Genomic DNA, 115,343 nt, shown 5'->3' with positions numbered 1-115,343 from the left:
CGTTGCGGCTCAATAACTTACCCGGCTCGCCATGATACGGAGCATGACCGGATTCGGGGCCGCGGAAGGCCGAGTGGGCACCCTGCGCGTGAGCGTCGAGCTGCGGACGGTGAACCACCGGTTCTTCAACCCGTCGATCAAGCTGCCGTCGTCGCTCGGCCGCTGGGAGGGCGAGGTGCGCGAGCTGCTGCGCCAGCGCGTGGCCCGCGGGCACGTCACGCTGTTCGCCCGCGCCGATCGCGACCCCGAGACCCGGACGGCCGCCGTCGTGGACGAGGAGCGCTTCGCGGGCTACGTCACGCAGCTCCGCGCGCTCGCCGACCGGCACGGCCTGGACCGCACGATCGACGTCGCGACGGTGCTCCGCCTGCCGGACGTGCTTCGCACCGAGGGCGGCGCCGACGAGCCCGAAGGGACCGCGCCGGAGCTGCTGGCGATCGTCGAGCAGGCGACGACCGCGCTCGATGCGACGCGGCGCGAGGAAGGGGCGCGCGTGGCCTCGGTGCTGCTCGATCGGATCGCGACGTTGGAGGCGGCGTACGCCCGCATCGCCGAGCGCGCGCCGGCGCGCCTGGCCGAGCAGCGCGAGCGACTGCGGACGAACGTGCGCGAGCTGGCCGCGGGCATCGCCGTGGACGAGCAGCGCGTCGCGCAGGAGCTGGCGATCCTCGCCGACCGGCTCGACGTGAGCGAGGAGATCGACCGCTTCCGCATGCACGTCGCCGCGTTCCGCGCCGCGCTCACCGACGGCACCGCCGAGCCGGTGGGGAAGCGGCTCGGCTTCCTCCTGCAGGAGATGCTGCGCGAGGCGAACACCACCGGCAGCAAGGCGAACGACGCGCCCATGCTGCACGACGTCGTGCTCGTGAAGGAGGAGCTGGAGCGGGTGCGCGAGCAGGTGGAGAACGTCGAGTGAAGCCGTTCCCGCTGATCCTCTCGTCGCCGTCCGGCGGCGGCAAGACGACCATCGCGCGCCGACTGCTCGCCGAACGGGGCGACGTGGGGTATTCGGTGTCGTGCACGACGCGCGCGCCGCGCGGCCGCGAGCAGAACGGCGTCGACTATCACTTCATGCCCGTCGAGGAGTTCCTCGCGCGCATCGACCGCGGCGAGTTCGCCGAGTACGCCGAGGTGCACGGGAACCTGTACGGCACGCTGCGGAGCGAGGTGAAGCGCGTGCTCGACACGGGGCGGCATGTGATCATGGACATCGACCCGCAGGGCGCCCGCAAGTTCGCCGCGGCGTTTCCCGAGTCGGTGCTGGTGTTCGTGCTGCCGCCGAACGCGCGCGTGCTGTACGAGCGGCTGTCCGCGCGGTCGACCGACAGCGCGGAGTCGATCGCGCGGCGGCTGCGCAACGCGCGCGACGAGATCGCGGCCGTGCACGAGTACGACTACGTCATCATCAACGAGGACCTCGACACCGCGGTGCGGCAGGTGGGGTCCATCATCGACGCCGAGAGCGCGCGGCGGGATCGCATTCACGCGCTCGACGCCCAGATCGCCGAGCTGCTCTCCGAGCTGGGGCAGCGGCTCGACCACCACACATCAGTGAGCTGATCATGCAGGTCTTCACGCCGAAGGACATCGCGAAGGAGCCGACGAACAAGTACCTGGCCGTGCTGGTGGCGGCGAAGTACGCGCGCGTGCTGAACGAGTTCCCGCGCGTCCCGGGCCGGTCGGGGGAGAAGAAGCTCACGACGCGCGCCCTCGAGGAGCTCTCGAGCGACCATCTCGACTACCGCATCGTCCCGCGGCGGCGCGGCGGCGAGTAAGTTCCAGGGCAGGAGGGCAGGAGGGCGCGCGCGAAACGCGCGAGGGCAGGAGCTATCGCCTCTCAGCCCCTCCGGCCCTGGTGCCCTCCTGCCCTCTTGCCCTCGAAGTAATGCGCCCGTTCGACGGCCGCCGCGTCCTGTTAGGCATCACCGGGGGCATCGCCGCGTACAAGGCGGCGTGGCTCGCTCGGCTGCTGTCGCAGGGTGGCGCGGTCGTCGACGTCGTGATGACGCGCGCCGCGACCGAGTTCGTCGGCGCGGTCACGCTCGAGGCGCTCACCGGCCGGCCCGTGCATGTGGATCTGTTGGGCGTGGGGCGCGCTCTGGACCACATCAAGCTCGCGCGCGCGGCGGAGGCGGTCGTGGTCGCGCCGTGCACGGCGGACTTCCTCGCGCGCGCCGTGCACGGCCATGCCGACGACCTGCTCTCGGCGTGTCTGCTCGCCACGACGGCGCCGGTGCTGCTCGTACCGGCGATGAACGACCGCATGTGGGCGCATCAGCAGGTGCGCGCCAACGCCGAGCGCGCGCGCGCGCTCGGCTACACCGTGCTCGACCCGGACGAGGGCCCGCTCGCCGCGGGCGAGGGAAGTGGGCCGGGCCGCATGCCCGAGCCGGAGACGATCCTCGCGCACGTCGCGCGGCAGCTGGAGCCGCGCGCGGCGCTCGCCGGCAAGCGCGTGCTCGTGACCGCGGGGCCCACGCGCGAGGCGATCGACCCGGTGCGCTTCATCTCCAACCACAGCAGCGGACGGATGGGCGTCGCGATCGCGGACGCGGCATGGCGGCGCGGCGCCGACGTGACGCTGATCGCCGGCCCGCTCGCCGTGCCGACGCCCGCCGGCGTTCGCGTGCTGCGGGTGGAGTCGACGCAGGAGATGGCCGACGCGGTCGCCGGCGAGCTGCCTAACGCGGACGCGCTCGTGATGGCCGCCGCGCCGTCGGACTTCCGGCCGGCGCGCGTCGCCGAGGCGAAGATCAAGCGCGGCGCCGGCGCGCGTGCGATCGAGCTGGAGCCGACGGCGGACATCCTCGCGTCCACGCGTGCGCGCCGGCGGCCGGGCGCGGTGATCGTCGGCTTCGCGCTGGAGACGCACGACGCGCTGCCTAACGCGCGCGCGAAGCTGGCGAGCAAGGGCGTGGACCTGATCGTCCTGAACGACGCGACCGAGCCCGGCGCCGGGTTCGGCGTGGAGACCAACCGCGTGACGTTCGTGTCGCGCGACGCGGAGGAGGCGCTGACGCTGCTGCCGAAGCGCGACGTCGCCGACGCGATCCTCGACCGCGTCGAGGCGCTGCTGCGCGGCTCCGACGCCGACGCTTCGCTCGCCGCTGGAGACTGACGACGGCCATGTCGCGAGAGGCCCGCGAGGCGCTGCGGCGCTACCTGGAGCAACGCAAGGAGCTCGGCGAGAGCGAGCTGGTGCTCGACGGCATGAGCGTCGACGAGGTCATGTCGGTGCTCGGCGCACGCGGCGCCGCCGCGGATCGACCCGCTCCGCCGCCGGCTCCCGCACCCGCGCCGCCCCACACTCCGCCGGCTGCCGCTCCCGAGCCGCCGGCGATCGACGAGGCGGCGGCCGCCGCCGGCGACTGGCGCGCGACGCTGCGCGCGGCCGACGTCCCGCCGCGGGCCGCGGAGCAGCCGAACGAAGGGATGGCGCCGAGTCCCGCGCCGGGCGCCGCGGCCACGCCGACCGGCGTGCCGGAGGCGGCGCCGACGCCGGTCGCTCGTCCGGACGCCTCGCGCTGGCGGATCGACGGGGTCGATGCGCCGACGGGCATCGTCGTCGGCGAGTCGATGGCGGGGCTGTTCGGCGGCCCCATGGACCATCTCGCGACGCTGGACGACATCGCCCAGACCGTCGCCGGCTGCACACGCTGTCCGCTCTACCGGACGGCGAAGAACCCGGTCCCCGGCCAGGGGAACCCGAACGCCGACCTCGTGGTCGTCGGCGAGGCGCCGGGGGGGGACGAGGACGCGTCCGGGCTCGCGTTCGTGGGGGCGGCCGGACAGCTCCTTACCAAGATCCTGGCGGCCATTAGTTTGAGCCGGGAGGACGTGTTCATCTGCAACGTTCTGAAGCACCGGCCGCCGGGGAACCGCAACCCGGAGGAGAACGAGGTCGAGGCGTGCTCTCCCTACCTCGTTCGTCAGCTCGAGCTGATCCGGCCGAAGGTGATCCTCACCGTCGGCAACTTCGCAGCGCAGACGCTCCTCGGCACGAAGCTCGGGATCACGAAGCTGCGAGGCCAGGTGCATCGCTACCACGGGATCCCGCTCGTCGCGACGTATCATCCCGCCGCGCTCCTGCGGAACGAAGCCTGGAAGCGTCCCACCTGGGAAGATGTCAAACTCGCCCGTCGAATACTCGATCGCGCCCAGCAGCCTCCGGGTTGATCCGTACAAGGACCGGCGGCCCCCCTACTCGGAGGACGCCGAGCAGGCGGTCCTCGGCGCCATGCTGCTCGACCAGGACGCGATCATGCGCGCCGCCGAGCACGTGGACGACACGATGTTCTACCGGGAGGGGCACCGCCGGATCTTCCGGGCGATGGTGGCCGTCACCGAGCGCGGCGAGGTCGTCGACCCGCTGACGCTCTCCGAGGAGCTGATGCGCCGCGGCGAACTGGAGGCCAGCGGCGGCAAGGAGTACCTCGGCTACCTGTTCGACGTCGTGCCGACGTCGGGCAACGTGGAGTACCACGCGAAGATCGTCCGCGAGAAGGCGCTGCTGCGGCGGCTCATCGAGGTCTCGACGAGCATCGTCGGCGAGGCGTTCGAGGGACAGCGATTCGCGGGCGAGCTGCTCGACGAGGCCGAGTCGAAGATCTTCCAGATCGCGCAGGCGAAGGACACGCGCGGCTTCACGCGCATCAAGGAGCTGCTCTGGCCCGCGATGGAGCGCATCGAGGCGCAGAGCAAGAGCGGCACCTCGATCACCGGCGTGCCGAGCGGGTTCAAGGATCTCGACGAGATGACGTCGGGGTTCCAGCCGGCGGATCTCGTGATCGTCGCGGCGAGACCGTCGATGGGGAAGTGCGTCGCGCACGACACGGAGATCGTGCTCGCCGACGGCAGCGTGCGAACGATCGAGGAGATCTATCGCGCCGGCGAGGCGCGGCTGCTCACGTTAGGCGACGATTGGCGCCTCCGCTTCACGGAGCCGAGCGCCGGCTTCGACGACGGAGTGAAGCCCGTGTTCCGCGTCACCACCCGGCTCGGCCGCAGCGTCGAGACGACGATCACGCACCCGTTCCGCACGGTGGACGGGTGGCGGCCGCTCGCCGAGCTCGCGGTCGGGACGCGCATCGCGGTGCCGCGCGAGCTCGCGGTGTTCGGCGACCGATCGATGCGCGACGCCGAGGTCCGGCTGCTGGGCTACCTGCTCGGCGACGGCTGCCTGACCGGTACGACGCCGCGCTTCACGAACACTGACGAGCGCGTGCTCGCCGACTTTCGAGACGCGTCGCGCGAGTTCGGCGGCGTGCAGGTGACGGAGGACGTGCGACCGCCGCGCGCGCTCACGCGCTGGCTCAGGACGCTCGGGCTATGGGGCTGCGGCGCGCACGAGAAGCACATCCCGGCGGCGGTCTTCACGCTGCCGCGCGAGCAGCTCGCACTGTTCGTGAACCGCCTGTTCGCGACGGACGGCTGGGCGACCGTGCTCGCGAGCGGCCAGGCGCAGCTCGGCTACTCGACCGTGAGCGAGCGGCTCGCGCATCAGCTGCAGCACGTGCTGCTCCGCTTCGGCGTCGTGGCGGCGCTGCGGCGGCGCGCGGTGAAGTACGGCGACGAGCGGCGCAGCGCGTGGCAGCTCGACATCACCGACGCGCGCGCGATCCGCACCTTCGCTGGCGAGATCGGGATCTTCGGAAAGGAGGAGGCACTCGCGGCCGCGGTGTCCGCCATCGATGGGCGGCGATACCAGACGAACCGCGACCTCGTCCCGGTGGAAGTGTGGGACCGGATCGCCGTCTCGAAGGGCCGCGAGAGCTGGGCGTCGCTCGCGCGACGTGCGGGACTGCGCGGGACCAGCAACGTCCACGCGGGCGTTCGCGCTCCCACGCGCGAGCGGCTCGCGGCGCTCGCGCTCGCGCTCCACGACGACGAGCTGCGCGAGCTGTCGGCGGGCGACGTCTACTGGGACGAGATCGTCTCGATCGAGTCGGTCGGCGAGAAGCAGGTCTACGACCTCACGATCCCCGACACGCACAATTTCGTGGCGAACGACGTGTGCGTGCACAACACCGCGTTCACGCTCAACATCGCCCAGCACGTCGCGATCACCGAGCGGAAGACCGTCGCGTTCTTCTCCCTCGAGATGTCGAAGGACTCGCTCGTGCAGCGCATGCTCACGAGCGAGGCGCGCATCGACGCGCAGACCCTGCGCAAGGGCCGCCTGCGCGACGACGACTTCCCGCGGCTCGCGCGCGCGGCGGGCATCCTGTCGCACGCGCCGGTGTTCATCGACGACACGCCCGGCATCTCGATCATGGAGATGCGCTCGAAGGCGCGGCGCCTGAAGGCCGACCACGGCCTCGACCTCGTCGTGGTGGACTACCTGCAGCTGATGACCGTGCCTAACGGCATGGAGAACCGGCAGCAGGAGGTCAGCACGATCTCGCGCGGTCTCAAGGCGCTCGCGAAGGAGCTGAGCGTCCCCGTGGTCGCGCTGTCGCAGCTCTCGCGCGCCGTCGAGCAGCGCGCGGGCTCGGAGAAGGGACGCCCGGTGCTCTCCGACCTCCGCGAGTCCGGCGCCATCGAGCAGGACGCGGACCTCATCATGTTCCTGTTCCGCGAGGAGGTCTACGCGGAGCGCGAGAACGGCCAGCTCAAGGACCCGTCGATCGAGGGGAAGGCCGAGGTGATCATCGGCAAGCAGCGCAACGGCCCGATCGGGTCGGTGCCGCTGTACTTCCACAAGCAGTACACGCGCTTCGAGAGCGTGGCGCGCGGGGCCTGGCAGGGCGGAGGCGAGTAGGGCGGGCGCTTCATTCTCACGCGTTCTCCCAGCACCCCTCGCGTTCCTACGGTGTACCTTCGGGCCGTCCTCGGGGTATCTTGAGGCATGGCGACGAAGACCAAGACCGTGTACCGCTGCACGGAGTGCGGCGCCGAGTACGCGAAGTGGCAGGGGCGCTGCGACACGTGCGGCGAATGGAACACGCTCGTCGAGGAGATGGCCGCCCCGAAGCCGGTGGCGGCGAAGGGCGGCGGCGCCGCGCGCCGCATGGGCGGACACTCGTCGATGGCCGAAGGCGGCAACGTCGCCGTCACGCCCCGCCTGCGCGACGTCAGCGGCTCCGAGGCGAGGCGCTGGCGCACGGGCCTCGGCGAGTTCGACTTCGTGCTCGGCGGCGGCATCGTGCCGGGATCCATGGTGCTCGTCGGCGGCGAGCCGGGGATCGGCAAGTCCACGCTGCTCCTCCAGATCGCGGCGCGCGTGCAGGCGCTCGGCCAGCGCGCGCTCTACGTCTCCGGCGAGGAGTCGCCGCTGCAGGTGAAGCTGCGCGCCGATCGCATGGCCGAGAGCGCGGGCGACGTGTCGCTGCTCAGCGAGACGCTGCTGGAGACCGTCATCGCGACCGGCGCGGCGCAGCAGCCCGACGTCATGATCGTCGACTCCATCCAGACCGTGTTCACGCAGGACCTCGAGGGTGCGCCGGGCAACGTCGGGCAGGTGCGCGAGTGCGCCGCGCGCCTCATGCGCTTCGCGAAGGAGACGGGCACCGCGACGTTCGTCGTCGGGCACGTCACGAAGGGCGGGGGCATCGCGGGACCAAAGACGCTCGAGCACATCGTCGACACGGTGCTCTACTTCGAGGGCGAGAGCACGCTCGATCACCGCGTGCTGCGCGCGACGAAGAACCGCTTCGGCTCCGTCGACGAGATCGGTGTGTTTCGCATGACGGAGGGCGGCCTCGTCGCCGTCGAGAACCCGTCGGAGCTCTTCCTCGGCGACCGCACGAACACCGCCTCGGGGAGCGCGGTGACGGCGCTGCTCGAAGGAACGCGGCCGGTGCTCGTCGAGATCCAGGCGCTCGCCGCGAAGGCGGGATACGGCACGCCACAGCGCGTCGCCACCGGCTACGACGGCCGCCGGCTCGCGCTGCTGCTCGCGGTGCTCGACAAGCGCGCGGGACTCAACTTCTCGCAGCTCGACGTGTTCCTGAACGTCGTCGGTGGCATGCGGCTGCAGGAGCCGGCCGGCGACCTCGCGGTCGCCGCGGCGCTCGCGTCGAGCGTGTACGACCGCCCGCTCCCGCACGAGGCGGCGTTCATCGGCGAGGTGGGGTTAGGCGGCGAGATCCGCCCCGTGTCGCAGACCGAGCGGCGCCTCGCCGAAGCGGCGAAGATGGGGATGACGACCGCCTACGTCGCGGAGCGCGGCGTGCCGAAGCGCGGACCGCGCGACATCCGCGCCGTCGGCGTGCGCACCGTGCGCGAGCTGTTCGAGCGCGTGTTCGGCGGATGACCGATCCGTTAGGCGGCACCATCCCACCGCGGCGCGTCGTGCCGCCGCCCGCGATCACGTCGCGGCCCGGCGCCGAGCCGCGCACCCACGACGGCGCCCCGCGTGACGTCGGCGTGGTGATCGTCGCGGCGGGACGCGGCACCCGCGTGGGCGGCGAGGAGCTGAAGCAGTTTCGCTGGGTCGCCGGCCGGCCGATGCTGCTCCACAGCGTGCAGACGTTCATGGCGCGTCCCGACGTCGCGCTCGTCGTCGTCGTGCTGCCGAAGTCGCACGCCGCCGATCCGCCGCCGTGGCTGTTCCAGTGCGACATCGATCGGCTGCTCGTATCGGTGGGCGGCCGGGAGCGCAGCGAGAGCGTCGCGAACGGGCTGGAGGACATGCCGGACGAGGTGCGCACGGTGCTCATCCATGACGCCGCGCGCCCGCTCGTGCCGGACGACATGATCGAGCGCGTCGTCGCGTCGGCGCGCGACGGCCACGCCGTCGTGCCCGCGCTGCCGGTCGTCGACACGCTGAAGGAGGTCGCCGACGACGGCACGGTCGCGCGCACCGTCGACCGGGCGCGGCTGTGGCGGATCCAGACACCGCAGGGGTTTCCGCGCGACCTCATCATGCGGGCGCACGGCGAGGCGCGCCGCGCGCAGCGCACGTTCACCGACGACGCGGGCCTCTGCGAGTGGCTCGGCATCCCGGTGCGCGTGGTGCGCGGAAGCGAGCGCGCGCTGAAGATCACCGACGAGTCGGACTTTGCGCGCGCCGAGGCGTTGAGCATCCTTCAGGAATGAACCCCCATGCATTCCTGGATCGCCCGTGAGGAGTCGCCCGTGATCGCCGCCCCGAGCGCCGTGCCGTTCTGGTCGGCCGAGGAGATCGAGGCGTCGCTGCGCGAGACGATCGCGCACCTCCACGCCGGCGGCGTGCTCGCCTATCCCACGGAGACCGTCTATGGCTTCGGCGGCGCGGTCGACCACGACTCGGTGGAGTCGCTCGTGCGGCTCAAGTCGCGACCGCCGGCGAAGCCGTTCCTGCTGCTCGTATCGGGCAGCGACATGATCGAGCGGTTCGGCCTGCACATCACGCCGAGCGCCGCACGGCTCGCGGCACGGCACTGGCCCGGGCCGCTCACGCTCGTGCTCCCCGGTGGCGAGCGGCGCGTCCCGCGGCGCCTGCGCGGCCCCGAGGGCGGCGTGGCGGTGCGCTGGACGCCGCACGACGGGCTCACGCGGCTGATTCGCGCGTACGGGGAGCCGATCACGTCGACGAGCGCGAACCGTCCGGGCGTGCCGCCGGCCATGTCGGCGGCGGAGATCGTCGCGCAGTGGGGCGATGCGATCGTGCGCGGCAAGCTGCGGGTGCTCGACGGCGGCCGCATCCCGCCCTCGGAGCCGTCGACGGTCGTCGACTGCACGGGCCGCGTGCCACGCGTCATCCGGCCCGGGGCGATCCCGGCGACGCTGCTGCGCGAGAGCGCACCCGACCTCGTGGGGGACGTGTGAGCGGAGGCCGCATGCGCATGCTGTTCGTCTGCACGGGCAACACCTGCCGCAGCCCGATGGCGGAGGCGATCGCGCGGCAGGTGGCCGAGGAGCGCGGGCTCGCCGACGTCGTCGTGGCGAGCGCCGGCACCGGCGCGTACGAGGGCGCGACGGCGTCGGACGGCGCGCTGCTCGTCGGCATGGAGCGCGGCACCGACCTCGGCGCCCATCGGTCGCAGCCACTCACGCGCGAGCTCGTCGCGGACGCCGAGATCGTGCTCGCGATGTCGCCGCAGCACCTGCAGCGCGTGCGCGAGCTGGGCGGCGAGGGAAAGGCGTTCCTCCTCACCGACTTCGCGTCGTACGGCGCGAGCGCGCGCGCGGTGAGCGATCCGTTCGGCGGCGACCTGGAGACGTACCGCGCGACGTACGAGGAGCTCGAGCGCGAGATCCGCCGCGCGTTCGACCGCCTCGTGCCGCAGAGCGCGTCGGGCGGACCGCAGGCCGAATGAGCCGCGCGCGGGCCTGGCCGAGCCGCCTCGTGCTGCTGGGCCACCCGCTCGGCCACACGCTGTCGCCCGCCATCCACGGCGCGGCGCTGCGCTCGGCGGGGATCGACGTCGAGTACCGCGCGCTCGACGTGCCGCCCGACGCGCTGCCCGCGACGCTCGACGCGCTGATCGCCGAGCGTGCCGCGGGCAACGTCACGATCCCGCACAAGGGCGCCGTCGCCGCGCGGTGCGAGCGCCTAACGGACGTCGCGCGGCGCGCCGGCGCCGTGAACACGTTCTGGTGCGAGGACGGCGCGCTCGTCGGCCACAACACCGACGTGGGCGGCTTCGACGCCAGCGTGCGCGCGCTGCTCGACGACGTGCCGCGCGCGGCGCGCGTCGCGGTGATCGGCGCGGGGGGCGCCGCCGGCGCCGTGCTCGCCGCGGTGGAGGGATGGCCGCGGTGCGACGCGCGCGTGTGGAATCGCACCGCGGAGCGCGCCGACGCGCTCGTGTCGCGTTTTCCGCGAGCCGCGCGCGAAGCGTCGCTCGCCGATGCGCTCGACGGCGCGGCGCTCGTCGTGAACGCGACGTCGGTGGGGCTGCGCGACGACGCGCTGCCGGTGCCCATCGATGCGCTGCCGCGCGACGCGGCGGTGCTCGACCTCGTGTATCGCCCGGGCGAGACGGAGTGGGTGCGCGCCGCGCGGGCCGCCGGCCACCGCGCGGCCGACGGGCTGCCCATGCTCGTCGAGCAGGCGGCGCTGGCGGAGGAGCGGTGGTTCGACGTGCCCGCGGACCGCGAGGCGATGTGGGGCGCCGTCGGAGGACGGCCGGAGTGGATGCGCGTGCCGGATCGTTAGGCACCGCGTGCCTCGACGCGCTCGTCGCGTTCGTCCTGCCGATCCACTGCGTGGCGTGCGGCGGCGCGGTGGAGCGCGGCTCGAGCTCGCCGGCGTGCGGTGCGTGCTGGACGCGCGCGGCACGGCTCCGCTTTCCGCAGTGCGACCGCTGCGGTCACCCGCTCGTGGTGCGCGACGTACCCTCGGGGTCGCCGGGGCCGCGACGCTGCCGCTGGTGCGACCTGCTGCCGCCGCACGTGCGCGCCGTGCGGTCGGTCTGCTGGGTGCCCGAGGGCGCCGGCGGTGCGCTCGTCCACGCGCTGAAGTACGACGGCTGGACCGCGCTCGCCGACGGGATGGCGCGACGCATGGCGGCGCTCGCGTGGCCGCTCGATGTCGTGGAGGAGCGCGCGGCGCTCGTGCCGGTGCCGCTCGCCGTCGATCGCGCGCGCGAGCGCGGCTTCAATCAGAGCGCGCTGCTGGCGGCGTCGCTCGCGCCGCTGTGGGGCTGTCCGGTGTGGGACGACGCGCTCGTCCGCGTGCGCGCCACGCCGAGCCAGACGCGGTTGACACCGGCAGACCGTTTGCGCAACGTTGCCGGCGCGTTCCGTGCAGCGCACGTCGCGCGGCCGCGGCTCCGCGGGGCGCACGTCGTTCTCGTGGACGACGTCGTCACCACCGCCGCGACACTCAATGCGTGCGCCGCGGCGCTCGTGGAAGGCGGCGCTCGCATCGTCAGCTACGTGACATTCGGCCGAGCCCGGTCTTGAGCATGTCCTGAGCCGCGGGTCGCACGGTTGCGCGTGCGGGCGGCGAGGGACGTTTCTTTTGTCCGTCCATCAATTCCTCAGAGAGGAGATCGCTTCGACATGGCCATTCGCGTCGGCATCAACGGGTTCGGCCGCATCGGCCGTCAGGTGCTCCGCGCTGCCAAGCTGCAGGGCGTCGCGGACCTCGACTTCGTCGCGGTGAACGACCTCACCGACACCAAGACGCTCGCGCATCTGTTCAAGTACGACTCCGTGCACCGCACCTATCAGGGGCAGGTGAGCGCGGGCGACGGCAGCATCACGGTCGACGGTGACGAGATCCGCATCTTCGCCGAGAAGGATCCGGCCAAGCTGCCCTGGAAGGACCTCGGCGTCGACGTCGTGCTCGAGTCGACCGGCCGGTTCACGGACGCCGACAAGGCGAAGGCGCACATCGACGCCGGCGCGAAGAAGGTGATCATCTCCGCCCCCGCGAAGGGCGAGGACATCACCATCGTGATGGGCGTGAACTCCGACAAGTACGACGCCACCAAGCACAACATCATCTCGAACGCGTCGTGCACGACGAACTGCCTCGTGCCGATGGTGAAGGTCGTGAAGGACGCCTTCGGGTTCAAGCACGGTACGATGGTCACGATCCACAGCTACACGAACGACCAGAACATCCTCGACCTGCCGCACAAGGATCTGCGCCGCGCGCGCGCCGCGGCGATGTCGATCATCCCGACGACGACCGGCGCGGCGAAGGCGACGTCGCTCGTGCTGCCGGAGCTGAAGGGCAAGATCGACGGCATCGCGATCCGCGTCCCGACGCCCGACGTATCGCTCACCGAGCTCGCCGTCGAGGTCGACCGCGCGGTGACGATCCAGGAGGTGAACGACGCGTTCCGCGCCGCGGCCGAGGGTGCGCTCGAGGGCATCCTGCAGTACACGACGGAGCCGCTCGTGTCGAGCGACTACATCGGCAACCCGCACTCGTGCATCCTCGACTCGCTGTCGACGAACGTCATCGACGGCACGATGCTGAAGGTCTCCGGCTGGTACGACAACGAGTGGGGCTACTCGTCGCGCTGCGTCGACCTGCTGCGCTTCGTCGGCTCGCGGCTCGGCGACTGACGACATCTCCGTGGCCACCAAGACCATTCGCGACCTCACGGACGAGCAGCTGCGCGGCAAGCGCGCGCTCGTCCGCGTCGACTTCAACGTGCCGCTCGACGGCGGCAAGGTGGGCGACGACACGCGCATCGTCGCCGCGCTGCCCACCATCCAGTACCTCGTCGAGCGCGGTGCGCGTGTCGTGCTGTTCTCGCACCTCGGGCGGCCGAAGGCCGCGCCGGATCCGAAGTACTCCATGCGGCCCGTCGCCGAGCGGCTCGCGGAGCTGATGCCGGGCACGAAGGTGGAGTTCTGCCCGGCGAGCGACGGCGACGAGGCGGTACAGTGCACCGAGCGGCTGCAACCCGGTGGGGTCGTCGTGCTGGAGAACACGCGATTCCTGCCGGGCGAGGAGAAGAACGACCCCGCGCTGTCGAAGGCGTTCGCGCGGCTCGGCGACGTCTACGTGAACGACGCATTCGGCTCCGCGCACCGGGCGCACGCGTCGACCGAAGGGGTCGCGCATCTGCTGCGGCCGGCGGTCGCGGGATTCCTGATGGAGAAGGAGCTCGCGTACCTCGGCCAGGCGCTGTCCGACCCGAAGCGTCCGTTCGTCGCGATCCTCGGCGGCGCGAAGATCTCCGGGAAGCTCGACGTCATCGAGCAGCTGCTGCCGAAGGTCGACCGCATGCTCATCGGCGGCGCGATGGCGAACACGTTCTTCAAGGCGATGGGCCTCGAGACGGGCACGTCGCTCGTCGAGGACGACCGCGTGGAGATGGCGAAGTCGCTGCTCTCGAAGGGGGGCGACAAGCTCGTGCTCCCCGTCGACGCGGTCGTCGCGCCGGAGCTGAAGAGCGACGCCCGCACGACCGTCGTCGCACGCGACGCCGTGCCCGCCGATCAGGCCATGTATGACGTCGGGCCGCGCACGGTGGACGCGTTCGCGAAGGAGATCCGCGCGGCGAAGACGGTCGTGTGGAACGGGCCGATGGGGGTGTTCGAGACGCCGCCGTTCGACGCCGGCACGCTCGGCGTCGCGCGCGCGCTCGCCGAGGCGACGGCCGCCGGCGCGACGACGGTCGTCGGGGGCGGCGACTCCGCCGCGGCGATCGCGCAGGCGGGGCTCGAGGACAGGGTCACCCACGTGTCCACGGGCGGCGGCGCGTCCCTGGAGTTCCTGGAAGGGAAGGTGCTGCCCGGCGTCGCGGCGCTCGACACGAGGGACGCCTGATGCTGAAGCCGATCCTCGCCGCGAACTGGAAGATGAACCACGGGCCGACCGACGCCCGCGCGTTCATGCGCAACTTCCTCGCGCACTACCGGCGCGACAACGACCGCACCGTCGCGTTCTTCCCGCCGTCGATCACGCTCGCCGCGGTGCAGCAGGCCCTGGCCGACCGCCACGAGTTCGTGCTCGGCGTGCAGAACATCCACCACGAGGCGTCGGGCGCGTTCACGGGCGAGATCTCGGCGGGGATGGCGCGCGACGCGGGCGCGCGGCTCGTGCTCGTCGGCCACTCCGAGCGGCGCCACGTCTTCGGCGAGACGGACGAGCAGACCGCGCTGAAGTGCGAGCTAGTCTGCAAGGCCGGTCTCGTCCCGATGCTGTGCGTCGGCGAGAAGCTGGAGGAGCGCGAGGCCGGGCAGACCGAGCAGGTCGTGCTTCGCCAGCTCGACGCGGGGATCTCGCGCCTCGAGCCGACGAACGTGGCCACGATGCTCATCGCCTACGAGCCGGTGTGGGCGATCGGTACCGGGCGCACCGCGACGCCGCAGGACGCGTCGGCGGTGCACGCGGCGATCCGGCGTCACCTGCGCGAGCGGATCGGCGAGCGCGCGGCGGTGCTGCCGATCCTGTACGGCGGCAGTGTGAACCGGGGCAACGCGCGGCTGCTCCTCGCCGCGCCCGACGTGGACGGTCTGCTCGTCGGCGGCGCGAGCCTGGACGCGGGGAACTGGGCGGCGATCTGCCAGGAGTGACGGGGTGCGGGGCGAGGGTTGACCAGGGCGGCTAAGTCTCGCGATATTCGTAGCTTGCGCGCATTCACCGAGCGCGCGCCGCTAACCGCCCCCACCGCCGATGTACACCTTCCTGCTCATCATCCTCGTCCTCGACTGCTTCGTCCTGGTCGCCGCGGTCCTGCTCCAGTCCGGCAAGGGCAGCGGCCTCGCCGCGAACTTCGGCGGCGCGTCGTCGACGGCGGAGGCGCTGATCGGCAGCCGGCAGGCCGGGAACCTGCTCACGAAGGCGAGCTGGTGGTCGGGCGGCATCTTCATCGGCCTGTCGCTGATCCTCGCGCTCGCGGGCGCCCGCACGCGGACGCCGCGCTCGGTGCTCGACCAGGCCGTGCAGCCGCCGGCGCAGCAGGCCTCGCCGGCGACCGGCACGGGCAACGCCGCCCCGGCGGTGCCGCTCGGCCCCGCCACGCCGGCCCCGGGCGCCACGGCGCCCGCCGCGCCGACGACGCCGCCGGCCACGACGCCGCCCGCCGGCGGCACCGCGCCGAAGCCGCAGCGCTGACGGCGCGCCGGTGACGACTCTGACGAGCGCTCCCGGGTTCCTCCTCCTCGAGGACGGAACCCGTTTCGCTGGGGAGCTGGTCGGCCCCGCCACGCCGACCGTCGCGGAGGTCGTGTTCACGACGAACATGACCGGGTACCAGGAGGTCTTCACCGATCCGTCCTACGAGGGGCAGATCGTGGTGATGACCGCGCCGATGATCGGCAACTACGGCGTCAACGCCGAGGACCCCGAGTCGCCGGCGCCGCACGTCGCCGGCGTCATCGTCCGCGAGCTGTCGCCGACGTACTCGAACTGGCGGGCGAGCGGCGATCTCCCGGGCTGGCTCGGCGAGGCGTCGATCCCCGTGCTCACCGAGGTCGACACCCGGCGGCTCACGAAGTACCTGCGCACCGCGGGCGTGATGCGCGGTGTCGTCGGTGCGGGCGAGGAGCCGACGGCGGACGCGGTGGCCGCGCTCGAGGCGTGCCCGTCGATGGAGGGGCTCGACCTCGCCAGCCGCGTCTCCACGCGCAAGAGCTACACGTGGGGCGACCCGGGCGCGAAGCACCGCATCATCGCCTACGACTACGGGATCAAGCGCAACATCCTGCGCCTGTTCGAGGCGCACGACTGTGCGATCACCGTGGTCCCGTCGGACACGCCCGCCGAAGAGGTGCTGGAACAGGCGCCGGACGGCGTGTTCCTGTCGAACGGCCCCGGCGACCCCGCGGCCGTGGAGTACGCCCCGGCCATTATCCGCAAGATCGCCGAGTCGGGCGTGCCGACGTTCGGCATCTGCCTCGGCCACCAGCTCATCGGCCTCACGTTCGGCGGCTCGACGACGAAGATGCCGTACGGCCACCGGGGCGGGAATCATCCCGTGCTGGACGTGGAGTCGGGGCACGTGCTCATCACGTCGCAGAACCACGGGTTCGCCGTGGCCGGCGGCCGGGAGGGGGTGACCGACGCCCCGGCGCTCGAGGTCACGCACGTGAACCTGAACGACGGCAGCATCGAGGGCGTCGCGCACCGTGAGCTCCCGGTGTTCGGCGTCCAGTACCACCCCGAGGCGGCCCCCGGCCCGCACGACGCGGTCCCCCTGTTCGACCGCTTCCTGGAGAGCGTGCGCGGCCGCCGTCGGTAGTCGTCCGACGGCGGGCTGATGTGAGCCAAGCGGTTGACTCACAACAACTAACGCCCTAATTTCGCGCATGGGTGCGGGGTTGTCCCGCTCGGTTGCGAGCGCCTGCTGCGAGAGTTTCCGATGACCAAAGCCGATCTGGTCGAACGCGTCACTGCCACGATTGCCCGCACCGCGGGACCGACCATCTCGAAGAAGGACTGCGCGAGAGTGGTCGATTCCTTCCTCGACGCGATCAAGGACGCGCTGCACGAGCAGCGCAACATCGAGGTGCGAGGCTTCGGGACGTTCAAGATCCGCCAGCGCAAGACGCGCATGGCGCGCAACCCCCGCACCGGATCGCCCGTCGAGGTCTCCGCCCGCCCCGTACCGGTGTTCAAGCCCTCCAAGGAGTTACGCGCTCTCGTCGCCGGAGTCGACGTGAGCGAGATCACCGAGGCCGAACTGGCCGACTGAGCTCCGCGATGCATCCACGGCCCCGGCGCCTCACCGCGCCGGGGCCGTCGTGTTTCGTTGTGCCCGGCTCGCGTCATCCGCGTTACATTGCTCGCATGCGCGTACTCCTCTTCGCCTCGTACGCCGACGCGTTCGGCGCTGGGTCGATCGACGTTCCGCTGCCCGCGGGCGCGACCGTGCGCGACCTGGTGCACGCCGTGCGCGCGCTGCCGGGCGCGACGAAGCTCCCACCGCAGCCGCTGGTCGCGGTGAACCTGGCGTACGCGCGCGGCGACCGCGTCCTCGACGCGAGCGACGAGGTCGCGCTCATCCCTCCCGTCGCCGGCGGCTGACGTGATTCTCGACGGCCCCGTGCGCGGGACGACGCCGCCGACGGCCGACGCGAGGCTCGAGCGCGCGCCGCTCGACGTCGCGTCCATCGTGGCGCGCGTCGCGCACGACGGCGCCGGCGGAACGGCGCTGTTCGTCGGAACCGTGCGCGCCGTGCACCAGGGCCGCGCGGTGGTGCGCATCGACTACGAGGCCTACGAGCCGATGGCGCTCGCCGAGATGCGCGCCGTCGCGCTCGAGGTGGCCGAGCGGCACGACGGCACGCGCGTCGCCATCGCGCACCGACTCGGCGCGCTCGAGGTGGGCGAGGCGAGCGTCGCGATCGCGACCAGCCATGCGCACCGGGGCCCGGCGCTCGCCGCGTGCGCCGAGGCGATCGACGTGCTGAAGCAGCGCGTGCCGATCTGGAAGCGCGAGCACTTCGCCGACGGGACCGTCGAGTGGGTGGATCCCACCGCGGCCACCGCGGGCTCGGCCCGATGATCGCGCCCGGCGTGGCGCCCGCGCTGCCGGAGCCGGCGCTGCGGGACCAGTTCGGTCGGTCGATCGAGTATCTGCGGATCTCGATCACCGATCGATGCAACTTCCGCTGCGTGTACTGCATGCCTGCGGCGGGGCTGCCGTGGATCCCGCGCGAGCACACGCTGTCGGCCGACGAGATCGCGCGCGTGGTGCGCGAGGTCGCGCCGCTCGGTCTGCGCCGCGTGCGACTCACCGGCGGCGAGCCGACGCTGCGTCCCGATCTCGAGCGCATCGTGGGACTGCTGCGCGAGATCCCGGAAGTCGAGGACCTCTCGCTGTCGACGAACGGCGTGCGCTTCTGCCAGGACGCGACGCTCGCGCGCCGGCTGCGAGACGCGGGGCTCGATCGTGTGAACGTGAGCGCGGACTCGCTGCGGCCCGAGCGCGTGGCCGAGATCGCGCGCCGCGACCTCGGGTTCGACGCGATCGCGGCGGCCGCCGTCGCGGAGGAGGCGGGGCTCGCGCCGGTGAAGCTGAACGTCGTCGTGATCCGCGGCCGCAACGACGACGAGCTCGAGGCGTTCGCGCGACTGACGCTCGACCGCGCGTGGCACGTGCGCTTCATCGAGCTGATGCCGGTGGGCGAGCTCGCAGAGTCGCTGGCGTCCGATCGCTCGCCGCTCGAGCTCGTGGTGCCGTCCGACGAGATCCTCGCGCGGCTCGCGCGGCTCGGCGCGGCGCTTGGCCGGCCGCTGTACGCCGACGCGGGGCCGGGGCGCGGCAACGGGCCCGCGGCGTATCACCGGTTCGACGGCGCGCCGGGCAGTGTCGGGGTGATCACGCCGATGACGCACACGTACTGCGGGAGCTGCAACCGCGTGCGCCTCACCGCCGATGGCCGGCTCCGCACCTGTCTGTACGGCGATCACGAGGTGCCGCTGCGCGAGGCGCTGCGCGCGGGGGCGCCGCTCGCGCCGCTCGTGCGCGCGGCGCTGGCCGCGAAGCCGCTCGAGCACGCGCTGCTCTCGCGCCGCGTCGGCGGACTCCGCGCGCTGTCGCAGGTGGGCGGTTGAAGTGACCTCCCCGTCAAAATACCTTGACGGGGCTGTCCCCACTTCACTCCACCAAGCGGACCACATGGTCAACAAGATCACGGTGGTCGGCGCCGGCAACGTCGGCGCGACTACCGCGCAGCGTATCGCGGAGAAGGAGCTCGCCGGCACCGTCGTGATGGTCGACGTGGCCGAGGGCATTCCCCAGGGGAAGGGGCTCGACCAGTGGCAGTCGGCGCCGATCGAGGGCTTCGACGCGCGCGTGATCGGCTCCAACGGCTACGAGGAGACGGCCGGCTCCGACGTCGTCGTCATCACGGCCGGCATCGCGCGCAAGCCGGGCATGTCGCGCGACGATCTGCTGAACACGAACGCGGGCATCGTGAAGCAGGTGAGCGAGCAGATCGCGCGCTCGTCGCCGAACGCGATCGTGATCGTCGTGTCGAACCCGCTCGACGTGATGTGTTACGTCGCGAAGCAGGTGACGGGCTTCCCGCGCGAGCGCGTGCTCGGCATGGCCGGCGTGCTGGACACCGCGCGCTACCGCGCGTTCCTGGCCGAGGCGATGGACGTGTCGGTGCGCGACATCCAGGCGATGGTGTTAGGCGGCCACGGCGACACGATGGTTCCGCTCATCAGCTACACGACGGTGAGCGGCATCCCGGTCACGCAGCTGCTCGCGAAGGACAAGCTCGACGCGATCGTCGACCGCACGCGCAACGGCGGCGCGGAGATCGTGAAGCACCTGAAGACCGGCTCCGCGTACTACGCGCCGTCGGCGGGCGCCGTGCAGATGGTGGAGGCGATCGTGCTCGACCAGCGCCGCATCCTGCCGTGCGCGGCGTGGCTGCAGGGCGAGTACGGGATGTCGGACCTCTACCTCGGCGTGCCGTGCAAGCTCGGGAAGGGCGGGCTGCAGCAGGTGATCGAGGTGGAGCTCACCGACGCGGAGCGGGCAGCGCTCGAGAAGAGCGCGCAGGCGGTTCGCGAGCCGATGGCCGCGATCAGCCTCTGAGCCGCGACGGAGCGCCGCCGGGAGCGACAGGCTCACCGGCGGCGTCTCGTTCGTGGCTCGTCTCACGAAAGAAGAACGGGCAATCAGACACGCGACATGAACATCGTCGGCAGATTCTGGCGGTCGCAGATCGGCAAGAAGATCGTGATGGCGGTGACGGGGCTGATCGGCGTGGCCTTCGTCCTCGGCCACATGATCGGCAACCTGCAGGTGTTCGAGGGAGCGGAGAAGATCAACGCGTACGGCCGCTTCCTGCACCACACCGTGGGCACCGAGCTGTGGCTGGTGCGGGCGGGACTGCTCGCCGCGGTCGTGCTGCACGTCGTGGCGGCGACCCAGCTCACGGCCCAGGCGCGCGCCTCTCGGCCGCAGGCGTATCACCGACGCGAGCCGCAGGTCTCGACGCTCGCGTCGCGCACCATGCGGGTGGGCGGGTTCCTGCTCCTCGCGTTCATCATCCTGCACATCCTGCACTTCACCGTCCGCGCGTTCCCGGGCTACGACCAGACCGACCCGTTAGGCGGCGTGGACGTGTACCGCAACCTGCTGCTGGCCTTCCGCAACCCGCTGTGGACGCTGTTCTACGTGGTGTCGATGGTGTTCCTCGGGCTGCACCTGTATCACGGCTTCTGGAGCTCGTTCCGCACGCTCGGCGCCGCGAAGCCGTCGCGCGTGCCGCTGCACCGCACGGCGGCGCTCGTCGTCGCGCTCATCGTGTGGGCCGGGTTCACGATCGTGCCGCTCGCGGTGTTCTTCGGCGCCGTGCGCGACACGGCCCCGGGCGGCGCGATGACGGTGCTCGCGCCGGCAGCGCAGGCGCCCGCCGATGCCCCAACTTCCGCGGCGCCTGCCGCACCGCGGTGACCTCATGGAACTGAACGCACGGATCCCCGACGGACCGATCGAGCAGAAGTGGGACAAGGCCCGCTTCGACATGAAGCTCGTGAACCCGGCCAACAAGCGGAAATATCACGTCATCGTCGTCGGCAGCGGGCTCGCCGGCGGGGCGGCGGCGGCGTCGCTGAGTGAGCTGGGCTACAACGTCACCTGCTTCTGCTACCAGGACTCGCCGCGCCGCGCGCACTCCATCGCCGCGCAGGGCGGCATCAACGCGGCGAAGAACTACCACAACGACGGCGACTCCGTCTTCCGCCTGTTCTACGACACGATCAAGGGCGGCGACTTCCGCGCGCGCGAGGCGAACGTGTACCGCCTGTCGCAGAACTCGCTGAACATCATCGACCAGGCGGTCGCGCAGGGTGTGCCGTTCGCCCGCGAGTACAGCGGGCTGCTCGACAACCGCTCGTTCGGCGGCGCGCAGGTCTCTCGGACGTTCTACGCGCGCGGGCAGACTGGCCAGCAGCTCCTGCTCGGCTGCTACCAGGCGCTCGAGAAGGAGGTGGCGAAGGGCGGCGTGACGATGATCCCGCGCACCGACATGATCGACCTCATCGTGGTCAACGGGCGCGCCCGCGGCATCGTCGTGCGCGACCAGATGACCGGCGAGGTGCGGGCGCACGTCGCCGACGCGGTGATCCTGTGCACGGGCGGCTACGGCAACGTGTTCTACCTCTCCACGAACGCGAAGGGGTGCAACACGACGGCGATCTGGCGCGCGTACAAGAAGGGCGCCGCGTTCGGCAACCCGTGCTACACGCAGATCCACCCGACGTGCATCCCGGTGCACGGCGAGTATCAGTCGAAGCTCACGCTGATGTCGGAGTCGCTCCGCAACGACGGCCGCGTGTGGGTGCCGAAGCGCCGCGAGGACTGCGGCAAGCGCCCCGAGGACATCGCGGAGCAGGATCGCGACTACTACCTCGAGCGGAAGTATCCGAGCTTCGGCAACCTGTCGCCGCGCGACATCGCGAGCCGCGCCGCGAAGCAGGTGTGCGACGAGGGACGCGGCGTCGGCGAGGGCGGCCGCGGCGTGTACCTCGACTTCCGCGACGCCATCCAGCGACTCGGCCGGAAGAAGATCGAGGAGCGCTACGGCAACCTGTTCGAGATGTACGAGCGGATCACCGCCGAGGATCCGTACAAGGTGCCGATGCGCATCTACCCCGCCGTGCACTACACGATGGGCGGCCTGTGGGTCGACTACAACCTGATGAGCACCGTGCCCGGCCTGTTCGTCGGCGGCGAGGCGAACTTCTCCGACCACGGGGCGAATCGGTTAGGCGCGTCGGCGCTCATGCAGGGGCTCAGCGACGGCTACTTCATCCTGCCGAACACGATCGGCAACTACTTCGGCTCGACGAAGGTCGAGCCGCTGGCCGCCGACTCGCCCGAGGTCCGCGCGGCGGTGGCGGCGGGTGCGGCGCGCGTGGAGAAGCTGCTCTCGGTGAACGGCAAGCGCTCGGTGGCGAGCTTCCACCGCGAGCTCGGCGCGATCATGTGGGAGAAGTGCGGCATGGCGCGCAACCGGCAGGGGCTCACCGAGGCGCTGCAGGAGATCCCGGCGCTGCGGGAGGAGTTCTGGCGCAACGTCACGGTGCCGGGCGGGAACACGACGCTGAACCAGACGCTGGAGCACGCGCTCCGCGTGGCGGACTTCATGGAGCTCGCGGAGCTGATGTGCCGCGACGCGCTGCACCGCGAGGAGTCGTGCGGCGGCCACTTCCGCGAGGAGTACCAGACCGAGGACGGCGAGGCGCTGCGCGACGACGACAACTTCGCCTACGTCGCGGCCTGGGAGTACACGGGCGACGATTCGGAGCCGCGACTGCACAAGGAGCCGCTGCAGTTCGAGTACGTGCACCTGCAGCAGCGGAGCTACAAGTAATGAAACTGACTCTCCACGTCTGGCGTCAGGCCAGCGCGCAGACCGACGGGAAGTTCGTCACGTACCAGGCGCCGAACGTGAGCCCGGACATGAGCTTCCTGGAGATGCTGGACGTCGTCAACGAGGATCTCATCGCGCGCGGCGAGCAGCCGATCGCGTTCGACCACGACTGCCGCGAGGGGATCTGCGGCTCGTGCGGCATGATGATCAACGGGCAGGCGCACGGGCCGTGGCAGGCGACGGCGACGTGTCAGCTCCACATGCGCGCGTTCAAAGACGGCGACGAGCTGTGGATCGAGCCGTGGCGCGCGCGCGGGTTCCCCGTGATCAAGGATCTCTGCGTGAACCGGGGCGCCCTCGACCGCATCATCGCGTCCGGCGGCTACATCTCGGCCTACACCGGCGGCGCGCCGGACGGCAACGCGGTGCTGGTCGGCAAGGAGGCGTCGGACCGCGCGATGGACGCCGCGGCGTGCATCGGCTGCGGGGCGTGCGTGGCCGCGTGCCCGAACGCGTCGGCGTCGCTGTTCACCGGCGCCAAGATCGCGCACCTCGGCATGCTGCCGCAGGGACAGCCGGAGCGCTACCGCCGCGTGCTGTCGATGGTGGAGCAGATGGACATCGAGGGCTTCGGCCACTGCACGCTGTTCGGCGAGTGCCAGGACGCGTGCCCGAAGGCGATCAGCATCGACGTCATCTCGCGGATGAACCGCGACTACCTCAAGGCCTCGGTGATGGCGCGCGAAGAAGCGACGACCGCGGGCGGGGCGGGCTGACCGACTGGCCCGCTTGGTGCACCCTCCCTCGGCGCACACCATCCGAGCGAGGGAACCATGCTGCGGAAGTCGACCAGCCCGGGCGAGAGCTTCGACGAGGTGCCGGACACACCCAACGGCACGCCGACGGTTGGAGACGCGGACGACGTCGAGGGCACGACGTACACCGTGGGCAAGGGAACCGACGACCGGGCGGAGCGGTCGCCGGCCGCCGCCGATCCCTTCGTCGACCGCGACCGCACGGACTACGATCCGCCGCCGCGGCGCGGGACGGGGAGCGACTAGAGGGCAGATCGGAGGCGAGAACAAAATGGGGATCCGACGGCGATCGCGTGGATCCTGGGATCCTGTCGATCGCCGTCGGATCCCCATTTTGTTCTCGTCTCCCGCCTGCGACGCCTCAGATCTTCGGCAACGTGACGCCGACCTGGCCCTGATACTTGCCGGCCTTGTCCTTGTACGAGACCTCCGGCGGCTCGTTCCCCTCGAAGAACAGCACCTGCGCGATCCCCTCGTTCGCGTAGATCTTCGCCGGGAGCGGCGTGGTGTTGGAGATCTCGAGCGTGACGTAGCCCTCCCACTCCGGCTCGAACGGGGTCACGTTCGTGATGATGCCGCAGCGCGCGTACGTCGACTTGCCGACGCAGACCGTGAGGACGTTGCGCGGGATGCGGAAGTACTCCACGGACCGGGCGAGCGCGAACGAGTTCGGCGGCACGATGCAGACGTCGCCCTCGAACTCGACGAACGACTTCGGGTCGAACGCCTTGGGGTCGACGATGGAGCTGAGGACGTTCGTGAAGATCCGGAATTCGCGCGCGACGCGCATGTCGTAGCCGTAGGAGCTCACGCCGTAGGAGATGACGCCGTGACGCACCTGCCGGTCCTCGAACGGCTCGATCATGCCGTGGTCGAGGGCCATGCGCTTGATCCAGCGGTCCGAGAGAATCGCCATGGAAGCCTTGAGGGGTGGGGAGCGGTGAGACGGACGGCGCGGAATGTACGCGCATGCGAACGTTCATGCGGGGCTCGCACCGCACGTCGCACGTGTCGCGCTCGGCCGTGTCGGGTTGAATCCGACCCGACCGTTGTTTAACGTTCCCCGGTCGGCGCTCGTGAAAAAATTCACGAAGTCCGCCGGCCCGACCCCCTGGCGCTAACCGCTGACATGGCACGGACCTACCTGCCGGTCCTCCTCCTCCTCGGGTTCGTCACGTTCAACGCGGTGATCATCATCGGGCTCTCCGCGCTGACCGTCCGCGCGCGCCCCAACCCCGTGAAGCAGCAGCCGTACGAGTCGGGCATGCCCCCCGTCGGCGACGCCCGCGAGCGCTTCTCGGTGAAGTTCTATCTGGTCGCGATGTTGTTCATCATCTTCGACATCGAGACCGTGTTCATGATCCCGTGGGGCGTCGCGTTCCGGCAGCTCTCGTGCGCCGTGCCGCTCGGCGCGGCGGGCTGTCCGGCGGGGCAGGTGTCGCTGTTCGGGTTCGGCGAGATGCTCGTGTTCATGGTGATTCTCGTCGTCGGCTTCGTCTACGTGTGGAAGCGAGGCGCACTGCAATGGGATTGATCTCGCGCCCTGACGGCGCCGAGCTGCCGGTCGCGCGCCCGTACCCCGCCGGTGGTGAGGGCGGCGGCGAAAGCTGGGTCACGTCGCGGCTCGACCTGCTCGTGAACTGGGGCCGCGCGAACTCGCTGTGGCCGATGCCGTTCGGCACCGCGTGCTGCGCCATCGAGTTCATGGCCACCGCGGCGAGCCGCTTCGATCTCGCGCGCTTCGGCATGGAGCGGCTCGCCGTGAGCCCGCGCCAGGCCGACGTGCTGCTGTGCGCGGGGCGCGTCCCGCTCAAGCTCGCGCCGGTGATCCGCCGCATCTACATGCAGATGCCGCAGCCGAAGTGGGTGATCTCGATGGGCGCCTGCGCGTCGACCGGCGGCATGTTCGACAACTACGCGGTGGTGCAGGGGATCGACAACATCATCCCCGTCGACGTGTACGTGCCCGGCTGCCCGCCGCGCCCCGAGGGGCTGCTGTACGGGATTCTCATGCTGCAGAAGAAGGTCATGAACGAGCGCATGGCCGACAAATCGCTGCGGCACGAGATCGTGCCCGATCCGTCGAGCCATCTCTACATCCCACCGTCGGCGATCGACGAGCTGTCGGAGCCGTTCGGCAACTCGGTGCACCAGACGCGGTCGGGGCTGTGAGCGCGAACGTCTACTTCGCCGGCAGCGCGGCGCCCGCCGAGACGCCGCGAACGCCGCGAGCCGTCCCCCATCGGGGGGGCGAGCCGAATCCCAGCGCCGCCGCGCTGCAGGCCCAGTTCCCCGGTGCCGTGCAGCGCGTCGACGTGATCTGGGGCGAGACGACCGTGGTCGTCGAGACCGCGCGCGTGCAGGAGATCGTGCGCTGGCTCCACGACGACGCGTCGCAGCGCTACGACTATCTCTCGGACGTGACCGCGGTGGAGTTCCGCGACACGGAGCAGCCGATCGAGGTGGTGTGGCACCTCCGCTCGCTGCCGTATCGCCGCTTCCTGCGGCTCAAGGCGCTGCTGTCGAAGACCGCGCCGCTGCAGGTGCCGAGCGTGTGGCCGATCTACAAGAGCGCCGACTGGCTCGAGCGCGAGTGCTTCGACATGTTCGGCATCACGTTCGACGGGCATCCCGACCTGCGGCGGATCCTCATGTGGGAGAACTACCGCGAGGGCTTCCCGCTGCGAAAGGACTTCCCGCTGCGCGGCCGCTTCAGTCGGGCCGAGCAGCTCCGGCAGACGCTCGCACAGAACCCGGAGGCGCGGTACTCGATGGAGGAGATCTCCATCGCCGAGGCGTTCAGCGAGCTCCCCGAGGACATGCGGCGCCGGCTGGGCAGCGGCGAGCGCACGGGCGAATAAGACGCGCATGGCTACCAAGCGAACGGTGGAGGTCGCGCTCGGGACGAGCGGCGTGGGCCGGGACGGGCGGCCGCAGCGCAGCCCGCTCACGGCGGACGACGGCGGCAACGTGCTCACGCTGCCGCCGCGCGCCGACGAGGACCCGGACATGGCGTCCGAGCACATGCTGATCAACATCGGCCCGCAGCACCCGGCGACCCACGGCGTGCTGCGGCTCGTGCTGGAGCTCGACGGCGAGACGGTGGTGCGGTGCATCCCGCACATCGGCTACCTGCACTGCGGCTTCGAGAAGATCGGCGAGTACCGCCAGTACAATCAGATCATCCCCTGGACCGACCGCGAGGACTATCTCAACTCGCCGGGGAACAACTGCGCGTTCGCGTTGGGCGCGGAGCGGCTGTTCGGCATCGAGATCACCGAGCGGTGCAAGGTGCTTCGCGTGATCGCGATGGAGCTGTCGCGCATCATGTCACACCTCGTGTGGATGGGCACCACGGGCATCGACATCGGCGCGTTCTCGCCGTTCCTGTGGCTGTTCCAGGAGCGCGAGCGGATCTACAACCTCATGGAGGCGTGGATCGGCGCGCGGCTCACGACCACGCTCACGCGCGTCGGCGGCATGGGCGCCGACATCCCGAACGGCTGGTGGGAGCAGTGCGACGAGTTCGTGCGCACGTTCCCGAAGACGCTCGACGAGGCCGACCGCATGTTCACGAAGAACGCGATCTGGGTCGGCCGCACGGTGGGACTCGGCGCGTTGACGGCGGAGGAGGCGATCAACTACGGGCTCTCCGGCCCGATGGTGCGCGCATCCGGCGTCGCCTACGACGTGCGCAAGGACTTCCCGTACCTCGACTACGAGACGTACGACTTCGACGTCCCGGTGGGCACGCACGGCGACGTGTACGACCGCTACCTCGTGCGGCTCGAGGAGATGCGGCAGAGCGTGCGCATCCTGCGCCAGGCGCTCGACCGACTGCCCGAGGGCCCGGTGAACGTCGACGACCCGCGCGTGATCCTGCCGCCGAAGCACAAGGCGACGAGCGAGATGGAGAGCATGATCCATCACTTCAAGGTCGTGATGGAGGGACCGCGCCCGCCGGTCGGCGAGTGCTACGTCGCGGTGGAGAGCCCGAAGGGAGAGAAGGGCTACTATCTCGTGTCGGACGGGACGTCGAAGCCGGTGCGGTGGCGCATCCGGCCGCCGGCGTTCGTGAACCTCTCGGCCATCCCGCGCATGGTGGAGGGCCATCTGCTGAGCGACGTCATCGCGATCAACGCGAGCATCGACATCGTGATGGGTGAGATCGATCGATGAGCCACGGACCAAGCGCGCCACGGATCACCGGCGACCTCGCGTCGCCGGACCACTCGGCCGGCGGCCACCTCGATCACGCGCCGTACATCGCGGTGTTCACGGAGGGCACGGCCGCCCGCACGGAGCTCGACGAGCTGCTCACGCGCTATCCGACGAAGATGGCGGCGCTGCTGCCGGCGCTGTGGATCGTGCAGCGCGAGCGCGGCTGGGTGAGCGACGAGGCGATGGCCGAGGTGGCCCACGCGCTCGACCTCACGGCGGCGTACGTGAAGGGCGTGGTGACGTTCTACACCATGTACCACCAGCACCCGGTCGGGAAATACTTCGTGCAGGTGTGCACGACGACGCCGTGCAACGTCTGCGGCGCGGAGGACGTGGTGAACGCGTTCCTCGAGAAGACCGGCTGCAAGGAGCTCGGCGTCATGTCGCCCGACGGCAAGTACACGGTGATCGAGGTGGAGTGCCTCGGCGCGTGCGGCTTCGCGACGCCGGTGATGATCAACGAGGAGTTCCTCGAGTCCGTGACGCCGGAGACGATCCCGGCGATCCTCGACTCGCACCAGTAGGAGCGGCATGGGCTACCCCCACCCGAGTCACTCGCGCGAGACGGTCGTCCTCTCGAAGTACTTCGGCGACGCGGAGGCCCGCGGCCTGAAGGCGTGGCGCGACCGCGGCGGCTATACGGCGCTCGAGAAGGCGTTAGGCATGGACCCCGCGGCGATCCAGCAGACCGTGAAGGACAGCGGCCTGCGCGGCCGCGGCGGCGCCGGCTTCCCGACGGGCGTGAAGTGGAGCTTCATGAAGCCCGACGGCAAGCAGCACTACCTGTGCTGCAACGCCGACGAGTCGGAGCCCGGCACGTTCAAGGACCGCGAGATCATGCGCTGGACGCCGCACGCCCTCGTCGAGGGATGCGCGCTCGGCGCGTACGCGATCTACGCCGACACGGCGTACATCTACATCCGCGGCGAGTTCACGGAGCCGCTGGAGCAGATGCGCGCCGCGGTGAAGGAGGCGTACGCCGCGGGCATCCTCGGCACGAACGCGATGGGCACCGGCAAGACGCTGCACGTGCACGTGCACCAGGGCGCCGGCGCGTACATCTGCGGCGAGGAGACGGCGCTCATGAACTCCCTGGAAGGGCGCCGCGGCAACCCGCGCATCAAGCCGCCGTTCCCCGCCGTGGCGGGGCTGTTCGGCCAGCCGACGACGATCAACAACGTCGAGACGCTCGCCGCGGTGCCGCACATCCTGAACAACGGCGCCGACTGGTACAAGCAGTTCGGCCGCCCGGACAACCCGAAGAGCGTCGGCACGAAGCTGTTCTCGGTGTGCGGTAACGTCGCGCGCCCCGGCAACTACGAGGTGCCGATGGGCTTCCCGTACGGCGACTTCCTGTGGGAGCTGTGCGGCGGCGCCGGCGAGGGGCGCGAGATCAAGGCGACGATCCCCGGCGGCTCGTCGGTGCCGATCCTCACGGCCGAGGAGTCGCGCGGCGCGATCATGGACTACGAGGGGTTCATCGCCGCGGGCTCGATGCTCGGCTCGGGCGGCGTCATCGTGTTCGACGACCGCGCGGACATGGTGAAGCAGATCGCGCGGCTCGCCCGCTTCTACGCGCACGAGAGCTGCGCCCAGTGCACGCAGTGCCGCGAGGGCACCGCGTGGACGACGAAGATCCTCGAGCGGATCGCCGCCGGCCAGGGCGTCGCGCGCGACCTCGACACGCTGCTCTCGCTGGCCGAGCAGATGACGGGCAAGACGATCTGCGTGCTGAGCGACTCGTGCGCGACGCCGGTGGTCTCCGGCATCAACAAGTTCCGGCACGAGTTCGAGGCGAAGCTCAAGGCGAGCACGAACGTGGTGAGCATGGCGGGCGCCGGCGGCGCCCCCGCACGGTTCGCCGCCTCGCCGACGGTCGCGTGAGTCGAGCGACGACGCGCGTGCGACCGCCCTCCTTCCTGATGGCCTAACGACATGGCCGAGCCGAAGCTGATCAACCTCACCATCGAGGGCCGCCCGGTCACGGTCCCCGAAGGCACGAGCATCCTCGAGGCGGCGAAGACCGCCGGCATCCTCATCCCGCACTACTGCTACCACCCGGGGCTGCCGGTGGCCGGCGTGTGCCGGATGTGCCTCGTGGAAGTGGAGAAGATGCCGAAGCTCGCCCCGTCGTGCGCGACGGCGGTGGGCGAGGGGCAGATCGTGCACGTGCACTCGCCGAAGGCGCTCGACGCGCGCAAGGGCGTGCTCGAGTTCCTGCTCATCAACCACCCGCTCGACTGCCCGATCTGCGACCAGGCGGGCGAGTGCGAGCTGCAGGACTACACGTTCCAGGAGGGGCGCAAGGACTCGCGCTACCTGGAGCCGAAGCGCTTCAACCCGGTGGAGGACTTCGGCGGCGACGTCCTGTACGTCACGAACCGCTGCATCCTCTGCACGCGGTGCGTTCGCTTCATGGACAACGTGGTGCAGGAGCCGGTGCTGAACGTCAGCGAGCGCGGCGACCGCGCGGTGATCGGCAAGCACGCCGAGGCCGACCTGACCAATCCGTGGGCGGGCAACGTCATCGAGCTGTGCCCCGTCGGCGCGCTCCTGTCGAAGGACTTCCTGAACAAGGCCCGCGCGTGGGAGCTCGACCGCGCGGCGTCGGTGTGCCCGAACTGCACGCAGGGGTGCAACAGCATCCTCGAGACGCGCGAGGGCACGGTCGTCAGGCAGCGTCCGCGGTCGAACGACGACGTGAACAAGTTCTTCCTCTGCGACGAGGGGCGGCTCGGCTACCGCTGGCTCGAGCGCCGCGATCGCGTGGAGCTGCCGTACGCGCGCGCCGGCGGGACGCTGGTGCCGGTGGAATGGGAGCACGCGCTCCGCGCCGCGGCGGCGCTGCTCGCCGGCAAGCGGGCGGTGGTGCTCGCGTCGCCGATGCTGAGCAACGAGGCGCTCTACCTGCTGAAGCGCGTGATCGATCGCACGAGCGGCGTGGGCCGCTTCACGGTGCGCGTCGGCGACGAGGTACCGCTGCCCGGCGTGCCGGACCTCGCGCTCCGCCCCGAGCGCGCCGCGAACGTGACCGGCGCCGAGATCCTCGGCTTCGAGCGGAGCGACGATCCGCTCGCCGGTCTCGGAGCAGGCGACGTGCTGGTGGTCGCCGACGAGGAGCTCGCGCACGAGCCCCCGTCGGTCCCCGCCGGCGTCTCGGTGATCGTCGTCGGCACGACGCATCCGACGTGGGCGGCATCGGCCGACGTGGTGCTGCCGATCACGAACATGGCCGAGGAGGAGGGCACGTTCACGAACCTGCGCGGCCGCGTGCAGCGCTACACGCAGGCGAAGCCCGGCCCCGGGCTGGCGCGTCCCGCGTGGTACGTGCTCGGCGACCTGCTCGCCGCGATGGGCGAGGGCAGCGGCTACTTCACCGCGCGCGACGCGTTCGCCGCGCTCGCCGCGGGACACCCGAGCTTCGCCGACATGTCCTACGAGTCGTTAGGCCTCAAGGGTCGCCCCGTGGCCGATGCCGAGCGGTTCGCACCGGCCGAGCTGGCGGGGGTCGCATGAGCGCCGCGGTGCACGTGCTCGCGCTCCTGCAGGCGTTCGACCCGCAGGTGGTGCCGCCGGGGAACACGTCGTTCTTCTTCTGGTCGCTGTTCAAGATCGTCGTCGTCTTCACCGTCCTCATGGTGACGGTGGCGCTGCTCACGCTCATGGAGCGGAAGGTCGCGGCGTTCATCCAGGACCGGCCGGGCCCGAACCGCGTGGGGCCGGGCGGGCTGCTGCAGCCGGCGGCGGACGGTCTGAAGAACTTCATGAAGGAAGAGACGAACCCGGACTTCGCGTACAAGCCGCTGTTCACGCTCGCGCCGGCGATGGCGTTCATCCCGGCGCTGCTGACGTTCGCCGTCATCCCGTTCGCGGCGCCGCTGCCGACGCCGTGGGGCCTCGTCGACATGGTCGTCGCCGACCTGCCGGTCGGCTTCCTCTACATCCTCGCCATCGCGTCGCTCGGCGTGTACGGCATCGTGCTCGCCGGGTGGGCGTCGAACAGCAAGTACTCGCTGCTCGGCGGCCTCCGCTCGAGCGCACAGATGGTGTCGTACGAGATCGCGATGGGCATGTCGACGATCCCCGTGCTGCTGCTCGCCGGCAACGTGGCGCTGAAGGACATCATCGCGCAGCAGGTGAGCCAGGGATGGAACGTGCTGCTGGTCACCGTCTCGTTCTTCATCTTTCTCGTCGCCGCGTTCGCGGAGACGAACCGGCTGCCGTTCGACCTGCCGGAGGCGGAGAGCGAGCTGGTGGCGGGCTACCACACCGAGTACAGCGGGATGAAGTTCTCGATGTTCTTCATCGCCGAGTACTCGAACGTGGTGACGGCGAGCGCGCTGATGACGACGCTGTTCTTCGGCGGCTACGACATCCCGTTCACGACGTGGGACAACGTGGCGCCGTACAGCGTGTTCAAGTGGCTCGCGACGCTCCTCATGTTCGGCGCGAAGACGCTGTTCTTCGTCTTCACGTTCATGTGGGTGCGGTGGACGCTGCCGCGCTTCCGCTACGACCAGCTCATGTCGCTCGGCTGGAAGTTCATGCTCCCGCTGGCGCTCGCGTACGTGATGATCATCGCGGGGGCGATGCTGGCGCTGAACGCGCTCGGCTACTACCGCGGATGGGTGTTCTCGGGCGCGCTCATCGCGCTGAATCTCGTGCTGGTGCTGCTGCTGTTCGTGGGGCTGGACCGCGGCCGACTCGTCAGCCCCGCGTACGGCCCCATGTCCGAGCGGCAGCTCAGGGAGCTGCGCAACATGAGCGCGACGCGCCGGCGCGATCTGGCCGAGGCAGCGGGGGGGGCGGACTGATGCCGATCAACGTCAAGGTGATGAACCGCCCGGTGGAGCAGGTGAGCTACATCCGGGCGACACTGAGCGGGATGGCGAACACGTTCCGCCACTTCGTGTCCGGGCGGCGTCACGAGGTGACGACGCAGTACCCGGAGGAGAAGGAAGCGATCTCGCGCCGGTGGCGCGGCACGCACCGCATGCTCACGACCGAGACCGGGAAGGCGAAGTGCGTCGCGTGCGGCCTCTGTCCCACCGTCTGCCCGGCGAACTGCATCAAGCTCGTGCCCGGCGAGGACGAGGACGGGAACCGCTACCCGCTCGTGTTCGAGATCGACGAGTTCCGCTGCATCTTCTGCGGCTACTGTCAGGAGGTGTGCCCGGAGGAGGCGATCCACGTCGGCCGGCACTACGAGAACGCGGAGTACAGCCGCGAGGGGTTCGTGTACGACCTCGAGCGGCTCACGGCCCAGACGCACCCGGTATGCGAGATGTGGGATCCGGCCGACCCACTCGGCGAGTGAGGGCGACGTGCACGCATTGAGCCTGTTCTATCAGGTCAACTTCGATCTCTTCGGGCTGATCGCGGTCGCGTCGGCGCTGCTGTTCGTGACCCGCAAGAGCCCCGTCGCGGCCGCGCTGTGGCTGGTGAACGCGATGTTCTCGCTCGCCGCCATGTACGTGATGCTCGACGCGCAGTTCGTCGGCGCCGTGCAGGTGCTGGTCTACGCGGGCGCGATCATGGTCGTGTTCCTGTTCGTCGTCATGCTGCTGAACCTCGGGCACGCCGAGGGGCTCGGCGACTTCCGCGGGAAGTGGGGGCGGCTCGCCGGTCTCGCGCTCGGCATCGTGCTCGCCGTGCAGCTCGTCGCGCTCACGCGCGGCCGCATCCCGCAGGTCGCCCCGGAGACCGAGCCGACGCGCCAGGTGATCGCGCCGCTCGCGCAGGTGCTGTTCACCGACCAGCTCCTCGCCTTCGAGGTGACGAGCATCCTGCTGCTCGCCGCGGTGGTGGGCGCGGTGGTCCTCGCTCGGCGCACGGAGGTGGGCGAATGATCGAGGAGGCGCTGTTCTTCTCGGCGCTGCTGTTCGCGATCGGCGCGATGGGCGTCATCACGCGCCGCAACGCGCTGATCGTGTTCATGTGCGTGGAGCTGATGCTGAATGCAGTCAACCTCAGCTTCGTGGCGCTCGCGCGCATGCACGGCAGCGCGTCGGGGCAGGTGTTCGTCATCTTCGTCATGACGGTGGCCGCCGCGGAGGCGGCCGTCGGGCTCGCGATCGTGATCGCGGTCTTCCGGCACTTCCGGTCGGTGGATCTCGCGAACATCAATCTGCTCAAGGGCTGACCCGGCTCATGTTCCTTCTCCAGGCGGCTGCGGCCGGCGCGCACCCACTCTCCGGGACCGCCGCCGAGTGGATCTGGCTCGTGGTCCTGCTCCCGCTGCTCGGCGCGTTCGTGAACGGCGCGATCGGCATCCTGACCGAGTGGCACCCCGGCCCGTTCGACCCCGACCCGATTCACACGGGGGAGCATGCGATCCCGGTCGCCCCCACGCTCGTCGAGCGCGCCGAGACGAGGGCGCCGCGCCTGATGTCGGCGGTTGAGGGACAGGACGTGCGCACGCGCACGACCGGCTCGCATCCCGTGGTGAAGCCGAGCGACCATGGCGACCACCACGAGGACGGGCACGAGGCGGGCGCGCACGCGCCGCCCGTGCGGCACCCGTTCCTCGGGCTCGTGAGCATCGTCGGCGTGGCGGTGCTCGGCGCGGCGTTCGCGATCGCGCTCGCGATCTTCTTCGCCATGCTGCGCACGCACCCGGAGACGCCGTTCCTCGCGCGCTACTGGGACTGGATGTCGGCCGGGACGCTCGACGTCGGCGTGACGCTGCAGCTCGATCAGCTGTCGATGGTGATGACGCTCGTCATCACCGGCGTCGGGACGCTCATTCACCTGTTCAGCGTCGGCTACATGCGCGACGACGGGGCGTACGCGAGATACTTCGCGTACCTCAACCTGTTCGTCTTCTTCATGCTCGTGCTGGTGCTCGGCGCGAACTACCCACTGATGTTCGTGGGGTGGGAGGGCGTCGGGCTCTGCTCGTACTTCCTCATCGGGTTCTGGTTCACCGAAAAGGCGAACGCGGACGCGGGCAAGAAAGCGTTCGTCGTGAACCGCATCGGCGACTTCGGGTTCCTGATCGCGATGTTCATGATGTTCTGGAACTTCCGGGCGCTCGACTTCGGCACGGTCTCGGCGGCGGTCGCGGCACAGCCGGTCGGGACGGCGGTCGTCACCGCGATCGCGCTGTTCCTGTTCCTCGGCTGCACCGGCAAGAGCGCGCAGATCCCGCTCTACGTGTGGCTGCCGGACGCCATGGCCGGCCCGACGCCCGTGTCCGCGCTGATCCACGCGGCGACGATGGTGACGGCCGGTGTGTACCTCGTCGCGCGCAGCTCGGCCATCTTCGCGGCGGCCCCCGTCGCGAGCCTCGTCGTCGCGCTCGTCGGGGCGCTGACGGCGCTGTTCGCGGCGCTCATCGGGCTGAAGCAGTGGGACATCAAGAAGGTGCTCGCGTACTCCACCGTCTCGCAGCTCGGCTACATGTTCGTCGCCGTCGGCGTGGGCGCGTACACCGCGGGCATCTTCCACCTTGTGACGCACGCGTTCTTCAAGGCGCTCCTGTTCCTCGGGGCGGGCTCGGTGATCCACGCGGTGCACCACGCCTTCCACGAGGAGGGCGTCGACGAGGACGCGCAGGACATGCGCAACATGGGCGGGCTGCGGCGCTACATGCCCATCACGTTCGCGACCATGGGGATCGCGACGCTCGCCATCGCCGGCGTGCCGCCGTTCGCGGGGTTCTTCTCGAAGGACGAGATCCTCTCCAGCGCGTTCGCGCGCGCGGACGGGTCGCTGCTCGCGCAGGCGTCGCTGCTCGGCGTCTCGGGCTCGGCGTGGCTGTACCTGGTCTATGCGTTCGGGATCGTCACGGCGCTGCTCACCGCGATCTACATGTCGCGGATGATGATCTACACGTTCTTCGGGCCGAACCGCACCGGCGGGGATCTCGTACGCCACCACCTGCACGAGTCGGGATGGACGATGACGCTGCCGCTCGTGGTGCTCGCGGTGGCGAGCGTCGTGGGCGGGTGGCTCAACCTCCCGGCGCTGCTGCCGCTCGGACCGGTCGAGGGGCTCGAGCACTGGCTGGAGCCCGTCGTCGGCGCGGCGACGCGGCGCATCGCGGCGGACTCGCCGGAGATCCCGCACGGCACCGAGTACGCGCTCGTCGGGTTCGCGGTCCTCATCGCGCTCGTCGGCATCGCGATCGCCGCGGTCGTGCTGAAGCCGCAGCGGCTCGTGCCGAAGGACGAGGCGCCCGAGGAGCAGGGCGTGGAGCGCGTGCTCCGCGACAAGTTCTACGTCGACGAGCTGTACGACCGTGCCATCGTCCGCCCCACGCTCGAGACGTCGAGCAAGGTGCTGTATCAGGGGCTCGACATGGGGATCATCGATCGCCTGTTCGTGAACGGCATCGGCGCGAAGCTGCCGCAGCTCCTCGCGTTCATGGGCTCGCGGTTCCAGTCGGGGCAGGTGGGCAACTACGCGTGGGTTCTGCTGATCGGCGTCATCGTGGTGCTCGGCGCCTTCACCCTCCGGTAACGCGATCGACACCCTGATGTTCAACGCGATCCGCGACTTCCTGCTGTCCATCGGCTACGACAAGTGGATCCTGCCGACGCTGCTGTTCCTCCCGGCGATCGGCGCGATCCTGACGTGGCTGCACGGCATCTACGAGTACCGCACGCGGCACTTCGGGCGACAGTTCGAGGCGTTCGCGCGGTGGCTGCCGTTCGTCATCTTCGAGCTCGAGTTCCTGCTCTCGCTCGGGATGTGGTTCACCTACGAGCCGAACGGCGCCGCGTTCCAGTTCACGAGCACGTGGGCGTGGATCCCGGAGTGGGGCGTGTCGATGTCGCTCGGCATCGACGGCATCTCGCTGTTCCTCGTGCTGCTCGTGACGTTCCTGCTCCCGATCGCCGCGTTCGCGAGCTGGACGAACATTGACCGCGCCGTGCACAGCTACCACGCCCTGTTCCTGGTGCTGACCACCGGGATGCTCGGCGTGTTCATGGCGCGCGACTTCGTGATGTTCTACTTCTTCTGGGAGCTGGTGCTCATCCCGATGTTCATCATCATCGGGGTGTGGGGCGGGGAACGGCGCGTGTACGCGGGACTGAAGTTCTTCCTCTACACGTTCATCGGATCGCTGTTCATGCTCGTGGCGATCCTCTACATCGGCTTCAAGACCGGCGACGCGATGCTCGCGGCCGGCGCCCAGTCGGTCGATCGGCCGAGCTTCCTGTTCGAGAACGCGCTCCAGTACTTCCGCCCGACGGCGCGCGAGTCGTTCTGGCTGTTCCTCGGCTTCTTCGCCGCCTTCGCCGTGAAGATCCCGATGTGGCCGTTCCACACGTGGCTCCCCGACGCGCACGTGCAGGCGCCGACCGAGGGATCCGTGGACCTCGCGGCCATCCTGCTGAAGATGGGATCGTACGGCTTCATGCGGATCATCCTCCCGCTGTTCCCGGGGGTCGTGCTCAACTCGACGGTCCGCAACATCGTCCTCGCGCTCGGCATCATCAGCATCATCGTCGGCGCGCTCGTGGCGCTCGTGCAGACCGACTTCAAGCGATTGGTGGCGTACTCCTCGGTCAGTCACATGGGGTTCGTCACGCTCGGCATCTTCGCGCTCACCACGGAGAGCCTGCAGGGCGCGATGATGGTGCAGCTCGCGCACGGGTTGTCGTCGGCGGGGCTGTTCCTCATGGTCGGCATGCTCTACGACCGGCGCCACACGCGCGACCTGTCGCAGTTCGGCGGCATCGCCCGCGTCATGCCGCTCTACGGCGCCTGCCTGATGGCGGCGACGCTGAGCAGCATCGCGGTGCCGGGGACGTTCGGGTTCGTCGGCGAGTTCCTCGTCCTCCTCGGCTCGTTCGCCCGCTACCCGGTGCTCGCGCTCGTCGCGTCGCTCGGCGTGATCCTCTCCGCGTGCTACATGCTCTGGTGCGTGCAGCGGGTGCTGTTCAATCCGCTGAACAACGCGCGCAACCGCGGGCTGCCGGATCTGAACTTCCGCGAGGCGATCATGCTGATCCCGCTCTGCGGGTTCATCGTGGTGATGGGCGTGTTCCCGGCGCCGTTCCTCCGGCGAATGGAGCCGACGCTCGCGCGCCTGGTGCATCAGGTCGAGTCGCGCGCGGCCGAGCAGGCGCTCGGCACGGCTCCGGTGAAAGTCCAGGCCGTCGCGCGGACGTCGGGCGCGACGGACGGAGGGCGCTGACGTGGGCGCCACGCTACTCGATCCGCGGTCGCTCGCGAGCGCGCTGATCCCGGACCTGGTGCTCGGCGCCGGCACGCTGCTCATCGTCCTGCTCGCGGGATGGCGGCGACAGAGCGACGAGCACCAGTACCGCGTTGGCGCGTTGAGCGTCGCGCTGCTCGCGATCACGCTCGCCGTCGTCGGCTGGTCGGCGTGGGCGACGCCGAGCATCGATCAGGGGATCATCGCGACCGACAACTTCCGGTGGGCGGTCGACGCGATCCTCCTCGTCGGCGCGATCTTCACCATCCCGCTCGCCATCGAGGCCCAGCGGCGCGCCGCGATCACGTCGCCCGAGACCCACGTGCTCGTGCTGTTCGCGACCCAGGGGATGATGCTGCTGGCCGCGGCGCGCGACCTGATCCTGGTCTTCCTCGGAATCGAGGTGATGTCGATCGCCGTGTACGCGCTCGCGGCGATCAACCGGCGGAGCGCGCGGTCGGCGGAGGCCGCGCTGAAGTACTTCCTGCTCGGCGCGTTCTCCTCCGCGTTCCTGCTGTACGGCATGGCGCTCGTCTACGGGGCGTCCGGCGCGACGCGCTTCGACGCCATCTCGGCGGCGCTCGCGAATCCTGCGACGCTGAACTCGCCGATGCTGAAGATCGGCATCGGGCTGCTCGTCGTCGGCTTCGGCTTCAAGGTCGCGGCGGCGCCCTTCCACATGTGGGCGCCCGACGCGTACGACGGCGCCCCGACGCCGTACACCGCGTTCATGGCCGCGTCCGTGAAGGCGGCGGCGTTCGCGGCATTCCTGCGCGTGTTCGTCGAGGCGCTCTCGCCCGCCTACGCGATGTGGCACGCGGTGATATGGTGGCTCGCCGTCGTCACCATGATTGTCGGCAACGTCACCGCCATCGCGCAGCGCAACATCAAGCGCATGCTCGCCTACTCGAGCATCGCGCACGCCGGCTACGTGCTCGTCGCCGTCGTGGTGGGGCCGAGCGTCGGCGCGAGCCAGAACGTCGTCACGGGCCCCGCGGCGTTCCTGTTCTATCTCTTCGCGTACACGCTCTCGACGATGGGCGTGTTCGCGGTCGTCGCGGCGCTCAGCCGGCGCGGCGAGCCCGCGCTCAGCTTCGACGAGTACAACGGCCTGTTCTTCGTGCGCCCCGGGCTCACGCTCGCGATGTCGGCGTGCCTGCTCGCGCTGCTCGGCTTCCCGGTGTTCGGCGGCGTCGGGTTCTGGGCGAAGTGGTACATGATCCAGGCGGCGCTGCGCGGTGGCGGCGCGCCGCAGACGCTGCTCGTCGTCGCGCTCGTGACGACGAGCGTGATCTCGGCCGCGTACTACCTGTACGTGATCACCGTAATGTTCATGCGCCCCCGTCCGGACGACGCACCCGAGCCGCCGCCCGTCGGGCGTCTCACGCAGGCGGTGATCGGCGCGACCGTGGTGCTGATCTTCGTGCTCGGCTTCGCGCCGACGCAGCTGCTCCGTGGCGCGAGCCAGAGCACCATCCGCCCGCCCGGCGCGCGCCCCGTCGCGGGCGCCACCGCGGTGAGCGCCGACGCTCGCTGACCTGCGACGCCCGCACCTCGATTCTCGCCCCGATCGCATGCCAGTCGCCGCGCTCCCGCAGCACATCTTCCGGCAGTACGACGTTCGCGGCGTCGTCGGCCGCGACCTCACACCCGACGTGGCGCTCGCGCTCGGGCGCGGCTACGCGGCGCTGCTGCGCGAGGAGGGCACGGAGCGCGGCGCCGTCGCCGTCGGGCGCGACAACCGTCCGAGCGGCAGCGCGCTGCGCGACGCGCTCGTCGACGGCATCACCTCGGGCGGCTTTGACGTCCTGGACATCGGCGTGGTGCCGACGCCGGTGCTGTACTGGACGCTGCACAACGAGGACGTCGTCGGCGGCATCCAGATCACGGGGTCGCACAACCCGCCGCAGTACAATGGCTTCAAGCTGAGCGTCGGGAAGGGCACGATCCACGGCGACGACATCCAGCGGCTGTACCGACTCGCCGTCGCCGAGCCTTCGGAGCGCGCGCACGGTGTCGTGCGCGAGATCGACGTCGTCGACCGCTACGTCGACGACATCGTCGCTCGCACCGGACGGCTCTCGCGGCCACTGCGCGTCGTCGCGGACTACGGCAACGGCGCCGGCGCGCTGGTCGGCCCGCAGCTCCTCGACCGGCTCGGCGCGCGCGTGACGCACCTGTTCGCCGAGAGCGACGGCACGTTCCCGAACCACCACCCGGACCCCACGGTGGTGGAGAACCTCCACGACGTGGTGAGCGCCGTTAGGCGCGAGGGCGCGGACCTCGGCGTGGCGTTCGACGGCGACGCCGACCGCATCGGCCTGATCGACGACCAGGGCGAGATCGTGTGGGGCGATCACCTGCTGATCCTGTACGCGCGCGACGTGCTGGCGCGAACGGGCCGCGGGCAGCCGATCATCTTCGACGTGAAGTGCTCGCAGGCGCTGCCGCACGCGGTCGACGCGGCGGGGGGCACGCCGGTGATGTGGAAGACCGGGCACTCGCTCATCAAGGACAAGATGAAGGAGCTCGGCGCGCCCATCGCCGGCGAGATGAGCGGGCACATGTTCTTCACCGAGGGCTTCTACGGACACGACGACGCCCTCTACGGCGCCGCGCGCCTGCTGCGCATCGTCGCCGACTCCGGCCGCTCGGTCTCGGAGCTGCTCGCCGACGTGCCGAAGTTCGTCTCCACACCGGAGCTGCGCGTCGACGTCCCCGACGAGCGCAAGTTCGAGCTCGTCGCCGAGGCGGTGCGGCACTTCAAGCGGACGCACGACGTCGTGGAGGTCGACGGCGCACGCGTCCTGTTCGGCGACGGATGGGGGCTGATCCGCGCGTCCAACACGCAGCCGATTCTCGTCACCCGCTACGAGGCGCTCACGCCGGAGCGCCGCGACGCCATCCGCGCGGAGATGGAGGACTGGCTGCGAGGGCAGGGCGTGGACCCGACGCCCGGCGTCGGGCATTGAGCTCGCCGCGCCGCCGATGAACGCGCGGCGCTTGCTCGCCCTCGCCGCGCTCGTCGCCGCCATCCTGTTCGGCGGCCGGCTCGTCGCGTCCGTCTACGTCGACTATCGCTGGTTCGCCGCGCTCGGCGACGGGCCGCTCTCCGTCTGGCGCGCGCGCGTGACCGACCTCGCGGCGCTGCGGCTCGTGCTGACGCTCGCCGGCAGCGCGTTCCTGTTCGCGAACCTGTACGGCGTCAGCACGTCGGTGGAGTCGCTGGAGATGCCGCGCCGCCTCGGCGACCTCGAGATCCGCGAGAAGGTGCCGGGGCGACAGCTGCTCTGGTTCGCGGGCGCCGTCGCTCTCGTCGCGGGGCTCGGGCTGTCGCTGTTCGTCGACGACTGGATGGCGTTCGACATGGTGCAGTTCGGGCGCGCGTTCGGCGTGCCGGAGCCGTACACGGGCGCCGATCTCGCGTTCTTCGTCCACTGGCTGCCGTTCGAGAACGCGCTCTACCTGTGGGGCGTGTGGCTGCTGCTCGCCGCGGCGGCGATCGTGGTGCTGCTGTACGCGCTCACCGCGGACCTGCGGTGGGATGCCGGACGACTGCGTACGACGCGGCACGTGCGGCGCCACCTCACCGTGCTCGCGGCGTGCCTGCTGCTCGTGCTCGCGTGGGGCCATCGGCTCGACGCATACGCGCTGCTCTCCGCGGGCAGCGGCCAGAACGACGCGTTCGTGTACGTCGACCACCGCATTGCGATGCGGAGCCGCTTCGTGCTCGCGGCGCTCACCGCGATCGGCGCGCTGCTCGTCCTCCACGCGGCGTGGCAGGGACAGGGACGCCTCACGCTGTGGGTCATCACCGCGGTGCTCGGGCTCACGGTCGTCCTGCGCGGCATCGTCCCGGTCGTCGGCGCGCGGCTCGTCGGCGGCGCGGAGATCGCGCGGCGTGACGTGCCCTACCTGCGCAATCGCGCCGTGGTCACGCAGACCGCGTACGGCGTGAATCGCATTCAACGCGCGACGGGCTACGGGCTCGCATCGGCCGACAGCGCGGGGCTCGCCATTCCACTCTGGGATCCGGCGGTGCTGGCGCGTGGCATCGAGCGCGCGCGTCGCGGCGAGATGGTCTCCGACGACATCGGCTGGCAGCCGATCGGTGGCCACCTCGCCGCGGTCGCGGTCACGCGCCCGGCCGCGCCGCCCGACGGCGAGCCGCTGTCGTGGGACGTGGCGCTCGCCTCCGCGTCGCTCGCCGACGCCGCCGGGGATCCCATCCTTCTCGACTCGCTCGGCCGCGCGACACCCAATGGCGTGCTCGGCGAAGGATCGGGACGCGAGCGGAGGCTCGTCGTGCGCCCGCAGGCGACGGGGCACCTCATCATCAACGACACCACTGGCCGCGTCCTCGCCGACCCCATCGCGTCGTTCGGCGCGCGCCTCGCGCACGCGTGGGACGAGCGCGACTTCCGGCTGCTGTTCACCGACGCGCTCGACCGACTCGAGAGCCCCGTCATCGTGCGGCATCGTGACGTGCGTGAGCGGCTGACGGAGATCGCGCCGTTCTTCTCGCAGGGGCACGCGCTCACGCCCGCGTTCGCGCGCGACACCGTGTACTGGCTGTGCCACCTGTACGCCGCGTCGCCGTCGTTCCCGCTGAGCCAGCGCTACGCGGTCGGTCGCGCAGCGTGGAGCTACTTCCAGCACGCCGCCATCGCCGTCGTGAACGGTGAGAGCGGGGCGGTCACCATCGTCGCCGATCCATCCCCCGATCGGCTGACGGAGACGTGGGTCCGGCGCTTCCCGCTGCTGTTCTCCGCGCCGTCGGCGCTGCCGCCGAGCCTCGTTGCGGCGCTGCCGCCGCCGACGGACGGTGTGCTGCTGCAAGCGTCGGCGATGTCGCAGTACGGGACTCGCGGCGACATGATCCCGACGCCGGTCCATCTTCCCGGCGGCGACGGCGTCGACAGCACGCTCGGCCTCGCGCCGCGCGCGCTGGCGCTGCTGCCGACGACGACCGCGGGCGAGCGCGCGCTCGGCTGGACGCTGCCGCTGCTCGACGCCGGCGATCGTGTCTCCGGCGTGCTCGTCGCGCTTGGGGGGCCGTCGCCGGCGACGCTATGGGTGCCCAACGGCAGAGCCGGCCCGCGATGGGGCGAGGTGGTGGAGCGGCTGCGCGCCGTCGGCCCGCCGACGGCGGACGCCAGCGAGGGGGCCGGACGCGACGTCGCGCGCGCGCGCATCCGCGCGCTGCCCATCGGCGACGGGCTGGCCTACGTCCAGCCGCTGTACGTCGTGCACGGCGGCGGTCAGGCCGCGGCGGCCGGCGTGGCGGCTCTCGTGCGCGACACCGCGCGCGCCGCACCGTCCATCGGTGAGGCACTCGGCGGGGATGCGCCTCGCGCCGCCATCGCGCCGACCACGCCGCGCGCCGCCGCGGCGACGAGCGCGGAGCGCGTGCGCACGCTGTACGACGCGATGCGCGCCGCGCTGCGCCGGGGCGACTGGGCCGCGTTCGGTGCAGCATTCGACTCGCTCGGCGCCGCGCTCGGCAGACCGCTGCGCTGAGGCCGAGCCATCCGCTTGAATCACACCATTTGCGCGGGTACCTTCCCCGTCTTCTGCCATCATGGCAGCGCCTAACACTCTCGGAGTCACCAGTGAACATTCACGAGTACCAGGCGAAGGAGATCCTTCGTCGTTACGGTGTGCCGATCCCGCCGGGCGAGGTCGCCACCACGCCCGACGAGGCCGAGGCGATCGCGCGCCGCATCGGAAAGCCGGTGATGGTGAAGGCCCAGGTGCACGCCGGCGGGCGCGGTAAGGCGGGCGGCGTGAAGTACTGCCCGACGCCCGAGGTCGCGCGCGAGAAGGCGCAGGCGATCCTCGGCATGGACATCAAGGGGCTCACGGTGGAGAAGGTGCTCGTCGCCGAGGCCGCCGACATCGGAACCGAGGCGTACGTCGGCATCATCGTCGACCGCGCGACGAAGAAGCCGGTGTTCATGGTCAGCGCGGCGGGCGGCATCGACATCGAGGAAGTCGCCGCGTCGACGCCGGAGAAGATCAAGTACTACGCGGTCGATCCCGTGTTCGGCCTGCAGCCGTTCGAGGCGCAGCAGCTCGGGTTCTTCCTGTACGGCGACGCGAAGCAGGCGCGCGCGGCCGCGAAGATCATGCAGCAGCTGTACAAGGCGTTCGTGGAGAACGGCTGCTCGCTCGCCGAGATCAACCCGCTCGTCGTGACGCCTAACGGCGAGGTGATCGCCGTCGACGCGAAGATGGTGATCGACGACAACGAGCTGGAGCGCCGCCACGACCTCGAGGAGCTGCGGGACGAGAGCTCCGAGGCGCCGAGCGAGGTGGACGCGCGCAAGGCGAACCTCACGTTCATCAAGCTCGATGGCAACGTCGGCTGCGTGGTGAACGGCGCCGGCCTCGCGATGGCGACGATGGACCTCGTGAAGTACTACGGCGGCGAGCCCGCGAACTTCCTCGACATCGGCGGCTCGTCGAACCCCGAGAAGGTCGTCAACGCGCTGCGCATCATCACGTCGGATCCGAGCGTGAAGGCGATCCTGTTCAACATCTTCGGCGGCATCACGCGCACGGACGACGTGGCGAACGGCATCGTGACCGCCACGAAGCAGAACCCGCTGCAGGTGCCCATCGTGATCCGCCTAACGGGCACGAACGAGGAGATTGCGGTGAAGATTCTCGAGGAGAACGGGTTCGCCGCGATGACCGACATGGACGAGGCGGTGAAGAAGGCCGTGCAGCTCGCGACCGCGAACAGCGGGGAGGCGGCCAAGTGAGCGTCTTCGTCGACAGCAACACGCGCCTGCTGGTGCAGGGGATCACGGGCCGCGACGGCTCGTTCCACGCCAAGCAGATGATCGAGTACGGCACGAACGTCGTGGCCGGCGTCACGCCCGGGAAGGGGGGGCAGAGGTTCGAGGGCACGGTGCCGATCTTCAACACCGTGGAGCAGGCGGTGAAGGAGACCGGCGCGAACACGTCGGTGATCTACGTGCCGCCGCCGTTCGCCGCCGACGCGATGATGGAGGCCGCGGCCGCGGGCGTGCAGCTCGTCGTCTGCATCACCGAGGGCGTGCCGGTCATCGACATGCTGAAGGTGCGCCCGTACGTGATCGCGAAGGGCGCGCGACTGGTCGGCCCGAACTGTCCGGGGCTCATCACGCCGGGACAGGCGAAGGTCGGCATCATCCCCGGCCGCATCTGCACGCCGGGCAACGTCGGCGTCGTCAGCCGCTCGGGCACGCTCACGTACGAGGTGGTCTATCACCTCACGCGCGCCGGGCTCGGTCAGAGCACGTGCGTCGGCATCGGCGGCGACCCGATCAACGGCACGGGCTTCATCGACGTGCTGCAGGCGTTCGAGAACGACCCGCAGACGAAGGTCGTCGCCATGATGGGCGAGATCGGCGGCACCGACGAGCAGGACGCGGCCGAGTTCGTGCGCACGCGCATGACGAAGCCCGTCGTCGGCTTCATCGCCGGCCAGACCGCGCCGCCAGGCCGTCGCATGGGACACGCGGGCGCCATCATCTCCGGCTCGTCGGGCACGGCCGCCGAGAAGATCGAGGCGTTCCGGGCCGCCGGCATGGGCGTGGCTCAACGGCCCATCGATTTCGTCTCGCTCGTGCGCGAACGACTCGCCTGACGAGTCAGCGTCGAGCGTGGAGCGTGGAGCGCGTTCTCGACGCTCCACGCTCCACGCTCGACGCTCCACGCTCCCCATGAGGCTCTCGGATCTCATCGTCGCGGAACGGATCGTCGTTCCGTTGCAGGCCGACGACCTGCCGGGCGCGGCGCGCGAGCTGCTCGCGCGGCTGGTCGCGTCGGGCGCGGTGTCGCAGCCCGAGCGGCTGCGCGAGCGCGTCGAGGAAGAGCGGCCCGAGGATCTCGTGGGGATGGGGAACAAGGCGTTTCTCCTCCACTACCGGAGCGACGCGGTGCGCGAGCTCGTCGTGGCGCTCGGCACCGCGCCGTCGCCGATCGAGCGCGAGCTCGGCGAGAGCGAGGAGACGCAGTCGGCGCGCATCATCCTGCTCGTCGCCGCGCCGCCGCGGCAGGCGTCGCTCTACCTCGCCACGGTCGGCGCGTTCGCGCGGCTGCTCTCGAAGCCGCAGGTCGTCGACGCGGTGCTCGCGCAGCCGACGGCCGACGGGCTCGCGGCGCTTCCCATGTTCGCCGAGATCGAGGTGCGCGACCAGCTGGCCGTGCGCGATCTCATGACATCGCGGCCGCGCTCCGTGTCGCCCGACACGCCGCTGCGCGACGCGGCGCTCGACATGGTGCGCGCCGGCGTCGCGGGTCTTCCCGTCGTCGACGCCGACGGGCGCGTGATCGGGATGCTCGGCCAGCGCGAACTGCTGCAGCACATGCTGTCCAGCTATCTTCAGCGCGGCGGGCCCACGCCCCCTGGCCCCGACGCGCGGGTGCGCACCGTGCGCGACGTCATGACGCGGCAGGTCCTGTGCGTCTCGCCCGAGCAGCCGCTCGCCGAGGTCGCGTCGATGATGACCAACAAGGACGTCGACCGCGTCCCGGTCGTGCGCGAGGGAAGACTCGTCGGCTTCCTCACGCGGGGCGACATCGTCAGAAAGCTCATCGGATCCTAAATGCCCTCGAATCGTACCCTGGCCATCATCAAGCCCGACGCGTTCGGCGCGCGGAAGGCCGGCAAGATCATCGCCCTTCTCGAGGAGAAGGGCTTCACGCTCCGCGGCGCGAAGGTGGAGCACCTCACGTCGGACCGCGCCGGGCAGTTCTACGCGGTGCACCGCGAGCGGCCGTTCTACGCGTCGCTCGTCGAGTTCATGACGTCGGGCCCGTGCATGCCGCTCGTGCTCGAGAAGGAGAGCGCCGTCGCCGCGCTGCGCGAGGCGATCGGCGCGACCGATCCGGCCGAGGCCGCCGACGGGACGGTGCGGAAGCTCTACGCGGAATCCAAGGGGCGGAACGCCATCCACGCGTCCGACTCCGACGAGAACGCGGCCACCGAGATCGAGTTCTTCTTCCCGGGGCAGGGGCTCGGAGGGGCGTAAGTCGGCCCCGCATCGTCACTTGAATTGAGTCCCGGCACTCGGTAGCTTACTCGGCTATGCTGTCCTTCGACATCGGTGCGCTGCAGTCGCACGCCGCGGCGGTGGACGGGGAGTTGACGCCCGACGACGAGATCTGGCAGGAGGGCGATCGACGCCCGGTCCGCCCGATTCACGTCGTCGGTCGTCTCTCCGCGGCCGGCCCGGGGCGCTACTACTTCAGCGGCCGCGTCGAGGGCGACGTCGCCACCGAGTGCCGGCGCTGCCTGGCCGACGTCTCGGAGCACATCGCCGCGGACAGCCACATGATCTTCGCCGAGAGCGAGCTCGATGACCCGGACGACGCGTCCGACGTCTTCGTGCTCGCTCCCGGCGCGCGGTCGCTCGACCTCCGGCCGGCGGTGCGCGAGGAATGGCTGCTTGCCGTGCCCGCGTTCAGCCTGTGCCGCGAGGACTGCAAGGGGCTCTGCCCCCGGTGCGGCGCGGACCTGAACGAGGGGCCGTGCGACTGTCCGCCGACGACCGACAGCCGGTGGGATGCGCTGAACGCGGCGAAAGCCGCGCGCTCCGACACCGACTGACGCTCCGCCCGTCCCCTCCCACACCGACCTGTTAGGATTCTCCCATGGCCGTCCCGAAGCGACGCACCTCCAAGCGTAAGAAGCGCGCTCGCAACACCCACAAGGCCGCCCCGGCCATCGCGGTGCAGGCGTGCCCGCAGTGCCGGAGCATGAAGCGCCCGCATCACGTCTGTCCGGAGTGCGGGTACTACGCGGGCGAAGCGCGCATCGAGGCGCAGGAAGCCTGACCTTGGCGCGCGTCGCGTTGGACGCGATGGGGGGTGACTTCGCCCCCCGAGCCACCGTCGCCGGCGCGCTGCTCGCCCTGGTCGACCTGCCGGTCGAGCACACCATCCAGCTGGTCGGCCGCACCGCGGTCGTCGACGAGACGCTGGACGTGCTGTTCGCCGGAGAGTTCGCCGCGCACCGCGCGCTCCGCGACCGGCTCGAGGTCGTCGACGCCCCGGACGTCATCGAGATGTCCGACAAGCCGACGGTCGTACGAAGCCGCCCGGGCAGCTCCATGATGGTCGGGCTCCGCCTCCAGGCGGACGGAAAATCGGACGCGTTCGTCTCGGCCGGCAACACCGGCGCGCAGATGGCCGCGTCCCTTCTCGTTCTCAAGTCCCACGCGGGCCTGAAGCGGCCCGCCATCGGCACGCTGTTCCCGACGGCGCAGGAGCCGGTCGTCGTGCTCGATTCCGGTGCGAACGTCGACTGCTCGCCCGAGGAGCTGGTGCAGTTCGCCCGCCTCGGGACCGTCTACGCCCAGGACATGCTCGGCCGGCGGAATCCCGCGGTCGGCCTGCTCAGCATCGGCGAGGAGCCGGAGAAGGGGAACGCCGCCGTGAAGGAGGCGCACCAGCGGCTCCGTGCCGAGCCCGGGATCCACTTCGTCGGCAACGTCGAGGGGCGCGACATCCCGCTCGGGCGCCGCGACGACGAGCCGCTCGACGTCGTCGTCTGCGACGGATTCGTCGGCAACGTGCTGCTGAAGTTCTACGAGGCGCTCGCGCCCACGCTCATGGCGGTGTTCGCGAAGGCGCTCGGCGCCGAGCGCGAGACGCTGCGGTCGGCGTTCAAGGAGCTCGATCACGCGGAGCACGGTGGTGCGCCGCTCCTTGGGGTGAAGGGCGTCAGCATCATCTCCCACGGCTCCAGCTCCCCCCGCGCGATCAAGAACGCGATCGGCGTCGGCCTCCGGGCGGTGGAGTCACGCATGAGCGAGCACATCGGCCGCCGCCTGGAGGACGCCGCCGCGGCCGCCGAGCGTGCGGAAGCCGAGTCCACCTCCTCCTCGGTCGCGTGAAGCGCCCCGTCGCCTACTTCGCCGGCACCGGCCACTACGTGCCGCCGGGCATCCTCACCAACCACGACTTCGCGTCGCGGGGCATCGAGACCTCGCACGAGTGGATCGTGGAGCGCACCGGGATCCATCAGCGCCACATCGCGACGGAGACCGAGTCCACCGCGCACCTCGCCGCCGAAGCGGCCCGCGTCGCGATGGCCCGCGCCGGCGTCACCGCCGGGGAGCTCGACACGATCATGCTCTCCACGGCGACCCCGGACCGGCTGCTGCCGTCCACCGCCGTCGACGTTCAGGCGCTGCTCGGCGCTACCCGTGCGGCGGCGATGGACGTGGGCGCCGCCTGCACCGGGTGGATCTACGCCCTCGCCGCCGGTGAGGGGCTCATCGCCTCCGGCAGCGCCGAGACCGTGCTCGTCGTCGGATCGGAGAAGATGAGCTCCATCGTCGACTGGCAGGACCGGTCCACCTGCGTCCTGTTCGGCGACGGCGCGGGTGCGACGGTGCTGAAGCGCTCCAAGCACCACAAGGGGATCCTGTCGAGCTTCATCCGCAGCGACGGCACGCTGGCCGAGCTGCTGTGGCGCCCGAGCGGCGGCGCGACGGTGCCGTTCACCGAGGCCGTGCTCACCGACCGGTCGCACTTCGTGCAGATGGCCGGGCGCGAGGTGTTCAAGCACGCCGTTCGCTCCATGAGCGAGGCCGCCGACCGCGCGCTCGACCAGGCGCGCCTCACCGGGACCGACATCGACGTCATGATCCCGCACCAGGCGAACGTGCGGATCATCGAGGCGACGGCGAAGCACGCGAACATCCCGATGGACAAGGTCTACGTGAACGTGGACCGCTACGGCAACACGTCGTCCGCCTCGATCGGCATCGCGCTGAACGAAGCCATCGAGAGTGGACGCGTGCACGAGGGCTCCACCGTGCTGCTCGTCGCGTTCGGCGCCGGCTTCACCTGGGGCTCCATGATCGTCCGCTTCTGACGCGCCGCGGGCGCGGCTGACGTCTCCATCCCGGCCTGTATGGACATCGTCCTGCTCTTTCCCGGTCAGGGGTCGCAGACCCCCGGCATGGGGCGCGACCTGGCCGAGGCGCACGCCGCCGCGCGAGAGGTCTTCGCCGCCGTCGACGACGCGCTCGGGGCGCCGCTCTCCGGGCTATGCTTCGAGGGACCGGCCGAGGAGCTGACGCTCACGCACAACGCCCAGCCGGCGCTGCTCACCCACGGCGCCGCCGTGTGGGCCACGGTGCGCGACGCGCTCGGCCCGCACGTGCGCGCCGCCGCGGGCCACTCGCTCGGCGAGTTCACCGCGTATCACGCCGCCGGCGCGCTGGACCTCGGTGACGCCGCGCGCCTAGTCCGCCGCCGCGGAGAGCTGATGTTCCGCTCCGGCGAGGAGCGCCCCGGCGCCATGGCCGCGCTGCTCGGCGACCCCACGCGGCCCGTCGAGGAGATCTGCGACGAGGCGTCGCGCGACGCGGGGCTCGTCGTGCCGGCGAACTACAACTCCCCGGGCCAGCTCGTCATCTCCGGCGAGGTGGCCGGCGTCGAGCGGGCGATGGAGCTCGCGAAGGCCGCCGGCGTGCGGCGCGCGATGCGGCTGAACGTGAGCGGGGCGTTCCACTCGCCGCTCATGGCGCCGGCGCAGGCCGGCCTCCGCGAGGCGCTCGACGCGACGGACATGCGCGACGCCGACGTCCCGGTCTACGCGAACGTGAACGCCGAACCCGTTACGAGCGCGGCACGTGCGCGCGATCTGCTCGCCCAGCAGCTCGTCTCGCCCGTGCGGTGGATCGACGTCGTCCGCGCGCTCGCCGAGCGGCATCCGGACGCCTTGTTCGTCGAGATGGGCCCGGGCGCGGTGCTCTCGGGGCTCGCGAAGAAGATCGTTCCCGGCATTCAGACCGCGACGTGCGGCACCGCCGCCGAAGTCGACGCCCTTCTCGAGCGCGTCGGCGCACCCGCATAGCCACCCCATGCAGATCGATCTCTCCGGGCGCGTCGCGCTCGTCACGGGCAGCACGCGGGGTATCGGCCGCGCGATCGCCGAGCGGCTCGCCGGCGCGGGGGCGACGGTGGCCGTCGTCGGCCGCGATCAGGGGCGCGCCGAGGAGGCCGCGGCGCAGATCGGCGGCTCGGCGCGGGGCTTCGCGTGCGACGTGTCCGACGTCGCGCAGGCCGCGGCGCTCGTGTCGAGCGTGGAGCAGACGCTCGGCTCGTGCGACATCCTCGTGAACAACGCGGGGCTCACGCGCGACAACCTGCTGCTGCGGCTCAAGGACGACGACTGGAACGCGGTGATCGACGCGAACCTGCGCGGCGCGTTCGCCACCATGCGCGCCGCCTCGCGCGGCATGATGAAGCGCCGCTGGGGGCGGATGATCAACATCGCGAGCGTGGTCGGCATCACCGGCAACAAGGGCCAGGCGAACTACGCGGCGAGCAAGGCGGGGCTCATCGGCCTCACGAAGAGCGTGGCGAAGGAGCTGGCGAGCCGCAACATCCTGGCGAACGTGGTCGCGCCGGGGCTCATCGAGACCGACATGACGGCCGCGATGCCCGACGAGGCCCGCGCGCAGATGGCGAGCGCGATCCCGCTGGAGCGCGTGGGAAAGCCGGAGGACATCGCGAACGCGGTGCTCTTCCTGGCCTCCGACCTCGCCGCGTACGTCACTGGCCAGGTGCTGGTGGTCGACGGCGGGATGGTCATGTGAGACCCCCCGCCGTTCCATAGACCCTTCGGGGTCAGTATTTTCCGGGCTCCGGACGATCGCACGGAGCCCACTCCACTCTCTCGGGACGACCCATGGCCGACAACAGCGCGAAGGTGAAGGACATCATCGAAAAGGAGCTCGGCGTCGAGCGCGAGAAGCTGACGGACGAGGCCAGCTTCATCGACGACCTCGGGGCGGACTCGCTCGACATCGTGGAGCTGGTCATGGAGTTCGAGAAGGAGTTCAACATCGACATCCCGGACGAGGACGCGGAGAAGCTGCGCACCGTCGGGGACGCGATCGGCTACCTCAACTCGAAGGTCGGCGGTTGATGCGACGAAGGGTCGTCGTCACCGGGTTGGGGGCGGTGTCGCCGGTCGGGAACGACGTGGCGACGACCTGGCGTTCGCTGCTCGAGGGGAAGTCGGGCGGAGCACCCATCACGAAGTTCGACGCGTCGAACTTCGCGGTCCGCTTCGCCTGTGAGGTGAAGGCGTTCGACGCGCTGCTGTACATGGATCGCAAGGAGGCCAAGCGCTCCGACCTGTACACGCAGTACGCGATGGCCGGCGCCGTCCAGGCGATGGCCGACGCGGGGCTCGCCGAGGGCGGGTTCGATCCGAACGAGCTGGGTGTCATCATCGGCAGCGGCATCGGTGGGCTGAACACGTTCGAGGATCAGCATCGCACGTTCATGGAGAGCGGGCCGAAGCGCATCTCGCCGTTCTTCATCCCGATGTTCATCTCCGACATCGCGGCCGGCGTCGTGTCCATGCGCTTCGGCGCGAAGGGGCCGAACTTCGGCATCGTCTCGGCGTGCGCCACGAGCGCGCACGCGATCGGCGAGGCGTTCCGCGCGATCCAGTACGGCGACGCGGAGGTCATGATCGCCGGCGGCTCCGAGGCCGCCGTCACACCGATGTCGATCGGCGGGTTCGCGAACATGGGCGCGCTCTCGACGCGCAACGACAGCCCGTCCACCGCGTCGCGCCCGTTCGACGCGACGCGCGACGGCTTCGTGATGGGCGAGGGCGCCGGCGTGGTGGTCCTCGAGGAGCTCGAGCACGCGCGGCGCCGCGGCGCGCACATCTACGGCGAGGTCGCGGGCTACGCCGCCACGGGCGACGCGTATCACCTCACCGGGCAGCCGCCGGAGCACGAGGGGCTGCAGCGCTCCATGCGCCGCGCGCTCGCCGACGCGGGGCTCACGGTCGCCGACGTGCAGTACGTGAACGCGCACGGCACCAGCACGCCGCTGAACGACCCGAACGAGGCGAAGGCGATCCGCAACGTGTTCCGCGAGCACACCGACCTGCTGAGCGTCAGCTCGACGAAGTCGGCGACGGGGCACATGCTCGGCGCGGCGGGCGCCATCGAGTTCATCGCGTGCACGCTCGCCATCCGCGATCGGAAGGTGCCGCCGACGATCAACCACAGCACTCCGGACCCGGAGTGCGACCTGGACATCACGCCTAACGTGCCGCGCGAGCGCGACATCGACGCGGCGCTGAGCAACAGCTCCGGCTTCGGCGGCCACAACACCACGCTCGCCGTCCGTCGGTTCACCGAGTGAGGCGCGTCGCGCCCGACGTCATGCCGCAGCCGGTCTCGTTCGACCTCGCGCGCATCGAGGACCGCGCGCTACATCCCGTCGCCGAGAAGGTGCTCGCCGGCGTGCGACTCGACGGCGCCGACGCGCTCGCGCTGTATCGCTCGCCCGATCTGCTGGGCGTCGGCACGATGGCCGACGCCGTGAACCGTGCCCGCCACGGCGACCGCGTGACGTTCGCGGCGAACCAGCACATCAACCCGACGAACATCTGCATCCTGCGGAACACCTGCCACTTCTGCGGCTACGCGCGCACGCCGCGAGAGGAGGGGGCGTACCGCTACTCGATCGAGCAGGTGCTGGCCGAGGCGGCGCACGCGGCTGACGGGCTGACGCGCGAGTTCCACATCGTCGGTGGCCTCGACGTGAAGACGGGGCTCGCGTACTACCAGGAGATGTTCCGCGCGCTGAAGGCGAACTTCCCGCACGTGCACATCAAGGCGCTCACCGCGGTGGAGATCGCGCACATCGCGCGCATGGAGAAGCTCTCCTGGGCGGAGGTGCTGTCGGCGCTGCGCGAGGCGGGCCTCGACACGCTCCCCGGCGGCGGCGCGGAGACGTTCAGCTCCGCGGTGCGCGACCAGATCGCGGAACGGAAGCTCGGCGGCGCCGACTACATCGGCGTGCACCGCGCCGCGCATGCGTTAGGCATCCGGTCGAACTGCACGATGCTCTATGGCCACGTGGAGACGATGGAGGATCGCGTCGAGCACCTGCAGATGCTCCGCGACCTGCAGGACGAGACGGCCGGCTTCCTCGCCTACATCCCGCTCGCCTACCATCCGGACGGCAACCGACTCGGCGAGCAGCTCGGGCGGCAGGGCGTCGCGAGCACGGGATTCGACGATCTCAAGATGGTCGCCGTCGGCCGCCTGTTCCTCGACAACTTCGCGCACGTGAAGTCGCACTGGATCATGGTCACGCCGGCCGTGACGCAGGTCAGCCTGCACTTCGGCGTGAACGACATCGAGGGGACCGTGGTGCGCGAGAAGATCTACCACGCCGTCGGCGCGCACACGCCGCAGGGCCTCACGCTCGAGGAGCTGCTGCGGCTCATTCGCGGGGCGGGGAAGGTGCCGGCCGAGCGCGACTCGTTCTACAACGTGCTGCGCACGTTCGACGACGCGCCCGACGCGCCCGACGCGCCCGTGGCCGCCGCGGCGGTGGCCTGACGTGACCACCCGCGTCGGCCGCATCCCGTACGTCAACTGCTACCCGGTCTACGGCGCCATCGACCGCGGCGTCGTGAAGCTCGACGGGGAGCTCGTGACCGGCGTGCCGTCGGTGCTGAATCGCGCGATGGCCGAGGGCGCGCTCGACGTCAGCGTCGTCTCCGCGGTGGAGTACGCGCGCGACGCGCACCGCTACCTGCTGCTCCCCGACGTGTCGATCTCGTGCGACGGGCCGGTGCGCAGCGTGTTGATGTTCTCCGACGTGCCCGCGGAATCGTTGGGCGGTCGCCGCGTCGTGGTGAGCAAGAGCTCCATGACGAGCGTCGCCCTGCTCGAGCTGCTGTTCGAGAACGTGTGGAAGTGCCGGCCGGAGTTCGTTCCCGGCGACGCGGAGATGTCCGACCTGCACGCGTTCGAGCGCGGCGGCACCCGCCCGGCGCGCCTCGTCATCGGCGACGCCGCGCTGCTGCTCGGCTCCGGCGACGCGCGCGGCGACCTCGGCCCCGAACCGTACGCGCACGTCTACGACCTCGGCGCCGAGTGGAAGCGCTGGACCGGGCTGCCGTTCGTGTTCGCGGTGTGGATCGCGAGCCGCACCACGCCCGTCGCGGAAGCGCTCGGCGTGCACGCGTCGCTCATCGAGTCGCGCGACTGGGGGCTGGCGCATCGCGCGCTGCTCGCCCGCCAGGCGCACGACGCCACCGGCGTGTCGCTCGCCGCGTGCGACGAGTACCTCTCCGGCCTCGACTACGGCCTCTCCTACCCGCACCTCGCGGGGCTGACGGAGTTCTTCCGCCGGCTCGTGAGCGCGGGGCGCGTGCCCAACGGCACGCTCGCCTTCCTCCCCGCCGCGTGAGCGCCATGGGCGAGACCCGCGACTTCCTCGACTTCTACACGAACGCGCCGCTGCTGGAGCTGGGCGCGGCGGCCGACGCCGTGCGGCGCGAGAAGCACCCGCACAACGTCGTCACGTTCATCGTCGACCGGAACATCAACTACACGAACGTCTGCGTCGCCGACTGCGGCTTCTGCGCATTCTATCGCCGCCCGAAGCACGGTGAGGGCTACACGCTCTCGTACGAGCAGATCGGCGCGAAGATCGAGGAGACGAAGGCGTTGGGCGGCGTGCAGATCCTCATCCAGGGCGGCCACAACCCGTACATCCCGTTCGACTGGTACCTGGATCTGCTCCGCTACATCAAGAAGTACCACCCGATCCACGTGCACGGCTTCAGCCCGAGCGAGGTGGACTTCTTCGCCACGCGCTTCCGCATGGACGCGGTGGACGTGATCCGCGAGCTCCGCAAGGCGGGACTCGACTCCATCCCGGGGGGCGGCGGCGAGATCCTCGTGCAGCGCGTGCGCGACTACGCCGCCCCGAAGAAGGCGGGTGCCGATCGCTGGCTCGAGATCATGGAGCTCGCGCACAAGGAGGGGATGAAGACCTCCGTCACGATGATGTACGGGCTCGGCGAGACGCTCGCCGAGCGGCTCGAGCACCTGCAGCGCGTGCGCGAGGTGCAGGCGCGCACCGGCGGCTTCACGGCGTTCATCTGCTGGCCGCTGCAGCCGGAGAACACGCCCGAGTTCCAGCACATGCCGAAGACGGACGCGGTGACGTACCTGCGCACCGTCGCCCTGGCGCGGCTCGTGCTCGACAACGTCCCGAACCTGCAGGCGAGCTGGGTCACCATGGGCCTCAAGGTCGGCCAGACGTCGCTGCGCTTCGGCTGCAACGACTTCGGGTCGCTGATGATCGAGGAGAACGTGGTGTCCGCGGCGAACACGACGTACCGCACGACGGTCGAGGAGATCGAGCGCATCATCACCGACGCGGGGTTCACGCCGGCGCGCCGTCGGCAGGACTACTCGGTGATCGCCGAGCCGCGGGAGGCGTCGGCCGCGGCGTGACCGTACGGGTCGGCGTCGGGTACGACTCGCACCGCTTCGGCCCGGGCGGACCGCTGGTGCTCGGCGGGGTGCGCCTCGACGTCGACTACCGCCTGCTCGGCCACTCCGACGGCGACGCGATCGCGCACGCGCTCACCGACGCGGTGCTCGGCGCCGCCGGCGCGGGCGACATCGGCGAGCTGTTCGCCGACACCGACCCGGCGAATGCCGGGCGCGACTCGGTGGAGATGCTCCGCATCGCCGTCGACCGCGTGCGCGAGCGCGGCTGGCGCGTGTCGAACGCCGACGTGACCGTCGTGGCGGAGCGCCCGCGTATCGGCCCACACCGCGACGCGATGCGCGCGGCGATGGCGGAAGCGTTAGGCATCGCGCCGGACGAGGTGTTCGTGAAGGGGAAGACCAACGAAGGGCTCGGGTGGATCGGCCGCGGCGAGGGGCTCGCCTGCGTCGCCGTCGCCTCGCTCGTGCGCGACGAACCCGCGGCCTGACCGGATCGCCCGGTGCTGCAGGAGCTGCTCGATTGGTTCGCCGGACTGCCGCCGCTCGCGCTGTATCTCGCGCTGGCGTTCGCCGCGGGCATCGAGAACGTCTTCCCGCCGCTCCCGTCCGACACGGTCGTCGCGTTCGGCAGCTTCATCGCCGCGAGGGGGCACGCGTCGCCCGTGCTCACCTATCTCGCGACGCTCACCGGCAACCTCGCGGGCGCGATGTTCATGTACTGGCTCGGCGCGCGCTACGGTGCCGAGCGCGTCCTGCGCCGCTTCGGGGCCGCGGGGAGCGGGCGCGGGCGGCTGGAGGACATGTACGCGCGCTACGGCACGCTCGCCATCGCGGTGAGCCGCTTCCTCCCCGGGCTGCGGGCGATCGTGCCGCCGGTGGCCGGCGCGCTGCGCGTCGGCGCGATCCGCGCGCTGGTCGCGATGGGCGTCGCGTCCGCGCTCTGGTACGGCGGCATCACCTACCTCGCGTTCACCGCCGGCGCGAACTTCGAGGCGCTGCAGGCGCGGATCGCGAGCGGCCAGAAGTGGGTCGGCTTGGGCGCGGCGGCGCTGGTGGCGCTCGCCGTCGCGGTGTGGCTCGTGCGGCGTCGCCGGCGCGCGTGAGCGCGTAGCTTCCGTCCGATGCCGCCCGGTGCTCCGCTGCTCCCCGACGAGACCGCGCGCGCGTTTCTGCTCGAGCGGTTCCAGGACTTCCTGTCGCTCGAGTCGGGCGCGGCGAGCAACACGCGCGAGGCGTACGCGCGCGACCTCGCCCGCTTCGCGAGCTTCGCGCTCACCGTCGGCGCGCGCGGCCCCGCCGACCTCGACGCCCGGCAGCTGCGGAACTACGTGTACCACCTGAAGGACCTCGGGCTCTCGCCGGCGTCCATCCGCCGCGGCGTCAGCGCCATCCGCACGTACTACCGGTTCCTGCTCTCCGAGGGCCACGTCGTGCGCGACCCGAGCGAGCGGCTGGAGACGCCGCGCGGATGGCGGTCGCTCCCCGAGGTGCTGACGGTCGAGGAGGTCGAGCGCCTGCTCGCTGCGCCCTCGCTCGACGACCCGTTCGTCTTCCGCGACCGCGCGATGCTGGAGCTCGCGTACGGGGCGGGGCTCCGCGTCTCGGAGTGGATCGGACTCGCGGTCCGCGACCTGTTGCTCGAGGACCTGCTCGTGCGGGTGTTCGGCAAGGGCGGCAAGGAACGCCTCGTCCCGATCGGCGGCAAGGCCGTCGGCGCCGTGGCCATGTATCTTCGAGAGCTGAGGCCGAGGCTGGAGAAGGGGCGCGGGCGCGGCATCCTGTTCCTCAACGCGAGGGGGGAGCCGCTCACGCGCATGGGGGCCTGGAAGGTGCTCAGGAAGCACGTGGAGCGCGCCGGGATCGAGAAGACCGTCACGCCGCACACGCTCCGGCACTCGTTCGCCACGCATCTGCTGGAAGGGGGCGCGGACCTGCGCGCCGTGCAGGAGATGCTGGGCCACGCGGACATCTCCACCACGCAGATCTACACGCACGTCGACCGCGAGTACCTGCGCAGCGTTCACCGGCAGTACCACCCACGCTCATGATCCTCGTCATCGACAACTACGACTCGTTCACGTACAACCTCGTGCAGTACCTCGGCGCGCTCGGTGCCGACGTGGTCGTGCGGCGCAACGACGCCATCGACGTGGACGAGGTGGGCGCGCTGCGGCCGAAGGCGATCGTGCTCTCGCCCGGGCCGTGCACGCCGGCCGAGGCAGGAGTCACCGTGCCCGTCGTGCGGCGGTGGGGCGCCGAGATCCCGACGCTCGGCGTGTGCCTCGGCCACCAGGCGATCGGGGAGGCGTACGGCGGCCACGTCGTGCGCGCGCGGCGCGTGATGCACGGCAAGACGTCGCGCATCCTGCACGACGGGACGGGACTGTTCGCCGGGCTGCCGTCGCCGCTCGAGGTGATGCGCTACCACTCGCTCATCGTCGAGGACTCGTCGCTCCCCGAGTCGCTGGAAGTCGTCTCGCGCGCGTCGGACGATCCGTCGGAGATCCACGCCGTTAGGCACCGCGAGCACCCCGTGTGGGGCGTGCAGTTCCACCCCGAGTCGATCCTCACGACCGGCGGGAAGCAGATCCTCCAGAACTTCCTGGCGCTCGCCGGATGATCCGCGGGCTCGCGCTCGCCGTCGCGATCGTCGCCGCCGCGCCCTGCATCGCGGCGCAGCCGGCGCCCGCGCGTACGTGCGCGACCTCGGCCCCGGCGTGGCGGGGCGCCTGCTCCGCGACGCGCTCGCGCGGCCACACGCGGTGGTCGTCGCGCCCGACACCGGCATCGTGCTCGGACGCGGCACCGACGTGCCGACCACGCTGCTCGTCATCGGCGGACCGGCGCGGCTCGAGGGACACGTCCGCGGCGACTTCATCGTGCTCGGCGACGTCGTGCTCCGTCCCGGTGCGAGGATCGATGGACGGGCGATCGCGTTCGGCGGGGTCGTGCTGAACTCCACGCTCGCGACCGTAGCCGGCGAGCGGCTCGCGTTTCCCGACGTCGGCTTCCGCGCCACGCCGACGGGCGGCGAGACCTACGCGCTGGACTACGAGCTTCTCGAGCACCACCCGGTGCCGAGGTTCTCGCTCCCCGGGTTGTTCGGCGTGCAGATTCCGACCTACGACCGCATCGACGGCCTCTCGGCCGGCGTCGGGCCGGAGATCGCGCTCGACACGGGGCGGCTGCGCATCGATCCCGCGCTGACGTATCGCTCGCACCTCGGCACGCTCGATCCATCGGCGACGGCGACGTGGGAGCTCGGGCGTCGCACCGCGCTGGAGGCGCGCGCCGGCCGCGGCACGTTCACGAACGACGCGTGGATGCGCAGCGATCTCGTGAACACGGCGACGGCGCTGTTCGCCGGCAGCGACGCGCGGAACTACTACCGCGCCGATCGCGCGGAGCTCACCGGCACGCGGCGCTTCGAGACGACGTCCTCGGTGATCGCGCCGTTCGTCGGCGCGCTCGTCGAGCGCTCGTGGTCGGCCGCGCGCGACTCGCTCGCGTCGTCGGCACCGCGGAGCTTCCTCGCGCGCCACGACCGCGAGGAGGGGATGCTCCGGCCGAATCCCGCGGTGACGGGCGGCTCCATCGCGTCCGCGCTCCTCGGCGTGCGCGCGGAGGTGCTGAACGGCCCGGTCACCGCGCACGGGCTGCTGCGCGCCGAGCTGCCCCTGGCCACCCCCGACGACCGCCGCTTCGCGCAGCTCACCGTCGACGGCCAGGTCTCGTTCCCGGCGTTCCGCGATCACACGTTCGACGCGCTCGGACACTTCGTGCTCACCGCGGGCGACAGCACGCCGTCGCAGCGCTACGCGTACGTCGGCGGCGGACCGACGATCCCCACGCTGCTGCTGCTGGAGCAGGGGGGCGACCGGCTCGTGTGGCTCGAGAGCCGGTACACGGTCCCGGTGAACGCGGTGAAGCTGCCGTTCGTCGGCAGCCCGAAGGTCGCGCTGCGCCACGTCGTCGGCGGCGCGGGCGTCGGTCGACTCCCGGCGCTCACGCAGAACCTCGGGCTGCGTCTCATTCTCGCCGTCGTCCGCGTCGACTTCGTGATCGACCCGGCGAAGCCCTCGCGACACGAGCTGGGCGTCAGCCTCTCCGCGCCCTGAGCCCGGTCAGCCGCGTCACACGGGTCGCTCGTTCGGCGCCGCCTCGCGCGGCGCCTCCGCGCCCTGGGTCGCGACGGGCTGCTCCTCGGTGGTCCCCGTGCGCGGCGAGAGCGTCGGCCCCTCGGGCGCCGGCCGGAGCAGCGACGCGACGACCGATGCGCCGAGCAGCGCCGCGATGACGCCGAGCGAGATGCCGATCGGGATCGGCCACTTCGACGAGACGAGCATCTTCACGCCGACGAACGCGAGCACCGCGGCGAGCCCGTAGCGCAGCAGGTGGAAGCGCGTGATCGCCCCGGCGAGGAGGAAGAACAGCGACCGCAGCCCGAGTATCGCGAACACGTTCGACGTGTAGACGATGAACGGGTCGTTCGTGACGCCGAAGATGGCGGGGATCGAGTCGACCGCGAAGACGAGGTCCGTCGTCTCCACGAGCACGAGCACGATGAACAGCGGCGTCGCGAACCACCGCTCGGCGCCACCGCCGGCGGGCCGCGCGCGCACGAAGAAGTGCTGGCCGCGGAACGTCGGCGTGACGGGGAAGACGCGGCGCACGAGCTTGAGCGCCGGGTTGTGCTCCGGGTCGACCTGCTCGCCGCCGGAGACGGCCATCCGCGCGCCCGTGTACACGAGGAACGCGCCGAACACGAAGATGATCCAGTGGAAGCGGTGGATGAGCGCCGCGCCTAACGCGATCATCGCGCCGCGCATGAGCAGCGCCCCGAGGATCCCCCAGAACAGCACGCGGTGCCGCTGGATCTCCGGCACCTTGAAGTAGCTGAAGAGCAGGAGGAACACGAACAGGTTGTCGACCGACAGCGCTTCCTCGACGAGATAGCCGGCCGCGAACTCCAGCGCCGACTGCCGCCCGACGAAGTAGTAGATGCCCAGGCCGAACAGCGCGGCGAGCGTGATCCACACGACGCTCCACGTCGCGGCCTCGCGCGCGCGCACGACGTGCGCTCGGCGGTGGAAGACGCCGAGGTCGAGCGCGAGCACGCTCAGCACACCGAGAGTGAAGACGGCCCAGAGCAGGGGATGCGACATGCGGCGGAAGTAAGCACGCGGCGGACCGCGACGCAGACGCGTTCTGCGTTCGGCGCCGCGTTTGCGTTCGGGTGGACCGCGTGGTACGTTACATGGCGTGAATTTTGCGTCCGCCCTCGCCGCTGTCGGATGAGCCTGCTCGCCGTGATCCCGGCGCGCCTCGGCGCCACGCGGCTCCCGCGCAAGCCGCTGCGCCTCCTCGGTGGCGTCCCGCTCGTCGTCCGCGTCTGGCAGCGCGTCCACCAGCTCGCCGTCGCGGACTACTGCGTCGTCGCCACCGACGCTCACGAAGTCGCCGACGTGATCCGGGCCGCCGGCGGCGAGGCCGTCCTCACCCGCGACGACCATCCGTCCGGCACCGACCGCGTGGCCGAAGTCGCGACGCGCCCGGCGTTCGCGCGCTACGACTGCATCGTAAATATCCAGGGCGACGAGCCGTTTGCCAGTGCCGACGTGATCCGCGCCGCGGCCACGCTCGTCACGAGCGCGCGCTTTCCGCTCGGCACCGTCGCGTGTCCCGCGGCGCCCGACGCGCTCGCGCAGTCCGACGTCGTGAAGGTCGTCACTGCCGACGACGGGCGCGCCCTGTATTTTTCGCGGGCGGCCATCCCGCATCTGCGCGACGACGGCGACGCCCACGACCGCACGCTGCGTGACCGCCTCGTCCACCGCCACATCGGCATCTACGCCTACACGCGCGACGCGCTGGCCCGTTGGGTCGCGCTGCCGCCGCACCCGCTCGAGCGCGTGGAGCGGCTGGAGCAGCTTCGCCCCCTCGCGCACGGCATCCCGATCGGCGTCGCCGTCGTCGCCGACCCGCCGCCGGCGGGCATCGACACCGAAGCGGACCTCGCGCGCGCCGACGCCGAGTGGCCCGCGTGGGAACGCGCGCAGCGCGCGCATCGCACCGTAGTCCATCGCGACCCGACACCGAGCCATGCCTAACCAAACCGCTGCCGCGCCGTCGAACGCCGCCGCGACGCAACCGACGAAGTTCATCTTCGTCACCGGGGGCGTCGTCTCCTCCCTCGGCAAGGGGATCGCGGCCGCCTCGCTCGGCCGACTGCTCGTCGAGCGCGGCCTCCGGGTCACCATGCTGAAGTTCGACCCGTACCTGAACGTGGATCCGGGCACCATGTCGCCGTTCCAGCACGGCGAGGTGTTCGTCACCGACGACAAGGCCGAGACCGACCTCGACCTCGGGCATTACGAGCGCTTCCTCGACCGCTCGCTGTCGCAGGCGAACAACGTCACGACGGGGCGCATCTACCTGAACGTCATCAGCAAGGAGCGCCGCGGCGAGTACCTCGGCTCCACCGTACAGGTCATCCCCCACGTCACCGACGAGATCAAGACCGCGGTGAAGCGCGTCGCGCCCGACAACGACGTGGTGATCGTCGAGGTCGGCGGCACCGTCGGCGACATCGAGTCGCAGCCGTTCCTCGAGGCGATCCGCCAGTTCCGCCACGAAGTCGGCGCACGCAACGCGGTGTTCATCCACCTCACGCTGGTGCCGTACATCGCCGCCGCGGGTGAGGTGAAGACGAAGCCGACGCAGCACTCGGTGCGCGAGCTCATGGAGATCGGAATCCAGCCGGACTTCCTGATCTGCCGCTCGGAGCAGCCGCTCTCCGAGGACGTCAAACGCAAGATCGCGCTGTTCTGCAACGTCGACTTCGGCGCCGTCGTCGAGAGCGTCGACGTGCCCACGATCTACGAGATCCCGCTCGCGTTCCACGAGCAGGGCCTAGACGCTCGCGTGTGCGAGCGCCTGAACCTCCGCACGCGCGAGCCCGATCTCGACGAGTGGCGCGACATCGTGCGCCGCATCGTGGAGCCGCGCTCCCGCGTGCGCATCGCCGTCGTCGGCAAGTACACCGACTACGTCGACAGCTACAAGAGCGTGCAGGAGGCGTTGATCCACGGCGGCATCGCGAACGACGTCGGCGTCGACATCGAGTGGCTGTCGAGCGACATGTTCACGGACGCCGACCGGGCACGCGAGATCCTCGCCGACTTCGACGGGCTGCTCGTCCCGGGCGGCTTCGGCGTGCGCGGCGTCGAGGGGATGGTCGAGGCGATCCGCGCGGCGCGCGAGACGGCGACGCCGTTCTTCGGGATCTGTCTCGGCATGCAGACGGCGATCATCGAGTTCGCGCGCAACGTCTGCGGCATCGAGGACAGCCACTCGAGCGAGTTCGCGCCGGAGTGCGCGAACGCGGTGATCTCGCTCATGGAGTCGCAGCAGCACGTGACCGACATGGGCGGCACCATGCGACTCGGCGCGTACGCGTGCCGGCTCACGCCCGACACGCACGCGGCCGCGGCGTACGGCGCGCCGGAGGTCAGTGAGCGCCACCGCCACCGCTACGAGGTGTCGAACCGCTACCGCGACACGTTCGTGAAGCACGGCATGGCGCTGAGCGGACTGTCGCCCGACGGCTCGCTCGTGGAGATCGTGGAGCTCGCGGACCACCCGTGGTTCCTCGGCTGCCAGTTCCACCCCGAGCTGAAGTCGCGCCCGACGCGCGCGCACCCGCTGTTCCGCGAGTTCATCGCCGCCGCGGCTCGGCATCACGCGTCGGGCAACGGCGCGTCGTTCGACGGCGTGCGCGACGGCGCGCGCGTGGACGGCCACGCCGCGGCGGTGAACCCGCTCGTCTCCTCGCTCGACTGACGCTCATGGCGATCGCACGTTCCCTCGAAAGCCCGCTGCGGCGCGGCCGCTTGTTCCTCATCGCCGGCCCGTGTCAGCTCGAGGACGACGACCTGAATCTTCGGGTCGCCGAGCATCTCGCGCGGCTGGCGGAACGCGTGCCCGGGGGCGTGATCTTCAAGGCGAGCTTCGACAAGGCGAATCGCTCGAACCCCGGCGCCATGCGCGGCCTGGGCATCGAGCGCGGGCTCGTCGCGCTGGAGCGCGTGAAGCGCGAGACGGGACTTCCCGTGCTCACCGACATCCACCTGCCCGAGCAGTGCGAGACCGCGGCCGAGGTGGTGGACGTGCTGCAGATCCCAGCGTTCCTCTGTCGTCAGACGGATCTGCTCGTGGCGGCCGGCGCGACGGGGCTGCCGGTGAACGTGAAGAAGGGGCAGTGGATGCATCCCGAGGGAATGCGCGGCGCGGTGGACAAGGTGCGCCGCGGCGCGCGCGGCTGCGAGCGACACGACCTGCCGGGCGGCGAGATGGTCGCCGTGACGGAGCGCGGCACGTTCTTCGGCTACGGCGATCTCGTCGTCGACTTCCGCGCGGTCTCCCGCATGCGCGAGGCGTGCGCCGCGCCGGTGATCTTCGACGGAACGCACAGCGTGCAGCAGCCCGGCCGCGGCGAGGGTGGCGCGAGCGGCGGCGCGCGGGAGTTCATCCCGCCGCTCACGCTCGCGGCGTGTGCCGCCGGCGTCGACGGCCTCTTTCTCGAGACGCACCCGACGCCCGACACGGCCCCGAGCGATGGGCCTAACATGATCCCGCTCGACCAGCTCGAGGGGCTCGTCACGCGCGCGCGCTGCGCGTGTGGGAGGCGGCGCGCGCATGACGGCCTTCCCCCCGCTGCTCGGTGGCAACGGCACGACGACGTCCGCGCGCGCGCCGGTGTTCCCCGCGGATCTCGCGCGCCGGATCCGGTGGGTGGGCTTCGACGTGGACGGCGTGCTCACCGACGGCGGCATCTACCTCGGCGACGTCGTGGGGCGCCGCCTGGAGTTCAAGCGCTACGACATCCAGGACGGACTCGGCATCCTCATGCTGCGCATGGCCGGCATCCGCACCGGGATCGTCACCGGTCGCGTGTCGGAGAGCGTCAGGCTGCGCGCCGAGGAGCTGGGCGTCGACGATCTGGTGCAGGACGCGCGGGCGATGAAGCTGCGCGCCATCCGCCGCATCGGCGAGGAGCACGGCATCGGCCTCGACGAGATGGCGTACCTGGGTGACGACCTGCCGGACGTCGCCGTGCTGCGCGCCGTCGGTCTGCCCGTCGTCGTCGCGAATGCCACCGACGACGCGTGGCGCGAGGCGCGTCGCTTCACGCTCACACGCGGCGGTGGGCGCGGCGCGGTGCGCGAGTTCGCCGAGCTGCTGCTGAAGGCCCGCGGCGAGTGGGACGCCATCGTCGAGCGCTACGTATCGAGTCGCGCGATGGACGTCGAGCCCGAGGGCGTGGTGCCGTGAGCGACACGACGACGGACCTGGCCGAGCTGCGCGCGCACGTCGCGCTCGACGCCGAGCGCACGGTCGCGACCGGACGCCGCGTGCTGCGCATGGAGCGCGACGCGATCGACGGCGTGGAGCGGCGCCTCGACCACGCGTTCGCGCGCGCGGTGGAGCTCATCGCGACGTCGCCGGGCCGCGTGATCGTCGCGGGCGTGGGCAAATCCGGCCTGATCGCGCGCAAGATCGCGGCGACGCTCACGTCCACCGGCACGCCGGCGGCGTTCCTGCACCCGGTGGAGAGTGTGCACGGCGACCTCGGGATCGTGGGCCCGTCCGACGTCGCGATCCTGCTCTCGAAGAGCGGCGAGACGGAGGAGCTGCTGCCGCTGCTCGGGCAGCTCGAGCGCTTCGGCGTGCGCACCATCGCGATCACCGGCAACGTCGCGTCGTCGCTCGGCCGACACGCCGACGTGGTGCTCGACGCGTGGGTGCGTGAGGAAGCATGCCCGCACGACCTCGCGCCGACCACCAGCACCACCGCGGCGCTCGCGCTCGGCGACGCGCTGTCCGTCGCACTGCTCGAGGTGAAGGGCTTCCGCCGCGAGGACTTCGCGCGCCTCCACCCGGGTGGGTCGCTCGGTCGCAAGCTGCTCGTCCGCGTGGACGACGTCATGATCGAGCAGCCGCTCCCGCTGCTCGCGCCGACGGACACGGTGCGCGCGGCGGTGGTGACGCTCGCCCGGCAACGCGGGATCGCCGCGGTCGTCGACGCGGATCGGCGCCTGCTCGGCGTGTTCACCACCGGCGACCTCACGCGCCTGCTCCAGCGGGACGACGCGTCGATGGATGAATCCGTCGAGGCGGTGATGACGCGAGGTGGGAAGTCCGCCCGTCCGGAGGAACTCGGCAGCCAGGCGGTGTACCGCATGGAGCAGCACGGCATCATCGCGATGCCCGTCGTCGACGACGCGAGCCGGGTCGTCGGCGTCGTCCATCTCCACGATCTCATGCGGGCCGGCGCCGCGTGATGCGCTCCCCGATGCAGGCAATGCACGCACGACGTCGCACGATCCTTCTCGTCACGCTGCTCGCCACCGCGGCGGCGTGCAAGGACAAGAACACCCCCACGCTCGCCACGAAGCGTTCCGCGCTCGGCGACTCCGCAGACCAGGTCATGTTCGGGCTCCGTCACGCGCTCACCACCGCCGGCGTGCGCCGCGGCGAGCTGCAAGCGGACACCGCGTTCTTCTACGACGACATGAACCGGATGGAGCTGCGGAAGGTCAACACGATCTTCTTCGACCGGAACGGCGTGAAGAACGCGACGATGTCGGCCAAGCAGGGGACGTACGACGTACGGACGCAGAAGCTCGACGGCCGCGGCGACGTGGTCGTGACGAGCGAGGACGGGCGGAAGCTGAAGTCGCCGCATCTCGTGTACGACCGCACGCTGAATCAGATCTCGAGCGACACCGCGTTCACGTACACGTCGCCGGGACGCAACTTCTCGGGCATCGGCTTCCGCTCCGATCCGCAGCTGACGAACGTGACGGTGCTCAGCGGCGCGAAGGGAGGCACCGTGCTGCCCGCCGGCGGCCTGACGCGCAAGCCGAAGCCATGAGCCACCCGCGCCGCGCGCTCGCTCTCGCCGTGCTCGTCGCCGCGTCCGTCGCGGCGTGCGCGCGTGGGCCGAGAGCCCGCACCACGCCGACGCCGCCCGCGCGACCGGATACGTCGGCCGTCGCTGTGCGCGACACGGCAGCGCGCCGCGACACGACGGCGATCACGCGCGCCGACAGCGCCGCGCGCGATTCCGCCGCACGCGCCGCGCGCGCGGACTCGGCGCGACGCGCTGCCGCACCACCGCGCCGTCGCGCGGAGGACCCGACGTCGCGCTGCCGGTTCGTCGCCATCAACGATACGCCCGACAGCCCGCCGAACTCGCGCCTCAACAAGTTCGGCAACGGCGACGGCAACGAGATCGTGTACGTCGGCGCCGGCGTCGTCGCGCACTGCCGCGGCATCAACAACCGCCTGCAGGCCGACAGCGCCGAGTACTACAGCGTGAACGGCATGCTCCTGCTCGTGAACAACGTCGTGTACGACGAGCCGGGTCGCGTGCACCTGACGTCGAACCGTCTCACCTACTACACGGCCGAGGAGCGGCTGGTGGCCGAGGGGAACGTCTTCGTCACGCTGCCCACGGGCACGACGATGACCGGGCCGCAGGCCGAGTACCTGCGCGAGGCGCCGGGGCTGCGCGACCGCTCGCGTCTCACCGCGATCGGCCGACCGGTGCTGCGCGTGGTGACGACCGGCGACGCGACCGCCGACAGCGCACGCCCCGCGAGGAGCCGCTCCGCCGCGAGGACGGCGACGACGCGCGACACGGCGACGATCATCGCGAACACGATCCTCGACGAGGGCGACAGCCTGGTATACGCGTCGGGCCAGGTGCAGATCATCCGGCCCGACGTCACCGCGACGTCCGACTCGGCCACGTTCGATCAGGGCACCGAGCTCGCGCACCTCGTGAACAACGCGCAGATCAAGGGCACGCGCGGCCGGCAGTTCACGCTCTCGGGCACGCTCATCGACCTGTTCTCGAAGCAGCGCGAGCTGACGCGCGTGGTGTCGCGCGGCAAGGCGCGCGTGCTGAGCGACGACCTCGATCTGAAGTCGGACACGGTCGACCTGCGAGTGCGCGAGAGCAGAGTGGAGCGCGCGTACGCGTGGGGCCCGTCACGCGCGACGGCCACGTCGCCCGACCGCGACGTCGTCGCCGACTCGATCGAGGCGATCATGCCCGACCAGCGCATCCGCGAGCTGCACGCCGTGCGGCGCGCGGTCGCGCGCTCGATCCCCGACTCCACGAAGATCGCGTCGAAGGAGCGCGACTTCCTCGCCGGCGACACGATCGTCGCGCGCTTCGATACGCTCGCCGCGGCGCGCGACACCACGAAGAACCCGCCGGTGAAGCAGATCGTCGCCGCGGGGAACGCCAGCTCGCTCTACCAGATCGCGTCGAGCGAGGGGCGCACGGCGACGCCGGGGATCAACTACGTGAAGGGACGCCGCATCACGGTGGACTTCGACAGCAGCCAGGTGCAGACGGTCACGGTCACCGACTCGGCCACCGGCGTGTATCTGGAGCCCGGCGACTCGACGTCGGACAGCACGCGCACGCGCCGCGGCACGACGACGCCTCCAGCCGTCCGGCGCGGCGGGGGCATCTCGCCGCCGGTGCGCCGCCCCGGCGGACGCCCGAACGGCGACGCGCCGCTGGAGTCGAGCGCGGCGCCGGCGGTCGTTCGCCGGATCCCGTGGAATCGAGGAGCGAGCCTGGTGCGCGAGATCGTGCGAGGTGGATGGTGAGCGGGGTCGAAGGACCACCGGGCGGCGAGCTGCCGGGCGACGTGCCCGCGCGCGTCCGCGAGCTGCTCGCATCGGTGGCGGAGAGCGACCGCTCCGCGGCGCTCGCCCTGCACGCCATCCTATCGTCGGCCGACGACGAGGGGATCGCGCCGCTCGACGAGGTCGCGCGCCGCTATCGCGACGACCACCTCGCCGCGCTCCGCCACGAGGGGCGCGACGCGGAGCACGAGGCCGGGCGCCTCAGCCTCGACGAGGTGCGCCATCACCTCGCGACGTCGGTGCTGCCGCGCCTCGCGGGCCTCGGGATCGTGACGCTCTCGACGAACGACGTCGGCACCGTCGAGGGCGTGCGCGTCACCGAGGGCCTCTGGCGCGACGTGCGGCCCGTGCGCGGCGACGTCGCGGCGTCGCTGCGCCAGACGGGCGAGCATCACGCGGCGCGCCCGACGCCCGCCGAGCCGCATCGCGGCAACGGCACCGGCCCGCACGGGAGCGTGCTGGAGGCGCAGGGGCTCGTGAAGATCTATCGGCGGCGTCACGTCGTCGAGGACGTGGCCCTCCGATTGCAACAGGGGGAGATCGTCGGACTGCTGGGCCCGAATGGCGCCGGGAAGACGACGACCTTCTACATGATCGTCGGGCTGATCGCGCCGAACGCGGGGCGCATCCTGTTGGACGGCGAGGACGTCACCTCCATGCCGATGTACCGGCGCGCGCGCCGCGGCGTCGGGTACCTTTCACAGGAGCCGTCGATCTTCCGCAAGCTGTCGGTCGAGGACAACATCCTCGCGATCCTCGAGACGCTGCCGATCTCACGACGCGAGCGCGAGGAGCGGCTCGAGGCGCTGCTCGACGAGCTGAAGATCAAGCATCTGCGGGACAGCAAGGCCTACCAGCTCTCTGGCGGCGAGCGGCGGCGGCTGGAGATCACGCGGGCGCTGGTGACGCGGCCGAAGTTCATGATGCTGGACGAGCCGTTCGCCGGCGTCGATCCCATCGCGGTGCACGACATCCAGACCATCGTGGCCGACCTGCGGCACCGCAACATCGGCGTCCTGATCAGCGACCACAACGTCGAGCAGACGCTCGACATCGTGGACCGCGCGTACATTATGTTCGACGGCCAGGTGAAGGTGAGCGGCCCCGTGCGCGATCTCGTGTACGACGACACGGTGGCCGAGATCTACCTCGGTCCGACCCTCACGGCGCGGCTGCGAGAGCGGTTCGCGTCGAACGAACGACAGCAGGGATAAGGTGCGATGAAGGCCGGTCTCAATCAGAGCACGCAGCTCAAGCAGGAGCTCAAGATCAATCCACGCCTCTATCAGGCGATGGATCTGCTCTACATGCCCCTGCTCGACCTCCAGCAGCACCTCAAGCAGGAGCTCCTCAACAATCCGTTCCTCGACATGGTCGAGCCGGACGAGGACGAGGAGGAAGAGGGCGCCGAGACCACGGAGACCTCGGCGGAGGAGCAGAAGGAGAAGAAGGAGGAGGACGAGAACGAGATCGACTGGGAGAACATCCTGCTCGATGGCTTCGACGCCGGTGGCCGGCGCGAGGAGCACGAGGAGAAGGAGTACTACGAGCCGGTCACCGTCGCCGAGCGCGACCTCGGCGACCACCTGCGCGATCAGATCCAGCTGCTCGACCTGAACCCGCGGCAGCTCATGCTCGCCGACGAGTTCCTCGGCAACATCAACGAGGACGGGTACCTCGACTGCTCGCTCGAGGACATCCTCGCCGGGATCAACGACGTCATCCGCCAGACGGCGGAGGAGATGGACCGCGACCCCGACGAGGCGCCGTACTACGCGCCGCAGGAAGCGGAGGAGATGCTCCGCGTCGTGCAGAGCCTCGACCCCGCGGGCGTCGGCGCGCGCGACCTGCGCGAGTGCCTCATGCTGCAGCTCAAGGACGCGGGACTCGAGCACAGCGTGCCGTATCGGCTCGTGCGCGACTGCTTCGAGGAGCTCATCGCGCACCGGTGGAGCGAGATCTCCAAGCGCTTCGGCATCAGCCCCGCCGACGTGCAGCGCGCGGCCGACGAGATCGCGAAGCTCGACCCGAAGCCGGGCCTTCTCTACAGCTCCGCGGGCGACAACTACATCATCCCCGATCTCATCGTCGAGAAGATCGACGGCAAGTATCACGTCTTCCTGAACGATGCGAACCTGCCGCGCCTCAAGCTGTCGAAGGCGTATCAGGAGATCGCGCGCGACAAGAAGAAGTTCGAGGGAGAGAGCAAGGAGTTCATCTCCAACAAGCTCAACTCCGCGAACTGGATGATCCAGGCGATCGAGCAGCGCCGGCAGACGATGCTGAAGGTCATGAACTACATCGTCGACCGGCAGCGCGACTTCTTCGAGAAGGGCGTGCAGTACCTCAAGCCGCTCACACTGCGCGAGGTCGCGGAAGTCATCAACATGCACGAGAGCACGGTGAGCCGGGTGACGAACGAGAAGTTCGTGCAGACGCCGCGCGGCGTGCTCCCGCTCAAGTTCTTCTTCTCGTCCGGTCTCTCCACGACCGACGGCGAGGACGTCTCGGCGCGCGGCATCAAGGACCAGATCCAGAAGCTGGTCCAGAACGAGGATCCCAAGCATCCGCTCACCGACCAGGCGATCGTCAACATCCTGAAGCAGAACGGGGTGAACATCGCGCGGCGCACCGTCGCGAAGTACCGCGACCAGCTGGGAGTCCTCTCCGCCCGCATGCGCAAGCGGGTATGACGGCGGTGGTCGACCCGTCCCGCCCGACCGTGAGTCCCCCCTACGCCTCCGACGTCGACCCCGTCCCAGACCGGGTCGACGTCAGCGTACTGGTGCCCGCGAAGGACGAGTCGGAGAATCTCCCGCTGTTCATGGAGCAGGCGGAGGAGACGTTCGGCCGCCACCCCGACATCCGCTTCGAGGTCGTCGTCGTCGACGATGGGTCGCGCGACGATTCGTGGGCCGTGTTGGACAGGCTGCGCGCGCGCTATCCCTTTCTGCGCGTCGCACGCCATCGCACGCGGCGCGGCATCGCCGACGCGCTGCGCACCGGCTTCCAGCACGCGCGCGGCGACGTGCTGGTGTTCTATCCGGCCGACCTGCAGTTCAAGCCCGAGGACATCCCGCGTCTCGTGACGCCGATCCTCGCCGGCGAGAGCGACATGGTCACCGGCTACAAGCAGGGGCACTACGAGAAAGCGTTCGTCTCGCGGATCTACAACGGGCTGAGTCGGTCGCTGTTCGACGTGCCGGTGCGCGACCTGAACAGCGTGAAGGCATACCGCCGCGAGATCATGGCCGGGCTGCCGCTTCGCCCGGACTGGCACCGCTACATGATCGTGCTCGCGGCGTCGCAGGGCTACACGGTGTCCGAGGTGCCGGTGCCGCTGTACCCGCGTCACGCGGGCCGCTCGAAGTTCGGCATCGGACGCATTCCGGTGGGCGTGCTCGACATGCTCGCGGTGTGGTTCGAGCTGCGCTTCGGCCGCAAGCCGCTGCTGCTGTTCGGCATGCTCGGCTTCGCGCTGTTCGTGCTCGGCTCTCTCGCCGGCGTCGGCGCGCTGCTTCGGCTGCTCGTCACCGGGCAGGGGCAGCGGTGGGTATGGACGGTGATCCAGACGTCGGTGATCCTCGGCGGTCTGTTCTTCACGACGGGTCTGCTCGGCGAGATGATCGCCGGTCAGCGCGCCGAGATCGCGGAGCTGCGGCGCGAGCTCGACGAAGCGCGCGACCGCCGGGACGGGCGCCAGCCGCGCGATCCGCGCTGACGACGCGTTAGGCCGCACGTCCGTGCGCGTCCTCTTCCTCACGCACAACTTCCCGCGTCACCCGGGCGACGTCGCCGGCTCGTTCCTGCTGCGGCTCGCGCACGCGCTGCGCGATCAGGACGTCCACGTGCGCGTGCTCGCACCGGGCGCCGAGGGGCTCGCGGCGCGCGACGTCGTCGACGGCGTGGAGGTCGTGCGCTACCGCTACGCGCCGCGCACGTTCGAGACGCTCGCGTATACCGGCAACATGGCCGCCGACGTCGGTGCATCGTGGGGCGCCCGCGGCGCGCTCGTGGGGATGCTGCTCGCCGCCGCGCGCACCACGCGACGCGAATCGCGACGCGAGCGCGCGGACGTCGTCCACGCGCACTGGTGGTTCCCGTCGGGGCTCTCCGCGACGATGCCCGGTGCGCTCGGCGGCCTGCCGCTCGTCGTCACCAGCCACGGCTCGGACGTGCGGCTCGCCCGATCCACGCGCCCCGCGCGCCCGCTCGTCGCGCGCGTCGCGCGCCGCGCGGCGGTGTGGACGTTCGTCTCGCGCTGGCTGCGCGACGAGGCGCGCGCGATCGCGCCGATCCCCGACGCCGAGGTGATCCCGATGCCCGTCGCGGCGGAGCGGTTCTCGCCGCCCGATCCGTCCGTCCCTCGCGAAGGGCTTCTGTTCGTCGGTCGGCTGAACGCGCAGAAGGGCGTCGCGGATCTCGTGCGCGCGATCGCCCGGCAGCGCGTCGAGGAGACCGTGACGATCATCGGCGACGGGCCGGAGCGCGACATGCTGCGCGCGCTCGCCGAGTCGCTCGGGGTGGCGTCGCGCATGCGCTGGGTGCCGACGGTGAAGCCCGACGAACTGCCGCGCTACTACGCGCGTGCGCGGGCACTGGTGATCCCGTCGCGCGGAGAGGGACTCGGTCTCGTCGGCGTCGAGGCCATGCTCTGCGAGACGCCCGTCATCGCGTACGCGTCCGGCGGACTGACCGACGTCGTGCGTGACGGCGAGACAGGGCTGCTCGTGGAGCCCGGCGACCTCGACGCGCTCGCCGCGGCGATGGACCGCGTCGCCGGCGACGCCCCGCTGGCTCGGGCGTTAGGCACCCGTGGTCGGCCCGACGCGCTCGCGGCGTTCGGCGCGGAGTCGGTGGCGCGCCGGTACCGTGAGGTCTACGAGCGCGCCGTGGCGTCGCGGCGGGCCGCGTCGTGAGCGGGGCGCGGCGCGGTCTGCTGCGCGTCCTACAGGTCGCGCTGGTCGGCGCGGCGCTGTGGCTCGCCGGGCGCGAGATCGCGGGGCACTGGGGCGAGTTTCGCGGTGCCGCCGGCGCGATGCGGCCCTCGTGGATGCCGCTGCTCGGCTCCGCGGCCGCCGTGCTCGCGCTCTACGCCGTCCAGATCCACGCCTGGCGCGTGATCGTCTCGGCGTGGGACGCACGTCTTCCGTACTGGACGGCCGCCCGCATCTGGTGCCTGTCGAACCTCGCGCGGTTCCTGCCCGCGTCGCCGCTGTTCACCACCGGCACCATGGGCGTGCTCGCGAGCCGCGCCGGGGTCTCGCCGGTGGTCGCCGCGGGGTCGGCACTCATCGGAACGGTGCTCAACCTCGGCACCGGCTTCGTCGTCGTCGTGGTCACCGGCGCGGGGCTGCTCGGCGCGCTCGCGCCACGGTTGCCGCCCGCGGCGGGCCCCGCGCTCGCGGTCGCCGGCGGGCTCGCGCTCATCCTCCTGCCGCTGTCGATCGCGCCGCTCGTGCGGGTCGCGTCGCGGCTGCTCCGTCGTCCGGTCGAGCTGCCGCCGCTTCCGCTGCGGGTGCTCGCCGTGGCGGTGACGGCGAACGTCGCCGCATGGTTTCTGTACGGTCTCGCCCTGCGGTGGCTCACGCTGGCGTTCTTTCCCGGGTCGGGTAGCAACTTGCTGGCATACCTGGCAGTTTTCACGGCTGCTTATCTCGCCGGCTTCCTGTTCGTCCCGGTCCCTGCCGGCATCGGCATCCGCGAGGCGGCGCTCATGGCGGGCCTTCCCGCCGCGCGGCTGGTGACGGCGGGAGAGGCCGCGGTGGTGGTGGTGGCATCGCGACTCCTGCTCACGGTCCTCGAGGCGCTCCCGGGCGCCCTGTTTCTCCTCGCGCGGCAGTCGCCGGCGCGCCCACGCTCAACCTCCTGATGTCCTCTCGCGAAGATTCCCCCGTCGCCGTCCGCACGACGGGGTCGCACCCGACCGAGGCCGCGGAGTCGACCGCCTCCGCCGGCCGACGTGCGGCGGCACGGCTCGCGGCCGAGCGGGGCAGCCGCGGCCGCATCGGCGACGCGCGCCTGGCCGCGGCCGAGCCGCCGTTCCCGCTCGGGATCGCGGCGCTCGTGTACGCGGTCGCGACGCTGCTCCTCGGCTACCAGGCGCTCGGCGGCGGGTTCCTCGTGAACCCGATGAGCGACCAGTACATCGCCGGGTACGCGTTCCGCGAGTTCGGGGCGAGCTGGCTGCGCCAGACGGGGGGATTCCCGCTCTGGAACCCATACCTGTTCGGCGGCATGCCATACGTCGCCGCGATGCACGGGGACATCTTCTATCCGACGTTCGTGCTGCGGATGCTGATGCCCACCGACGCGGCGATGACGTGGGGGTTCATCATCCACGTCTTCCTGGCGGGGCTCTTCACGTACGGCTTCCTGCGCCGCGTGGGGCTCAGCTTCTTCCCGGCGCTCGTCGGCGGGCTCGCGTACATGGTCGGCGGCAACGTCGCCGGTCTGGTCTCGCCGGGGCACGACGGAAAGCTCTACATCGCCGCGCTACTGCCGCTGGTGCTGCTGTTCACCTACCGGGCGGTGCGCGACGCGCGATTCTGGGCCTACGGCGCGCTCGCGCTCACGGTGACGCTGGCGGTGCTCACCCCGCACCCGCAGCTCCTGCAATACCTGCTGCTCGTCTGCGGCGCGTGGGCGGTCTTCCTCGCGTTCAGCGCCGACGCGACCGGCGCCCGTCTCGACCGTCGGTCCGCCGTGATCCGACTCGGCGGAGCGCTCGGCGCGGTGGTGCTCGGGCTGCTCGGCGGGGCGATCCAGTTCGCGCCGGTCTTCCAGTACGCCCCGTGGTCGCCGCGCGCGGGCGGGAAGGGGTGGGAGCACGCGATCTCGTACTCGATGCCGCCCGAGGAGCTGATCAACACCTATCTGCCGCAGTTCTCGGGGCTCCTGGAGCGGTACACGGGTCGGAACGTCATCCACTTCCACAGCGAGTACATCGGCGCAGCGGTGCTCGTCCTCGCCGGGCTCGCGTTCGGCGCGGGCGCCGCGCGGCGCCGCCTGACGCTGTTCTGGGGGATCACGCTCCTCGTCGCCGTGCTCTGGGCGCTCGGGGGCTTCACGCCGTTCTATCATCTGGTCTACGCGCTCGTCCCGGGCACGAAGTACTTCCGGGCGCCGAGCACCATGCTCTACGTCGTGCAGTTCGCGACCGCCATGCTGGCCGCGATCGGCACCGAGCGCGCGCTCGAGGGGCGCGCCGGCACCAAGTACGCCATCGGCTGGGTCGTCGCCGGGCTCGTGATCGCGTTCCTCGCGACGAGCGGCGCGCTCACGAACCTCGCGGCCTCGGTGGCCGATCCGCGACTCGCGCCGAACGCGGAGGCGAACCGGGGCGCCGTCATGCTCGGCGGCTGGCGGTCGTTCCTCGCGGTCGCCGCCACGGTCGGCGTCCTGCTCGGCGTCGCGCGGGGCGCGATCCGGGCGAGCGTCGCCGGATGGGCGCTCGCTGCCATCGTGGCACTCGACCTGTGGTCGATCGAGCGGCTCTACTGGCGGTTCTCGGCGCCCGCGGCGCAGCTCTACGCCACGAATCCCGCGATCGAGTACCTGAGCCACCTCGCGGAGCCCGGCCGCGTGGCGACGCTGGCGCTTCAGGACGGGCTGCCCGTCGCGCCGCACGACCCCGACCTCAGCGGCGACGGTCTGATGGTGCACCGCGTCCGGCAGGTCGAGGGCTACCACGGCAACGAGCTCGGTCGGTATCAGCAGCTCTACGGCGCCGATACCGGGCAGCCGCAGATCGTGAATCCCGCGTTCTGGCGGCTGACGAACCTGCAGTTCGTGCTCACGAACCTGGCCGAGCTGCCGCTCGAGGGCGCGACCAAGGTACTCGGTCCGGTGAAGGACGCGGCCGGATCGACGGTGTTCCTGTACCGCCTGCCGGGGAGCAATCCCGCGGCCTGGGTCACGCCGCTCGGCGTGAAGGCCTCGGACGCCAGCACCCTCGCCACGGTGCTCGACCCACGGTTCGACGCGGCTCGCGTCGCGCTGTTCGATTCGGCGTCAACCGTGGCCACGCAACCCGTGCCGCAGCAACTACCTGCGGCTCTCGACCTGAAGGTGCTGTTCAGGCGCTGGGACCCCGGCCACATCAGCCTGGAGCTCGATCGCCCGGCGCCGGCCGGCGCGTCGCTCGTCGTGTCGGAGAACTACTACCCGGGCTGGCGGGCGCGCGTCGACGGCCGTGACGCGTCCATCGCGCGCGCCGACTACAGTCTCATCGGCGTGCCGCTCCCGACCGGGAGTCGCCAGATCGAGCTGACGTTCGACAGTCCGGTCTACCACACTGGAAAGACGATCACGCTCGTCGCGCTGGCGGTCGCGGGGCTGCTTACCCTCGCCGGTCTGGCGGTCGATCGCCGTCGGGTGCGTGGCTGACGAGGCATTCCGCTTGGCGACCGAATCACGGGCGGCGGGAGACGCGGCCGCCGGCACGACCGGCAAGGCGATCGTCATCGTCCCGACGTACAACGAGCGCGAGAACATCGCGCGCTTGATCGACCTCGTCCTCGCCCAGGGCGAGCAGTTCGAGGTGCTCGTCGTCGACGACGGGTCGCCCGACGGCACCGGGCAGATCGTCGACGACATCGCCGCGGCGAACCCGCGGGTCCACGCGCTGCACCGGCCCAGAAAGATGGGGCTCGGGACCGCCTATCTGGCGGGCTTCCGCTGGGCGCTCGAGCGGGCCCGGTTCGCGTTCGTGTTCGAGATGGACGCCGACTTCTCGCACGATCCCGCCCACCTCCCGAAGTTCCTCGAGGCGATCGAGTCGGCCGACCTGGTGCTCGGCTCCCGCTACCGGTTCGGCAAGGTGACGGTCGTGAACTGGCCGATCTCTCGCCTGATCCTGAGCTACTCGGCGAACATCTACGCCCGGATCGTGACGGGGCTGCAGCTCTTCGACTCCACGGGCGGGTTCAAGTGCTTCCGCCGCGAGGTGCTGGCGGCGATCGACCTCGACGCCGTGCGGTCGAACGGCTACGCGTTCCAGATCGAGATGAGCTTCCGGGCCTGGAAGCGCGGCTTCCGCATCGTCGAGATCCCGATCGTGTTTGCCGACCGGTCGGAGGGGGAGAGCAAGATGTCCGGCCACATCGTGCGGGAGGCGATCTGGATGGTCTGGCGCCTGCGCTGGTGGGCGATGACCGGGAAGGTCTGAGGACAGTTTACGGCGTATACCCGAACGGAGCCTGGCCGTGGCCGAGCGTGGGCGGGAGTTCTACAAGATGTGCGGCTCGGGGAACGATTTCGTGTTCTTCGACGCACGCGACCAGGCGCCGGGAGCTCTCGAGACGCCCGAGCTCATCCAGCGGATGTGCGCCCGTGGCACCGGGATCGGAGCCGACGGTGTGGTGTTCCTCGAGCGATCCGCGGCGGCCACGGTCGGGCTCCGGTACTTCAACAGCGACGGCTCGCCGGCGTCGCTGTGCGGCAACGCGACCCTGTGCACGGCCCGTCTCGCCGTCGAGCTCGGGGCCGCCGACCCGTCGGGGTTCACGATCGCGACCGACGCCGGGGTGATGGCCGCCCGGTTCCGGGACGCCCGGCCGGAGATCGACTTCGCGCCGGTCCAGGAGCTGACCGCCGACGCGCCGGTCCGGTCCGGGGCGGCGGAGCGACGGATCGGCTACGCGCGGGCCGGGGTGCCGCATCTCGTCGTGGAGGTGCCGGACATCGAGGCGGTGCCGCTGGCCAGCCGGGGGCGGGAGCTGCGGTTCGACGCGGCGCTGAGGGACGGCGCCAACGTCAACTTCGTCGCGCCGGGGCCCGACGGCGCCTGGTACATGCGGACCTACGAGCGCGGTGTCGAGGGTGAGACGTTGGCGTGCGGCACCGGCGCCGTCGCGACCGCGGCCGTCCTCGGCGCGTGGGGTGCCGCCGACGGTCCGGCGACGACGATCGTGACGCGCTCGGGGCGGCCGCTGGTCATCACGCGGGGCGCGGCGGGACGCGGCCCGTCGCTGGCCGGCGAGGGGCGGATCGTGTTCGTCGGTCGGCTCCGCGAAGTGGAATAGCGAAGCCAGCGTCGGATCGGCCCGAGGGCCCGAGCGTCGGCTGAACGCTCGGGCCCTCGGGTCTTTTCATATCCGCCGGTCCAATGGACGAGTCCGGCTTGGAGGTGTCGTCATGATGTCACGATACGCCGCGTCTGGCGGCTCAGAGCGGGGGCATTGGAAAGACAGCGGAGTTCTGCACACTTCTCCACAGCTTGTAGTTTACATAACACATATTATACGTACTATCGCTCAGTCTGATGTGGATAGACCCGAACGACCGCCGGACGATGGAAAGCAACGAGGCCGGAACCCCGCGCTGGGGTCCCGGCCGCCTGTCCCGCCGCCTGCGAGCGGTTCGATTCAGCGCACCCGCTTCGCCGTGAGCTCGCCCACCCGCACGCGCGCCTCGTCCGACAGACCCTGGCCCTCGATCTTCGCGAGATCGGTCCAGAGGCGTAGCGCCTGGTCGTTCTTGCCGGCGTTCTGGTACGCACGCGCCGCCTCCGCCTGAAGCTGGTGCTTCTCGGAGTCGGTCGCGGCGTCGCCGACGGCCTGCTCGTAGAGCTTCGCCGCATCCTCGAACTTCCCGAGGCCTTCGTACCCGACCGCCGTCAGGTGCCGCACGGCGTTCTGCATGGCTTTCGGCGCGTCGTCGGCCTGCTTCAGGACGTTCAGCCCCTCCTGGTACTTGCCCTGGTCGTAGTACGTCTCGGCCAGCGCGAGCTGGGCCTGGGTCCCGCCGGCGGTCCCGTCGTACCGCTGAGCCACCTGCTGGAGCTGCTGCTGGGCCGCCGGGATGTTCCCCTCGGCGAGCGGCGCCTGCGCCTCGAACAGCGCCGCCTCGGCGCGGTGCGCCCGGCTGTTCGCCGAGCTGCGCCAGAGCGCCAGCCCGCCGCCGATGATGACCACCGCGCCCACGCCCAGGGCGACCTGCGTGGCGTGCAGCCGCACCCAGTCGGTGAAGTTCTCGGTGGCGTCGTCGAACGACGCGGGGCTGTGGGTCATCGTTCGCGGGCTCGGACTGGTCATGACGGGAGCTGCGGACTGGGAAGCGGCAACGCGGGAGACGAGAGCTGCCCGGCGGCTTCGATTCGGGTGATCGCCGGCACGGGCGGCCGACGCGGGCGGGCGGCCCCATCGACGGCGTCACGCCGCTCGGGACCAGCATCGAAAGGTATGTGGTAGCGAGAGATACGTCGAGTGGCGTACCTCCCCTGAATGCCCCCGGCGCGACTCGAACGCGCGACCTGCGGTTTAGGAAACCGTCGCTCTATCCAACTGAGCTACGGGGGCTGGCGCGCCCACCTTCGGGCACCGGAATCTAACGCTGTCCGGGGCTGGTCGGATACGGCGCCGTCCGCTACGGCGCCGTCCGCGACGACCTCAGACGTGAAGCACGGTCTCGAATCGGCGGCCGGGCAGCCGGCCGGCGCCCCCCAGCGCGTCGATCGCCAGCAGGAACGAGCAGCCCACCACCGTCGCGCCGAGGCCTTCCAGCAGCTCCACCGCCGCCGCGGCCGTGCCGCCGGTGGCCAGGACGTCGTCCACGAGCAGGACCGAGCCGCCCTCCCCACATGCGTCGGCGTGCGCCTCGAGCGCGTCGGTGCCGTACTCCAGAGCGTACTCCACCCGGCGCGTGCGGTGCGGGAGCTTTCCCGGCTTCCGGAGCGGTATGAACCCGGCGTCCAGGTGCTGGGCCACGGGTGCGCCGAGGATGAAGCCGCGGCTCTCGATCCCGGCGACATGGCTTATCGCCATGGCCTCGAACGGCTTGGCCATCGCCCGCGTGAGCCGCGCGAACAGCGCGGCATCGCCGAGCAGCGGCGTGATGTCCTTGAATCGGATGCCGGGCCGCGGGAAATCGGCGACGTCGCGGAGCGCGGCCAGCGCCGCGGCCACGAGCTCGGGGTCCGTTGCGGACGACGGATTCATGGCCGGCTCCGGTCACCCACGGTGGATCGCGAACGGGCGCGGCAGCGGCTCGTCCCCGCCCGCGGCCGACGCCTGGATGTCCAGCACGTGCGCTCCCGGCGGGCCGTGGCGAACGTCGGCCGTCAGCCCGTCGAGCGCGGTGCGCGGCCCCTCGACGAGGATCTCCACGCCGCCGTCGGGCCGGTTCTTCACCCAGCCGGCGACGCCGCGGCGGTGGGCGGCGCGCTCGACGTAGCGGCGGAAGCCGACGCCTTGGACGCGGCCGGAGACGACGAGCCGCTGGCGGATCCGGTCGTCGCCCACCGGTGCGCCGTCAGGTGCCCCAGCCGTACGCGCCGAGCAGCGGAACGAACCGCACCGGGCCCACCTCGCGCTTGTCGATCTGCCCGCCTCGCTTGGTATACACCGTAAGCATCTGCTCCTCGCGATCGCCGACCGGGATCACCAGGCGTCCGCCCTCCGCCAGCTGGTCGAGGTACGGCTGCGGAACGTCCGGGGCTGCAGCGCCCACGACGATCGCGTCGTACGGCGCGTACGTGGTCCATCCCAGCGTGCCATCGCCGAGCAGCAGCGACACGTTGCGGATGCCCAGCTGCTGCAACGTGTCGCGCGCTCGGTCGAGCAGCGCCGGCATGCGCTCGATGGAGAAGACCTGGGCGGCCAGCTGGGCGAGCAGCGCCGTCTGATAGCCGGACCCGGTGCCGATCTCGAGGACCTTCTCGCGTCCGGTCAGGCGCATCTCCTGGAGCGAGCGCGCATGCACCGTGGGCTGCGAGATCGTCTGGCCGTTGCCGATCGGCAGCGCGGAATCCTCGTACGCTCTGTGCGCGACCGCGCTCGGAACGAACGCGTGGCGCGGCACGGCGTCCACCGCGTGGAGGACCGAGAGGTCGGTGATGCCGTTCGCCTGCAGCGTCTCGATGAGGCGCCGTCGCGGACCACGGAACTCGGCGCCGCCTACAGTTCCCGCCACCAGGCCTCCGCGGACGACAGCACGTCGAAGTGGGTCAGGTCGAGGTGGAGCGGCGTCACCGACACGTAGCCGTCGCGCACCGCCTGGAAGTCGGAGTCCGCCTCCCCGCTCCACTCCGCGGATCCACCGCCGATCCAGTAGATGCGCCGGCCCCACGGGTCGCTCATCGGCGTGAGCGAGTTCGAATACACGCGGCGCCCGAGGCGCGTAAGCTTCACACCCTTGATGTCACCCGCCGACAGCGGCGGCAGGTTCACGTTGAACAGCGTGTCGCGCGGATAGTTCGGCAACGACACGAGGTGCTGCAGCAGCGACCGCAGGAGCTCCGCCTGCTCGGCCAGCTTCTGCGTGTCCGCGCGCAGGTCGCGCCACGCGAACGATACCGCAATGGATGGGATCCCGAGGGAGAGCCCCTCCATCGCGGCGGCGACGGTCCCCGAATACAGCACGTCGTCGCCCATGTTCTGGCCGTGGTTCACGCCGCTGAGCACGAAGTCGGGCCGCTCGGGCATGAGCGCTTCGACGGCGAGGAGCACGCAGTCGGTCGGAGTACCATCGACCTGCCACCGGCGGTCGCCGCGCTGCACCGGGCGCACCGGATGGTGGAGCGTGAGGGAGTGGCTGGTCGCGCTCTGCTCGCGGTCGGGTGCCACGACGTGGACCTCACCGAGCGGCTCGGCGGCGCGGACGAGCGTCTCTAGACCGTGGGCGAGGATTCCGTCGTCGTTCGTGCAGAGGAGCCGCATGCAGGCAACCGGTCAGTCGTCACGAGCGGCCGGCCGCCTGCCGCTCCATCCGCGCGGCAATCTAACCGGGCCGCCGCGCCGACGCGTGCACGCCCGGTACCAGCGCTACTCCTCCGCCTCGTCCTGCGTGCGCAGCGCGTCGGCCGGGCGCGCGTCGAGCGCGAGTGGCTCGGGCTCCGCACTCGTCGCGAAGTGCGACGGGTCGTCGGTCCGCGTGCCCGGTGGGACGCGTCCATCCAGCACGCCCGCGATGTCACGCAGCTCGCGCTCGAGCAGCGCGATCGTCTCCACGGCGAGCGCCGACCGCGCCGCGGTGCGCAGCTCGCCGGTGCGGCGGTGCTGCTCGAGCCGCTGACGCGCGCCGTCGATGGTGAACTTCTCGGTGTAGAGCAGGTGCTTCACGAGCAGCACGAGCTCCACCTCGCGTCGCGCGTAGACGCGATTGCCCGACCGGTTCTTCGCCGGATTCAGGATGCGGAACTGGCTCTCCCAGTACCGCAGCACGTGCGGCTTGAGGTCGGTGAGCTGACAGACCTCGCCGATGGAGAAGTACTCCTGCACCGCCTCGTCGATGGCGCGCATGGCGCGACGCGGCGTCGCGGCGCGAGCGGCCGTCTGCACGTCGTCGGGGTCGCGCGGTCTCGTCATGGCTCAGTCGTCCTGCTCCGCGCGGAGCTCGCGGGACATGAGGTCGCTCACCGCCTGCTTCACGGGCGTGCCCTCGAACAGGATGCAGTGCACCGCGTTCACGATCGGCATCTCGACGTCGGCGCGCTCGGCGAGCGCGCGCGCGCTCTGCGTGTTGAGCACGCCCTCCGCCACGGTCTCGCGGCCGGAGAGCGCCTCGTCGAGCGGCTTGCCGCGGCCGATCTCCTCGCCGAGCGAGCGGTTGCGACTGAGCGCACCGGTGCACGTCAGCACGAGATCGCCCAGTCCCGCGAGACCGGCGAACGTGGCCGGCTGCGCACCGATCGCGACGCCGAGCCGCGTCATCTCCGCGAGGCCGCGCGTGATGAGCGCGGCGCGCGAGTTGAAGCCGAGCCCGAGCCCCTCGAGGATGCCGGTGGCGAGCGCCATGACGTTCTTCAGCGCGCCTCCCAGCTCGACGCCGATCACGTCGTCGTGCGTGTAGACGCGGAACTCCGTGGAGCTGAGCGCGCGCTGCGTGAGATGCGCCGCCTCGCGATCGTCGGACGCGGCGACGATGGCCGTCGGCTGGCGCGACGCGACCTCGGAGGCGAAGCTCGGACCCGAGATCGCGACGACCGGTCGGCCGGGGACGCAGTCGGCCACGACGTCGGTCATCAGCTTCAGGGTCTCGCGCTCGACGCCCTTGCTCGCCACGGCCAGCGTCGCGCCGCGCGCCACGGCGTCGGCGCACTGGGACGCGACGTCGCGCAGCACGTGCGACGGCGGCGCGAAGATCACGAGGTCGCGGTCGGCGACGGCCGCGCGCATCTGGTGCGTGGCGCGCAGCGACGGCGCGAGCGGGAAGCGCGCGAGGAAGCGGGCGTTCTCGTGGCGCGCGTTGATGGAATCGACGACGTCTTCCTCGCGCGCCCACAGCACGGTGTCGTGACCGTTGCGCGCGAGCAGATCGGCGAGCGCGGTGCCCCACGCGCCGCCGCCGACGACGGCGCACCGCTTCGTGCCGTCGGGCGCCGTCACCGCGGCGTGCCCTCCGACGTCGCGCGGCGGCCGATGCGGAACCGGCTCTCCTCCCCGCGCCGCAGACGGCCGATGTTCGCGCGGTGCGTCCAGAAGACGAACAGGGCGACGAGCAGCGCGAGGATGACCGTGGGACTCGGTCGTCCGACGTACACGAACAGCGCGAACGGCAGCGCGACGGCGGCCGAGAGCGATCCGGCGGAGACGTAGCCGGTGGCGAGAAAGACGCCGAGGAACACGCCGAGCGCGATGACGAACGGCAGGGGAGCGAGCGCGAGGAACACCCCGCCCGCCGTCGCGACGCCCTTCCCTCCCTTCTGGAAGCCGAGGAAGACCGGTCGCACGTGGCCGACGATGGCCGCGACGCCGTACGCGATCGCCGCCAGCTCCGCGTGCGCCACGGGCCGCGGGAGGAGAAACACGGGAAGAAAGCCCTTCAGCGTATCTACGGCGTATACGGCCAGCCCGACGCGCCAGCCGAGCACCCGCCACGCGTTCGTGGCGCCGAGGTTGCCCGAGCCGTGCTTCCTGAGGTCCACGCCTTTCGCCTTCCCCGCGAGATAGGCGGTGGGGATCGAGCCGGCCGCGTACGACGCGGCGAGGCCGGCGGCGAGCAGCGCGGCGTCGGTCATGCCCGTACGCGACGGTGGTCGCTCGCGGGCGCGCTCTTGTGGCGCATCAGGATGCGCAGCGGGTTGCCGACGAAGCCGTACCGCTCGCGGAAGCCGTTGTGCAGGTAGCGGATGTAGTGCTCCGCGACGAGCTCCGGATGGTTGCCGAACACCGCGATCGACGGCGGCGCGGTCTCCACCTGCGTGGCGTAGATCAGCCGCACCTCGTTGCCCGCGGCCTGCGGCGGCTGCCGGCGCTGCACCATCTCCTCGAGCGCCTCGTTGATCTGCGACGTCGGGATGCGCTTGTTGCGCTCCTGCTCCACCTCGAGGATCACGTCGAGCACCTTGTGCACGCGCTGGCCGGTGACGGCCGACGTGTACAGGATGGGCACCCACTCGAAGTACGGCACCTTCTCGACGAGGTCCTTCTTGAACTTGTCGGCGGTCTTGCCGTCCTTCTCCTTCAGGTCCCACTTGTTGACGACCAGGATCAGCGACCGCCCCTGCTCCCAGGCGAGCGTCGCGATCTTGAGGTCCTGGTTCTCGACGCCGAGCGTCGCGTCGACCATGAGCACGCAGATGTCCGAGCTCTCGATCGCGCGGCGCGTGCGGAGCCCGGAGTAGAACTCGACGCCGTCCTCGACCTTCGACTGCCGCCGCAGACCCGCCGTGTCGACGAACACGAGGTCGCGTCCGTGGTAGCGCGTCGGCGTGTCGATCGAGTCGCGCGTGGTGCCCGCGATGTCGGAGACGACCAGTCGCTCCTCGCCGAGGAGGCGGTTCACGAACGACGACTTGCCGACGTTGGGCCGTCCCACGACGGCGACGCGGAGCGCCGTCGGCAGCTCGTCGTTCTGCTCGGGCAGCCGGTCGGTGATCTCGTCGAGCAGGTCGCCCGAGCCGGTGCCGTTCGCCGCGGACACCGGGATCGGGTCGCCGGCGCCGAGGCGGTACATCTCGTAGAAGTCGGTGCTCTGCGGGTTGTCGACCTTGTTGGCGACGAGGAGCCACGGCTTGCCGGCGTCGCGCAGCAGGTCGACGACGCGGGCATCGCTCGGATGCGCGCCCACCTTCGCGTCGACGACGAACACGACGAGGTCCGCCTCGCCGATCGCCTGGACGACCTGCTTGCGGATCTCGACGTCCATCGGGACCGGCGAGTCCTCGACGATGCCGCCGGTGTCGACGAGCCAGAACGCCTTGCCGTTCCACTCGGCGCGCCCGAAATGGCGGTCGCGCGTGGTCCCGGCCTCGTCGCTGACGATGGCGGTGTGCGCGCCGAGGATGCGGTTGAAGAGCGCCGACTTGCCGACGTTGGGCCGCCCCACGAGGGCGACGACGGGAATTGCCATGAGTCTCAGGCTGCCTGCATCGCCGGCTCGCCCTCGAGCGAGAGCACGTCGATGAAATCGTACGAGGGATAGACCGGGAACGAGAACGACTCGCGGACGGCCACGAAGGACTCGTCGTCCAGGAACAACCCGGCGTCGTTGATCGTCTCGGCCGGGATCAGTGCCATGTCGAGATCCGCGCGGCCGCCGAGGACTCGGCGGATGTCGGCGCCGACGAGCAGACCGGCGGTGGTCACGGTAACGCCGAACAGCGAGTTCTCGGCGACGATCAGCTCGAACCGGGCGCCGGTCCGCTCAGATAACTGCTGGAGCAGCGCGGGCATGAGCGGCGCCATCGAAAGCCCCGTCACGACGCCGATGCGCTTGCCGTCGAGCCGCGGCAGGGTCTCGATCCCGTCCGCCACGCGCTGGCGCAGCGCGGTGACGGAGCCGACGCCGTTCTCGATCTGGGCGAAGTCGCCATAGTGCTCGACACCCGGCAGATCACGGCCGGCGAGCAGATACAGCTCGTCGGACGCGAACACCCAGCGGTCACCGCGCTCGGCCAGCGCCCGTGCCTCCCACCGCTCGACGGCGTCGAGCAGCCGGCCCGCGTTCTCCGCGTCCATCGGCTTCCCGGTGTAGAGATGGGAGAACTGCGTCGTGCCGACCGGGACGATGGCGACCGAGAGCACCGCGTCGCCGAGGTTCCAGAGATCGGTGAACGACTCCTCGAGCACCTCCCCGTCGTTCAGGCCGGGCACCACGACCATCTGGCAGTGGTACTGGATGCCGCCGTCCTTCAGCCGCGTGAGCTGGTCGATGACGTTCGGCACCCGCGGGTTGTTCAGGAGGACCTTGCGCGCCTCCCACGGCGTGGCGTGCACCGAGACATAGAGCGGCGACAGGCGGTACTCGACGATCCGCGCGATGTCGCGGTCCTTCAGGTTCGAGAGCGTGGCGAAGTTCCCGTAGGCGAACGACAGTCGGTAGTCGTCGTCGCGGACGTACAGGTTCTTCCGGAGCCCCTTCGGCAGCCCCTCGATGAAGCAGAACTCGCAGCGGTTCGCGCAGCGGCGGACGGTGGGCGGCTCGAGCTCCACGCCGAACGGGTCGCCCGGCTCGCGCTCGACCTCGTAGACGACCGCCTCGCCGTCCGGGAGCCGCGCCTCGATGACCAGCTCGTCGTCGGCGCCGAGGAACTCCCAGTCGAGGAAGTCGGCGAGCTCACGGCCGTTGACGCTCAGGAGCTGCGTCCCCGGCACGATCCCGAGCTCCTCGGCGATGCTGCCGGCTTCCACCTTCGAGACGCGAACCACGCGCTGCCCTCCGCCTATGAAGAAGGGGAACCGGCTCCGCCCAGGCTCCCCACGCCGCGCGCTCGGCGGCTCACGCAGTCTACGAGGTCCAGATGTTGAAATCAAGGCACGCCAGTGACTTAGCGTGCACTGCCGTGCGTCGTTCGACAGCTAGTCTGCGGCGTCCAGCGCGGCCAGCGCCTGGGCGGAGACGAGCCGGGGATCCCGGCCCAGGGCGCGCGCCGCGGCCGACACGTCGTCGAATTCCGGCTTCGCGCGGCGGCCGCCGTCGGGGGTGTGGACGACCTTGATGCGGACCGGATGGCCGTCCACCTGCACCGTGAGGATCTCGCGCGGCAGGGCGCGCCGCAGCACCTCGGAGCGCCGGACGCCGATCGTGGACGTGCGCTCGAGCACGAGCGCCTCGAGCCGGTCGGCGTGCTCCGGCCGCGAGAGCGCCTCGATGCGGGAGCCCGGGCGCCCCTTCTTCATGAGCGTGGGGAGCAGCACGACGTCGAGCGCGCCGGCCTCGCGGAGCGCGTCTGCCGCCGCGGCGAGCATCTCGCCGGTCGCGTCATCGACGTCGGCGGCGAGGAGGACGAGCGGCTCCCGGTCTACGTCGTATACCGGTCCCGCAGGCTCCGCGAGGATCAGCCGGAGGGCGTTCGCGCGGCCGGGGAAGTCCTTCGTGCCGGCGCCGAAGCCGCTGCGGCGGGGAACGTACTCGTGTGGCGGCGGACCGGACGACAGGACCTTCACGAGCGCGGCCCCGGTCGGGGTGACGAGTTCCCCCGAACCGTCCGGACCGGGTCGCACCGCGAGACCCTCCAGGATCCGGAGCGTCGCCGGAGCCGGTACCGGCAGCATCCCGTGGGCGGCGCGAACGAACCCGTCGCCGAGCTGGATGGGACCGCAGTGGACGCGATCGACGCCGAGGAGGTGGAACCCCCAGACGGCGCCGACGATGTCGAGGATCGCGTCGACCGCGCCGACCTCGTGCAGGTGCACCTCCTCGGGCGGGACGCCGTGGATCTCCCCTTCCCGTTCGGCGATGACCTGGAACACCTGCTCGGCGCGGGCCAGCACCACGCCGGGGACGCCGGTCGCCGCCTGCAGGAGGTCGTGGATCTCGCGCACGCCGCGGCCGTGGGGCTGCGCCGGGATGTCGAAGTCGACCTTCCAGCACACGATCTCCCCGCGCAGCACTTCCTGCACACGGACGCGGACGCCCGCGAGCCGCAGCGCGTCCGGGAGCCCCCGCAGCCAGTCGGCGTCGAGGCCGACGGCGACGAGGGCGCCCAGCATCATGTCGCCCGCGATGCCGCTGAACGGATCGAGGATCGCGAGCGTCGGTCCGGTCACGTGTCGACGCGATAGGACGCGCCGCTTCCCGTGTTGAACACCACGACTTCCGCGTCGCGTGAGAGTCGTCCCTGGTCGACGAGGAGCCGAGTCACGGCGAGGGCAGCGCCACCTTCCGGAGCGGCGTCGACGCCGGTGGACTCGGCCAGCGTCTTGGTGTGCTCGCGGATGGCGTCCTCGTCGACCGCCGCGGCGCTTCCGCCGCTCTCGCCGATGAGTCGGAGCAGCAGGCGATCGCCGAGCGGGCCCGGGACCCGGATGCCGGCGGCGTGCGTGGCGGGGTTCTCCCACGGGGTCGCGCGGTCCTCGTGCGCCTCGAACGCGCGGACGATGGGCGCGCAGCCGGTGGCCTGGGCGACGATCATCTGCGGGAAGCGCACGTCGTTCGGCAGCCATCCCCAGTCGCGCATCTCGCCGAACGCCTTCCAGATGCCCACGGTGCCCTCCCCGCCGCCGGTGGGATAGACGAGCGCGTCGGGGAGGCGGCCGCCGAGCTGCTCGGCCAGCTCGTAGCCCATGGTCTTCATCCCCTCGACGCGGTATGGCTCGCGGAGGGTGCTCAGCTCGAAGAAGTCGCTCTCGGCGGCGAACGCGCGCGAGAGCTTGCCGGCATCGCCGATGTGGCCGTCGACGAGATGCAGGTCGGCACCGAGCGAGCGGATGATGGAGAGGATCGGCGCGGGCGTGGTGCGCGGCGCGTACACGCGGACCGGGAGCCCGGCGGCCGCACCGTAGGCGGCGATGGCGGCGCCGGCGTTGCCGGCGGTCGGGATGACGACGCCCGTGGCGCCGAGCGCGCGGGCGCGCGTGACCGCCACGCTCATGCCCCGGGCCTTGAACGAGCCGGTCGGGTTCTGCGCCTCGTCCTTGATCCACAACCGGCGCACGCCGATGCGGCGCGCGAGCCCCGGCGCCTCGACGAGCGGCGTCAGCCCCTCGCCGAGCGAGACGAGCGTCTCGCCCTCCATGAGCGGCAGCACGCTCTCGTAGCGCCAGAGGTCCCATCGCTGTGACGTGGTCCACGGCGCGACGGGCGCGTATCGCGCGAGCAGGGGCTGACCGCACTTCGGGCACACGCCGGCGCGTGCGTCACCCGGCTGCGTGTAGTCGCAGGAGGAGCAGGAGAGAGTCCAGGTCGGCACGGCGTCGAGGGGTCGAGGTCGGCCAGAAGGCTAACCGGGGGACGCCTCGGTGTCAGCCGTCGTTCGTCGCGTCGCTGGTCGCCTCGACGGGGAGGTCGCCCAGCGCGGCGCTCGACGGCTCGGTCGACCGCGTCGGGGACGACGCCTCGAGCGCCGCGAGCAGCTTCTGCGCGGACGCCGCGGTCCAACCCGGGAGCTCGGCGATCTGCTCCGGCGTCGCGTCGCGCACGCCCTGGATGGAGCCGAACGCCTGCAGGAGCTGCCGGCGCTTCACCGGTCCGACGCCGGGGATGGTGAGGAGCGCGGAGGTCACGGTGCGCACCGCGCGGCGCTTGCGCTGGAACGTCACGGCGAAGCGGTGCGCCTCGTCGCGCGCCTGCTGCAGCATGCGGAGCGCGGGCGAGCGGCGCGAGATGCGAAGCGGATCGCTGCGCCCGAGGACGAACACCTCCTCCTCACGCTTCGCGAGCGAGATGAGCGGCTGCTCGGTCATGCCTAACGCCTCGAGCGCCTCGCGGGCGGCGTTGAGCTGCCCCTTGCCGCCATCGATGACGACGAGATCCGGCACCGGCTTCTGCTCGTCGAGCCGGCGACGGAAGTAGCGCCCCACGACCTCGCGCATCGACGCGAAGTCGTCGATGCCGACGACCGACTCCACCTTGAACTTGCGGTACTCGGCCCGCTTGGGTCGCGCGTTCTCGAACCAGACGCACGACGCGACCGTGTCGGTGCCCTGCGCATGCGAGATGTCGAAGCAGACGAGCGACCGCGGCACGCGCTTGAGCCCCAGCTCGCGCTGCAGCTCGTACACCGGATCGGCGGCGCGCTCGTCCGCCTCGAGCGCAGCGAGCTTGAGCTCTTCCAGCAGGTGGCGCGCGTTCGACTGCGCGAGGTCGACCAGCTGGCGCTTGGAGCCGCGCTGCGGCACGTGCACGCGCGTGTGGCCGAGTGACTGGTCGAGCACCTCGCGGTCGGTGAAGTCGAACGGCACGAGCAGCTCGTCCGCGCGCTCGTCGGAGCCGAGGTACGCGCGGGCGAGGAACGCGGCGAGCACGTCGCCGTCGTCGTCGCCATCGATGTTCTCCATGAAGCGGTGCTCGCGCGCGAGCAGCTTGCCGCCGCGGATGCGCATCACCGCCACGCAGGCGTCGTCGCCGTCGCGCGCGTAGCCCACCACGTCGCGGTCGCCGCCCTCGATCTCGAGCACGATCGTCGGCTCCTGCATGCGCTCGAGGTGGCGCAGCGCGTCGCGCAGCTCGCCCGCGCGCTCGAAGTCGAGGTTCTCGGCCGCCTGCCGCATCCGCTCGCCGATGCGGCGCGCCACCTCGTCGGTCTTGCCCTCGAGAAAGACGAGCACCTCGTCGATCATCGCGGCGTAGTCGGCCTGCGTCTGATTGAAGATGCAGGGCGCCTTGCAGCGCTTGATGGCGAAGTCGAGGCACGCGCGCTCGGGCATCTCGCGCGGCATGTCGTAGTTGCACGACCGGACGGTGAAGATGCGCTTCACCACGTTCAGCGCGCGCCGCATCGCGCCGACGTCGGTGTACGGACCGAAGTAGCGCGCGCCGTCACTCACGAGCCGACGCGTCACGTACACGCGCGGGAACGGCTCGTTCACGGTGACCTTGATGTAGGGATACGACTTGTCGTCACGCAGCGCGATGTTGAACCGCGGCTTGTACTCCTTGATGAGGTTCGCCTCGAGGATGAGCGCGTGCGCCTCGGTCGGCACCACGATGGTCTCGAGGTCGCGCACGTTGCGCACGAGCGCACGCGTCTTCGGGCTCTCGACGTGGTCGGTCGCGAAGTAGCTGCGCACGCGGGAGCGGAGGCGCTTCGCCTTGCCGACGTACAGCACGGTTCCGTCGGCGTCCTTCCACAGGTAGACGCCGGGGGAATCGGGGAGGTGCTGCAGCTTGGCGGCGACGTCGTCGGGCGGCGAGATCATGTCGAAAGATACCCCATGGGCTCGGCCACGGTGCCGGTCACGCGGGGGGCGTCGGCGCGACGGGCTTGGGGCGCCCGACGCGGCGCGTCACCTTGCTCACCATGTCGTGCGCCTCGGGCACGTCGGTCACGTACGTCGCGAGCAGGTACACGACGCCGTACATGGCGAGGATGATCGCGCCGTTCACGAGCGGTCGGCCGAGGCCGAGATAGAGCTTCACGCCCCAGGCGCACGCCGCGCCGAGCGCCGCCGCGAGCCACAGGCCGCCGGACAGCTTCGCGGGGACGCCGGTGTCGCCGATGCGGCGGTTGAGCCGCGAGCGCAGCAGCACGAACTCCACCCAGCCCGCGATCCCCGCGGATGCGGTGAGCCCCGCCGTGCCCCAGCGCGGCGCGAGCCCGAGGAGCCGCGGGAGCGGGAACGCGAACAGCCAGCCGAGCGCGATCGTGAGCGCGATGCGCACCAGCGCGAAGCGCAGCGGCGTGCGCGTGTCCTTCAACGCGTAGAACGTCGACGAGTACAGCCGCGCGAGCGTGGACGCGAGCAGCCCGACCGCGGAGCCGGCGAGGATGGCCCACACGAACACGCTGTTGTCGCGCTTGAACGCGCCGGTCTGGAACAGCACCGCGGCGATGACGTCCCCGAGCGCGAGGAACGCCATCGCCGACGGAACGACGAAGAACGCGATGCGTCGCAGCCCCGCGATCAACCGACGGCGCAGCGACGCGTGCACCTCGTCGGACGTGCCGAGCGCGCCCGACATCGCCGGCAGCTCCGCCGCGGAGATCGACATCCCGAACAGCGAGACGGGCAGCAGGTAGATGTTCTGCGCATAGCCGAGCGCGGCCTGCGCGCCGGAGCCGAGTTGGCTCGCGAAGTTCAAATCCACGTAGCCGCTGATCTGCACCGCGCCGCGCCCGAGGAACACGGGGAGGAAGTTACGAACGACCTCGCGCACGTGCGCGGACGTCGTGTCGAGCGACGGCGCGAAGTGGCGCAGCGCCCGCAGCGCCACCGGCAGCTGCACGGCGAACTGCAGCACGCAGCCGGCCACCGTCCACCATGCCACCTGCACGACGAGACGGTCCTGCGGCACGTGCGCGCGTCCACCGACGACGAGGCCGGCGATGATCGCCACGTTCCACACGACCGGCGCGGCGTACGAGATGAAGAACTTGCGATGGCTGTTCAGGATCCCGAGACACCACGCGCCGAGCACCAGCAGCCCGGTCCCCGGGAAAAGGATGCGGACCAGCCGCACGGTGAGATCGCGCTTCGCGCCGGAGAATCCCGCCGCGACCGTCTCGACGAAGAACGGCGTGGCGAGCACGCCCGCCGCCACGAGCAGCGCGACCGTCGCGGCGAGCAGGCCGAACACCGCGCCCGCGACGCGGTCCGCCTCGTCCTCGTCACCCTCCGCGAGCAGCTTCGCGTAGACGGGGATGAACGACGCGGACAGCACGCCCTCGCCGAACAGGTTCTGCAGGAAGTTCGGGATGCGCAGCGCGGACGTGAAGGCGTCGGCCGCGTCGCTCGTGCCCAGGTAGCGCGCCATCACGCGGCTGCGCACGAGGCCGAAGATGCGCGACAGGAAGATGCCGAGCGCCACGAGCATCGCCGCCGCGCCGCCACGCGCCGCGAGCGGACGACGCCGCGCCGCGACGCCCCCGCTCGTCGGCTGGCCGCGCTCCGGGTGCTCGTCGCCGGCCGCGGCGGTCGCGGTGGTCATCCGTCGTGCCGCGGAGGGTGGCCGCGCTCCACGAGCGACGTCGCGTGCGCTCGCGCGCGCGCGAGCATCGCCTCCCACAGCGCCGGTCCATGTCGCGCGAGCAGCGGCACCGGATTGAGCGCACGCTCCTGCCGCTTGCCTAACGGATACAGTGCCGCGCGGGCCGTCGTGAAGTCGCGCGCCGCCTCGTCGTCGCGCCGCTTCAGCGCGGCGAGATACCGGCGCTCCAGCCGGTCGATGCGGTGGCGCAGCGCGTTGCGCGCGCCGTCGAGCACCGGAGCGGGAACCGACGCGCGGCCATCCTCGGCCCGGCGCAGCGCGTCGACGCGTCCATCCACGTCGGCACGGAGCCCGTCGAGCGCGGCGCGCACGTCGGCCGGCATGCGCGCGCGTGCGCGGCGTCCTTCGGCGGCGTCCGGCGCGGCGAGATCGTCGACGTCGATGCCCAGGCGGGCGAGCGCGCGACGGACGTGCGGCTCGATCACCGTGCCCGACCAGCGCGGCACGGCGAGCGGCGTCGACGCGCCTAACGCGCCGGCCACGGCGCTCACCTGCGCGAAGTACGACAGCTCGCCCGGCCCGGCCGCGTACGCCACCGTCGGCAGGATCGTGCGCTCCACCACGGGACGCAGCAGCACGTTCGGACCGAGCTCGTGGTGCTTCACGCGCGTCACGAGCGCGCGCGCGTCGGCGACGGGCACGCGGGCCTTGCGGCCGCTCGCGTCGTAGCGGAAGACGAGCGACAGCCCCGCCACCTCCTCCACCTGCGGCGTGAAGCCCGCGGCGCGGATGTCGGCGCCGCGCTTCGCGACCGCGCGCTCGATGTCCGCCGCCTGCAGCAGCGCGCGGCGCAGCAGGTGGAAGCTCGCCTCGCGCGTCGCCTCGTGCGACGCGTCGAGCACCGCGATGCCTAACGGCTCGAGCAGCGCCCGCATGAGCGCGACGTACGCGCCGCCCACCGTCGCCCCGGATCGGTACGCTGCCTCGACCGCGGCGAGCGCCGGCGCGTACGACACCGAGCCGGCGGCGCCGCGCAGCGTCTCCAGCAGCGGGATCACGTCGTCGCCGAGCGGCACGGCGCTCATCGGCGTGCCCTCAGGCGCGGTCGAAGTCGCGCGCAGCTCGACGGCGCCGTGCGGCCCCGCGACGATCGTGTGGCTCGCCTCGGCGAAGTCGGCATCGTCGGTCGCCGCCCAGAACACCGGCGCGACGGGAATGCCGGTCGACTCCTCGAGCACGTCGGCGAGCGCGCGCGCGCCGAGCGCCTTGCTGAGCGTGTAGAGCGGCCCGCCGAACAGCCCCGGCTGCTGACCGGTCGTGACGATCACGCCCGCACCCGCCGCGACCGACTGCAGCCGCTCGGCCGCGCGCCCGTGCGCGTCGAACGCGGGCGCGAGCAGCTCCAGCCACGCGCCCGCCGCGAACTGCTCGCGGACCCGGCCCACGCGCCGCAGCCACTCGCCGGACGACGCCGGCACCGGCTCGAACCAGCCTTCGGGCGCCATCCCGACCTGCGCCGCGCGTGACAGCGGCGAGCCGCCGAGGGGCTCGCTCCGCACCTCGAGCGTGCCGTCCGGCGCCGCCAGCGGCGTGGCGTCGCGGCCGATCACGGGCGCGCCGGTCACGCTCGACACGCGCGGCGCCGCGCCCGGCGACATCGCGCCGGCGCCGCCCCGATCGTCACTCGCTCCGTCCGCCGCTCCATCTCGCCTCACTGGTCGTCCGTGATGGTGGTCTCTCGATGCTGGCAATCACTCTGCCGTAGCGCGGGCCGCGGGGGAAGTGGGCGACCTCACGCCTTGTGATAGGGCTCGCCGCGCACGATCGTCCCCGCGCGATAGAGCTGCTCGGCGAGCACGAGTCGCGCGAGCTCGTGCGGCAGCGTCCACGGCGCCACGGCGAGACGCACCGCGGCCCGCTCGCGCACGGCGGGCGGGAGGCCGTACGCGCCGCCGATCACGAACGCGACGTCGCGCCCCTCCTCTCGCTGCCGCTGCAGCCACGCGGCGAACTGCTGCGACGTCCAGGCCAGGCCCCGCTCGTCGCACGCGACGAGCACCGCGGCAGCCGGGATCTTCGCCAGCAATCGCTCGCCCTCGCGCTGCTTCACGATCTCGGGCGACGACGACCGCGCCGGCTCCTCGCGCACCTCGTGCGCCTCCAGCGGCCAGTAGCGCGCCGCGCGCGTCTCGTATTCGGCGATCGCGTCCGCCACGCCGTCGCCGCGCGGACGGCCGACCACCGCGAGCACGATGCGCATGAGACCGAAGCGCGCAGGCGGCGCGGCCGAGGAGCTGGCCGCGCCGCCCGCGACGCGAGCCGTCAGGCGTAGATGCCGCGCAGCCGGTGCACCGTCGCGACGCGGCTGATCGACAGCATGTACGCGGCCGTGCGCATGTTCACACGATGCTGCTTCGACAGCGCGAGCACGTCGCGGAAGCTGCGCACCATGATGTCCTCGAGGCGCTCGTTCACCGTCGCCTCGGACCAGAAGTAGCCGCCGCGGTCCTGCACCCACTCGAAGTACGAGACGGTGACGCCGCCCGCGTTCGCGAGGATGTCGGGGATGACGAAGATCCCCTTCTCGTCGAGGATGGCGTCGGCGCCGGCCGTGGTCGGGCCGTTCGCGCCCTCGCAGATGATCTTCGCGCGGATCTTCCCGGCGTTCTTGCTCGTGATGACGTTCTCCAGCGCGGCGGGCACCAGCACGTCGACGTCGAGCGTCAGCAGCTCGTCGTTGCTCACCGGATCGCCGCCCGCGAAGCCCTCGAGCGTCTTGTGGCGCTGCACGTACGCGATCGCCGCGTCGACGTCGATGCCGGTGGGGTTCGTGTAGCCGCCGGTGCGGTCGCTGATCGCGACGATCTTGCATCCCTGGCGCGCGAGCAGCTGCGCGGCGACCGAGCCGACGTTGCCGAACCCCTGCACGGCGACCGTCGTCCCCTGCACCGGCATGCCGAGCTGCTGGAGCGCCTGCATGGTGACGATCATGCAGCCGCGCCCCGTCGCCTCGCGGCGGCCGAGCGAGCCACCCATCTCCACCGGCTTGCCGGTGACGACCGACGTGACGGTGTGGCGCATGTGCATGGAGTACGTGTCCATCACCCACGCCATCACGCGCTCGTTCGTGTTCACGTCGGGCGCCGGCACGTCGGAGTCGGGGCCGAGCACGGAGATGATGCCGGCGGTGTAGCGGCGCGTGAGGCGCTCCAGCTCACCGACGCTCATGCCGAGCGGGTCGCACACGACGCCGCCTTTCGCACCACCAAACGGCAAATTCACGACGGCGCACTTCCACGTCATCCATGCGGCCAGCGCCGTCACCTCGTCCAGGTTGACGTTCAGGTCGAAGCGGATGCCGCCCTTCGCGGGTCCACGCGACGTGTTGTACAGCACGCGGTGGCCGATGAACACCTTCACCTCGCCGGAATCCATCATCACGGGAATGCTCACCGTGATCTGCTTCTCCGGATGCCGCAGCACCTGGTAGATGCCGGGGTCGAGGTCCAGCAGCGCTGCCGCCCGGTCGAAGCGCGACATCATCGCCTCGAACGGGTTCTCCTCGTTCAGGAATCGGTCCTTGTCGGGCCGGACGATGGTCGCGGTCGGAAGGCGAAGGTCAGTGCCCATGCAGACGGTTAGGAAGGCCGGGCGGCCCCGGTCGTATCGTTGAGTTGGGAGCGCGCGGCGAGCACGCGCGCGACGATGGCGTTCAACGCGTCACCGCCTGCCTCGACGGTCACGCGCTGTGAAACATACCAAAGGGGCGGCGCGAGGTCAGGCCAGAGCGGACCGAGCTTCACGGCGTCCTTCAGCGTACATACCACGCGCGCCGCACCGTCGCCGCGCACGGCACGCTCGGCGCGCCGTGCTAACGACTCGGCCTCGGCGCGCGTGAACGCGTGATGGTCGGGAAATGCCGCCGGCGCGACGTCGGCACCGGCCGCGGCGAGCTGCGCGAAGAACGCGGCCGGCTCGCCCACGGCGGCCACCGCGAGCACGGCCGCGCCGGCCAGCGCGTCGAGCGGCGAGCCGTCGCCGCCCGGGGGCCACGCGTGCACCGCATCGAGCGCGAGCGCCACGATCGCCGCTGGAACGTTCCGCGCCCGCCTCGCCATCCTCGAGGCGGCGTCGGCGGCCTCCTCGAGCGACGCGGTCTTCCGCGTCACGACGAGGAGCGACGCGCGGCCCAACGCCGATGGCGCCTCGCGGTACGGGCCCGCGGGCAGCAGCCGCGCGTCTGCCCTCGCCTGCTCCGCGCTCACGAGCACGACGTCGGCGTCGCGTCGCGCGCGGCGGTGCTGGAACGCGTCGTCGAGCACCGCGACGTCGGCGCCGCGGCTCGCCGCCTCCGCCACGCCGCGCACGCGATCGGCGTCCGTGACGACGGTCACGCCGGGCGACAGCAGCGAGTGCACGAGCGGCTCGTCGTCTCCGTAGCCGCGCAGCACGATCGCCGGTCGCGCGCCGAGCGCCTGCATGCGACGCGCGATCCACGACGACACCGGCGTCTTGCCCGTGCCGCCGACGGTGAGGTTGCCGACGCTGAGCGCCGGCAGCGCGAGCACGTACGACGACAGCAGCTGGCGATCGTACAGCGAGTCGCGCATGCGCATCACCACACCGTAGAGGAGCGACGCGGGAGTGAGCGCGACGCGCGCGATGGCCGCGATTCCGTCGCGGCCGTACCAGACGTGCGACGCGAGATCCGCGAGGTCAGCCACCGGCCCCACCATCACGCATCGCCGCCCGCTCGCCGAGCGCGCGCATCAACGCCTCGAAGCGCGGCACCTGCTCCACCGCCTCGCGCGGCGTCGCGACGTCCACCGGCGTCGGCTCGCTGTACGCGATCGTCACGCGCGCGAACGGCTTCGGGATCTCGAAGCCGTCCCAGCTCCGCAGGCGCCACGCGCGGCTCACGTGCGCGACCACGCCGACCACCGGCGCGCCGCTGCGCTGCGCGGCGACGAGCGCCCCGGGCGCGAACGAGTGGCGCGGGCCGCGTGGGCCGTCCGGGGTGATCGCCACGTCGATGCCGCCGCGCAGCACGCGCACGAGCTCCAGCAGCGCGCGCCCCGCGCCGCGCGACGTCGAGCCGCGCACGGTGCGATAGCCGAACGCCTCCACCACGCGCGCGATGATCTCGCCGTCGCGGTGCTCGCTGATGAGCACCGCCGCGCCAAGGTCGCGGTGGTGCGACGTGAGCACGAGAAGCTGCCCGTGCCAGAGCGCCGTGATCGTCGCGAGCCCCGCGGCGCGACGTTGGTTCCACCCCTCGCGCCCGATCTCGCGCACGCGCCACGTCGACGCGAGCAGTCGCACGAACGGCACGCCGAGCCGGACGTACAGCCACAGCCGACGCTCGGCGCGGCCCTGGTCGCGGCCCGGTGCGGGATCGCTCACGCCACCATGCCGCTCGCGATCTCGGCGACGCGCACGTCCGCGCCGGGTCTGCCCAACATCGACCGGACCCGGGCGAGCTGCACGCGCATGCGCTGCTGGTCACCGGCGTTGCAGAGCAGCGGCTTCAGCGCGGCCGCCATCGCCTCGGGCTGCACCGCGTCCTGCACGAACTCCTTCGCCACCTCGCGCGCCGCGACGACGTTCACGAGACCGATGCGCGGGATCTCCACCACGCGGCGCGCGACCTCGTACGTCCACCGGCTCGTGCGATACGCCACGACGAGCGGACAGCCGGCGACCGCGGCCTCGAGCGTCGTCGTGCCGCTCTTGCAGAGCGCCGCCGTCGCCGCGCGCAGCAGCAGCAGCGAGCCAGAATCCACCATCGGGTACGGGCAGCGCGCCGGATCGATGCGCACCGTCGGCGCGAGGCTCACGACGACGCGGAGCCCGCGCACCTCGGTCTCGAGGCGGCGCGCCGTCGCCACGAAGTCGTCGAGGTGGCGCTCGATCTCCTGCATGCGACTCCCCGGGAACAGCGCGAGCACCTTGCCGTCCTGCGGCAGGCCGAGCTCCGCGCGCGCCTCCGACTGCGTCGGGAGCGACTGCGCGCGATCGAGCATCGGATGGCCGACGAACGTCGCGTCGATGCCGTGGTCGCGGAGCAGCTTCTCCTCGAACGGCAGGATCACGGCGGCCTTCGTGATGACGCGCGCCATGTTGCGCAGCCGGTTCTTGCGCCACGCCCACACTTGCGGCGTGATGAAGTACAGCACGGGCACGCCGGCGCGGCGCGCTTCGGCGGCGAGCCGCATGTTGAAGCCGGGATAGTCCACGAGGACGAGCAGCGCGACGGATCCGCCGCGCAGCCGCGCGCGCAGCCGCCGCAGCAGCGCGTAGTGCGCCGGCACGTGCTTCAGCACCTCGACGAAGCCCATGACCGCGAGGCGCTCGGCGTCCTCCAGCAGCTCCACGCCGGCCGCCTGCAAGTGGCGTCCGCCGACGCCGGCGAGATGCAGCTCGGGGCGCAGCCGCTTCAGCTCGCGCGCCACACCCGCCGCGTGCAGGTCGCCCGACGCCTCGCCGGCGACGAACAGCACCTCTCTTCTGCCGTTAGGCATCAGGACGTCGCGAGCGCGGCGCCGCGCAGCGACGGGAGCGTGCGCTCGATCTCCCCCACGATGCGCAGCGCCACGTCGAGCGCGTCGCGGCCGTCGCGCGCGCTCACCGCCACCGGCTGCTCGCCGCGCACGGCCGCGACGAAGCTGTCGAACTCGAGCCGCAGCGGCTCGCCCTCCGGCGCCTCGAGCGGCACGCGCTCCACGAACATCGCGAGGTCGAGCGGCGGCGGCGCTTTCGCGATCGAGGCGACGTCCACGCCGCCGCGCAGCCGGAAGAACTCGCCCGTCCCCGCCGCGAGATCGAGCGACAGGTAGCCGCTCTGCTGGAAGATGCGGATCTTCCGCAGCCGCTCGCGCGACACGCGGCTCGCCGTGATGTTCGCGACCGCGCCGGACGTGAAGCCGAGCCGCGCGTTCGCGATGTCGACCGTGGGCGTGAGCACCGGCACGCCCACCGCGCGCACGTCGTCCACCGGCGCGCCGACGAGCGTGCGCACGAGGTCGATGTCGTGGATCATGAGGTCGAGGACGACGGCGACGTCGCTGCCGCGCGGGCTGAACGGCGCCAGCCGGTCGCTCTCGATGAACCGCGGCCGCTCGACGTACGGCAGCGCGGCGCGGATGGCGCGGTTGAACCGCTCGACGTGCCCCGTCTGCACGACGACGCCCGCGCGATCGGCCATCGCGATCAGCTCGTCCGCCTGCTCCAGCGTCGTCGTGATCGGCTTCTCGATGAGCAGGTGCTTGCCGCGGGCGAGCGCCGCGCGCGCGACGTCGAAGTGCGCCGGCGTCGGCACCACGACATTCAGCGCGTCGGTCGCGTCGAGCAGCGCGTCGAGCGTGTCGAACGCGGGCGCCTCGAGCTCGCGGGCGACGAGCGCGCGGCGCGCCTCGTCCTGCTCGTAGAAGCCGGCGAGCGTCACGCTGGGCATCTCGCGCAGGATGCGCACGTGATGGTAGCCGAGCCCACCGGCGCCCACCACGCCCACCCGCAGCGCGCGCTCCGCGCGCTGCGCGCTCAGAAGCCCACCCCGCGCCCCTCGCGGACGCTCGCCTCCACGAAGTCGAGCATCTGCCGCACCTGCTCCACGTCGAGGTTCAGCTCCGCGCGGCCGCGCTCCACCGCCTGCGTGAGAATCAGCTCGGAGCGGAACAGCAGCCGGTACGCGCGCTTCAGCTCGTGCAGCGTGTCGTCGTCGAAGCCGCTGCGCTGCAGGCCGATCGTGTTCAGCCCGTACAGCTTCATCGGGTTCCCGGACGCGCGCAGGAACGGCGGCGCGTCCTTCGCCACGCGGGTCATGCCGCCGATGAACGCGTGTCGACCCACGCGCACGAACTGGTGGAACGCGCACAGTCCCGACACGATCGCCCGGTCCTCGACCGTGACGTGCCCGGCGAACTGCGACCCGTTCGACACGATCACGTAGTCACCGAAGTGACAGTCGTGGCCGAGGTGCACGTACGACATCAGCAGGCAGTTGCGCCCGACGGTGGTCTTGTACGACTGCGTGGTGCCGCGATTGACGGTCGTGTACTCGCGGATCACCGTGCCGTCGCCGATCTCGACCCACGTCTCCTCGCCGCGGAACTTCAGGTCCTGCGGGTCGCCGCCCAGCACCGTGCCGATGCCGACCTTCACGCCGCGGCCGAGCCTAACGTTTCTCTCCAGCACCGCGCGCGGGGCGAGCACGCAGTCGTCGCCGACCGTGCAGTTCTCGCCGATGATCGCGTATGCGCCGACGGTGACGTTGTCGCCGAGCACCGCGTCGGGGTGCACGATCGCGGTCGGATGAATGCCCATGCCCTCCCCTACCGCCGTGGAGCTCATCGGTCGCGCACCATGGCCGCCATGTCGGCCTCGCACACGACCTGGCCGTCCACCTTCGCCACACCGCGCATCTTGCACACGGGACCGCGAATCTGGACGATGTCGAGCTCGAAGCGGAGCTGGTCGCCGGGCTTCACGGGGCGCCGGAATTTCACATTGTCGAGCGACGTGAAGTACACGACCTTGTCCTGTGGGTCGGGGAACGCGCCGAGCAGCAGCATGCCGCCGGTCTGTGCCATCGCCTCGACGATCAGCACGCCCGGCATGATGGGATGCCCCGGGAAGTGTCCCTGGAAGAACGGCTCGTTGATCGTGACGTTCTTGATCCCCACGACGCGCGTCTTCTCCTCGAGCTCCACGATGCGGTCGACGAGGAGGAACGGGTATCGGTGCGGGAGCACCTTCATGATCTCTTCGATGCCGAGCACGCTGTGCCTCTGAGCGGGTGGGCGGGAGGAGGAAGGAGGCGGCGTCGGCGTCGCACCGCTGCCGGCGAGCCGGCCGTGACGCACGAGCGCCCGCACGAGCGTCACCGTGCCACGGTGGCTCGGCTTCTGTGCGACGATGCGCGCCTGCACGCGCGCGCCGGCGAGCGCGAGGTCGCCGACGCAGTCCATCGCCTTGTGACGCACGAACTCGTCCGGCCACCGCAGCCCGTCCGAGATCACCTCGGTCTCGTCGAGCACCACGGCGTTCTCGAGCGACGCGCCCTTGATGAGCCCCATCGCGCGCAGCGCCTCCACCTCACGGACGAACCCGAACGTACGTGCGGCCGCGAGCTCGCGGCGGAACGTCTCCGGCGTGACAACGTAGCGGCCGCACTGGCGGCCGATCAACGGGTGCGGAAAGTCGATCGAGACCTCGACGCGCAGCTCGTCGGCGGGGAACGCCTCGTACACGCTCTCGCCGTCGATCACGCGCACCGGCTCGTCCAGCGTCAGCACGTCGGCGGCGCCGCCGTGCCCCACCACGCCCGCGCCGTCGAGCGCGGCGAGGAACTCCACCGAGCTCCCGTCGAGGATCGGCGGCTCGGCCGCGTCCATCTCGATCACGAGGTCGTCGATGCCCGCGCCGGCGACGGCGGCGAGCACGTGCTCCACCGTGTGCAGCGCGTCGTCGCCGGTCCCGAGCTGCGTGCGACGCTGCGCCTCCACGGCGACGCCGACACGCGCCGGGATCTCCGGGCGGTCGGGCAGATCCACGCGGCGGAACACGATGCCCTGCCCCACCCCGCCGGGGCGGAACGCGAGCGTGCACGGCTCGCCGAGGTGCAGCCCGACGCCGGAGAGCGTCGCCTCGCGCGCGATCGTGCGGCGCTGGCCCACCGCGCTCACTGCTCGGCCTCGCTGCGCTCGAGCATCCGCTCGATGCGCTTCATCAGCTCCGCGAGTCGGAACGTCGCCGCATGCGCGCGCAGCGATTCCTTGTGCGGCCGCGCGGGATAGCCGCCGTACGTCGCGCCGGCCGGCACGTCGCCCACCACGCCCGCCTGCGCGGCGATCCGCGCCCCCGTGCCGATCGTCAGATGCCCGGCCACGCCCACCTGCCCGGCGAGAATCACGCCGTCCTCCACGGTCGTCGATCCGGCGAGCCCCACCTGCGCCATGATCAGGCACAGCTTCCCGATCCGGCAGTTGTGGCCGATGTGCACGAGGTTGTCGATCTTCGTCCCTGCGCCGATGATCGTGTCGTCGACGCTGCCGCGGTCGATCGTCGTGTTCGCGCCGATCTCCACGTCGTCCTCCACGATGCAGCGGCCGACGTGCGGGATCTTGCGGTGCTGGCCGTCGCCGAACACGTAGCCGAAGCCGTCGCTGCCGAGACGCGCGCCGCTGTGCACGGCCACGCGCCGGCCTAACGACGTGCCGGCGTAGAGCGTCACGCCCGGATAGAGGTGCGCGTCCTCTCCGACCTCCACGCCGGCGCCGACCACGCAGTGCGTCTCCACCCACGCGCGGTCCCCGAGCACCACGCCGTCGCCGACGATGGCGTACGCGTCGACCGTGACGTCGTCGCCGATGTGCGCGCCGCGTCCGATGCGCGCCGTCGGATGGATCCCCGTCTCGCGCGGCGCCTGGACGTACAGCACCGGCAGCACGGCGAGCAGCGCCTCGTGCGGCTTGTCGACCACGATGCGGACGGCGTCGGGCGCGCCGGCCGTGTCCGCGAGCGCCGGAGCGACCAGCACGACGCCTGCGCGCGTCTCGCGGAACGCGTCCGCGTACTTCGCCGACGCGAGGAACGTCAGCTCGTCCGGGCCGGCGCGGTGCAGCGGCGCGACGCGGCGGATGGCGCGCGCGCCGTCGCCGCCGTCCGTTAGGCGGCCACCGACGAGTCGCGCAACGTCAGCGGCGGTGAGGGACACGCCCCCACCGCCGCCGGACCGCTGCTCACTCGTGCCGAGCGACACGATCTCAGGGAACCTTCGGGCGCGACGCGCCCGCCGGCGCCGCCACCGGAGCGCCGGTCGACGCCGCGGGCGCGGCAGTGGTCCCCGGGCGGGTCGCCGGCGCGCTCGTCGGCGCCGGACGCGTCGCGGCGATCGTGCGCATGCGCGTGAGCACCTTGTCCGTGATGTCGAGGCTCTTGTCCGCCGACAGCATCGCCGAGCTCGGGCCGCCGGCGAAGATCATCGCGTAGCCCTCGCCCGTGCGCACGTCGTTGATCGCGTCGCGCACGAGCGACTCGAACACCTGCGACAGCTCCTGCTGGCGCTGCTGGCCGCGCGCCTCGAGCGCCTGCGCGCGCTGCTGGAAGCCCTGCTGCATGTCCTGCAGCTGCTTCTCCTTCGCCTGCTTCGCCGCGGCCGTCATCGTGGCCTGCGACTTCTGGTACGACTGCACCGCGGCGTCGAGCGAGTCGCTCATGCGCTGCTCCTCGGCGCGGATCGCCGCGGCCTCGGACTCGAACTGCTTCTGCGCATCGGCGCGGCCGGGGGCCTGCTCCATCAAGGTCTGCACGTCGACGTACGCCAGCTTCGGCGCCTGCTGCGCACGGGCGGCGGCAGGGATCGCCACGAGCCCGGCGAGGGCGACGGCGGCGAACGCCGCACGGATCTGGTAACGCATCAGGGAATGACTCCTACGTGGACGGAGAGAGGTGGGACGGTCAGCCGATCCCGTCAGAAGAGCTGACCGAGTTTGAAGTGGAGCTGCCACTTCGGATCCGGGCGGAGCTTGCCCGTGATCGGGTCGAGCGACAGCCGGTCGAACCCGTACGCCCAGTCGAGACCGAGCGGGCCGAGCGGCGTCACGATGCTGCCGCCGATGCCCGCGCCGCGGAACAGGCGCGTCGGGTTGAAGTCCCGCGGGCGGTCGTAGTTGTTGCCGGCGTCGTAGAACGCGTCGACGTAGAGCTGCGAGTTGAGCCGCAGCCCGAGCTCCGCGGTCATCGTGAAGTACGCGTTGCCGAACGCCGCGCGGCCCGAGAACGCGTTGAAGTTGTCGGCCCGCGGATCGAACCCGCGCGGCGTGATCGAGAACTCCGGATAGCCGCGCAGCGGCTGGCCGAACTGCACGCCGCCCAACGCGAACGACTGGTACTGGAAGAACGGTCCCGGGTCGCCGAACACCGCGCCGGCCTTCATGCTGAGGCCGAGGAGCACCTTCTTCGATTGCGCGCCCGGCACCCCGCCCCCGAACTCGAACAGCGGCGTGTACGCCCGGAAGTCGGCCGTGTACCGCTGGTACGACACCGTGCCGCCGAGCGGGCCGCCCACGAAGTCCGCGGTGAGCGACTGCATGCCACCCGCGCTCGGGAACGGCAGGTCGATGCGCGTGTCGTGTGTGAAGTCGAGCCCCAGATCCGACCGGAAGCAGTTCGCCGTACACTGCCCCACGAACGCGCCGCTCTGCACGTCGCGGAAGCTCGTCGCCTCGGCGCCGTACGTGATGCCTAACGTCGAGAAGTACGACCCCGGCACCGGCAGGCCGACGCGCGTGCTCGCGCCCGTGCGCGTGTTCTGGCCGAAGCCCTGGATGTTGTACCGGCTCTCGCTGCGGTACGCCGTGATCGACCCCGACACGCGCGACTTCAGGATCGCCGGGTCCGAGTACGTCAGGTTGAAGTCGTTGATGAAGCGGCCGAAGTTCCAGTTCAGCGACCCGCGCTTGCACAGACCGAACAGGTTCGGCTGATCGAGCCCGATGAAGCCGCCCACGCCGACGCCGGCGCCGCCCATCGACGCGCCGAAGTTGATCGACCCCGTGCGCTTCTCCTTCACGCGGAACGTGACGTCGATGTCGCCGTTGTCGTTCACCGTGTGCGTATCCGGGAACGGCAGCGGCGTCTCGAAGAAGCCGAGGTTTCCGATGCTCTGCCACGAGCGGAGCAGGCGGTCCTGGTTGAACACCGCGCCCGGCAGGATCACGAGCTGCCGACGGATGCACTCGTCCGACGTGTAGTCGTTCCCCGCGATGTCCACGCGGTTCACGATCGCCGGCTGGCGCTCGTCGATCTGCCAGCGGAGGTTCACGACCGGCTGCGAGTCCGGCCCGACGGTGCGCTGCACCACCGGCTGGATCTGGGCGTAGATGTAGCCCTCGTTCCGGTAGGCGGTCTGCACCTTCTCCGTCGCCGACTCCCACTGCGAGCGGTCGAACACGCCCTTCTCGTTCTTCGCACCGCCCTTCAGCAGCCCCATGGCGCGCTGCGTCAGCGTCGGGCCTTCACCGTTGAACGGGTAGTAGCGCTGCAGGTCCTCCGTCGGGAAGCGGTGGTTGTCCACCACCTCGAACGTCCCGACCTTGTACTGCGGCCCCTCGCTCACCGTGAGATCGATGAACGCCTTCCCGCGCTCGCGGTCGATGACGAGCGTGTCCTTCACGACGGTGAAGTCGATGAACCCGTGCTGCGCGTACAGCGTCGGAATGCGCTCGCTCAGATCGCCCGCGTACTTCTCGTCGTCGAAGCTGCCCTTGCGCCACCACCAGAAGCCCTCGGGCTTCGTCTTCATGGCGGTGACGACCTCCTTGTCGGAGAGCCGCGTGTTGCCGTTGATGCGGACGCCCGAGATCGCGAGCCGCCGCCCCTCGTCGATGTGGAAGTTGAGGCGGATGTGGCCGTCGGTCGTGAGCGTGCTCTCCGGCTTGATGCGCGCCAGGTAGAAGCCCTTCGCCTGGTACGAGCTGTCGATCCGCTCCACGGCCCGCGCCACCTTCGCCGGGTCGAGCGGCGAGCCGATGAGGACGTCGATCTTGTCGCGGACGCCGCCCTCGGAGATGACCTTCACGCCGCTCACCGAGACGGCGTCGAGCACCGGCCGCTCCTTCACGTAGAACGCGAGCGTCGCCCGCTGTCCCGACGGCGCCGGCTCGCAGGCCACCCGCACGTCCTCGAACTGGCCCGATCCGTACAGCCGCCGGATCGCCCCCTGGAGCTGCACGGCGTTCAGCTCGGTGGACGGCGCGAGCCCCAGGTCGCCCAGCGCGCTCGCCTCGGTGACGCGCTTCAGCCCGCGCACGACGATCGAGTCGGGACGCGCGCAGACGCCCGGCTGATCGGCGGGCGGCTGCGCCGCCGGTGCGGCGGGCTGACTGGGGGGAGGCACCGGATTCTGGGCCGGCGCGAGACGGGCGGACGTCATCGACAGCACGGCGGTGGCCGCGACGACGGCCGACCGCCGGAGAGAGGCGAATCGCATGGTCGGAATATACACGGCCCCGAACGGCGTAGGTCCACTGGCGCGAACGACTTTCGCGCTCTGCGGACCCTCCCGGCCGGCGGCCGGGTCACGGGGATCGGCGGTGGGACAGCGGTACGACAGCGGTAGGACAAACGAAGCGCGCCGGACGGTTGCCCGCCCGGCGCGCTCGCTCAATGTAGCCGGTCCGCGGTCAGGACGCCTTGGTCGTCGGCGCCGCCGCCCGGAACTCCAGCTTGTCCTTCTCCGGCGCCAGGTCGACCTCGATCTCGTCGCCCTTCGCGAACTCGCCGAGGAGGATCTTCTCCGACAGCGGGTCCTCGATGTAGCGCTGGATCGACCGCTTCAGCGGCCGCGCGCCGAACGCCTCGTCGTACCCCTTGCTCACCAGGAAGTCGGACGCCGCCTCGGTCAGCTTCAGCGTGAGGTCCTCCTCGCCGAGCCGCTTCTGCACGTCCTTCAGCAGGATGTTGACGATGGCGCCGATCTGCTCCTTCGACAGCGGGTGGAAGACGATGACGTCGTCCAGGCGGTTCAGGAACTCGGGGTTGAAGACCCGGCCCATCTCCTCCTTCACCTTCTCCTGCATCCGCTCGAAGTTCGACTCGCTGGACTGCGAGGTGAAGCCGAGCGCCCGGTTCTTCGTGATGTCCTTCGCGCCCACGTTCGACGTCATGATGACGACCGTGTTCTTGAAGTCGATCACGCGCCCGTAGTTGTCCGTCAGGTGCCCCTCGTCGAGGACCTGCAGCAGGATGTTGAACACGTCCGGGTGCGCCTTCTCGATCTCGTCGAGCAGCACGACCGAGTACGGCTTCCGGCGGACGGCCTTCGTCAGCGTGCCCGAGTCCTCGTAGCCGACGTAGCCCGGCGGCGCGCCGATGAGCCGCGACACCGAGAACTTCTCCATGTACTCCGACATGTCGACGCGGATGAGCGCCGTCTCGTCGGCGAACAGGAACTTCGCCAGCGCGCGGGCCAGCTCCGTCTTGCCGACGCCCGTGGGCCCCGAGAAGATGAACGTGCCGATCGGCCGCTTCGGATCCTTGAGCCCCGCCCGGCTGCGGCGGATGGAGCGCGAGAGCGCCTTGATCGCCTCGTCCTGACCGACGACGCTCTTGTGCAGCTCCTCCTCCATGTTCAGCAGCCGCGCCGTCTCCGCCTCCTGCAGGCGCGTCACCGGCACACCCGTCCAGCGCGAGACGATGAACGCGATCTCGTCCTCGCCTAACACCGGGCGGTGGGACTGGCGCCGCTGCTCCCACTCCTCCTGCTTCTGGCGGATCTGCCCCTGGAGGTCGCGCTCCTTGTCGCGCAGGCTCGCCGCCTTCTCGAAGTTCTGGTCGCGGACCGCGGCCTCCTTCTCGGCGTTCACCTGATCGAGCGCTTCCTTCAGCGACGAGACCTCCGGCGGCGGCGCCTGCGACGCGAGCCGCGACCGCGCACCCGCCTCGTCGATCACGTCGATCGCCTTGTCCGGCAGGAAGCGGTCGGTGATGTAGCGCTCCGAGAGCTTCGCCGCCGTCCACAGCGTCGTGTCGGGGATCGTGACGCGGTGGTGGTCCTCGTACTTCTTGCGCAGCCCCTTCAGGATCTCGACCGTCTCCTCCACCGTCGGCGGATCGACGATCACCGTCTGGAAGCGGCGCTCGAGCGCGCCGTCCTTCTCGATGTACTTGCGGTACTCGTTCAGCGTCGACGCACCGACGCACTGCAGCTCACCGCGCGCGAGCGCGGGCTTCAGCATGTTGCTCGCGTCGATCGCGCCCTCGGCCGCGCCGGCGCCCACGAGCGTGTGCAGCTCGTCGATGAACAGGATGATCTGCTTGTTCTGCGCGATCTCGTTCATCACCGCCTTGAGCCGCTCCTCGAACTGGCCGCGGTACTTCGTGCCCGCGATCACCGCCGCCATGTCGAGCGACAGCACGCGGTGGTCGCGCAGCGAATCCGGGCACTCGCCGTTCGCGATGAGCTGCGCGAGCCCCTCGACGATCGCCGTCTTGCCGACGCCCGGCTCGCCGATGAGCACCGGGTTGTTCTTCTTGCGGCGCGTGAGGACCTCCATCACCCGCTCGATCTCCTTCGCGCGCCCGATCGTCGGATCGAGCTGTCCCTCGGCGGCGAGCGCCGTGAGATCGCGACAGAAGTGGTCGAGCGCCGGGGTCTTCGACTTCTTCTCGCCCTTCGGGGGCGTCTGCGGCTGCGAGCTGCCGCCCTTGTCGGCGGTGCCGCCGCCCTGCGCCTGCGGCATCTCGTTGCCGAGAAGACGCAGCGTCTCCGCGCGCGCCGCTTCGAGGTTGACGCCCGTATCGGTGAGCACCTGCGCCGCGATCCCCTTCTCCTCGCGGAGAAGGCCGAGGAGGAGATGCTCGGTGCCGACGTAGCTGTGATTGAGCTCGCGCGCCTCGGCCATCGCCAGCTCGAGGACCTTCTTCGCGCGCGAGGTATAGGGGAGATCGGGGCCGGTGGCTTGCGCCGCCTTCCCCTTCTTGACCGTCTCCTCGATCTTCTGCTGAATCTCGTCGAGGTCGACGCTCAGGTTCTGTAGCACCGCAGCCGCGACGCCCTCGCCCTCGCGGATGAGGCCGAGCAGGATGTGCTCCGTTCCCACGTACTCGTGGTGGAGCCTCGCGGCCTCCTCGCGCGCCATCGCGAGGACCTTCCGCACTCGCTCGGTGAAGTTGTAGCCGTTCATGGTTCCCTCAGGTCCGGGTGGGAGGGCACGGAGCGTCTGCCCCGAGTCTCCACGCCGAAGTGTCGCGATGTGCGGTCACTCCTGCGCGCCCGCCTCGTTCGCCAGCGCCTCCCGCACGTAGCGTGCGCGAGACTGAGACGCCTCTGCCTCGGAGAGCGGTCGCCCTTCCGCGTATGCCAGATGCGCCGACTGGCAGAATATCAGGAGCTTGTTGAGGGTGTATACACTGAGCCCACGGATCAGTTTCAGCCCCACCGCGAGCCGCACGCCACTGAGGTAATTCATTGCCTCGTCGAGGCTTAGACTCCTCGCGTAGCGGAGCGTCCCGAAAGCGCGCCAAAGCTTGTCCTCGATAATATACCCCGCGTCGCGGAGCAACACCCGACGGGCCTCCTCCTCTCGCTCTATCACCTTCTGTACCACGCGCGCGAGCCCGTCGAGCAGCTCTTCCTCCGAGCGACCGAGCGTCGTCTGGTTCGAGATCTGGAAGAAGTTCCCCACGACTTCCGAGCCCTCGCCATACAGCCCGCGATACGTGAGTCCCATCTGTTGGAGGCCCGCGAGCACCTTCGAGATCTCCTTCGTGAGCACGAGCCCCGGCAGGTGAATCAGCACGCTCGCGCGCATCCCGGTCCCGGTGTTCGTCGGGCACGCGGTGAGAAAGCCGAACTCCGAGTGGAACGCGTACGGCACCCGCCCACCCAGCTCCAGGTCGAGCCGCTCGACCGCGCGGTATGCGTCCGTCACCGCGAGCCCCGAGCGCAGCGCCTGCAGCCGCAGGTGATCCTCCTCGTTCACCATCACGCTCACGCCGTTGCCGAGCATCAGCGCGGCGCCCGTGCGCACGCCCTGACCGCCCTCGAGCCCCGCGAGCTCCTTGCTCACGAGATGTCGCTCGTGCAGCAGCTGCCGCTCCGCCGTGCCCAGCTCGTCGACGCGCAGCAGGACGTTTCCCTGTAGACTCGCGACATGGGGCGCCGCGTCACGGATCTGGGCGAGAACGCGCAGCCGTTCGCCGTCGCGCGCCCGCGGCGTGAACGCGTAGCCCTCGACGTTCCGCGCGAGCCGGATGCGCGTCGAGAGCACAACGTCCGCGTGCTCCCCCGACGCGTCCAGCCAGGCGACGCCGCCGTCGGGCAGCAGCGAGAGATCGAGCGTCATCTCAGGACTCCACCGCACGCAGTCGGTCGCGGAGCTCCGCCGCGAGCTCGAACTGCTCGTTGTCGATCGCTCGGCGCAGCCGCTCGCGCAGCTGCGCCACCGTTCCCGCGCGCTCGATGAGCTCCACGGCCGGCGGCTCGTAGCGTCGTCCGGCGTGCCGCGAGTTCCCATGAAGTCGACGCAGCAGCTCACGCAGCTGGCGCTCGAACGCCGTGTAGCAGCGCGCGCACCCCAGCCGCCCCGTCGCGCGGAAGTCGCGCGTCGTGGCGCCGCAGAAGTGACACGCCGGCGCGTCGTCGCCGCCGAGCAGCGCCTTGTGCTGCACCGCCTGCAGGAAGTCGCCGAGCGGATTCTTGGGCGCGATGCTCGTCTCCACGCCCTTCTCCGCCGCGCACTTCTCGCACAGGTGCTGCTGCGTCACGACGTTGTCCTTGATCGTCGTGAGATTCACGACGGCGTCGTTCTCCTTGCAGTTCTCGCAGAGCATTCAGCCACCCTCCTTCCGCGTCGGCAGCGCATGCGCCCCCGCGGTCCCACGGCCCCCGCTCAGGTGACCGCCTCGTTCACGTCCGTCTCCACGAGCCGGCCGTCCTCCAGTAGCAGCGTGCGCTCCGCCCGTTGCGCGAGCGACCGATTGTGCGTGACCACCACCAGCCCGAGCTCCATGTCGCGTGCGAGCTCGCCGAACAGGTCGTGCAGGCGTTCCGCGTTCGCGTGATCCAGATTGCCCGACGGCTCGTCCGCCAGCAAGACCGCCGGGTCCGCGGCGAGCGCGCGCGCCACGGCCGCGCGCTGCTGCTCGCCCCCCGACAGCTCCGCGGGTCGATGCAGCATCCGCGGTCCGAGGCCGAGCCGCTCCAGCAACTCCTTCGCGCGCCGCTCCGCGCCCTTGCGATCCAGGCCGCCGATGCGGAGCGGTATCGCTACGTTCTCCAGCGCGCTGAACTCGCGCAACAGGTGGTGAAACTGGAACACGAAGCCGACGGTGCGATTGCGTACCGTCGCCAGCGTCTCGTCGCCGAGCCCCGCGATCGACTCGCCGGCGAGGCGCACGTCCCCCGACGTCGGCCGCTCGAGCGCGCCGAGCACGTGCAGCAGCGTGCTCTTGCCCGCGCCGCTCGCGCCGACGATCGCCACCATCTCGCCGCGCGCGACGGCGAGGTTCACGCCGTCGAGCACGCGCAGCGTCGCGCCGTCGCCGCCGCGGAACTGCTTCACGACGTCGACCGCCTCGAGCACCGTCATCGCTCGCCCCCGTCGGAGCGTCGCGCGCGACGTCGCTCATTCATGGCGGATCGCCTCGATCGGGTACAGCCGCGCCGCCTGCGTCGCCGGGTATAACGTCGCCACGGCGGCGATGAGGACGCTCGCCGCCACGGTGAGCAGCACGTCGGACGCCTGCGTCGCGACCGGCAGATGGTCGATGAAGTACACCGCCGGGTCGAGCTTGATGAACTTGTACGTCCCGAGCGCGACCGACGCCCCGAGGCCGAGCAGCACGCCGGCGCCGGTGCCCGCGACGCCGATCACGAGCCCCTGCAGGAAGAAGATGCGACGCACCGAGCGCGCCGGCAGTCCCATCGCCTTCAGGATGCCGATCTCGCGCGTCTTGTCCGTCACCACCATCGTCAGCGTGCTCACGATGTTGAACGCCGCCACGATGACGATGAGCAGCAGGATGAAGCTCATCCCCAGCTTCTCGAGCTTGAGCGCGCTGAAAAGCGATGCGTTCTGCTCCTGCCAGTCGCGCACGAGATAGGGGAAGCCGAGCGAGTCCTGCAGCGCCGTCGCCGTGTGCGTCGCCTGCCACCGGTCCGTCGTGCGCGCCTCGATCGCCGTCACGCTCTGGCCCAGCCCCGCGAGCCGCTGCGCCTTGTCGAGCGCGACGTACATGTACGTGTTGTCGTACTCGTACATGCCGGTCTCGAAGATGCCCGTCACTTCGAACTGCTCGAACACCGGCGTCGGCATCCCCGTCACCGGGTTCAGCGCGCCGCCCGCCGACGTCACGACGACGATGCGCTCGCCCGGCCACGCGTTCAGCTGCTCGGAGAGCTTCTTCCCGAGCACGACGCCGCGGTGCTGCTTGTCGGAGCTGGAGAACCGGAAGTCGCCGAGGATCGCGTGGCGGCGGATCTCCGTCACGTCCGGCACGCCCGGCCCCGCCGGGTCGATGCCGACGACCTGCGCGCCCGTCGTGAACAGCGCGCCTTCCTTGCGCACGAGCCCCTGCGTGAGGACGACCGGCGCGGCGGCGGTGATGCCCGAGAACCGGCGCACGCGGTCGAGCGTCGGGCGCCAGTTGTCCATCATCAGGTTGTCGCCGTACGTCATCACCCGGATGTCCGGGCTGCCGACGAGGATCTTGTCGCGCAGATCCCGCTGCAGCCCGTTCATCACGCCCATGATGAGAATGAGCGCGCTCACGCCGACCACCACGCCCCCGATCGCGATGATGCTGATGAGCGACAGCAGCCGCGACCCGCGCCGGCTGCGCAGGTAGCGCCACGCGATCGCGAGCTCCAGCCGCGTTAGGCGCACGCGGCTGGGCCGCGGCGGGCGCGGAGTCTTCACCGGGACGGGCGCGGTCGTCGTCGTCACGTCACTCCGGCCGCATGAGCGGGAACAGGATCGCGTCGCGGATGTGCGCCGTGTCCGTGAGGTACATGAACAACCGGTCGACGCCGATGCCGACGCCGCCGGTCGGCGGCATGCCGTACTCCATGGCGCGCAGGTAATCCTCGTCCACCCCCACCGCCTCCTCGTCACCCGCCGCCTTGAGCCGCGCTTGCGCCTCGAAGCGCCGGCGCTGGTCGATCGGGTCGTTCAGCTCACTGAAGGCGTTGGCCAGCTCGCGCCCGCCGGCGAACAGCTCGAACCGCTCCGTCAGCGCGGGGTTGCCGCGCTTCGGCTTCGCGAGCGGCGAGAGCTCCACCGGATAGTCGAGCACGAACGTCGGTCGATCGATGTGACGCTCGACGAGCGCCTGGAACATCTCGTCGAGCACCTTCGGGCGGCTCAGCGTCTCCACCCTTTCAACCCCGATGCGCTTCGCCGCGTTCCGGAGCGCCTCGTCGTCGAGCGCCATCACGTCGCCCTTGAACGCCTCGTTGAGCGCCGCCACCCACTGGATGCGCGGGAATGGGGGCACCAGCTCCGGCACGCGCTCCGCGAAACCCGGCACCGCGCGCACGGCGGCCGCCGCCGCGGCGATGAGCCGCTCCACGCGGTCCATCATCACGCCGTAGTCCGCGTATGCCTCGTAGAACTCGAGCATCGTGAACTCGGGGTTGTGCGTGCGGTCGATCCCCTCGTTCCGGAAGTCGTGCCCGATCTCGTACACGCGGTCGAAGCCGCCCACGATCAGCCGCTTGAGATACAGCTCGTCGGCGATGCGCAGGAACAGCGGCATGTCGAGCGCGTTGTGGTGCGTCGTGAACGGCCGCGCTGCCGCGCCGCCGTACAGCGGCTGCAGCACCGGCGTCTCCACCTCGAGGTAGCCCAGCCCGTCGAGGTACTGGCGGATCGCGGCGATCATCCGCGCGCGCGCCACGAACGTGCGGCGGACCTCGGGGTGCACCGCGAGGTCCGCGTAGCGCTGGCGATAGCGCTGCTCGGGGTCCTTGAAGCCCGAGTAGCGCACGACCTGTCCGTCGACGATCTGCTCCTTCGCGAACGGCAGCGGGCGCAGCGACTTCGCGAGCAGCTGCACGCGCTCGGCGCGCAGCGTCGCCTCGCCGGCGCGCGTGCGGAACATCGGGCCCTCGACGCCGACGACGTCGCCGATGTCCACGAGCTGCTGCAGCATGGCGAACGCGTCGTCCCCGAGCACGTCGCGGCG

At 71.0% G+C, this 115,343-nt stretch carries 110 protein-coding genes, 1 tRNA gene and 1 pseudogene (1 of these 112 cut by a window edge); 77 read left to right on the top strand and 35 right to left on the bottom strand.

Features of this window, described 5'->3' with window-relative positions; translation table 11 throughout:
- Positions 1–43 precede the first annotated feature (43 nt).
- From J421_RS16710 to J421_RS16585, 26 genes are all read left to right on the top strand, one after another.
- Positions 44–916, top strand: coding sequence for a YicC/YloC family endoribonuclease (locus J421_RS16710; protein WP_158508818.1), 873 nt, complete (start codon positions 44–46; stop codon positions 914–916).
- Positions 913–1,560 carry a guanylate kinase gene (gene gmk, locus J421_RS16705; protein ID WP_025412324.1) on the top strand — a complete coding sequence of 216 codons (648 nt, stop codon included), beginning with the start codon at positions 913–915 and terminating at the stop codon, positions 1,558–1,560. The genes J421_RS16710 and gmk overlap by 4 nt, the downstream gene beginning before the upstream one ends.
- A 2-nt stretch (positions 1,561–1,562) precedes the next feature.
- Positions 1,563–1,775, top strand: coding sequence for a DNA-directed RNA polymerase subunit omega (locus tag J421_RS16700; protein ID WP_025412323.1), 213 nt, complete (start codon positions 1,563–1,565; stop codon positions 1,773–1,775).
- 110 nt (positions 1,776–1,885) lie between these two features.
- Positions 1,886–3,118, top strand: a complete 1,233-nt coding sequence (coaBC, locus tag J421_RS16695) for a bifunctional phosphopantothenoylcysteine decarboxylase/phosphopantothenate--cysteine ligase CoaBC (RefSeq protein ID WP_025412322.1) — start codon at positions 1,886–1,888, stop codon at positions 3,116–3,118.
- An 8-nt stretch (positions 3,119–3,126) separates the two neighbouring features.
- On the top strand, positions 3,127–4,176 hold the full coding sequence (locus J421_RS16690) for a uracil-DNA glycosylase (RefSeq protein ID WP_025412321.1): 1,050 nt from the start codon (positions 3,127–3,129) through the stop codon (positions 4,174–4,176).
- On the top strand, positions 4,124–6,760 hold the full coding sequence (gene dnaB / locus J421_RS16685; RefSeq protein ID WP_104022723.1) for a replicative DNA helicase: 2,637 nt from the start codon (positions 4,124–4,126) through the stop codon (positions 6,758–6,760). Before J421_RS16690 ends, dnaB begins: the two co-directional genes overlap by 53 nt.
- Before the next feature lie 87 nt (positions 6,761–6,847).
- Positions 6,848–8,254, top strand: coding sequence for a DNA repair protein RadA (gene radA / locus J421_RS16680; RefSeq protein WP_025412319.1), 1,407 nt, complete (start codon positions 6,848–6,850; stop codon positions 8,252–8,254).
- Positions 8,251–9,039 (top strand): 2-C-methyl-D-erythritol 4-phosphate cytidylyltransferase, encoded by a 789-nt coding sequence (gene ispD / locus J421_RS16675; protein WP_025412318.1) that lies wholly within the window; start codon positions 8,251–8,253, stop codon positions 9,037–9,039. Before radA ends, ispD begins: the two co-directional genes overlap by 4 nt.
- Positions 9,040–9,078: 39 nt before the next feature.
- Complete coding sequence (locus J421_RS16670; RefSeq protein ID WP_025412317.1) at positions 9,079–9,750, top strand: L-threonylcarbamoyladenylate synthase; 672 nt, start codon at positions 9,079–9,081, stop codon at positions 9,748–9,750.
- An 11-nt stretch (positions 9,751–9,761) separates the two neighbouring features.
- Positions 9,762–10,241, top strand: a complete 480-nt coding sequence (locus J421_RS16665) for a low molecular weight protein arginine phosphatase (RefSeq protein ID WP_025412316.1) — start codon at positions 9,762–9,764, stop codon at positions 10,239–10,241.
- The gene (locus J421_RS16660; RefSeq protein WP_025412315.1) at positions 10,238–11,083 is read left to right on the top strand and encodes a shikimate dehydrogenase family protein; all 846 of its coding nucleotides are present in this window, start codon (positions 10,238–10,240) and stop codon (positions 11,081–11,083) included. Before J421_RS16665 ends, J421_RS16660 begins: the two co-directional genes overlap by 4 nt.
- On the top strand, positions 11,059–11,832 hold the full coding sequence (locus J421_RS16655; protein ID WP_025412314.1) for a ComFC family protein: 774 nt from the start codon (positions 11,059–11,061) through the stop codon (positions 11,830–11,832). Before J421_RS16660 ends, J421_RS16655 begins: the two co-directional genes overlap by 25 nt.
- 99 nt (positions 11,833–11,931) lie before the next feature.
- Entirely contained in the window at positions 11,932–12,948 is a 1,017-nt protein-coding gene (gap, locus tag J421_RS16650; protein WP_025412313.1) for a type I glyceraldehyde-3-phosphate dehydrogenase, read from the top strand.
- 10 nt (positions 12,949–12,958) lie between these two features.
- Positions 12,959–14,161 carry a phosphoglycerate kinase gene (locus J421_RS16645; RefSeq protein ID WP_025412312.1) on the top strand — a complete coding sequence of 401 codons (1,203 nt, stop codon included), beginning with the start codon at positions 12,959–12,961 and terminating at the stop codon, positions 14,159–14,161.
- Positions 14,161–14,910: a triose-phosphate isomerase gene (gene tpiA, locus J421_RS16640; RefSeq protein ID WP_025412311.1), complete on the top strand. Its 750-nt coding sequence runs from the start codon at positions 14,161–14,163 to the stop codon at positions 14,908–14,910. The genes J421_RS16645 and tpiA overlap by 1 nt, the downstream gene beginning before the upstream one ends.
- Positions 14,911–15,010: 100 nt before the next feature.
- Entirely contained in the window at positions 15,011–15,451 is a 441-nt protein-coding gene (gene secG / locus J421_RS16635) for a preprotein translocase subunit SecG (protein WP_025412310.1), read from the top strand.
- A gap of 19 nt (positions 15,452–15,470) precedes the next feature.
- On the top strand, positions 15,471–16,577 hold the full coding sequence (carA, locus tag J421_RS16630) for a glutamine-hydrolyzing carbamoyl-phosphate synthase small subunit (RefSeq protein ID WP_104023143.1): 1,107 nt from the start codon (positions 15,471–15,473) through the stop codon (positions 16,575–16,577).
- A gap of 120 nt (positions 16,578–16,697) precedes the next feature.
- Positions 16,698–17,030: an HU family DNA-binding protein gene (locus J421_RS16625; protein ID WP_025412308.1), complete on the top strand. Its 333-nt coding sequence runs from the start codon at positions 16,698–16,700 to the stop codon at positions 17,028–17,030.
- 95 nt (positions 17,031–17,125) lie between these two features.
- Positions 17,126–17,362, top strand: coding sequence for a MoaD/ThiS family protein (locus J421_RS16620; protein WP_025412307.1), 237 nt, complete (start codon positions 17,126–17,128; stop codon positions 17,360–17,362).
- A gap of 1 nt (position 17,363) precedes the next feature.
- On the top strand, positions 17,364–17,843 hold the full coding sequence (locus J421_RS16615) for a molybdenum cofactor biosynthesis protein MoaE (protein ID WP_025412306.1): 480 nt from the start codon (positions 17,364–17,366) through the stop codon (positions 17,841–17,843).
- The gene (moaA, locus tag J421_RS16610; protein ID WP_148306361.1) at positions 17,840–18,895 is read left to right on the top strand and encodes a GTP 3',8-cyclase MoaA; all 1,056 of its coding nucleotides are present in this window, start codon (positions 17,840–17,842) and stop codon (positions 18,893–18,895) included. The genes J421_RS16615 and moaA overlap by 4 nt, the downstream gene beginning before the upstream one ends.
- 64 nt (positions 18,896–18,959) lie before the next feature.
- Positions 18,960–19,889, top strand: a complete 930-nt coding sequence (mdh, locus tag J421_RS16605) for a malate dehydrogenase (protein WP_025412304.1) — start codon at positions 18,960–18,962, stop codon at positions 19,887–19,889.
- Positions 19,890–19,985: 96 nt separating this feature from the next.
- Positions 19,986–20,753, top strand: coding sequence for a succinate dehydrogenase cytochrome b subunit (locus tag J421_RS16600; RefSeq protein ID WP_025412303.1), 768 nt, complete (start codon positions 19,986–19,988; stop codon positions 20,751–20,753).
- Positions 20,754–20,757: 4 nt separating this feature from the next.
- Positions 20,758–22,674, top strand: a complete 1,917-nt coding sequence (locus tag J421_RS16595) for a fumarate reductase/succinate dehydrogenase flavoprotein subunit (protein ID WP_025412302.1) — start codon at positions 20,758–20,760, stop codon at positions 22,672–22,674.
- Positions 22,674–23,450: a succinate dehydrogenase/fumarate reductase iron-sulfur subunit gene (locus tag J421_RS16590; RefSeq protein WP_025412301.1), complete on the top strand. Its 777-nt coding sequence runs from the start codon at positions 22,674–22,676 to the stop codon at positions 23,448–23,450. The genes J421_RS16595 and J421_RS16590 overlap by 1 nt, the downstream gene beginning before the upstream one ends.
- Positions 23,451–23,507: 57 nt before the next feature.
- A complete protein-coding gene (locus tag J421_RS16585; protein ID WP_025412300.1) occupies positions 23,508–23,735 on the top strand; it encodes a hypothetical protein in 228 nt (75 codons plus the stop codon).
- A 115-nt stretch (positions 23,736–23,850) separates the two neighbouring features.
- On the opposite strand, the gene dcd is transcribed toward J421_RS16585, so the two are convergent.
- On the bottom strand, positions 23,851–24,405 hold the full coding sequence (dcd, locus tag J421_RS16580; RefSeq protein ID WP_025412299.1) for a dCTP deaminase: 555 nt from the start codon (positions 24,403–24,405) through the stop codon (positions 23,851–23,853).
- Positions 24,406–24,618: 213 nt separating this feature from the next.
- Between dcd and J421_RS16575 the strand changes: the two genes are divergently transcribed.
- The 36 genes from J421_RS16575 (at position 24,619) to J421_RS16400 (ending at position 60,295) form a co-directional block, all read left to right on the top strand.
- Complete coding sequence (locus J421_RS16575; protein WP_025412298.1) at positions 24,619–25,023, top strand: NADH-quinone oxidoreductase subunit A; 405 nt, start codon at positions 24,619–24,621, stop codon at positions 25,021–25,023.
- Entirely contained in the window at positions 25,014–25,661 is a 648-nt protein-coding gene (locus J421_RS16570; RefSeq protein WP_104022719.1) for an NADH-quinone oxidoreductase subunit B, read from the top strand. The genes J421_RS16575 and J421_RS16570 overlap by 10 nt, the downstream gene beginning before the upstream one ends.
- Complete coding sequence (locus J421_RS16565) at positions 25,658–26,350, top strand: NADH-quinone oxidoreductase subunit C (protein ID WP_025412296.1); 693 nt, start codon at positions 25,658–25,660, stop codon at positions 26,348–26,350. Before J421_RS16570 ends, J421_RS16565 begins: the two co-directional genes overlap by 4 nt.
- A gap of 148 nt (positions 26,351–26,498) precedes the next feature.
- Positions 26,499–27,668 carry an NADH dehydrogenase (quinone) subunit D gene (gene nuoD / locus J421_RS16560; protein ID WP_025412295.1) on the top strand — a complete coding sequence of 390 codons (1,170 nt, stop codon included), beginning with the start codon at positions 26,499–26,501 and terminating at the stop codon, positions 27,666–27,668.
- Positions 27,665–28,234: an NADH-quinone oxidoreductase subunit NuoE family protein gene (locus tag J421_RS16555; RefSeq protein ID WP_104022717.1), complete on the top strand. Its 570-nt coding sequence runs from the start codon at positions 27,665–27,667 to the stop codon at positions 28,232–28,234. The genes nuoD and J421_RS16555 overlap by 4 nt, the downstream gene beginning before the upstream one ends.
- Before the next feature lie 7 nt (positions 28,235–28,241).
- Positions 28,242–29,594 (top strand): NADH-quinone oxidoreductase subunit NuoF, encoded by a 1,353-nt coding sequence (gene nuoF, locus J421_RS16550; RefSeq protein ID WP_025412293.1) that lies wholly within the window; start codon positions 28,242–28,244, stop codon positions 29,592–29,594.
- A gap of 51 nt (positions 29,595–29,645) precedes the next feature.
- Positions 29,646–31,226 carry an NADH-quinone oxidoreductase subunit G gene (locus tag J421_RS16545; protein ID WP_025412292.1) on the top strand — a complete coding sequence of 527 codons (1,581 nt, stop codon included), beginning with the start codon at positions 29,646–29,648 and terminating at the stop codon, positions 31,224–31,226.
- Positions 31,223–32,524, top strand: a complete 1,302-nt coding sequence (gene nuoH / locus J421_RS16540) for an NADH-quinone oxidoreductase subunit NuoH (RefSeq protein WP_104022716.1) — start codon at positions 31,223–31,225, stop codon at positions 32,522–32,524. The genes J421_RS16545 and nuoH overlap by 4 nt, the downstream gene beginning before the upstream one ends.
- Positions 32,524–33,027: a NuoI/complex I 23 kDa subunit family protein gene (locus tag J421_RS16535; protein WP_236646260.1), complete on the top strand. Its 504-nt coding sequence runs from the start codon at positions 32,524–32,526 to the stop codon at positions 33,025–33,027. Before nuoH ends, J421_RS16535 begins: the two co-directional genes overlap by 1 nt.
- 7 nt (positions 33,028–33,034) lie before the next feature.
- Positions 33,035–33,559 carry an NADH-quinone oxidoreductase subunit J family protein gene (locus tag J421_RS16530; RefSeq protein ID WP_158508817.1) on the top strand — a complete coding sequence of 175 codons (525 nt, stop codon included), beginning with the start codon at positions 33,035–33,037 and terminating at the stop codon, positions 33,557–33,559.
- Entirely contained in the window at positions 33,556–33,852 is a 297-nt protein-coding gene (nuoK, locus tag J421_RS16525) for an NADH-quinone oxidoreductase subunit NuoK (RefSeq protein ID WP_025412288.1), read from the top strand. The genes J421_RS16530 and nuoK overlap by 4 nt, the downstream gene beginning before the upstream one ends.
- An 8-nt stretch (positions 33,853–33,860) precedes the next feature.
- Positions 33,861–36,173: an NADH-quinone oxidoreductase subunit L gene (gene nuoL / locus J421_RS16520; protein WP_025412287.1), complete on the top strand. Its 2,313-nt coding sequence runs from the start codon at positions 33,861–33,863 to the stop codon at positions 36,171–36,173.
- Between the two features lie 16 nt (positions 36,174–36,189).
- Complete coding sequence (locus J421_RS16515; RefSeq protein WP_025412286.1) at positions 36,190–37,857, top strand: complex I subunit 4 family protein; 1,668 nt, start codon at positions 36,190–36,192, stop codon at positions 37,855–37,857.
- Position 37,858: 1 nt separating this feature from the next.
- A complete protein-coding gene (locus tag J421_RS16510; RefSeq protein ID WP_025412285.1) occupies positions 37,859–39,415 on the top strand; it encodes an NADH-quinone oxidoreductase subunit N in 1,557 nt (518 codons plus the stop codon).
- A gap of 37 nt (positions 39,416–39,452) precedes the next feature.
- Positions 39,453–40,850, top strand: coding sequence for a phosphomannomutase/phosphoglucomutase (locus tag J421_RS16505; RefSeq protein ID WP_025412284.1), 1,398 nt, complete (start codon positions 39,453–39,455; stop codon positions 40,848–40,850).
- Positions 40,851–40,866: 16 nt separating this feature from the next.
- Positions 40,867–43,398, top strand: a complete 2,532-nt coding sequence (locus J421_RS16500; protein WP_025412283.1) for a UPF0182 family protein — start codon at positions 40,867–40,869, stop codon at positions 43,396–43,398.
- A gap of 92 nt (positions 43,399–43,490) precedes the next feature.
- Positions 43,491–44,645, top strand: coding sequence for an ADP-forming succinate--CoA ligase subunit beta (gene sucC, locus J421_RS16495; protein ID WP_025412282.1), 1,155 nt, complete (start codon positions 43,491–43,493; stop codon positions 44,643–44,645).
- Positions 44,642–45,514 carry a succinate--CoA ligase subunit alpha gene (gene sucD / locus J421_RS16490; RefSeq protein ID WP_025412281.1) on the top strand — a complete coding sequence of 291 codons (873 nt, stop codon included), beginning with the start codon at positions 44,642–44,644 and terminating at the stop codon, positions 45,512–45,514. Before sucC ends, sucD begins: the two co-directional genes overlap by 4 nt.
- 76 nt (positions 45,515–45,590) lie before the next feature.
- On the top strand, positions 45,591–46,475 hold the full coding sequence (locus J421_RS16485) for a CBS domain-containing protein (RefSeq protein WP_025412280.1): 885 nt from the start codon (positions 45,591–45,593) through the stop codon (positions 46,473–46,475).
- Positions 46,476–46,901 carry a nucleoside-diphosphate kinase gene (gene ndk, locus J421_RS16480; RefSeq protein WP_025412279.1) on the top strand — a complete coding sequence of 142 codons (426 nt, stop codon included), beginning with the start codon at positions 46,476–46,478 and terminating at the stop codon, positions 46,899–46,901.
- A gap of 56 nt (positions 46,902–46,957) precedes the next feature.
- Positions 46,958–47,479: a YceD family protein gene (locus J421_RS16475; RefSeq protein ID WP_025412278.1), complete on the top strand. Its 522-nt coding sequence runs from the start codon at positions 46,958–46,960 to the stop codon at positions 47,477–47,479.
- Between the two features lie 44 nt (positions 47,480–47,523).
- Positions 47,524–47,706: a 50S ribosomal protein L32 gene (rpmF, locus tag J421_RS16470; protein WP_025412277.1), complete on the top strand. Its 183-nt coding sequence runs from the start codon at positions 47,524–47,526 to the stop codon at positions 47,704–47,706.
- Between the two features lie 26 nt (positions 47,707–47,732).
- Positions 47,733–48,767: a phosphate acyltransferase PlsX gene (gene plsX, locus J421_RS16465; RefSeq protein WP_201773027.1), complete on the top strand. Its 1,035-nt coding sequence runs from the start codon at positions 47,733–47,735 to the stop codon at positions 48,765–48,767.
- Positions 48,764–49,753 (top strand): beta-ketoacyl-ACP synthase III, encoded by a 990-nt coding sequence (locus J421_RS16460; RefSeq protein WP_025412275.1) that lies wholly within the window; start codon positions 48,764–48,766, stop codon positions 49,751–49,753. Before plsX ends, J421_RS16460 begins: the two co-directional genes overlap by 4 nt.
- Before the next feature lie 39 nt (positions 49,754–49,792).
- Complete coding sequence (fabD, locus tag J421_RS16455; protein WP_025412274.1) at positions 49,793–50,740, top strand: ACP S-malonyltransferase; 948 nt, start codon at positions 49,793–49,795, stop codon at positions 50,738–50,740.
- A gap of 7 nt (positions 50,741–50,747) precedes the next feature.
- The gene (fabG, locus tag J421_RS16450; RefSeq protein ID WP_148306360.1) at positions 50,748–51,485 is read left to right on the top strand and encodes a 3-oxoacyl-[acyl-carrier-protein] reductase; all 738 of its coding nucleotides are present in this window, start codon (positions 50,748–50,750) and stop codon (positions 51,483–51,485) included.
- 92 nt (positions 51,486–51,577) lie between these two features.
- Positions 51,578–51,817, top strand: a complete 240-nt coding sequence (locus J421_RS16445; protein ID WP_025412272.1) for an acyl carrier protein — start codon at positions 51,578–51,580, stop codon at positions 51,815–51,817.
- On the top strand, positions 51,817–53,058 hold the full coding sequence (fabF, locus tag J421_RS16440) for a beta-ketoacyl-ACP synthase II (protein ID WP_025412271.1): 1,242 nt from the start codon (positions 51,817–51,819) through the stop codon (positions 53,056–53,058). The genes J421_RS16445 and fabF overlap by 1 nt, the downstream gene beginning before the upstream one ends.
- 20 nt (positions 53,059–53,078) lie before the next feature.
- On the top strand, positions 53,079–54,266 hold the full coding sequence (gene mqnE, locus J421_RS16435) for an aminofutalosine synthase MqnE (RefSeq protein ID WP_104023139.1): 1,188 nt from the start codon (positions 53,079–53,081) through the stop codon (positions 54,264–54,266).
- Position 54,267: 1 nt separating this feature from the next.
- Positions 54,268–55,122 (top strand): menaquinone biosynthetic enzyme MqnA/MqnD family protein, encoded by an 855-nt coding sequence (locus tag J421_RS16430; RefSeq protein WP_025412269.1) that lies wholly within the window; start codon positions 54,268–54,270, stop codon positions 55,120–55,122.
- Between the two features lie 5 nt (positions 55,123–55,127).
- A complete protein-coding gene (mqnC, locus tag J421_RS16425; protein ID WP_025412268.1) occupies positions 55,128–56,177 on the top strand; it encodes a cyclic dehypoxanthinyl futalosine synthase in 1,050 nt (349 codons plus the stop codon).
- Positions 56,174–56,665: a 2-C-methyl-D-erythritol 2,4-cyclodiphosphate synthase gene (gene ispF / locus J421_RS16420; RefSeq protein ID WP_025412267.1), complete on the top strand. Its 492-nt coding sequence runs from the start codon at positions 56,174–56,176 to the stop codon at positions 56,663–56,665. The genes mqnC and ispF overlap by 4 nt, the downstream gene beginning before the upstream one ends.
- Positions 56,666–56,677: 12 nt before the next feature.
- Positions 56,678–57,280, top strand: coding sequence for a DedA family protein (locus J421_RS16415; protein ID WP_025412266.1), 603 nt, complete (start codon positions 56,678–56,680; stop codon positions 57,278–57,280).
- 18 nt (positions 57,281–57,298) lie between these two features.
- Positions 57,299–58,225 (top strand): site-specific tyrosine recombinase XerD, encoded by a 927-nt coding sequence (gene xerD, locus J421_RS16410; RefSeq protein WP_025412265.1) that lies wholly within the window; start codon positions 57,299–57,301, stop codon positions 58,223–58,225.
- Entirely contained in the window at positions 58,222–58,797 is a 576-nt protein-coding gene (locus tag J421_RS16405; protein WP_025412264.1) for an anthranilate synthase component II, read from the top strand. The genes xerD and J421_RS16405 overlap by 4 nt, the downstream gene beginning before the upstream one ends.
- Before the next feature lie 76 nt (positions 58,798–58,873).
- On the top strand, positions 58,874–60,295 hold the full coding sequence (locus J421_RS16400; protein WP_025412263.1) for a hypothetical protein: 1,422 nt from the start codon (positions 58,874–58,876) through the stop codon (positions 60,293–60,295).
- 15 nt (positions 60,296–60,310) lie between these two features.
- On the opposite strand, the gene J421_RS16395 is transcribed toward J421_RS16400, so the two are convergent.
- Positions 60,311–61,342, bottom strand: a complete 1,032-nt coding sequence (locus J421_RS16395; protein ID WP_025412262.1) for a TerC family protein — start codon at positions 61,340–61,342, stop codon at positions 60,311–60,313.
- A gap of 129 nt (positions 61,343–61,471) precedes the next feature.
- On the opposite strand from J421_RS16395, the gene kdsB reads away from it, so the two are divergent.
- From kdsB to dapF, 15 genes and pseudogenes are all read left to right on the top strand, one after another.
- Positions 61,472–62,287, top strand: coding sequence for a 3-deoxy-manno-octulosonate cytidylyltransferase (kdsB, locus tag J421_RS16390; protein ID WP_025412261.1), 816 nt, complete (start codon positions 61,472–61,474; stop codon positions 62,285–62,287).
- Positions 62,280–64,019, top strand: a complete 1,740-nt coding sequence (gene pyrG, locus J421_RS16385) for a CTP synthase (RefSeq protein ID WP_025412260.1) — start codon at positions 62,280–62,282, stop codon at positions 64,017–64,019. Before kdsB ends, pyrG begins: the two co-directional genes overlap by 8 nt.
- A gap of 5 nt (positions 64,020–64,024) precedes the next feature.
- Positions 64,025–64,783 (top strand): annotated as a pseudogene (gene kdsA, locus J421_RS16380) (3-deoxy-8-phosphooctulonate synthase); the annotation flags it as partial.
- A gap of 91 nt (positions 64,784–64,874) precedes the next feature.
- The gene (locus tag J421_RS16375) at positions 64,875–65,510 is read left to right on the top strand and encodes a KdsC family phosphatase (protein ID WP_148306359.1); all 636 of its coding nucleotides are present in this window, start codon (positions 64,875–64,877) and stop codon (positions 65,508–65,510) included.
- Between the two features lie 89 nt (positions 65,511–65,599).
- Positions 65,600–66,520, top strand: coding sequence for a KpsF/GutQ family sugar-phosphate isomerase (locus J421_RS16370; protein WP_104023138.1), 921 nt, complete (start codon positions 65,600–65,602; stop codon positions 66,518–66,520).
- Positions 66,521–66,540: 20 nt separating this feature from the next.
- Positions 66,541–67,113: an LPS export ABC transporter periplasmic protein LptC gene (lptC, locus tag J421_RS16365; RefSeq protein ID WP_025412256.1), complete on the top strand. Its 573-nt coding sequence runs from the start codon at positions 66,541–66,543 to the stop codon at positions 67,111–67,113.
- Complete coding sequence (locus J421_RS16360; protein WP_025412255.1) at positions 67,110–68,867, top strand: LptA/OstA family protein; 1,758 nt, start codon at positions 67,110–67,112, stop codon at positions 68,865–68,867. Before lptC ends, J421_RS16360 begins: the two co-directional genes overlap by 4 nt.
- Before the next feature lie 494 nt (positions 68,868–69,361).
- A complete protein-coding gene (gene lptB, locus J421_RS34635) occupies positions 69,362–70,120 on the top strand; it encodes an LPS export ABC transporter ATP-binding protein (protein ID WP_025412254.1) in 759 nt (252 codons plus the stop codon).
- A gap of 6 nt (positions 70,121–70,126) precedes the next feature.
- Positions 70,127–71,599 (top strand): RNA polymerase factor sigma-54, encoded by a 1,473-nt coding sequence (gene rpoN, locus J421_RS16350; RefSeq protein WP_025412253.1) that lies wholly within the window; start codon positions 70,127–70,129, stop codon positions 71,597–71,599.
- Between the two features lie 29 nt (positions 71,600–71,628).
- Positions 71,629–72,627: a glycosyltransferase gene (locus J421_RS16345; RefSeq protein WP_158508816.1), complete on the top strand. Its 999-nt coding sequence runs from the start codon at positions 71,629–71,631 to the stop codon at positions 72,625–72,627.
- 22 nt (positions 72,628–72,649) lie between these two features.
- On the top strand, positions 72,650–73,825 hold the full coding sequence (locus J421_RS16340; protein WP_025412251.1) for a glycosyltransferase: 1,176 nt from the start codon (positions 72,650–72,652) through the stop codon (positions 73,823–73,825).
- Positions 73,822–74,778 (top strand): lysylphosphatidylglycerol synthase domain-containing protein, encoded by a 957-nt coding sequence (locus J421_RS16335; protein ID WP_025412250.1) that lies wholly within the window; start codon positions 73,822–73,824, stop codon positions 74,776–74,778. The genes J421_RS16340 and J421_RS16335 overlap by 4 nt, the downstream gene beginning before the upstream one ends.
- Positions 74,778–77,294: a YfhO family protein gene (locus J421_RS16330; RefSeq protein ID WP_025412249.1), complete on the top strand. Its 2,517-nt coding sequence runs from the start codon at positions 74,778–74,780 to the stop codon at positions 77,292–77,294. Before J421_RS16335 ends, J421_RS16330 begins: the two co-directional genes overlap by 1 nt.
- Positions 77,295–77,307: 13 nt before the next feature.
- Positions 77,308–78,075 (top strand): polyprenol monophosphomannose synthase, encoded by a 768-nt coding sequence (locus tag J421_RS16325; RefSeq protein ID WP_025412248.1) that lies wholly within the window; start codon positions 77,308–77,310, stop codon positions 78,073–78,075.
- A 37-nt stretch (positions 78,076–78,112) separates the two neighbouring features.
- The gene (gene dapF, locus J421_RS16320) at positions 78,113–78,931 is read left to right on the top strand and encodes a diaminopimelate epimerase (RefSeq protein ID WP_025412247.1); all 819 of its coding nucleotides are present in this window, start codon (positions 78,113–78,115) and stop codon (positions 78,929–78,931) included.
- Positions 78,932–79,273: 342 nt separating this feature from the next.
- Here dapF and J421_RS16315 read toward each other — a convergent pair whose 3' ends face one another.
- The 33 genes from J421_RS16315 to lysS form a co-directional block, all read right to left on the bottom strand.
- Positions 79,274–79,918 (bottom strand): tetratricopeptide repeat protein, encoded by a 645-nt coding sequence (locus tag J421_RS16315; protein ID WP_025412246.1) that lies wholly within the window; start codon positions 79,916–79,918, stop codon positions 79,274–79,276.
- 214 nt (positions 79,919–80,132) lie between these two features.
- Positions 80,133–80,206: transfer RNA gene (locus J421_RS16310), tRNA-Arg, on the bottom strand.
- Positions 80,207–80,296: 90 nt separating this feature from the next.
- Entirely contained in the window at positions 80,297–80,845 is a 549-nt protein-coding gene (locus J421_RS16305) for an adenine phosphoribosyltransferase (RefSeq protein ID WP_025412245.1), read from the bottom strand.
- 12 nt (positions 80,846–80,857) lie between these two features.
- Positions 80,858–81,148 carry an acylphosphatase gene (locus J421_RS16300; RefSeq protein WP_201773025.1) on the bottom strand — a complete coding sequence of 97 codons (291 nt, stop codon included), beginning with the start codon at positions 81,146–81,148 and terminating at the stop codon, positions 80,858–80,860.
- Positions 81,149–81,158: 10 nt separating this feature from the next.
- On the bottom strand, positions 81,159–81,821 hold the full coding sequence (locus J421_RS16295; RefSeq protein WP_025412243.1) for a protein-L-isoaspartate(D-aspartate) O-methyltransferase: 663 nt from the start codon (positions 81,819–81,821) through the stop codon (positions 81,159–81,161).
- Positions 81,803–82,564 (bottom strand): 5'/3'-nucleotidase SurE, encoded by a 762-nt coding sequence (gene surE / locus J421_RS16290; protein WP_025412242.1) that lies wholly within the window; start codon positions 82,562–82,564, stop codon positions 81,803–81,805. The genes J421_RS16295 and surE overlap by 19 nt, the downstream gene beginning before the upstream one ends.
- 105 nt (positions 82,565–82,669) lie before the next feature.
- On the bottom strand, positions 82,670–83,212 hold the full coding sequence (locus J421_RS16285; RefSeq protein WP_025412241.1) for a MerR family transcriptional regulator: 543 nt from the start codon (positions 83,210–83,212) through the stop codon (positions 82,670–82,672).
- A gap of 3 nt (positions 83,213–83,215) precedes the next feature.
- Complete coding sequence (locus J421_RS16280; protein WP_025412240.1) at positions 83,216–84,232, bottom strand: NAD(P)H-dependent glycerol-3-phosphate dehydrogenase; 1,017 nt, start codon at positions 84,230–84,232, stop codon at positions 83,216–83,218.
- Positions 84,229–84,864, bottom strand: a complete 636-nt coding sequence (gene plsY, locus J421_RS16275) for a glycerol-3-phosphate 1-O-acyltransferase PlsY (protein ID WP_025412239.1) — start codon at positions 84,862–84,864, stop codon at positions 84,229–84,231. Before plsY ends, J421_RS16280 begins: the two co-directional genes overlap by 4 nt.
- The gene (der, locus tag J421_RS16270) at positions 84,861–86,198 is read right to left on the bottom strand and encodes a ribosome biogenesis GTPase Der (protein ID WP_025412238.1); all 1,338 of its coding nucleotides are present in this window, start codon (positions 86,196–86,198) and stop codon (positions 84,861–84,863) included. Before der ends, plsY begins: the two co-directional genes overlap by 4 nt.
- Before the next feature lie 5 nt (positions 86,199–86,203).
- Positions 86,204–87,496, bottom strand: a complete 1,293-nt coding sequence (locus J421_RS16265; protein WP_148306358.1) for a DUF512 domain-containing protein — start codon at positions 87,494–87,496, stop codon at positions 86,204–86,206.
- Positions 87,497–87,646: 150 nt separating this feature from the next.
- Positions 87,647–88,837, bottom strand: coding sequence for a nickel pincer cofactor biosynthesis protein LarC (gene larC / locus J421_RS16260; protein WP_025412236.1), 1,191 nt, complete (start codon positions 88,835–88,837; stop codon positions 87,647–87,649).
- Positions 88,834–89,979 (bottom strand): threonine synthase, encoded by a 1,146-nt coding sequence (locus J421_RS16255; RefSeq protein WP_104022710.1) that lies wholly within the window; start codon positions 89,977–89,979, stop codon positions 88,834–88,836. The genes larC and J421_RS16255 overlap by 4 nt, the downstream gene beginning before the upstream one ends.
- A 52-nt stretch (positions 89,980–90,031) precedes the next feature.
- The gene (uvrC, locus tag J421_RS16250) at positions 90,032–91,927 is read right to left on the bottom strand and encodes an excinuclease ABC subunit UvrC (RefSeq protein ID WP_104022709.1); all 1,896 of its coding nucleotides are present in this window, start codon (positions 91,925–91,927) and stop codon (positions 90,032–90,034) included.
- 37 nt (positions 91,928–91,964) lie between these two features.
- On the bottom strand, positions 91,965–93,656 hold the full coding sequence (gene murJ, locus J421_RS16245) for a murein biosynthesis integral membrane protein MurJ (protein ID WP_025412233.1): 1,692 nt from the start codon (positions 93,654–93,656) through the stop codon (positions 91,965–91,967).
- The gene (gene bshC, locus J421_RS16240) at positions 93,653–95,314 is read right to left on the bottom strand and encodes a bacillithiol biosynthesis cysteine-adding enzyme BshC (protein WP_025412232.1); all 1,662 of its coding nucleotides are present in this window, start codon (positions 95,312–95,314) and stop codon (positions 93,653–93,655) included. The genes murJ and bshC overlap by 4 nt, the downstream gene beginning before the upstream one ends.
- A gap of 134 nt (positions 95,315–95,448) precedes the next feature.
- On the bottom strand, positions 95,449–95,916 hold the full coding sequence (locus J421_RS16235) for a 23S rRNA (pseudouridine(1915)-N(3))-methyltransferase RlmH (protein WP_025412231.1): 468 nt from the start codon (positions 95,914–95,916) through the stop codon (positions 95,449–95,451).
- Between the two features lie 62 nt (positions 95,917–95,978).
- Positions 95,979–97,286 carry a Glu/Leu/Phe/Val family dehydrogenase gene (locus J421_RS33995; protein ID WP_025412230.1) on the bottom strand — a complete coding sequence of 436 codons (1,308 nt, stop codon included), beginning with the start codon at positions 97,284–97,286 and terminating at the stop codon, positions 95,979–95,981.
- A gap of 8 nt (positions 97,287–97,294) precedes the next feature.
- The gene (locus J421_RS16225) at positions 97,295–98,380 is read right to left on the bottom strand and encodes a tetraacyldisaccharide 4'-kinase (RefSeq protein WP_158508815.1); all 1,086 of its coding nucleotides are present in this window, start codon (positions 98,378–98,380) and stop codon (positions 97,295–97,297) included.
- A complete protein-coding gene (locus J421_RS16220; protein WP_025412228.1) occupies positions 98,373–99,059 on the bottom strand; it encodes a lysophospholipid acyltransferase family protein in 687 nt (228 codons plus the stop codon). Before J421_RS16220 ends, J421_RS16225 begins: the two co-directional genes overlap by 8 nt.
- A complete protein-coding gene (lpxB, locus tag J421_RS16215; protein WP_025412227.1) occupies positions 99,056–100,177 on the bottom strand; it encodes a lipid-A-disaccharide synthase in 1,122 nt (373 codons plus the stop codon). Before lpxB ends, J421_RS16220 begins: the two co-directional genes overlap by 4 nt.
- Positions 100,177–101,166: a Gfo/Idh/MocA family oxidoreductase gene (locus J421_RS16210; protein WP_158508814.1), complete on the bottom strand. Its 990-nt coding sequence runs from the start codon at positions 101,164–101,166 to the stop codon at positions 100,177–100,179. Before J421_RS16210 ends, lpxB begins: the two co-directional genes overlap by 1 nt.
- 29 nt (positions 101,167–101,195) lie before the next feature.
- Positions 101,196–101,978: an acyl-ACP--UDP-N-acetylglucosamine O-acyltransferase gene (gene lpxA, locus J421_RS16205; RefSeq protein WP_104022707.1), complete on the bottom strand. Its 783-nt coding sequence runs from the start codon at positions 101,976–101,978 to the stop codon at positions 101,196–101,198.
- Positions 101,979–102,001: 23 nt separating this feature from the next.
- Positions 102,002–103,339 carry a bifunctional UDP-3-O-[3-hydroxymyristoyl] N-acetylglucosamine deacetylase/3-hydroxyacyl-ACP dehydratase gene (locus tag J421_RS16200; RefSeq protein ID WP_158508813.1) on the bottom strand — a complete coding sequence of 446 codons (1,338 nt, stop codon included), beginning with the start codon at positions 103,337–103,339 and terminating at the stop codon, positions 102,002–102,004.
- Positions 103,336–104,370: a UDP-3-O-(3-hydroxymyristoyl)glucosamine N-acyltransferase gene (lpxD, locus tag J421_RS16195; RefSeq protein WP_158508812.1), complete on the bottom strand. Its 1,035-nt coding sequence runs from the start codon at positions 104,368–104,370 to the stop codon at positions 103,336–103,338. Before lpxD ends, J421_RS16200 begins: the two co-directional genes overlap by 4 nt.
- 49 nt (positions 104,371–104,419) lie before the next feature.
- Positions 104,420–105,073 carry an OmpH/Skp family outer membrane protein gene (locus J421_RS16190; RefSeq protein ID WP_025412222.1) on the bottom strand — a complete coding sequence of 218 codons (654 nt, stop codon included), beginning with the start codon at positions 105,071–105,073 and terminating at the stop codon, positions 104,420–104,422.
- A 53-nt stretch (positions 105,074–105,126) separates the two neighbouring features.
- Positions 105,127–107,646 (bottom strand): outer membrane protein assembly factor BamA, encoded by a 2,520-nt coding sequence (gene bamA / locus J421_RS16185; protein WP_025412221.1) that lies wholly within the window; start codon positions 107,644–107,646, stop codon positions 105,127–105,129.
- A 193-nt stretch (positions 107,647–107,839) separates the two neighbouring features.
- Complete coding sequence (locus tag J421_RS16180) at positions 107,840–110,341, bottom strand: ATP-dependent Clp protease ATP-binding subunit (RefSeq protein ID WP_025412220.1); 2,502 nt, start codon at positions 110,339–110,341, stop codon at positions 107,840–107,842.
- Between the two features lie 75 nt (positions 110,342–110,416).
- Positions 110,417–111,502, bottom strand: a complete 1,086-nt coding sequence (locus J421_RS16175) for a protein arginine kinase (protein ID WP_025412219.1) — start codon at positions 111,500–111,502, stop codon at positions 110,417–110,419.
- 1 nt (position 111,503) lies between these two features.
- Positions 111,504–111,989, bottom strand: coding sequence for a UvrB/UvrC motif-containing protein (locus tag J421_RS16170; protein WP_025412218.1), 486 nt, complete (start codon positions 111,987–111,989; stop codon positions 111,504–111,506).
- Between the two features lie 59 nt (positions 111,990–112,048).
- Positions 112,049–112,747, bottom strand: coding sequence for an ABC transporter ATP-binding protein (locus J421_RS16165; protein WP_025412217.1), 699 nt, complete (start codon positions 112,745–112,747; stop codon positions 112,049–112,051).
- Between the two features lie 36 nt (positions 112,748–112,783).
- Positions 112,784–114,103 carry an ABC transporter permease gene (locus J421_RS16160; RefSeq protein WP_025412216.1) on the bottom strand — a complete coding sequence of 440 codons (1,320 nt, stop codon included), beginning with the start codon at positions 114,101–114,103 and terminating at the stop codon, positions 112,784–112,786.
- A 1-nt stretch (position 114,104) separates the two neighbouring features.
- Positions 114,105–115,343, bottom strand: partial view of a lysine--tRNA ligase gene (gene lysS / locus J421_RS16155; protein ID WP_025412215.1) — the 3' portion only. Its footprint extends 327 nt past the window's final position; the window shows 1,239 of its 1,566 coding nt (coding positions 328–1,566); its start codon lies beyond the right edge, outside the window; its stop codon occupies positions 114,105–114,107.

Origin of the sequence: Gemmatirosa kalamazoonensis, from assembly GCF_000522985.1 — a bacterium.
Lineage (GTDB): Bacteria > Gemmatimonadota > Gemmatimonadetes > Gemmatimonadales > Gemmatimonadaceae > Gemmatirosa > Gemmatirosa kalamazoonensis.
The sequence above is the reverse complement of the archived record's forward strand: the minus strand, read 5'-3'. Positions and strand labels throughout refer to the sequence as shown.

Excerpts from the sequence above, each read along its gene's own strand:
- J421_RS16710 (WP_158508818.1), top strand. The coding sequence starts at position 44 with ATGACCGGATTCGGGGCCGCGGAAGGCCGAGTGGGCACCCTGCGCGTG.
- J421_RS16700 (WP_025412323.1), top strand. The coding sequence starts at position 1,563 with ATGCAGGTCTTCACGCCGAAGGACATCGCGAAGGAGCCGACGAACAAG.
- coaBC (WP_025412322.1), top strand. The coding sequence starts at position 1,886 with ATGCGCCCGTTCGACGGCCGCCGCGTCCTGTTAGGCATCACCGGGGGC.
- J421_RS16690 (WP_025412321.1), top strand. The coding sequence starts at position 3,127 with ATGTCGCGAGAGGCCCGCGAGGCGCTGCGGCGCTACCTGGAGCAACGC.
- dnaB (WP_104022723.1), top strand. The coding sequence starts at position 4,124 with ATGTCAAACTCGCCCGTCGAATACTCGATCGCGCCCAGCAGCCTCCGG.
- radA (WP_025412319.1), top strand. The coding sequence starts at position 6,848 with ATGGCGACGAAGACCAAGACCGTGTACCGCTGCACGGAGTGCGGCGCC.
- ispD (WP_025412318.1), top strand. The coding sequence starts at position 8,251 with ATGACCGATCCGTTAGGCGGCACCATCCCACCGCGGCGCGTCGTGCCG.
- J421_RS16665 (WP_025412316.1), top strand. The coding sequence starts at position 9,762 with ATGCGCATGCTGTTCGTCTGCACGGGCAACACCTGCCGCAGCCCGATG.
- J421_RS16660 (WP_025412315.1), top strand. The coding sequence starts at position 10,238 with ATGAGCCGCGCGCGGGCCTGGCCGAGCCGCCTCGTGCTGCTGGGCCAC.
- gap (WP_025412313.1), top strand. The coding sequence starts at position 11,932 with ATGGCCATTCGCGTCGGCATCAACGGGTTCGGCCGCATCGGCCGTCAG.
- tpiA (WP_025412311.1), top strand. The coding sequence starts at position 14,161 with ATGCTGAAGCCGATCCTCGCCGCGAACTGGAAGATGAACCACGGGCCG.
- secG (WP_025412310.1), top strand. The coding sequence starts at position 15,011 with ATGTACACCTTCCTGCTCATCATCCTCGTCCTCGACTGCTTCGTCCTG.
- J421_RS16625 (WP_025412308.1), top strand. The coding sequence starts at position 16,698 with ATGACCAAAGCCGATCTGGTCGAACGCGTCACTGCCACGATTGCCCGC.
- J421_RS16620 (WP_025412307.1), top strand. The coding sequence starts at position 17,126 with ATGCGCGTACTCCTCTTCGCCTCGTACGCCGACGCGTTCGGCGCTGGG.
- moaA (WP_148306361.1), top strand. The coding sequence starts at position 17,840 with ATGATCGCGCCCGGCGTGGCGCCCGCGCTGCCGGAGCCGGCGCTGCGG.
- mdh (WP_025412304.1), top strand. The coding sequence starts at position 18,960 with ATGGTCAACAAGATCACGGTGGTCGGCGCCGGCAACGTCGGCGCGACT.
- J421_RS16600 (WP_025412303.1), top strand. The coding sequence starts at position 19,986 with ATGAACATCGTCGGCAGATTCTGGCGGTCGCAGATCGGCAAGAAGATC.
- J421_RS16595 (WP_025412302.1), top strand. The coding sequence starts at position 20,758 with ATGGAACTGAACGCACGGATCCCCGACGGACCGATCGAGCAGAAGTGG.
- J421_RS16590 (WP_025412301.1), top strand. The coding sequence starts at position 22,674 with ATGAAACTGACTCTCCACGTCTGGCGTCAGGCCAGCGCGCAGACCGAC.
- J421_RS16585 (WP_025412300.1), top strand. The coding sequence starts at position 23,508 with ATGCTGCGGAAGTCGACCAGCCCGGGCGAGAGCTTCGACGAGGTGCCG.
- dcd (WP_025412299.1), bottom strand. The coding sequence starts at position 24,405 with ATGGCGATTCTCTCGGACCGCTGGATCAAGCGCATGGCCCTCGACCAC.
- J421_RS16575 (WP_025412298.1), top strand. The coding sequence starts at position 24,619 with ATGGCACGGACCTACCTGCCGGTCCTCCTCCTCCTCGGGTTCGTCACG.
- J421_RS16570 (WP_104022719.1), top strand. The coding sequence starts at position 25,014 with ATGGGATTGATCTCGCGCCCTGACGGCGCCGAGCTGCCGGTCGCGCGC.
- nuoD (WP_025412295.1), top strand. The coding sequence starts at position 26,499 with ATGGCGTCCGAGCACATGCTGATCAACATCGGCCCGCAGCACCCGGCG.
- J421_RS16555 (WP_104022717.1), top strand. The coding sequence starts at position 27,665 with ATGAGCCACGGACCAAGCGCGCCACGGATCACCGGCGACCTCGCGTCG.
- nuoF (WP_025412293.1), top strand. The coding sequence starts at position 28,242 with ATGGGCTACCCCCACCCGAGTCACTCGCGCGAGACGGTCGTCCTCTCG.
- J421_RS16545 (WP_025412292.1), top strand. The coding sequence starts at position 29,646 with ATGGCCGAGCCGAAGCTGATCAACCTCACCATCGAGGGCCGCCCGGTC.
- nuoH (WP_104022716.1), top strand. The coding sequence starts at position 31,223 with ATGAGCGCCGCGGTGCACGTGCTCGCGCTCCTGCAGGCGTTCGACCCG.
- J421_RS16535 (WP_236646260.1), top strand. The coding sequence starts at position 32,524 with ATGCCGATCAACGTCAAGGTGATGAACCGCCCGGTGGAGCAGGTGAGC.
- nuoK (WP_025412288.1), top strand. The coding sequence starts at position 33,556 with ATGATCGAGGAGGCGCTGTTCTTCTCGGCGCTGCTGTTCGCGATCGGC.
- nuoL (WP_025412287.1), top strand. The coding sequence starts at position 33,861 with ATGTTCCTTCTCCAGGCGGCTGCGGCCGGCGCGCACCCACTCTCCGGG.
- J421_RS16515 (WP_025412286.1), top strand. The coding sequence starts at position 36,190 with ATGTTCAACGCGATCCGCGACTTCCTGCTGTCCATCGGCTACGACAAG.
- J421_RS16505 (WP_025412284.1), top strand. The coding sequence starts at position 39,453 with ATGCCAGTCGCCGCGCTCCCGCAGCACATCTTCCGGCAGTACGACGTT.
- J421_RS16500 (WP_025412283.1), top strand. The coding sequence starts at position 40,867 with ATGAACGCGCGGCGCTTGCTCGCCCTCGCCGCGCTCGTCGCCGCCATC.
- J421_RS16485 (WP_025412280.1), top strand. The coding sequence starts at position 45,591 with ATGAGGCTCTCGGATCTCATCGTCGCGGAACGGATCGTCGTTCCGTTG.
- ndk (WP_025412279.1), top strand. The coding sequence starts at position 46,476 with ATGCCCTCGAATCGTACCCTGGCCATCATCAAGCCCGACGCGTTCGGC.
- J421_RS16475 (WP_025412278.1), top strand. The coding sequence starts at position 46,958 with ATGCTGTCCTTCGACATCGGTGCGCTGCAGTCGCACGCCGCGGCGGTG.
- rpmF (WP_025412277.1), top strand. The coding sequence starts at position 47,524 with ATGGCCGTCCCGAAGCGACGCACCTCCAAGCGTAAGAAGCGCGCTCGC.
- plsX (WP_201773027.1), top strand. The coding sequence starts at position 47,733 with ATGGGGGGTGACTTCGCCCCCCGAGCCACCGTCGCCGGCGCGCTGCTC.
- fabD (WP_025412274.1), top strand. The coding sequence starts at position 49,793 with ATGGACATCGTCCTGCTCTTTCCCGGTCAGGGGTCGCAGACCCCCGGC.
- fabG (WP_148306360.1), top strand. The coding sequence starts at position 50,748 with ATGCAGATCGATCTCTCCGGGCGCGTCGCGCTCGTCACGGGCAGCACG.
- J421_RS16445 (WP_025412272.1), top strand. The coding sequence starts at position 51,578 with ATGGCCGACAACAGCGCGAAGGTGAAGGACATCATCGAAAAGGAGCTC.
- fabF (WP_025412271.1), top strand. The coding sequence starts at position 51,817 with ATGCGACGAAGGGTCGTCGTCACCGGGTTGGGGGCGGTGTCGCCGGTC.
- mqnE (WP_104023139.1), top strand. The coding sequence starts at position 53,079 with ATGCCGCAGCCGGTCTCGTTCGACCTCGCGCGCATCGAGGACCGCGCG.
- mqnC (WP_025412268.1), top strand. The coding sequence starts at position 55,128 with ATGGGCGAGACCCGCGACTTCCTCGACTTCTACACGAACGCGCCGCTG.
- xerD (WP_025412265.1), top strand. The coding sequence starts at position 57,299 with ATGCCGCCCGGTGCTCCGCTGCTCCCCGACGAGACCGCGCGCGCGTTT.
- J421_RS16405 (WP_025412264.1), top strand. The coding sequence starts at position 58,222 with ATGATCCTCGTCATCGACAACTACGACTCGTTCACGTACAACCTCGTG.
- J421_RS16395 (WP_025412262.1), bottom strand. The coding sequence starts at position 61,342 with ATGTCGCATCCCCTGCTCTGGGCCGTCTTCACTCTCGGTGTGCTGAGC.
- kdsB (WP_025412261.1), top strand. The coding sequence starts at position 61,472 with ATGAGCCTGCTCGCCGTGATCCCGGCGCGCCTCGGCGCCACGCGGCTC.
- pyrG (WP_025412260.1), top strand. The coding sequence starts at position 62,280 with ATGCCTAACCAAACCGCTGCCGCGCCGTCGAACGCCGCCGCGACGCAA.
- J421_RS16375 (WP_148306359.1), top strand. The coding sequence starts at position 64,875 with ATGACGGCCTTCCCCCCGCTGCTCGGTGGCAACGGCACGACGACGTCC.
- J421_RS16370 (WP_104023138.1), top strand. The coding sequence starts at position 65,600 with ATGGAGCGCGACGCGATCGACGGCGTGGAGCGGCGCCTCGACCACGCG.
- lptC (WP_025412256.1), top strand. The coding sequence starts at position 66,541 with ATGCACGCACGACGTCGCACGATCCTTCTCGTCACGCTGCTCGCCACC.
- J421_RS16360 (WP_025412255.1), top strand. The coding sequence starts at position 67,110 with ATGAGCCACCCGCGCCGCGCGCTCGCTCTCGCCGTGCTCGTCGCCGCG.
- rpoN (WP_025412253.1), top strand. The coding sequence starts at position 70,127 with ATGAAGGCCGGTCTCAATCAGAGCACGCAGCTCAAGCAGGAGCTCAAG.
- J421_RS16330 (WP_025412249.1), top strand. The coding sequence starts at position 74,778 with ATGTCCTCTCGCGAAGATTCCCCCGTCGCCGTCCGCACGACGGGGTCG.
- J421_RS16315 (WP_025412246.1), bottom strand. The coding sequence starts at position 79,918 with ATGACCCACAGCCCCGCGTCGTTCGACGACGCCACCGAGAACTTCACC.
- J421_RS16305 (WP_025412245.1), bottom strand. The coding sequence starts at position 80,845 with ATGAATCCGTCGTCCGCAACGGACCCCGAGCTCGTGGCCGCGGCGCTG.
- surE (WP_025412242.1), bottom strand. The coding sequence starts at position 82,564 with ATGCGGCTCCTCTGCACGAACGACGACGGAATCCTCGCCCACGGTCTA.
- J421_RS16285 (WP_025412241.1), bottom strand. The coding sequence starts at position 83,212 with ATGACGAGACCGCGCGACCCCGACGACGTGCAGACGGCCGCTCGCGCC.
- plsY (WP_025412239.1), bottom strand. The coding sequence starts at position 84,864 with ATGACCGACGCCGCGCTGCTCGCCGCCGGCCTCGCCGCGTCGTACGCG.
- der (WP_025412238.1), bottom strand. The coding sequence starts at position 86,198 with ATGGCAATTCCCGTCGTCGCCCTCGTGGGGCGGCCCAACGTCGGCAAG.
- uvrC (WP_104022709.1), bottom strand. The coding sequence starts at position 91,927 with ATGATCTCGCCGCCCGACGACGTCGCCGCCAAGCTGCAGCACCTCCCC.
- murJ (WP_025412233.1), bottom strand. The coding sequence starts at position 93,656 with ATGACCACCGCGACCGCCGCGGCCGGCGACGAGCACCCGGAGCGCGGC.
- bshC (WP_025412232.1), bottom strand. The coding sequence starts at position 95,314 with ATGTCGCCGGGCGCGGCGCCGCGCGTGTCGAGCGTGACCGGCGCGCCC.
- J421_RS16235 (WP_025412231.1), bottom strand. The coding sequence starts at position 95,916 with ATGCGCATCGTGCTCGCGGTGGTCGGCCGTCCGCGCGGCGACGGCGTG.
- J421_RS33995 (WP_025412230.1), bottom strand. The coding sequence starts at position 97,286 with ATGGGCACTGACCTTCGCCTTCCGACCGCGACCATCGTCCGGCCCGAC.
- lpxB (WP_025412227.1), bottom strand. The coding sequence starts at position 100,177 with ATGCCTAACGGCAGAAGAGAGGTGCTGTTCGTCGCCGGCGAGGCGTCG.
- lpxA (WP_104022707.1), bottom strand. The coding sequence starts at position 101,978 with ATGGGCATTCATCCGACCGCGATCGTGCACCCCGACGCGGTGCTCGGC.
- J421_RS16190 (WP_025412222.1), bottom strand. The coding sequence starts at position 105,073 with ATGCGTTACCAGATCCGTGCGGCGTTCGCCGCCGTCGCCCTCGCCGGG.
- bamA (WP_025412221.1), bottom strand. The coding sequence starts at position 107,646 with ATGCGATTCGCCTCTCTCCGGCGGTCGGCCGTCGTCGCGGCCACCGCC.
- J421_RS16180 (WP_025412220.1), bottom strand. The coding sequence starts at position 110,341 with ATGAACGGCTACAACTTCACCGAGCGAGTGCGGAAGGTCCTCGCGATG.
- J421_RS16175 (WP_025412219.1), bottom strand. The coding sequence starts at position 111,502 with ATGACGCTCGATCTCTCGCTGCTGCCCGACGGCGGCGTCGCCTGGCTG.
- J421_RS16170 (WP_025412218.1), bottom strand. The coding sequence starts at position 111,989 with ATGCTCTGCGAGAACTGCAAGGAGAACGACGCCGTCGTGAATCTCACG.
- J421_RS16165 (WP_025412217.1), bottom strand. The coding sequence starts at position 112,747 with ATGACGGTGCTCGAGGCGGTCGACGTCGTGAAGCAGTTCCGCGGCGGC.